The organism is Paraburkholderia polaris, from assembly GCF_012927345.1.
Taxonomy (GTDB): domain Bacteria; phylum Pseudomonadota; class Gammaproteobacteria; order Burkholderiales; family Burkholderiaceae; genus Paraburkholderia; species Paraburkholderia polaris.
Map to the genome: position 1 here is coordinate 173015 of NZ_JABBGJ010000001.1, position 115343 is coordinate 288357.

101 protein-coding genes and 2 pseudogenes (1 of these 103 cut by a window edge) are annotated in these 115343 nt (G+C 61.5%); 50 read left to right on the top strand and 53 right to left on the bottom strand.

Annotation, left to right across the window (positions count from 1 at the left end):
* From HHL24_RS00710 to HHL24_RS00725, 4 genes are all read left to right on the top strand, one after another.
* Positions 1-1837: the 3' portion of a TRAP transporter large permease gene (locus HHL24_RS00710; RefSeq protein ID WP_169483462.1), read on the top strand. Its footprint begins 23 nt before the window's first position; 1837 of the gene's 1860 nt are visible here — the last part of the coding sequence; its start codon lies beyond the left edge, outside the window; it ends in the stop codon at positions 1835-1837.
* Positions 1838-1955: 118 nt separating this feature from the next.
* Complete coding sequence (gene tkt, locus HHL24_RS00715; protein ID WP_230417282.1) at positions 1956-4055, top strand: transketolase; 2100 nt, start codon at positions 1956-1958, stop codon at positions 4053-4055.
* Positions 4048-5013, top strand: a complete 966-nt coding sequence (locus HHL24_RS00720) for a D-2-hydroxyacid dehydrogenase (protein WP_169483463.1) — start codon at positions 4048-4050, stop codon at positions 5011-5013. Before tkt ends, HHL24_RS00720 begins: the two co-directional genes overlap by 8 nt.
* A gap of 489 nt (positions 5014-5502) precedes the next feature.
* Positions 5503-6090 (top strand): hypothetical protein, encoded by a 588-nt coding sequence (locus tag HHL24_RS00725; RefSeq protein ID WP_169483464.1) that lies wholly within the window; start codon positions 5503-5505, stop codon positions 6088-6090.
* A gap of 24 nt (positions 6091-6114) precedes the next feature.
* Here the strand turns inward: HHL24_RS00725 and HHL24_RS00730 are convergent, their stop codons facing one another.
* From HHL24_RS00730 to HHL24_RS00750, 5 genes are all read right to left on the bottom strand, one after another.
* Positions 6115-6561 (bottom strand): DUF3455 domain-containing protein, encoded by a 447-nt coding sequence (locus HHL24_RS00730; RefSeq protein WP_230417283.1) that lies wholly within the window; start codon positions 6559-6561, stop codon positions 6115-6117.
* A 96-nt stretch (positions 6562-6657) separates the two neighbouring features.
* Positions 6658-7950 carry a TAXI family TRAP transporter solute-binding subunit gene (locus HHL24_RS00735; RefSeq protein WP_169483466.1) on the bottom strand — a complete coding sequence of 431 codons (1293 nt, stop codon included), beginning with the start codon at positions 7948-7950 and terminating at the stop codon, positions 6658-6660.
* Between the two features lie 304 nt (positions 7951-8254).
* A complete protein-coding gene (locus HHL24_RS00740) occupies positions 8255-9325 on the bottom strand; it encodes a rhodanese-like domain-containing protein (RefSeq protein WP_169483579.1) in 1071 nt (356 codons plus the stop codon).
* Positions 9326-9519: 194 nt separating this feature from the next.
* Positions 9520-10176 (bottom strand): peroxiredoxin, encoded by a 657-nt coding sequence (locus HHL24_RS00745; protein WP_169483580.1) that lies wholly within the window; start codon positions 10174-10176, stop codon positions 9520-9522.
* Between the two features lie 381 nt (positions 10177-10557).
* On the bottom strand, positions 10558-11031 hold the full coding sequence (locus HHL24_RS00750) for an Lrp/AsnC family transcriptional regulator (RefSeq protein WP_169483467.1): 474 nt from the start codon (positions 11029-11031) through the stop codon (positions 10558-10560).
* Between the two features lie 143 nt (positions 11032-11174).
* Between HHL24_RS00750 and HHL24_RS00755 the strand changes: the two genes are divergently transcribed.
* Positions 11175-14708: an indolepyruvate ferredoxin oxidoreductase family protein gene (locus tag HHL24_RS00755; RefSeq protein ID WP_230417284.1), complete on the top strand. Its 3534-nt coding sequence runs from the start codon at positions 11175-11177 to the stop codon at positions 14706-14708.
* A 162-nt stretch (positions 14709-14870) separates the two neighbouring features.
* Here HHL24_RS00755 and mdeB read toward each other — a convergent pair whose 3' ends face one another.
* Genes mdeB through HHL24_RS00770 form a run of 3 tightly spaced genes read right to left on the bottom strand, consistent with a single transcriptional unit; the run spans position 14871 to position 21642 of the window.
* Positions 14871-17555, bottom strand: coding sequence for an alpha-ketoglutarate dehydrogenase (gene mdeB, locus HHL24_RS00760; protein ID WP_169483468.1), 2685 nt, complete (start codon positions 17553-17555; stop codon positions 14871-14873).
* 43 nt (positions 17556-17598) lie between these two features.
* The gene (locus tag HHL24_RS00765) at positions 17599-19248 is read right to left on the bottom strand and encodes a serine hydrolase domain-containing protein (protein ID WP_169483469.1); all 1650 of its coding nucleotides are present in this window, start codon (positions 19246-19248) and stop codon (positions 17599-17601) included.
* 18 nt (positions 19249-19266) lie between these two features.
* On the bottom strand, positions 19267-21642 hold the full coding sequence (locus HHL24_RS00770; protein WP_230417285.1) for a TonB-dependent receptor: 2376 nt from the start codon (positions 21640-21642) through the stop codon (positions 19267-19269).
* A 271-nt stretch (positions 21643-21913) separates the two neighbouring features.
* Between HHL24_RS00770 and HHL24_RS00775 the strand changes: the two genes are divergently transcribed.
* Positions 21914-22906, top strand: coding sequence for an ATP-binding protein (locus tag HHL24_RS00775; RefSeq protein WP_169483471.1), 993 nt, complete (start codon positions 21914-21916; stop codon positions 22904-22906).
* 126 nt (positions 22907-23032) lie between these two features.
* On the top strand, positions 23033-24499 hold the full coding sequence (locus HHL24_RS00780; RefSeq protein WP_169483472.1) for a M81 family metallopeptidase: 1467 nt from the start codon (positions 23033-23035) through the stop codon (positions 24497-24499).
* Positions 24500-24547: 48 nt separating this feature from the next.
* Here the strand turns inward: HHL24_RS00780 and HHL24_RS00785 are convergent, their stop codons facing one another.
* From HHL24_RS00785 to HHL24_RS00815, 7 genes are read right to left on the bottom strand one after another with little or no spacing between them, the layout of a single operon-like run.
* Entirely contained in the window at positions 24548-26209 is a 1662-nt protein-coding gene (locus HHL24_RS00785; RefSeq protein WP_169483473.1) for a serine hydrolase domain-containing protein, read from the bottom strand.
* Positions 26210-26218: 9 nt separating this feature from the next.
* Positions 26219-27238, bottom strand: coding sequence for a dipeptide epimerase (locus tag HHL24_RS00790; RefSeq protein WP_230417286.1), 1020 nt, complete (start codon positions 27236-27238; stop codon positions 26219-26221).
* Positions 27239-27260: 22 nt separating this feature from the next.
* A complete protein-coding gene (locus HHL24_RS00795) occupies positions 27261-28622 on the bottom strand; it encodes an MFS transporter (protein WP_169483475.1) in 1362 nt (453 codons plus the stop codon).
* A 24-nt stretch (positions 28623-28646) separates the two neighbouring features.
* Positions 28647-29075, bottom strand: a complete 429-nt coding sequence (locus HHL24_RS00800; protein ID WP_169483476.1) for an ExbD/TolR family protein — start codon at positions 29073-29075, stop codon at positions 28647-28649.
* Positions 29076-29103: 28 nt separating this feature from the next.
* Entirely contained in the window at positions 29104-29535 is a 432-nt protein-coding gene (locus HHL24_RS00805) for an ExbD/TolR family protein (RefSeq protein WP_169483477.1), read from the bottom strand.
* A gap of 3 nt (positions 29536-29538) precedes the next feature.
* Complete coding sequence (locus HHL24_RS00810; protein ID WP_169483478.1) at positions 29539-30327, bottom strand: MotA/TolQ/ExbB proton channel family protein; 789 nt, start codon at positions 30325-30327, stop codon at positions 29539-29541.
* Positions 30328-30382: 55 nt separating this feature from the next.
* Positions 30383-31021 (bottom strand): energy transducer TonB, encoded by a 639-nt coding sequence (locus HHL24_RS00815; protein WP_169483479.1) that lies wholly within the window; start codon positions 31019-31021, stop codon positions 30383-30385.
* A 153-nt stretch (positions 31022-31174) separates the two neighbouring features.
* On the opposite strand from HHL24_RS00815, the gene HHL24_RS00820 reads away from it, so the two are divergent.
* Positions 31175-32107, top strand: a complete 933-nt coding sequence (locus HHL24_RS00820; protein ID WP_329606560.1) for a response regulator transcription factor — start codon at positions 31175-31177, stop codon at positions 32105-32107.
* 103 nt (positions 32108-32210) lie between these two features.
* Here the strand turns inward: HHL24_RS00820 and HHL24_RS00825 are convergent, their stop codons facing one another.
* Positions 32211-33443, bottom strand: coding sequence for an NAD(P)/FAD-dependent oxidoreductase (locus tag HHL24_RS00825; RefSeq protein WP_169483583.1), 1233 nt, complete (start codon positions 33441-33443; stop codon positions 32211-32213).
* A gap of 26 nt (positions 33444-33469) precedes the next feature.
* A complete protein-coding gene (locus HHL24_RS00830) occupies positions 33470-33826 on the bottom strand; it encodes a RidA family protein (RefSeq protein ID WP_169483480.1) in 357 nt (118 codons plus the stop codon).
* Positions 33827-33964: 138 nt separating this feature from the next.
* Here HHL24_RS00830 and HHL24_RS00835 point away from each other — a divergent pair, with 138 nt between their 5' ends.
* Positions 33965-34612, top strand: a complete 648-nt coding sequence (locus tag HHL24_RS00835; RefSeq protein WP_169483481.1) for a helix-turn-helix domain-containing protein — start codon at positions 33965-33967, stop codon at positions 34610-34612.
* 34 nt (positions 34613-34646) lie between these two features.
* Here HHL24_RS00835 and HHL24_RS00840 read toward each other — a convergent pair whose 3' ends face one another.
* Positions 34647-35315: a Vgb family protein gene (locus HHL24_RS00840; protein ID WP_169483482.1), complete on the bottom strand. Its 669-nt coding sequence runs from the start codon at positions 35313-35315 to the stop codon at positions 34647-34649.
* Positions 35316-35324: 9 nt separating this feature from the next.
* The gene (locus HHL24_RS00845) at positions 35325-36545 is read right to left on the bottom strand and encodes a helix-turn-helix domain-containing protein (protein WP_169483483.1); all 1221 of its coding nucleotides are present in this window, start codon (positions 36543-36545) and stop codon (positions 35325-35327) included.
* 129 nt (positions 36546-36674) lie between these two features.
* On the opposite strand from HHL24_RS00845, the gene HHL24_RS00850 reads away from it, so the two are divergent.
* Positions 36675-37445, top strand: coding sequence for a DUF899 domain-containing protein (locus HHL24_RS00850; protein WP_169483484.1), 771 nt, complete (start codon positions 36675-36677; stop codon positions 37443-37445).
* Positions 37446-37486: 41 nt separating this feature from the next.
* The gene (locus tag HHL24_RS00855) at positions 37487-38308 is read left to right on the top strand and encodes a DUF2182 domain-containing protein (protein WP_230417287.1); all 822 of its coding nucleotides are present in this window, start codon (positions 37487-37489) and stop codon (positions 38306-38308) included.
* A gap of 133 nt (positions 38309-38441) precedes the next feature.
* On the opposite strand, the gene HHL24_RS00860 is transcribed toward HHL24_RS00855, so the two are convergent.
* From HHL24_RS00860 to HHL24_RS00875, 4 genes are all read right to left on the bottom strand, one after another.
* On the bottom strand, positions 38442-39446 hold the full coding sequence (locus HHL24_RS00860) for a sterol desaturase family protein (protein ID WP_169483486.1): 1005 nt from the start codon (positions 39444-39446) through the stop codon (positions 38442-38444).
* Positions 39447-39494: 48 nt separating this feature from the next.
* The gene (locus tag HHL24_RS00865; RefSeq protein ID WP_230417293.1) at positions 39495-40436 is read right to left on the bottom strand and encodes a YVTN family beta-propeller repeat protein; all 942 of its coding nucleotides are present in this window, start codon (positions 40434-40436) and stop codon (positions 39495-39497) included.
* A 335-nt stretch (positions 40437-40771) separates the two neighbouring features.
* Positions 40772-41089, bottom strand: a complete 318-nt coding sequence (locus tag HHL24_RS00870; protein ID WP_169483488.1) for a TFIIB-type zinc ribbon-containing protein — start codon at positions 41087-41089, stop codon at positions 40772-40774.
* A 139-nt stretch (positions 41090-41228) separates the two neighbouring features.
* Complete coding sequence (locus HHL24_RS00875; RefSeq protein WP_169483489.1) at positions 41229-41981, bottom strand: TerC family protein; 753 nt, start codon at positions 41979-41981, stop codon at positions 41229-41231.
* A gap of 121 nt (positions 41982-42102) precedes the next feature.
* On the opposite strand from HHL24_RS00875, the gene HHL24_RS00880 reads away from it, so the two are divergent.
* Positions 42103-42984 (top strand): LysR family transcriptional regulator, encoded by an 882-nt coding sequence (locus tag HHL24_RS00880; protein WP_169483490.1) that lies wholly within the window; start codon positions 42103-42105, stop codon positions 42982-42984.
* Here the strand turns inward: HHL24_RS00880 and HHL24_RS00885 are convergent.
* Positions 42957-43418: a TerB family tellurite resistance protein gene (locus tag HHL24_RS00885; RefSeq protein ID WP_169483491.1), complete on the bottom strand. Its 462-nt coding sequence runs from the start codon at positions 43416-43418 to the stop codon at positions 42957-42959. The two genes, HHL24_RS00880 and HHL24_RS00885, sit on opposite strands and share 28 nt — an antisense overlap.
* A gap of 219 nt (positions 43419-43637) precedes the next feature.
* On the opposite strand from HHL24_RS00885, the gene HHL24_RS00890 reads away from it, so the two are divergent.
* Positions 43638-43970, top strand: coding sequence for a DUF2322 family protein (locus HHL24_RS00890; protein ID WP_169483492.1), 333 nt, complete (start codon positions 43638-43640; stop codon positions 43968-43970).
* A gap of 85 nt (positions 43971-44055) precedes the next feature.
* Here the strand turns inward: HHL24_RS00890 and HHL24_RS00895 are convergent, their stop codons facing one another.
* Positions 44056-44967, bottom strand: coding sequence for a LysR family transcriptional regulator (locus HHL24_RS00895; RefSeq protein ID WP_169483493.1), 912 nt, complete (start codon positions 44965-44967; stop codon positions 44056-44058).
* A 112-nt stretch (positions 44968-45079) separates the two neighbouring features.
* Between HHL24_RS00895 and HHL24_RS00900 the strand changes: the two genes are divergently transcribed.
* Entirely contained in the window at positions 45080-46102 is a 1023-nt protein-coding gene (locus HHL24_RS00900) for an aldo/keto reductase (protein WP_169483584.1), read from the top strand.
* A gap of 209 nt (positions 46103-46311) precedes the next feature.
* On the opposite strand, the gene HHL24_RS00905 is transcribed toward HHL24_RS00900, so the two are convergent.
* The 4 genes from HHL24_RS00905 to HHL24_RS00920 form a co-directional block, all read right to left on the bottom strand.
* On the bottom strand, positions 46312-47628 hold the full coding sequence (locus tag HHL24_RS00905) for an MFS transporter (protein WP_169483494.1): 1317 nt from the start codon (positions 47626-47628) through the stop codon (positions 46312-46314).
* Between the two features lie 23 nt (positions 47629-47651).
* Positions 47652-48416 carry an enoyl-CoA hydratase gene (locus tag HHL24_RS00910; protein WP_169483495.1) on the bottom strand — a complete coding sequence of 255 codons (765 nt, stop codon included), beginning with the start codon at positions 48414-48416 and terminating at the stop codon, positions 47652-47654.
* A complete protein-coding gene (locus HHL24_RS00915; protein ID WP_169483496.1) occupies positions 48413-49579 on the bottom strand; it encodes a CaiB/BaiF CoA transferase family protein in 1167 nt (388 codons plus the stop codon). Before HHL24_RS00915 ends, HHL24_RS00910 begins: the two co-directional genes overlap by 4 nt.
* A 167-nt stretch (positions 49580-49746) precedes the next feature.
* Positions 49747-50637, bottom strand: a complete 891-nt coding sequence (locus HHL24_RS00920; protein WP_169483497.1) for a LysR family transcriptional regulator — start codon at positions 50635-50637, stop codon at positions 49747-49749.
* A gap of 282 nt (positions 50638-50919) precedes the next feature.
* On the opposite strand from HHL24_RS00920, the gene HHL24_RS00925 reads away from it, so the two are divergent.
* Complete coding sequence (locus HHL24_RS00925; protein WP_169483498.1) at positions 50920-51381, top strand: lipocalin-like domain-containing protein; 462 nt, start codon at positions 50920-50922, stop codon at positions 51379-51381.
* A 225-nt stretch (positions 51382-51606) separates the two neighbouring features.
* On the opposite strand, the gene HHL24_RS00930 is transcribed toward HHL24_RS00925, so the two are convergent.
* The 7 genes from HHL24_RS00930 to oxlT form a co-directional block, all read right to left on the bottom strand.
* Positions 51607-52170 (bottom strand): isochorismatase family cysteine hydrolase, encoded by a 564-nt coding sequence (locus HHL24_RS00930; RefSeq protein ID WP_169483499.1) that lies wholly within the window; start codon positions 52168-52170, stop codon positions 51607-51609.
* A gap of 170 nt (positions 52171-52340) precedes the next feature.
* The gene (locus HHL24_RS00935; protein WP_169483500.1) at positions 52341-54131 is read right to left on the bottom strand and encodes a chloride channel protein; all 1791 of its coding nucleotides are present in this window, start codon (positions 54129-54131) and stop codon (positions 52341-52343) included.
* 6 nt (positions 54132-54137) lie between these two features.
* Positions 54138-54551: a MarR family winged helix-turn-helix transcriptional regulator gene (locus tag HHL24_RS00940; protein ID WP_169483585.1), complete on the bottom strand. Its 414-nt coding sequence runs from the start codon at positions 54549-54551 to the stop codon at positions 54138-54140.
* A gap of 89 nt (positions 54552-54640) precedes the next feature.
* A complete protein-coding gene (locus tag HHL24_RS00945; protein ID WP_169483501.1) occupies positions 54641-55801 on the bottom strand; it encodes an HPP family protein in 1161 nt (386 codons plus the stop codon).
* A gap of 260 nt (positions 55802-56061) precedes the next feature.
* The gene (gene frc / locus HHL24_RS00950; RefSeq protein WP_169483502.1) at positions 56062-57312 is read right to left on the bottom strand and encodes a formyl-CoA transferase; all 1251 of its coding nucleotides are present in this window, start codon (positions 57310-57312) and stop codon (positions 56062-56064) included.
* A 26-nt stretch (positions 57313-57338) separates the two neighbouring features.
* Positions 57339-59081 (bottom strand): oxalyl-CoA decarboxylase, encoded by a 1743-nt coding sequence (oxc, locus tag HHL24_RS00955; protein WP_169483503.1) that lies wholly within the window; start codon positions 59079-59081, stop codon positions 57339-57341.
* A 66-nt stretch (positions 59082-59147) separates the two neighbouring features.
* Positions 59148-60479 carry an oxalate/formate MFS antiporter gene (oxlT, locus tag HHL24_RS00960; RefSeq protein ID WP_169483504.1) on the bottom strand — a complete coding sequence of 444 codons (1332 nt, stop codon included), beginning with the start codon at positions 60477-60479 and terminating at the stop codon, positions 59148-59150.
* 458 nt (positions 60480-60937) lie between these two features.
* Here oxlT and HHL24_RS00965 point away from each other — a divergent pair, with 458 nt between their 5' ends.
* Both HHL24_RS00965 and HHL24_RS00970 read left to right on the top strand, forming a co-directional pair.
* Complete coding sequence (locus tag HHL24_RS00965) at positions 60938-61327, top strand: hypothetical protein (protein ID WP_169483505.1); 390 nt, start codon at positions 60938-60940, stop codon at positions 61325-61327.
* Between the two features lie 210 nt (positions 61328-61537).
* Positions 61538-62206, top strand: a complete 669-nt coding sequence (locus HHL24_RS00970) for an RraA family protein (RefSeq protein WP_169483506.1) — start codon at positions 61538-61540, stop codon at positions 62204-62206.
* Between the two features lie 159 nt (positions 62207-62365).
* On the opposite strand, the pseudogene HHL24_RS00975 reads toward HHL24_RS00970, so the two are convergent.
* Positions 62366-62656, bottom strand: a pseudogene (locus HHL24_RS00975) (L-idonate 5-dehydrogenase); the annotation flags it as partial.
* A gap of 62 nt (positions 62657-62718) precedes the next feature.
* Positions 62719-63561 (bottom strand): helix-turn-helix transcriptional regulator, encoded by an 843-nt coding sequence (locus HHL24_RS00980; RefSeq protein ID WP_169483507.1) that lies wholly within the window; start codon positions 63559-63561, stop codon positions 62719-62721.
* Positions 63562-63860: 299 nt separating this feature from the next.
* Here HHL24_RS00980 and HHL24_RS00985 point away from each other — a divergent pair, with 299 nt between their 5' ends.
* The 7 genes from HHL24_RS00985 to speB all read left to right on the top strand — a co-directional run bounded on the left by HHL24_RS00985 (position 63861) and on the right by speB (position 72655).
* Positions 63861-64982, top strand: coding sequence for a polyamine ABC transporter substrate-binding protein (locus tag HHL24_RS00985; RefSeq protein ID WP_169483508.1), 1122 nt, complete (start codon positions 63861-63863; stop codon positions 64980-64982).
* A 35-nt stretch (positions 64983-65017) separates the two neighbouring features.
* Entirely contained in the window at positions 65018-66556 is a 1539-nt protein-coding gene (locus HHL24_RS00990; protein ID WP_169483509.1) for a DUF3138 family protein, read from the top strand.
* 57 nt (positions 66557-66613) lie between these two features.
* Entirely contained in the window at positions 66614-67906 is a 1293-nt protein-coding gene (locus tag HHL24_RS00995; RefSeq protein ID WP_169483510.1) for an NAD(P)/FAD-dependent oxidoreductase, read from the top strand.
* Between the two features lie 73 nt (positions 67907-67979).
* Positions 67980-68360: a cupin domain-containing protein gene (locus HHL24_RS01000; protein WP_169483511.1), complete on the top strand. Its 381-nt coding sequence runs from the start codon at positions 67980-67982 to the stop codon at positions 68358-68360.
* Positions 68361-68411: 51 nt separating this feature from the next.
* On the top strand, positions 68412-69842 hold the full coding sequence (locus HHL24_RS01005) for an amidase family protein (RefSeq protein ID WP_169483512.1): 1431 nt from the start codon (positions 68412-68414) through the stop codon (positions 69840-69842).
* A gap of 104 nt (positions 69843-69946) precedes the next feature.
* Entirely contained in the window at positions 69947-71440 is a 1494-nt protein-coding gene (locus HHL24_RS01010) for an aldehyde dehydrogenase (protein WP_169483513.1), read from the top strand.
* Positions 71441-71677: 237 nt separating this feature from the next.
* The gene (gene speB / locus HHL24_RS01015; protein ID WP_169483514.1) at positions 71678-72655 is read left to right on the top strand and encodes an agmatinase; all 978 of its coding nucleotides are present in this window, start codon (positions 71678-71680) and stop codon (positions 72653-72655) included.
* Positions 72656-72735: 80 nt separating this feature from the next.
* Here speB and HHL24_RS01020 read toward each other — a convergent pair whose 3' ends face one another.
* Positions 72736-73659, bottom strand: coding sequence for a LysR family transcriptional regulator (locus HHL24_RS01020; RefSeq protein ID WP_169483515.1), 924 nt, complete (start codon positions 73657-73659; stop codon positions 72736-72738).
* Between the two features lie 227 nt (positions 73660-73886).
* Here HHL24_RS01020 and HHL24_RS01025 point away from each other — a divergent pair, with 227 nt between their 5' ends.
* The gene (locus tag HHL24_RS01025) at positions 73887-75029 is read left to right on the top strand and encodes a branched-chain amino acid ABC transporter substrate-binding protein (protein WP_169483586.1); all 1143 of its coding nucleotides are present in this window, start codon (positions 73887-73889) and stop codon (positions 75027-75029) included.
* A 2-nt stretch (positions 75030-75031) separates the two neighbouring features.
* Here HHL24_RS01025 and HHL24_RS01030 read toward each other — a convergent pair whose 3' ends face one another.
* Positions 75032-75973: a LysR family transcriptional regulator gene (locus HHL24_RS01030; RefSeq protein WP_206002654.1), complete on the bottom strand. Its 942-nt coding sequence runs from the start codon at positions 75971-75973 to the stop codon at positions 75032-75034.
* A gap of 266 nt (positions 75974-76239) precedes the next feature.
* Here HHL24_RS01030 and HHL24_RS01035 point away from each other — a divergent pair, with 266 nt between their 5' ends.
* The 3 genes from HHL24_RS01035 (at position 76240) to betA (ending at position 81139) form a co-directional block, all read left to right on the top strand.
* Positions 76240-77748, top strand: a complete 1509-nt coding sequence (locus tag HHL24_RS01035) for an aldehyde dehydrogenase family protein (RefSeq protein ID WP_169483588.1) — start codon at positions 76240-76242, stop codon at positions 77746-77748.
* Positions 77749-77877: 129 nt separating this feature from the next.
* On the top strand, positions 77878-79404 hold the full coding sequence (locus tag HHL24_RS01040; RefSeq protein ID WP_206002655.1) for a purine-cytosine permease family protein: 1527 nt from the start codon (positions 77878-77880) through the stop codon (positions 79402-79404).
* A 43-nt stretch (positions 79405-79447) separates the two neighbouring features.
* A complete protein-coding gene (betA, locus tag HHL24_RS01045; RefSeq protein WP_169483516.1) occupies positions 79448-81139 on the top strand; it encodes a choline dehydrogenase in 1692 nt (563 codons plus the stop codon).
* A gap of 158 nt (positions 81140-81297) precedes the next feature.
* Here betA and HHL24_RS01050 read toward each other — a convergent pair whose 3' ends face one another.
* On the bottom strand, positions 81298-82215 hold the full coding sequence (locus tag HHL24_RS01050; protein ID WP_169483517.1) for a LysR family transcriptional regulator: 918 nt from the start codon (positions 82213-82215) through the stop codon (positions 81298-81300).
* 139 nt (positions 82216-82354) lie between these two features.
* On the opposite strand from HHL24_RS01050, the gene HHL24_RS01055 reads away from it, so the two are divergent.
* Positions 82355-83119, top strand: coding sequence for an SDR family oxidoreductase (locus HHL24_RS01055; protein WP_169483518.1), 765 nt, complete (start codon positions 82355-82357; stop codon positions 83117-83119).
* Between the two features lie 130 nt (positions 83120-83249).
* Here the strand turns inward: HHL24_RS01055 and HHL24_RS01060 are convergent, their stop codons facing one another.
* Positions 83250-83831: a thioredoxin family protein gene (locus tag HHL24_RS01060; RefSeq protein WP_169483519.1), complete on the bottom strand. Its 582-nt coding sequence runs from the start codon at positions 83829-83831 to the stop codon at positions 83250-83252.
* A 241-nt stretch (positions 83832-84072) separates the two neighbouring features.
* Here HHL24_RS01060 and HHL24_RS01065 point away from each other — a divergent pair, with 241 nt between their 5' ends.
* The 4 genes from HHL24_RS01065 (at position 84073) to HHL24_RS01080 (ending at position 87926) form a co-directional block, all read left to right on the top strand.
* Positions 84073-84444 carry a GFA family protein gene (locus HHL24_RS01065; RefSeq protein ID WP_169483520.1) on the top strand — a complete coding sequence of 124 codons (372 nt, stop codon included), beginning with the start codon at positions 84073-84075 and terminating at the stop codon, positions 84442-84444.
* Between the two features lie 126 nt (positions 84445-84570).
* A complete protein-coding gene (locus tag HHL24_RS01070; protein WP_169483521.1) occupies positions 84571-85311 on the top strand; it encodes a response regulator in 741 nt (246 codons plus the stop codon).
* Positions 85308-86645 carry a sensor histidine kinase gene (locus HHL24_RS01075; RefSeq protein WP_169483522.1) on the top strand — a complete coding sequence of 446 codons (1338 nt, stop codon included), beginning with the start codon at positions 85308-85310 and terminating at the stop codon, positions 86643-86645. Before HHL24_RS01070 ends, HHL24_RS01075 begins: the two co-directional genes overlap by 4 nt.
* 228 nt (positions 86646-86873) lie before the next feature.
* Positions 86874-87926, top strand: a complete 1053-nt coding sequence (locus HHL24_RS01080; RefSeq protein ID WP_169483523.1) for an alpha/beta fold hydrolase — start codon at positions 86874-86876, stop codon at positions 87924-87926.
* Here the strand turns inward: HHL24_RS01080 and HHL24_RS01085 are convergent.
* The 3 genes from HHL24_RS01085 to HHL24_RS01095 all read right to left on the bottom strand — a co-directional run bounded on the left by HHL24_RS01085 (position 87923) and on the right by HHL24_RS01095 (position 91307).
* The gene (locus tag HHL24_RS01085; protein WP_169483524.1) at positions 87923-89197 is read right to left on the bottom strand and encodes an MFS transporter; all 1275 of its coding nucleotides are present in this window, start codon (positions 89195-89197) and stop codon (positions 87923-87925) included. The two genes, HHL24_RS01080 and HHL24_RS01085, sit on opposite strands and share 4 nt — an antisense overlap.
* 196 nt (positions 89198-89393) lie before the next feature.
* A complete protein-coding gene (locus tag HHL24_RS01090; protein WP_169483525.1) occupies positions 89394-90320 on the bottom strand; it encodes a LysR family transcriptional regulator in 927 nt (308 codons plus the stop codon).
* A 6-nt stretch (positions 90321-90326) separates the two neighbouring features.
* Complete coding sequence (locus HHL24_RS01095; protein ID WP_169483526.1) at positions 90327-91307, bottom strand: LysR family transcriptional regulator; 981 nt, start codon at positions 91305-91307, stop codon at positions 90327-90329.
* A 160-nt stretch (positions 91308-91467) separates the two neighbouring features.
* Between HHL24_RS01095 and HHL24_RS01100 the strand changes: the two genes are divergently transcribed.
* The 3 genes from HHL24_RS01100 to HHL24_RS01110 are packed head-to-tail and all read left to right on the top strand — an operon-like array spanning position 91468 to position 93557.
* Entirely contained in the window at positions 91468-92205 is a 738-nt protein-coding gene (locus HHL24_RS01100; RefSeq protein ID WP_169483527.1) for an SDR family NAD(P)-dependent oxidoreductase, read from the top strand.
* A 39-nt stretch (positions 92206-92244) separates the two neighbouring features.
* Positions 92245-92448 carry a tautomerase family protein gene (locus tag HHL24_RS01105; protein WP_169483528.1) on the top strand — a complete coding sequence of 68 codons (204 nt, stop codon included), beginning with the start codon at positions 92245-92247 and terminating at the stop codon, positions 92446-92448.
* Between the two features lie 29 nt (positions 92449-92477).
* On the top strand, positions 92478-93557 hold the full coding sequence (locus HHL24_RS01110; RefSeq protein ID WP_169483529.1) for an NAD(P)H-dependent flavin oxidoreductase: 1080 nt from the start codon (positions 92478-92480) through the stop codon (positions 93555-93557).
* Positions 93558-93772: 215 nt separating this feature from the next.
* Here the strand turns inward: HHL24_RS01110 and HHL24_RS01115 are convergent, their stop codons facing one another.
* Positions 93773-95059 (bottom strand): hypothetical protein, encoded by a 1287-nt coding sequence (locus tag HHL24_RS01115; protein WP_169483530.1) that lies wholly within the window; start codon positions 95057-95059, stop codon positions 93773-93775.
* Positions 95060-95676: 617 nt separating this feature from the next.
* Here HHL24_RS01115 and HHL24_RS01120 point away from each other — a divergent pair.
* From HHL24_RS01120 to HHL24_RS01135, 4 genes are all read left to right on the top strand, one after another.
* Entirely contained in the window at positions 95677-96459 is a 783-nt protein-coding gene (locus HHL24_RS01120; RefSeq protein ID WP_169483531.1) for an ABC transporter substrate-binding protein, read from the top strand.
* 173 nt (positions 96460-96632) lie between these two features.
* Positions 96633-100088 carry an adenylate/guanylate cyclase domain-containing protein gene (locus HHL24_RS01125; RefSeq protein WP_169483532.1) on the top strand — a complete coding sequence of 1152 codons (3456 nt, stop codon included), beginning with the start codon at positions 96633-96635 and terminating at the stop codon, positions 100086-100088.
* Between the two features lie 119 nt (positions 100089-100207).
* Complete coding sequence (locus HHL24_RS01130) at positions 100208-101257, top strand: patatin-like phospholipase family protein (protein WP_169483533.1); 1050 nt, start codon at positions 100208-100210, stop codon at positions 101255-101257.
* A gap of 91 nt (positions 101258-101348) precedes the next feature.
* On the top strand, positions 101349-101963 hold the full coding sequence (locus tag HHL24_RS01135; protein ID WP_169483534.1) for an HD domain-containing protein: 615 nt from the start codon (positions 101349-101351) through the stop codon (positions 101961-101963).
* Here HHL24_RS01135 and HHL24_RS44955 read toward each other — a convergent pair.
* Complete coding sequence (locus tag HHL24_RS44955) at positions 101879-102286, bottom strand: thiamine pyrophosphate-dependent enzyme (RefSeq protein WP_169483590.1); 408 nt, start codon at positions 102284-102286, stop codon at positions 101879-101881. The two genes, HHL24_RS01135 and HHL24_RS44955, sit on opposite strands and share 85 nt — an antisense overlap.
* A 1331-nt stretch (positions 102287-103617) precedes the next feature.
* Between HHL24_RS44955 and HHL24_RS01145 the strand changes: the two genes are divergently transcribed.
* Positions 103618-104085 (top strand): hypothetical protein, encoded by a 468-nt coding sequence (locus HHL24_RS01145; protein ID WP_169483535.1) that lies wholly within the window; start codon positions 103618-103620, stop codon positions 104083-104085.
* A 150-nt stretch (positions 104086-104235) separates the two neighbouring features.
* On the opposite strand, the gene cynS is transcribed toward HHL24_RS01145, so the two are convergent.
* From cynS to HHL24_RS44520, 4 genes and pseudogenes are all read right to left on the bottom strand, one after another.
* Positions 104236-104706, bottom strand: coding sequence for a cyanase (gene cynS / locus HHL24_RS01150; protein ID WP_169483536.1), 471 nt, complete (start codon positions 104704-104706; stop codon positions 104236-104238).
* A gap of 25 nt (positions 104707-104731) precedes the next feature.
* The gene (locus HHL24_RS01155) at positions 104732-105391 is read right to left on the bottom strand and encodes a carbonic anhydrase (RefSeq protein WP_169483537.1); all 660 of its coding nucleotides are present in this window, start codon (positions 105389-105391) and stop codon (positions 104732-104734) included.
* Between the two features lie 167 nt (positions 105392-105558).
* A complete protein-coding gene (gene cynR, locus HHL24_RS01160) occupies positions 105559-106452 on the bottom strand; it encodes a transcriptional regulator CynR (RefSeq protein ID WP_169483538.1) in 894 nt (297 codons plus the stop codon).
* A gap of 139 nt (positions 106453-106591) precedes the next feature.
* A pseudogene (locus tag HHL24_RS44520) lies at positions 106592-106708 on the bottom strand (LuxR C-terminal-related transcriptional regulator); the annotation flags it as partial.
* Between the two features lie 12 nt (positions 106709-106720).
* Here HHL24_RS44520 and HHL24_RS01170 point away from each other — a divergent pair.
* The 3 genes from HHL24_RS01170 to HHL24_RS01180 all read left to right on the top strand — a co-directional run bounded on the left by HHL24_RS01170 (position 106721) and on the right by HHL24_RS01180 (position 109407).
* The gene (locus HHL24_RS01170) at positions 106721-107200 is read left to right on the top strand and encodes an isochorismatase family protein (RefSeq protein ID WP_230417294.1); all 480 of its coding nucleotides are present in this window, start codon (positions 106721-106723) and stop codon (positions 107198-107200) included.
* A 109-nt stretch (positions 107201-107309) separates the two neighbouring features.
* Positions 107310-108695, top strand: a complete 1386-nt coding sequence (locus HHL24_RS01175; RefSeq protein ID WP_169483539.1) for an MFS transporter — start codon at positions 107310-107312, stop codon at positions 108693-108695.
* A gap of 10 nt (positions 108696-108705) precedes the next feature.
* Positions 108706-109407: a substrate-binding domain-containing protein gene (locus HHL24_RS01180; protein WP_230417295.1), complete on the top strand. Its 702-nt coding sequence runs from the start codon at positions 108706-108708 to the stop codon at positions 109405-109407.
* 9 nt (positions 109408-109416) lie between these two features.
* Here the strand turns inward: HHL24_RS01180 and HHL24_RS01185 are convergent, their stop codons facing one another.
* Positions 109417-109581, bottom strand: coding sequence for a hypothetical protein (locus tag HHL24_RS01185; RefSeq protein WP_169483343.1), 165 nt, complete (start codon positions 109579-109581; stop codon positions 109417-109419).
* A gap of 485 nt (positions 109582-110066) precedes the next feature.
* On the opposite strand from HHL24_RS01185, the gene HHL24_RS01190 reads away from it, so the two are divergent.
* The 3 genes from HHL24_RS01190 (at position 110067) to HHL24_RS01200 (ending at position 112966) form a co-directional block, all read left to right on the top strand.
* Positions 110067-111122, top strand: coding sequence for an AraC family transcriptional regulator (locus tag HHL24_RS01190; protein WP_169483540.1), 1056 nt, complete (start codon positions 110067-110069; stop codon positions 111120-111122).
* A 293-nt stretch (positions 111123-111415) separates the two neighbouring features.
* Complete coding sequence (locus HHL24_RS01195) at positions 111416-112348, top strand: hypothetical protein (RefSeq protein ID WP_169483541.1); 933 nt, start codon at positions 111416-111418, stop codon at positions 112346-112348.
* Positions 112349-112393: 45 nt separating this feature from the next.
* Positions 112394-112966 carry an OsmC family protein gene (locus HHL24_RS01200; RefSeq protein WP_169483542.1) on the top strand — a complete coding sequence of 191 codons (573 nt, stop codon included), beginning with the start codon at positions 112394-112396 and terminating at the stop codon, positions 112964-112966.
* 193 nt (positions 112967-113159) lie between these two features.
* On the opposite strand, the gene HHL24_RS01205 is transcribed toward HHL24_RS01200, so the two are convergent.
* A complete protein-coding gene (locus HHL24_RS01205; RefSeq protein WP_169483543.1) occupies positions 113160-113585 on the bottom strand; it encodes an organic hydroperoxide resistance protein in 426 nt (141 codons plus the stop codon).
* 350 nt (positions 113586-113935) lie between these two features.
* Between HHL24_RS01205 and HHL24_RS01210 the strand changes: the two genes are divergently transcribed.
* The 3 genes from HHL24_RS01210 (at position 113936) to HHL24_RS01220 (ending at position 115250) form a co-directional block, all read left to right on the top strand.
* Positions 113936-114778 carry an acetoacetate decarboxylase family protein gene (locus tag HHL24_RS01210; RefSeq protein WP_230417288.1) on the top strand — a complete coding sequence of 281 codons (843 nt, stop codon included), beginning with the start codon at positions 113936-113938 and terminating at the stop codon, positions 114776-114778.
* Positions 114779-114873: 95 nt separating this feature from the next.
* Positions 114874-115116 carry a tautomerase family protein gene (locus HHL24_RS01215; RefSeq protein ID WP_169483544.1) on the top strand — a complete coding sequence of 81 codons (243 nt, stop codon included), beginning with the start codon at positions 114874-114876 and terminating at the stop codon, positions 115114-115116.
* Positions 115113-115250 (top strand): hypothetical protein, encoded by a 138-nt coding sequence (locus HHL24_RS01220; protein ID WP_169483545.1) that lies wholly within the window; start codon positions 115113-115115, stop codon positions 115248-115250. The genes HHL24_RS01215 and HHL24_RS01220 overlap by 4 nt, the downstream gene beginning before the upstream one ends.
* Positions 115251-115343 lie beyond the last annotated feature (93 nt).

A 115343-nucleotide genomic window follows, 5' to 3' on the forward strand; every position in this document is an offset into this window, starting at 1 on the left:
CGAGCGGCAGCATCGGTTTGCCTGCGCGCTCGACTCCGCACTCGGCCATCTGGTGGAGATTCCCGCTGCCTTGCTGGTGCTCGCGGAAATCGTCGTACTGTTGACCGGCGTGACGAGCCGCTACTTGCTGCACGCGCCGCTTGTGTGGTCCGATGAACTCGCCTCCATGCTGTTCCTGTGGCTTGCCATGCTCGGCGCCGTGATCGCCTTGCGGCGCGGCGAGCATATGCGGATGACGGCGCTGGTCGGCATGGCGCCGCCGGGCGTGCGCGCCTTTCTCGACGTGGTCGCGATCGCCGCGCCGATCGCGTTCCTTGCGATGGTGATCGGCCCGGCGATCAGCTTTGCGCAGGACGAGTCATTCATCACCACGCCGGCACTCGAACTGTCGAACTCGTGGCGCGCAGCTGCATTGCCGGTCGGTTCAGCACTGATGCTGCTGGTCGCCGTGGTGCGGCTCGCCCGCATGGGCAACTGGCGCCTGACGCTCGCCGCGCTCGCAACGGTCGGCGCGCTGGTCGGCATCTTCATTGCACTTGGACCGCTGCTGCGCGATCTCGGCAATATCAACCTGCTGATCTTCTTTGTCGGCCTGGTCGCGCTCGGTGTGCTGAGCGGCGTGCCGATCGCCTTTTCGTTCGGACTCGCCACCTTCGGCTACCTTGCGCTGACCACGAATACGCCGATGCCGGTGGTGGTCGGCCGGATGGATGAGGGCATGTCGCATCTGATCCTGCTCTCGGTGCCGCTCTTCGTGTTTCTCGGCCAGTTGATCGAGATGACCGGTATGGCTGCGGCGATGATCGCGTTCCTCGCGAGCCTGCTCGGTCACGTGCGCGGCGGATTGTCGTATGTGCTGGTCGGCGCGATGTATCTGGTGTCGGGCATCTCAGGCTCGAAGGCCGCGGACATGGCGGCGGTCGCGCCGGTACTGTTTCCGGAGATGAAAGCGCGCGGTGCGAAGCCGGGCGATCTCGTCGCGCTGCTCGCCGCAACTGGCGCTCAGACCGAGACGATTCCGCCGAGCCTCGTACTGATCACGCTCGGCTCGGTGACCGGCGTGTCGATCTCGGCGCTCTTCACGGGTGGCATGTTGCCGGGCATCGTGCTGGCCATCACGTTGTGCGCGGTGGTGCAGTGGCGCTACCGGCGCGAAGACCTGTCAGGCGTCAAACGCGCGAGCGGCGCTGAGATTCTGCGCAAGCTGGTGATCGCGGTGCCGGCGCTCGCGCTGCCGTTCGTGATTCGCGCGGCGGTGGTCGAGGGTATTGCAACGGCGACTGAAGTTTCCACCATCGGCATTGCGTATGCGGTGCTGGCGGGCTTGCTGATCTATCGCCGTTTCGAGTGGAAGCGGCTCAAGCCGATGCTGATCGATACCGCGACGTTGTCCGGCGCGATCCTGCTGATCATCGGTGCGGCAACAAGCATGGCGTGGGCGTTGACGCAATCGGGCTTCTCCGGACAGCTTGCGCAGACGCTCGGCGGTTTGCCAGGCGGCGCGGCGATGTTCATGGCCGCCTCCATCTGCGTGTTCGTGATTCTCGGTAGCGTGCTCGAAGGCATTCCGGCGATCGTGCTGTTCGGCCCGCTGATGTTCCCGATCGCACGGCAGATGGGCATTCACGATGTGCACTACGCGATGGTGGTGATCCTGTCGATGGGCGTGGGCCTGTTCGCACCGCCGTTCGGTGTCGGCTACTACTCGGCTTGCGCGGTGAGCCGCATCCATCCTGACGAAGGGATGAAGCCGATTCTTGGCTACATCGCCGCGTTGATGGTCGGGCTGATCATCGTCGCCGCGGTGCCGTGGATTTCCACCGGCTTCCTGCATTGATCCGCTGACGGATGAGGCTGCACCGCGCAGCCTCCTTTACGACGTTCGTTCGCCCCATTCGATTCGTTTTGACTGCCGCCGCCCCGCATGCCCGGGCGGTGTAGAGGAGCCTTTTGCCATGTCCACCACCGAAGCGCAATCCGCTGCATCGAATGCTTCGCTTGATTCGCTCGCATCGACTACGCTAGCGCCGCTCGTTGCGGTAGCGCAAGCAGCGCAATTGCCGCCGCTACCGCTCGCCGATGCGATCCGCTTCCTCTCCATCGATACGATCCTGCAAGCCGGCGAGGGCCACCAGGGTGTGCCGCTCGGCATGGCGGAAATCGCCACCGCGCTGTTCACCCGGCACCTGAAATTCAATCCCGCGGACCCGACCTGGCCCGATCGCGACCGCTTTGTGCTGTCCAATGGACACGGTTCGCTGCTGCTGTATTCGCTGCTGTATCTGACCGGTTATGCGGCGATCGGCCTCGACCAGCTGAAGACCTTCCGCGAGCTCGGCTCGCATTGCGCGGGACATCCCGAGTACGAACCGGCGCATGGTATCGAAGCGACCACTGGTCCGCTCGGACAGGGCATCGCCAACGCGTTCGGCATGGCGATTGCCGAAGCGTATCTTGCGGCGAAATTCGGCAGCGAGCTCGTCGATCACTACACGTATGCGTTCGTCGGCGATGGCTGTCTGCAGGAGGGCATCGGTCAGGAAATGATCTCGCTGGCCGGTCATCTGCGGCTGGGCAAACTGATCCTCTGCTGGGACGACAATCAGATCACCGACGACGGCAGCACCTCACTCTCCGTCAGCGAGGACGTCTGCGCGCGATTTCGCGTGGCCGGGTGGCATGTGATCGAAGTCGACGGTCACGATCTCGAAGCGGTCAGTGCGGCGTTGACCATCGCGCGTAAAGACCCGCGACCGTCCATGATCGCGTGCAAGACGGTCATCGGCCGCGGCATTGCGCGTTTGCAAGGGCAGCGCGGCGGCCACAGCGGCAAGCTCTTCCAGGCGGACGCCGACGCCGCCCGCGCACAGCTCGGCTGGCCGCACGCACCGTTCGACGTGCCCGCCGGAGTCCTAAGCGCATGGCGCGAGGCGGGCCAGCGCAGTAGCGAGCAATACAACGCGTGGCACGCACGCGTCGCCGCATTGCCAGACGCGCAGTGCGCCGAGTTCGAACGGGTCGTGGCAGGCGGCTTGCCGCAAGGCTGGCGCGATGTGCTCGACGATTACCGCAAGCGCGCCGTGGAGCGCGACGAGCCGCAGCCTGGCATCACTGTGTCGGGCGAGATCAGCGATCTGTTCGCGCCACTGCTGCCTGAGCGCATGGTGGGTTGCGCCGATCTCGAAGCGCCCACGGGGCACAAGCGCCAGTTGCACGCCTTCACCGCCGATGACCGCAGCGGTGCGTACGTCCACTGCGGCGTGCGCGAACATCTGATGGGCGCGATGGCCAACGGCATGGCTGCGCACGGCGGTATCGTCGCGACCAGCGTCACCTACCTGGCGTTCTCCGACTATCAGCGTCCGGCAATGCGCATGGCCGCGTTGATGGGCTTGCCGGTGCACTACGTGTTCAGCCACGACTCGATCGGCGTCGGCAAAAACGGGCCGACGCATCAACCCGTCGAGATACTCGCCTCATTGCGTGCGATGCCGAACATGCGCGTGCTGCGTCCCGCCGATGCGGTGGAAGCGGCCGAGTGCTGGGCACTCGCGTTGGAGCATCGGCGCGGTCCGAGTACGTTGGTTTTTGCAAGGCAGGCGTTGCCGCTGGTGCGCCGCGAGCATAGCGCCGAGTCGTTGTCGCGTCGTGGTGCTTATGTGCTGGCCGAAGCGGAGGGCGGCGCGCGTGTTGTGACCTTGCTTGCCACCGGCTCCGAGGTCGCGTTGGCGTTGCAGGCGCGCCGTCAGTTACAGGAAGAGGGGATTGCGACCGCCGTGGTGTCAATGCCGTGTTGGGAAATCTTCGATGAACAGGACGCCGGCTATCGCGCCGCGGTTTTGGGTTCAAACACGGTGCGTGTCGGCGTCGAGGCGGCACTGCGTTTCGGTTGGGACCGCTATCTGGGCGAGCGCGGTGGTTTTGTCGGGATGACGGGCTTCGGTGCTTCGGCTTCCGCGGAGACGTTGTACGAGCACTTCGGTATCACGGCGCAGCATGTCGTGGCCGAAGCAAAGCGGCATCTGTCAATCAAACAAGGACATGAGCATGCATAAGATCGCCTTTCTCGATCGCGCCACACTCGCGCCGCAAATCGTGTTGCGCGAACCGCGCTTCGATCATCAGTTGATCGAGTATGAAAACACGGCGCCTGAGCAGGTGTTGAAGCGGCTCGCCGGGGTGTCGATCGCGATCACCAACAAGGTGGCGCTGACGCAAGAAATGCTCGATCAATTGCCCGATCTGAAGCTTGTCGCCGTCGCTGCCACGGGTACCGATTGCGTCGACAAAGCAGCTTGCCAGCGGCTCGGCATTGCTGTGAGCAATATTCGCGGCTATGCGATCAACACCGTGCCCGAGCATACCTTCGCGCTGATTCTCGCGCTGCGGCGCAATCTGATCGCGTATCGCGATGACGTGCTCGCCGGCGAGTGGCAGAAGTCCGGGCAATTCTGCTTCTTCACGCACGCGATTCACGATCTGGCCGGCGCGCGTCTTGGCATCATCGGCGAAGGGGTGCTCGGGCAGCGTGTTGCGGAAATCGGCAAAGCGTTCGGCATGCAGCCCATGTTTGCCGCGCACAAGGGGCGTGACGGTCTGGGTCCGCTTTACACGCCGTGGGACGAAGTGCTCACGACCAGCGACATCATCACCGTGCACAGTCCGCTCACACCGCACACGCGGAACATGCTGGCCATGCCCGAGTTCCGCGCGATGAAAAGGAAGCCATTGATCATCAACACGGCGCGCGGCGGCCTGGTCGACGAAGGCGCACTGGTGCAGGCGCTCGACGAAGGTTTGATCAGCGGCGCGGGGTTCGACGTGACCACAAGCGAACCGCCTCCTGAGGACAATCCGCTGATGCGTGCGGCCGGCCGCCCGAACGTCATTCTGACGCCGCATGTTGCATGGGCGTCGGACGAGGCACAACAAAGTCTCGCCGATCAGTTAATGGACAACATCGAAAATTTCGTCGACGGTACGCCTACTAATCTCGTGCACGGGGCGTATTGATTGAGGGGAGACGCGGCGCCACGCCGCGCACGGATCGTCGGATGAATTGCAGCCGCGACGATCGCGAAGAGAACTAGCTCGTTACCGACAAAAAGCCGACTACTCCGGACGAGAAAACTGCTTTCCCGCAAGTGAATGTCCACCGCATCTAGCTATGGTCTCCCGTGGCCGCGGGCGCGGAGAATGCGCGCGCCCTCTGGGCCTGTATTGCTCGTACCAGGCGACCTTACAGCACAGATTGTTTTTTCGCATTAGCATACGAGCGTGTCCCGTGCCGTTCGGTGGAATGATTCACCGGACCATTGCCGCGGGACCATCAACGTGTGCGGGTCGCCCGGTTCATTCCCCACATCAATCCATCGCAGGCTGACACTGCGAACCTGCCGTTCCACGTGCTCTTCAAGCGGACGGCCATCATCAATCCAATCGCATTGATTGAACGAATCGTTGGTTAATATGAGGAATGTACGAACATCATTGATAGTCGGAGTGCTGCTCGTCGAGTTGGTGTTCGGCGTTTTTTTACTTTTGCACAAAAGCCGTCGCTCGACGGTTGACACCGACGTTACGACAAACAGCTCGGTGCAATTGGCCGCGGCTTCCCCTCAATTGAATGACACCCATGTGACCACGGGAAGTGTGGTCGGCACGGGGTCTCTCTCCGACAACACAGCGACTGACCCTAACCAGGCTACGAGCGGGAACGTGGTGACGGCATCCGATTCGCCTGCTAAAGGTGTGGTGAAAGTGCCGCGAGTGAATACGCGTACGCGTGAATCGGTCGCAGTCCATAGTTACGTTGAACCAAAAGCTGACCCCGTGCCGCGAACCGAAAGCAGGCGTGACAGTCTGCGTCGTCATGGATCGAATCCAGTCGCATCCGCGATCACGGATGAGTTAGTCAAAGAATCCGCGCAACTCGATCCGGCATTGCCGCCGCCGGCCCAACCCAGTCGTAACGACCCGTATCGTCCCGGCTCGAATCCGGTTGCGGCTGCAATGACTGATCAGCTAGTGAGAGAGTCCGCGAAACTCGATCCGTCACTGCCGCCGCCGAACCAGCCCGACGTGAAGTAAGCGCGCGACGCGAAGCGTGGGCGGCTACCGGTAGAACACGTAGTCTGCGAGATAGGGTGAGCTTCCAGGCTGATGTTCCGTCGAACATGGTGCCGTCGGCGCTAACCCGCCGACGGTATGCACGCGCTGCACATACCGCACCGCTGACAGTGTGCCGCTACCGGACGTGCTATGCGTTTCGAGCAAGAGTTGGGGGATGCTCGCGTGCGTTTCGCTGGGCTGCTGTGCGAGCACGTGGCCGACGATCCGGCTGCCGTCTTCCGCTTCCCAGGACGGGCCTGCGCCATGCCGGACCGCAGCGTGACCGCTCGTGTCGTAGAGCGTTGCTTGCGGGCTCTTGAACACCCATCCCAGACGCTGCTGCGCGTCGAATTCACACGAATAGTTCTGTACGCCGGACGCGGCGAGTGTCATCACGCGCTCGGCTTGGGGTGGGTCGATGGATGCACTCGGGGGACTGGCGGGCGGCATGGCACACGCCGCTAGCATGGATACGGCAATGGTTGCGAAGCTTGCTTGCGAAACATTCCTGAGCATGGATATCACCTCGAGTGAAGCGCGGCGGAGCTATTGCGCCCCTGCCACACGGGAAATCCGGTCGCGGACTACGCCAATCGCCTGCTTGAGTGCATAAACGTCCTCGAAATAACGCTGCGGCATCCGGATCTGGTTTGCATGCGCATCGATATGCTCGATCTCGTCCCGCCATTGCGCAATCTGCTCCGGGGTTGGATGCCTGTTTTTCCATATTTCATCTTCGAGCGCTTTGATCTCGCGATACCAGACAACCAGGCGTTTTTTTATGCGTGCCTCAGCCATGCGCGGCAACGCTTGTAGCAGGCCCAGCAATAAAGCCATGAAAGGGAGCAGGATCAGCAGACGTCTTTCGACAAAGCTGGCCAGCCAGAATGGCAGGTAGCGCTGCAGGAAGGGGCGTCCGGTTTTGAAGTAACGCTCGCTCTCGTCGGAAACAGGAAATTCCTCGGTGTTCAGATTGGGAAACACGCCGCGCGGCGTGAAGTAGTCTTCGCCGCCGTGGACGGTTTTGGCCGCGTCCAACAACAGATAGGCCAGCGCGGGGTGCAGCGTGTCTTTGGAGACGAGCAAAGCGGTGGCGGCGAGCAGCGTGACGTCGGCTTGCGGCAGATCGTTGACGATGCTGGTCGCGGCGCGTGGAAAAATAACCTTGGATAGCGACGGGAATTTCTGCACGAGTGCATCGGCCTGCGCAAAACTCATCAGTTTGAGATTGCTGTTCAGCAGCGTTGTCTGCATGGGCGCATCGGGCCTGCCGATAAAGAAAGCCGCATCCAGCTGACCGTTTTCGAGGGCTTGATAGGATTTGGCTGCGTCCATTTCGAGCAGCGTTGTATTGTCCCGTGCGATGCCGCTGTACCCGAGCAATACCTGGGAGACGTTCAGCAGGCCGCTGCCAGGAACACCGATTGAAACCCGCTTGCCGCGCAGTTGTGCCAGCCGGGTGATGGTGGACTCGCCACGGTAGAACACCCAGATCGGTTCATAGGAGACGGCGGCGATTGTCTGCAGGTGGTCGGTTTCTTTCGGGCTCGTGGTGCCAGACTGGATGAAGCCCACCTCGTATGCGCTGTCCGGATCCTTCAACCGCTGATAATTTTCGCTCGACCCCGACGAACTGCGGATATCAAGCGTAATGCCATCACGCTTCAGGATGGGCGCATAACGATCGGCAAAGCCGCGATAGATCCCCTTGTCTGCTCCGGTTGTGATGACGATCGTGTGGCGGAAAGCGGGCTCGAGTATGACCGAGAGTCCCCAGCCTAGCGCGGCCACTAGCAGTATCACGGCGGCGACGAGAAGCCGCCGGCGACCCGGTGTCATGGGGATTTTTTCATTCCGATGAAGCGCTGGGTTATGCCTGGGCATTGTTCGCCTTGCCGTGCCGCTGGGGGTCCTGACAGCCAGCATGGATAATGCAGCGGCTTGAACGCATTGTCCACATTCGCACTGGAGGTTGCGATCGTCGCGATCAACGTTTTGCCGCGTCGACTTCTAGCGGTGATGCGCTTTATGTGTTCGAGGGTGCAACACAGTCACTAGTTTGCCGCGCCAAGCGCTTCGCCGAAGCGGGACATGCCCGCGAGCGGGCCCGTTTCCGTCGATTCGCCATCAGCCGAAAAATCCGTTACATGCTGGCGTTTTCGACGATGCGGCCTTCTGCACGCCAGCGGAGCATGCCGCCGGGAAGGTTGGCAACCCGCTCGAAGCCGGCTTGTCGCAGCATAACCGTCGCTTGTGCCGACCGTCCGCCGGCCCGGCAGACCGTCACGATCGGGCGTTCCTTCGTGAGTTCAGCGGCGCGCCCGGCCAGCTCACCCAATGAAATGAGTCTCGCTGCAGGGATACGCCCAAGCGGTCCGTCAAACTCGTCGGGCTCGCGCACATCGACGATCTCGACCGCGTGCAGATTTTCCTCGAGCCACTGGGCATTGATTTCCCAGATGCCCGCGAAGCTGCATGTCAGTGGCGCCCAATCGGGCTCCGTCATATGCGCCGGATAGCTCTCCGCCAGGCCGCATTTCAGGTTCGCAGGCACCGCGACGTCGATCTGCTTCGGATGCGGCAGATGCAGGTTCGCCATGTATCCGGTGAAATCGTCTTCACACAGTTCACCGCCAAGGCGTGGATTGAAGCGCCGCTCCTCGCCCACACTGGTGACCGTCAAACCGCGGTAGTCGTGGGCCGGATAAAGCAGGCACGCGGCAGGCAGCGTAAAAATGTGGTTGTGGACCGCGCGAAACATTGTGTGCGCGTCACCGCGCTGGAAATCCGTGCGGCCAGTGCCCCTGATCAACAGGCAATCACCGGTAAACGCCATGGTCTCGTTGTCGAGTACGAGTGTGATACATCCATTGGTATGACCCGGTGTCGCTCGTACTACCAGGTATCTTGCGCCGAACGCGACCTTGTCTCCATGGTTCAGATAGCGGTCTGCGCCTTCGGCGCCGCTCGCAGCCGATATCGCAATCCGGCTGCCTGTGCGGCGATTGAGCATCCATGCACCGGTCACGTGATCGGCGTGAACGTGAGTGTCGATGGTGTAAAGCAGATGCAATCCAAGCTCTTCGATCAGGGCGGCATCCCGGCGCACCTGTTCAAATACCGGATCGATCAGCACAGCCTCTCGCGTTGTGCTATCGGCAAGAAGATACGTGTAGGTTGACGATTGCTGATCGAATAGCTGCCGGAAGGTCAACACGATTTCGCTCCGCGGCCCGCTTTTGCGAGCGCTTAAGGATGGCGGCCCATGGGGCGTCGCCAAGCTGTCCCGCAGGCAGTCGAATTGGGCGCAGCCCGTCCAGCAGGCTGCGCCACATCAATGCACCCGGACTCATATCGGGCGCCGGACTGCGTACTGTCTGGCGCTCGCCGCTTCAATCAAGGAGCGCTTTACTTCGGTTGCTCAACGTACCGCAGGTAAGGCTTCACGGTCTTGAAACCCTGCGGATATTTTTGCGTCGCGGCATCGTTGGAGACGGAAGTCGGAATGATCACGTCTTCACCCGGTTTCCAGTTCACCGGCGTCGCCACTGTGTGTTTCGCGTTGAGCTGCAGCGCATCGAGCAGCCGCAACACTTCGTCGAAATTGCGGCCGGCACTCATCGGATAGACGAGCATGGCTTTGACCTTCTTGTCCGGCCCGATGAGAAACACCGAGCGTACGGTTGCGTTGTCTACCGCGGTGCGCGGGCCGCCGCCGCTCGCTTCGGGATGAATCATGTCGTAGAGCTTCGCGACCGTCAGGTCCGGGTCGCCGATTAGCGGGTAGTTGACCTCGTGGCCCTGCGTCTCCGCAATATCCTTGACCCACTCCTTGTGGTCACTGACGGGATCGATGCTGAGCCCGATAATTTTCGTGTTGCGCTTATCGAATTCTGGCTTGAGACCCGCCAGGTACCCGAGTTCCGTCGTGCAAACGGGGGTGAAATCCTTCGGATGCGAAAACAGGATCACCCAATGGTCGCCGATCCATTCGTGAAAACGGATCGTCCCTTCGGTGGTTTCGGCAGTGAAATCGGGAGCGTCTTCTCCTAGTCGAATCGACATCATCAGTCTCCATAGGTTGGGTGCACCAAGGTACCAGTGCCGCGGTCGGAGCGAAGTCCGCCGAGGCTGCCTGGGTGTTGGGTCAGGCGATTGGTCTGACTTGAGATCACCCTCCGGCCGGTTGCACCGTATCGCGCTGGAGGACCATCTGCGGGCGCTGCAGATTCGGAGGCGCTCCCCAATTGCCGCGATGCGGAATAGACATCGGGACGCGCTGCAGTCGCACATATAGCGTAGAACAAAAACGACTTTCGCTGTAGGTCGAACGTAGAGTGAATCCGCCGTTGCGGTGACAAGTTGTGCTTCGCGGCACTGCGTCAGGGAGACAATACTCAAAGAGGCCGCGCTTTGGACCCACGAGCGTTTATGGCGCGCGCGCCGTCACTCGTCGCGAATGCGTAGCGGTAGCGCAGTTTTGTATTCAACGCGACGCAATGCGACTGATGTGTGAATGTCGCGTACGCCGTCCACCTTCGTGAGTTTGGTCATCACGAACCGCTCTATTCCGGCAATATCGGCCGCGACCACCCGAAGCATGTAGTCGAAGGCGCCGGTCATCAGGTAACACTCCATCACTTCCTCGAAGTTGGCGATGGCGCGTTCGAACGCCGCGAGCCGTGTCTCGTTCTTCTTCTCGATCGCCACGGACACGTAGGCGTTGACGGGAAATCCCGCCTTTTCCTGATCCAGCAGGGTTACGTATTGGGTGATGACGCCGGACTCTTCGAGCATCCGGATGCGCCGGTAAAACGGCGACAGTGAGAGACCCAGCGACTCCGCGAGGTCGGCTGCTTTCGTATGGGCATCGCGCTGCAGGGCGCGCAGGATGGCCACATCGCTACGGTCAAACTTCATTAGCTAACTTTCCCTGAAAACGGTTGAAAAATGGCGCCAGTTGCCAAATTCAAGCAATTCAGGGATTAAGTTTGGCACGAATCGCCTCTATCGGCTACCTAAAATGGCTCGCATGCCACCCCTACGGGCAGAGGAGACAAACAATGAATATGCGAGCAGTCGAGCTGGGGCGCCAGATCGATATGGAGTACGGTCTTGAGGATCGCTACGTCAGAGAGAACGGGACTGTTTTCCTGACGGGCACCCAGGCGCTGGTGCGAATTCTGGTTGAACAGGCTCGCAGCGATCGCGCTGCCGGCATCCAGACAGGCGGGCTGGTGTCGGGCTACCGCGGCTCGCCGCTCGGCGGCTTCGATCAGGAACTGTGGCGCCAGAAGAAACTGCTCGCGGAGCACTCGATCCGCTTCGAACCCGGCTTGAATGAGGACCTGGGCGCCACCATGCTGTGGGGCGCGCAACAGGTCGACGCATTTCCAGGCAAGCGTGTCGAAGGCGTTTTCTCGATGTGGTATGGGAAAGGTCCAGGCGTCGACCGAACCGGGGATGTCTTCCGTAACGCAAACATCATAGGCACGTCGCGGCAGGGTGGTGTACTCGCCGTCGCGGGTGATGACCACGCGGCGCAATCGTCGATGTTCCCGCACCAGACGGACCACGTCTTCGAAGGCGCGATGATGCCGATCCTCTTTCCGGCATCGGTTGAGGAATATATCGAGTTCGGCCTGACGGGTTACGCGATGTCGCGTTTTTCAGGCCTGTGGGTCGCTTTCAAGGCGATTACCGAAACCGTTGAAAGCGGCCGCTCGATGACCGTGCAGGCGCATGGCGCCAACGGGGCGTCCCGCTTCAGGCTACCTGTCGACATCCACGTGCCGGAAGGGCGCGGCTTCAACTACGACCCGAATCTTCGCTGGCCGGCCGAACGCAGCGAACTCGAACGGCGCGTACTCGATGAGCGGCTGCCCGCCGCCCTCGCTTTCATGCGTGCCAACCCGGTCGATCGCACGCTGGTGCGGCCGCGCGGCGCACGGGTCGGGATTGTCACTGTGGGCAAGGCGCACGGTGATGTACTGGCGGCATTTGCGGCCCTTGGACTGTCGCCGCAGGAACTCGAGCGCCTGGGCATTGGCGTCTACAAGATCGGGATGATCTGGCCGCTCGAGGCTGACGGGGTGCGCGCATTTGCACGCGGCATGCAGGCGCTTGTCGTCGTCGAAGAGAAGCGCTCCTTTGTCGAGCGTCAGATCAAGGAAGCGCTCTTCAATCTGCGGGCGGACGAACGTCCCGCGGTGTTCGGCAAGGATCTGGGTGAAGCAGGACCGCTGCTGCCTGCCGCGATGGAGTTCGCGCCGGAACAGGTTGCTGCCGCACTCAAACTGTTCTTTGCCCATACCAGGGTTGAACTCGCCGCACTCGCTCCGCCTGCTACGCCGATTCAACGCAACGGCTCGCGCGTCATTCCACTCGCGGCCAGCAAAGACGCACAGCCGTTGACCCGCAAGCCATTCTTCTGTGCCGGCTGTCCGCACAATACGTCGACCAAATTGCCGGACGGCTCTTACGCTGCTGCCGGCATTGGTTGTCACATCATGGCCTTGAGCGAAGCGGGCGATACCGCGACGTTCTGTCAGATGGGCGGGGAAGGCGTGCAATGGATCGGTATGTCCACGTTCATGGACATACCGCACATGTTCGTCAACCTTGGGGACGGCACGTATCAGCACTCAGGCAGCCTCGCGATTCGCCAGTCCGTTGCGGCGAAATCCAACGTCACCTACAAGATTCTCTTTAACGACGCGGTTGCGATGACCGGCGGCCAGCCCACGGAGGGCGGTCTCACCGTTCAGCGCGTGGTGTCCCAGGTGGTCGCCGAGGGTGTGGCCAAAGTGGTTGTCGTTTCCGACGAACCAGAAAAGTATTCTGGTCCGTTGCGTTTGCCCGCGAACGTCGAAATTCAACATCGGGACGACCTCGACGCACTCCAGCGCACGCTGCGTGCGGTCAAAGGTGTCTCGGTCATTGTGTACGACCAGACCTGTGCGGCCGAGAAGCGCCGCCTTCGTAAGCGCGGCAAGCTGATCGACCCGCCCCGGCGCGTGGTGATCAACCCGGCTGTTTGTGAAGGCTGCGGCGACTGCTCGGTGCAATCGAATTGCATTGCGATCGAACCGCTCGAAACGGAGCTCGGTCGCAAGCGTGCCGTCAATCAGTCGAGTTGCAATAAGGACACGTCGTGCCTCAAAGGGTTTTGCCCCAGCTTCGTTACGGTGGAAGGTCTGCAGCCTAAACAGCCGGATCAGAAGCGTATTGGCGCCATCGAAGCGGAATGGCGCGCGAAGCTTCCTGCGCCAGCGGCTGTGTCGGTGGATATGGAGGCACACACCAGCATTGTCGTCACCGGCATCGGTGGCACGGGCGTCGTCACGATCGGTGCGATCCTCGCAATGGCAGCGCACCTGGAAGGCAAAGGCGCCTCGACACTGGATTTCACGGGTCTTGCACAGAAGAATGGTGCCGTTATCAGTCATGTGCAGATTGCGAGCAGTCGCGCACAAATCGTGACGTCACGTATCGGCGCGCACGCCGCGAATGTTCTGCTCGGTTGCGACGCGGTGGTTGCGGCGTCCAGTGGCGCGCTTTCGCGGGTCGCTTCCGGCATGACGCGGGCAGTCGTGAATGACCGGATCACGCCGACGTCAGACTTTGTGCGCGACGGTGACCTGCCGGTTAGCAAAGCCATTCATCAGCGTGCTATCGAAGGTGCAATCGGTACAGGTCCGTCCGTGTTCTGGGATGGCTCGGGTGCCGCCGAGACCCTGTTCGGCGATGCGATTGCATCGAACATGATGATGGTGGGCTTCGCGTATCAACGGGGACTGATTCCGCTTTCGGAAGCGGCAATCGGACGGGCCATCGAACTGAACGGCACTGCCGTAAAGATGAACGAGCGCGCGTTCTTCTGGGGCCGGTTGCTGGCTCACGACGCAAGTGTGATCGAACGGGTTTCCGGCACGGCGGCCGCCGCTTCCGATGAGTTTGACCTGGAGCGGTTCGTGGCCGACCGCGTGCGAGACCTCGAGCGTTATCAGGGCGCCGCCTATGGCCGCCGCTACACGGCGCTTGTCGATCGCGTGCAGCAAGCCGAGCGGCGTATTGCCGGTACTGCCGGTGAACTGACGGAAGCGGCGGCGCGTAACTATTTCAAGGTGCTCGCGTACAAGGACGAGTATGAAGTCGCGCGCCTGCATACCGACGGCAGCTTCCATGCGTATCTGTCCAGCGCCTTCGATGGCGGCGGTAAAAAGATGTTTTACATGGCGCCCCCGCTTCTGACGCGCCGCGACCCTCGCACCGGCCGCAGAAACAAGATTGCCCTTCGCGCTGCATGGCTTGACCCGCTGTTGCGCGTGATGAAGTACGGTAAGGTCCTGCGCGGAACCGCCTTCGATCCGTTTGGCCGTCAGAAAGACCGGGTCATCGAGCGTGCGTTGATCGGTGAATTCGAAGAAGACGTCGATCTCGCCCTTCAAAGACTCACCGCACAAACGATCGAACCGGCGGCTGCCTTGTTGCGTGTGCCGTCGTCGATTCGTGGCTTTGGTGTGATCAAGGAACGCAATTACGAAAACGCCCGCCCGGTGCGTGAGCGTTATCGCGCGATGCTCGCAGGCGAGTGAGGGTAGAGGACCCGTTGCCTGAGGACGCGAAGATCCGGTCCTCGACGTACTTGGGCAATGGAGTCGTTCAGGGCCGTCGAAACATCAGGTCCTGAACGACCGCGATGCCTGGTTTCAAGCGGAGTGTGAGCGCCTCGTCCTGAACGGCTGGGATTCCATTGCCTAACGGGTCCACGGCGCGTCGAGGCCGGTTTCGATGTCGTAGCGTTGCAGCGCCTGCGCGTGCTTTGCGCGATCGATGCTCGAGAGCGCGGCGAGCGCGATGTGATACCGGTCGATCTCGAAGAAGCGTCGCAATGCGGGACGCGTATCGCTGCGCCCGAAGCCATCGGTGCCGAGCGCGATGTAAGGTGCGTCCACATACGACGCAATCAGTTGCGCATAGGCGCGCACGTAGTCGCTTGCGGCCACGATCGGCGTGTTGCCTTGAAGGCAGCGCGCGACATGGCTCTTCGCCTCATGCGCCGCGCCGAACATGGCGTTGCGTTCGACCTCGCGTGCGTCGCGTGCGAGCTCTGAGAAGCTCGTCACGCTCCAGAGTTCGGAAGCAATGTCCCAGTCGTCGGCCAGCAGTTCCGCGGCGGCAATCACTTCGCGGAGGATCGCGCCCGAGCCCAGCAGGCGGACGGCCGGCGCCGCACCTTGCGCACCGCGCGCCCCATAGCGGCGCATTCCCTTGATGACATCGGCGTGGGCGGTGGCATCGAGAGGCATGTGCGCATAGTTCTCGTTGGTGACCGTCAGGTAATAGAACTCATCCTTCTGCTCTTCGAGCATGCGGCGGCTGCCGTGATCGACTATGACGGCAACTTCGCCCGCGAAAGCCGGGTCATACGCACGGCAGTTCGGCACGGTCGACGCGATCACATGACTCGTGCCGTCCTGGTGCTGCAGGCCCTCGCCGGAGAGCGTGGTGCGCCCGGCTGTGGCGCCGATCAGGAACCCGCGTGCGCGCTGGTCCGCGGCAGCCCAGATCAGGTCGCCTACGCGCTGGAAACCGAACATCGAGTAATAAATATAGAACGGCAACATCGCGACGCCGTTGACGCTATACGAGGTGGCCGCCGCGACCCAGGACGAGATCGCACCAGCCTCGGTAATGCCTTCCTCGAGCAGTTGACCGTCTTTCGATTCTTTGTAGTACAGCATTGATCCGGCGTCTTCGGGCTCGTACAACTGTCCAAGTGGCGAATAGATGCCAACCTGGCGGAACAGATTCGCCATACCGAACGTGCGTGCTTCATCCGCGACAATCGGCACGATGCGCGGGCCCAGCGCCTTGTCTTTCAGCAGATTGGTGAAGAGCCGGACCAGCACCGTTGTCGTGGAAATCTCGCGACCTTCCGGTTCGAGCGCGAATTTTGCGTAATCTTCCAGCGGCGGCACCGTGACGGAAGGTGCGTGTGTCGTGCGTTTTGGCAGATAGCCACCAAGTGCGTCACGACGTGCGTGCAGATAACGTTGCTCGGCGCTGTCGTCGGCTGGCTTGAAGAAGCGCATTGCCTCCACCGCTGCATCGTCGAGCGGCAGCGCGAAGCGATCGCGAAACGCCTTGAGCGCATCGACGTCGAGCTTCTTCTGTTGATGTGACGTGTTGCGCGATTCGCCAGCCTGGCCCATACCGAAGCCTTTCTTTGTCTTGGCGAGAATCACCGTTGGCCGTCCACGATGTTTTGCTGCGGCGTCGAATGCCGCGTACAGTTTTCGGAAGTCGTGGCCGCCGCGGCGCAAACCGTCGATTTCCGCGGGTGACATATGTGCGACCAGCGCCTGCAATTCCGGGTCGAGATCGAAGAAATGCGCGCGATTGTAAGCGCCGTCGTTTGCTCCGAGTGTTTGATACTGGCCGTCCACCGTGCCGGCGAAGCGGCGCAGCAGCACATGATTTCGGTCGCGCGCAAAGAGCGCGTCCCAGTCTGAGCCCCACACCACCTTGATGACGTTCCAGCCTGCGCCGCTAAAGAGCGACTCCAGTTCCTGGATGATCTGACCGTTGCCGCGCACGGGACCGTCCAGCCGCTGCAGATTGCAGTTGATGATGAAGGTGAGGTTGTCAAGCTTCTCGCGCGCAGCGAGCGAAAGCGCGGCAATCGATTCAGGCTCGTCCATCTCTCCGTCGCCGAACACGCCCCATACGCGACGCAGACTCGTGTCGGCGATGCCGCGATGTTCGAGATAGCGCAGAAAGCGCGCCTGATAGATTGAGCTGATCGGTCCGATGCCCATTGAACCGGTGGGAAACTGCCAGAACTTGGGCATCAGCCACGGATGAGGATAGGAGCATAGGCCTCCGCCGTCGACTTCCTGACGATAGCGTTCGAGATGCGCCTCGTCGAGACGTCCTTCGAGAAACGCACGGGCGTAGACACCTGGCGACGAATGCGGCTGGAAATAGACCAGATCGCCTTTCGACTCCGCGTGATCGGCCTTGAAGAAGTGATTAAAACCCACCTCGAAGATCTCAGCCGCCGACGCGTAGCTTGCGATGTGGCCGCCGAGCTCGCCATATGCCTTGTTGGCTCTGGCGACCATTGCGAGCGCGTTCCAGCGGATGATCGATGTTATGCGTTCCTCCATCGCGAGATCGCCAGGATACGCAGGCTGGGCATCGACAGCAATCGTGTTCTGATACAGAGAGTACGGGTGGGACGAGGGCGGCACGCCCAGATGATTAGCGTGTTCGGCAAGCCGTTGCAGCAGGAATGCGGCGCGGTCGACGCCCGCAACGCGGGCAACGCCTTCCAGCGCGTCGAGCCACTCGGCGGTTTCCTGCTGGTCGGTATCGATATCGGTATCGGTGCGCAGCGCGCTGCCGCTGCGCAACAGATGGATGGGTTCGGCTTTCATTCAGGTAGCTCGCTACGTTGACGATGCTCAGCTTGCGGGGGATTTAGGCAGCGCTTCCCGGGGCTTCACGCATGAAGCTCAGGTTGCGCGTGCGCGTCGTGTCGATACGAAAGCGCGTCACGTCTTTACCCGAGCGTTCTACCTTCAACACGCCGCGCATGACCGCCAGCTGACCGGCAGGGTCGAACGTGAAAACGTCGTGACCGACCGGCTCCAGCCGATAGACAACACTGCCTGCAACGCCTTCCATCGTCATGGTGAGTTCGTCGTCCGCCACGGCGATCGTCGCACGCGCTGCGGCATCGCCACTGTGGTACGTGCCTGCCAGTCCAGCCGAGGCATCGGAGAACGGCGGCGCGTTGTCGGGCAAGCGCTCAAGTGTCTCCGCGTGACCGCAGTCCACCAGCTCAATAGCGCTCACGCGTCCCTCTGCGGGTGACGTGCGAGGTTTGATCAGGAGCGCTCCGCCTGCTCCGTCATCGACCCGCAATCCGGCTGCCGTCTCGATGAGCGGCAGCGGCATCTGTTTGACGTTGTGGAAGCTCGCCTTCACCTGGCCGTCGTAATCGCCGATCACGCAATACGCTCCGGATTCGCGCGAGTGGTACTTGCCGAGCAAGGTCTCGTACTCAGCGGTCTGCATCGGTGCGGCAGGTTCTGCACCCAGTATCGATTCGCCTAGAACGATATCGACCACCTGCGTGGCCAGTTCAGCCGGATTGGCCGCCGCGCCATTGGTGAGGATGATCACATCCAGCGCATGTTGCTCCACGGTCAGCATCTGGCAGGCGCCGCCGAACACACCGCCGGCATGGTGCAGCAACTCGACGTCGCGATGCGGCGTGCGCATCAGCCCCAGCGCGTAGACACCTTCCGCGCCGCTCGAATAGCGCGGTTTAGTCAGCATCTGGCGCCAGATCGATTCGCTGCCGAGCCGCTTGGGGCCGCGCAGATGCGCGAGCCAGAGCAGCATGTCGTCGACCGTCGAGACGATCCCGCCTTCGCCGAGCACTTCCCATGTGGGAAAGAGGCCGCGCATGAATCCGCCTTTTCCATCCGGCACATGCTGGGTTGCCATGCGCGGGCGGATTTGCATGTCGTCGGCGACCGACTCCGTGTCGACCATGCCCATCACGTTGAAGATACGTTCCTTCAGAAAGGTCTCGAAGGAAATCCCGCTGACCCGCTGGATCGCGAGCGACAGCAGGTGATATCCGCCGTTGCAGTAGATCATCCGCTCCCCCGGCGGGAAATTGACATCGCGCTGTCGCACTTCCGCGGCCAATGCGCCGCCGCGCGGTAGCGTCGCCACGCCTTGCGCGAGCAGCGTGAGATCGAGGTAGCAGCGGTAGCCGCCCGTATGCGTCATCAATTGACGCAAGGTCGGGTCGCCGGCCAGCAGCGGCAGTTCGGGCAGATACGTGCGAATCCCGGCGTCGATATCGAGCTTGCCGTCTTCGGCCAGCAGCAGCGCGGCGAGGCAGGTGAAGTGCTTGCTCGTGGAGCCGATGCGCAAACGTGTGGCAGGGGTGTTGATGACGCCATGTTCCAGGCTTGCCAGGCCGAAGCCGCGCCGGTAGACGATTTCGCCCCGATGTGCCACGCCCACGACCAGGCCGGGTTCATCGCCCTTGTTGAAACGTTCGAACAGAGCATCCAACTGTTTGACGATGTCTTGCAAATCTTGCGCCATTATCAGTTATCCCTATGATTAGAACGGAACGTTCAGCGTCGCGCCGATCGTGCGGGGCTGAATCACGCTGACGAGAGCCGAGCCGCCCAGCGGTATTAGCGAGGTACCGGCCGCGATCAAGGCGCGACGGTCGAACAGGTTGCGGACATAGAACGCCAGGCTGAACTTCCTGAAGTCCACGCCTGCTTGCAAATCCGTGATCGCATAGCCTGGCAACAGGTAATCCGGGCGGCCCGAGCTGGCGTCGAACCCGCTGTGCCGTTGGCCGACAAATCGTTGGGTGACCCCTGCATACGACTGATACCCTTGCGCCGTGAACAGATAGGTTCCCGAGAACGTAGCGGCGACCTTGGCCGAGTTTGGCAGTGGTTCGCCGGCTGTTGTACCGGCGCTGGCGTTGCCCGTCGTCAAACGCGCGTCGATGAGCGACAGGTTCGCACTGAGGTTCCAGTGCCGGTCGGGGCGGAACGTGCCGGAGAACTCCAGACCTTTGATTCGTGCGTCGCCGGCATTGACGACCTGGTTCACGCCGTCGACCGTACCGAGCTGCTGGATGTTCTTCCACTCGATGTCATAGACGGACGCCTCCAGCGATAGCCGTTTGTCGAGCAGGTCGGCCTTGTAGCCGGCCTCATAACTCCACAGCGTGTCGGGCTCGAAAGTCGGGCTGCCCGGCGCGCGCATGCCGGTGAGTGGATCGATCAGCAGTGCATTCGGGCCGCCGGGCCGGTAGCCGCTCGCGACGCGGACATACGCATTGCTATTGGGCGTCAGCGCATAGCGCGCGGTGAACATGTAGGTCTTGCTGGTGTCCGACGACGGCGCCGAGACGGTCTGCGTTGGGCCCGCGAGCGTGCCGGACGTCGTCTGTTCATACGTCTGGGTGTTGTGTGCGATCCGGACGCCGCCGGTCAAGGAAAGGCGCGGTGTGAGGTGATAAGTCAGGTCGCCGTATGCCGCGTATTCGTCGTACGTGCTGGGCGCTTCGATCTCCGACAGGTTCGGCCCGGCAGTGCCATCGGGCAACGTTGTCAGAAAACCCTCGCTCAAAGTGCTGCGCTCGTGCGTATAGAAGAGTCCGGCCAGCCACTCCAGCTGCTGGTTGCCCGGCGAGGTCAAGCGAAACTCCTGGGTGAACTTGTTCGTGGTGGCCACATCCTTGGCCACCACCGAACCCAGGTCCAGCCCCTGTGCGGCAAACAGCGGCCCATATACGCCGGTCAGATCTTGCGGCGCACTCGAGTTGATCCTTTGATACGACGTGATCGAGTTCAAGCGTGCCCAGCCGAGTTCGTATTCGATCCCCGCCGAATAGAGCTGGATGTTCTGATGAAACGGTTGCGGGGCGAACTGTTGCGTTGTCAGGTCACCCCAGACCGGTTGTCCGTTCGGGCCGTATTCAACGTAGTCCGGGTCGTTGCGGTTGATGTTCTGCGAGACAGCGCTCAACCGCACCGTCAAATCTTTGGTCGGGGTTAGTAGCAACGACGCGCGGGCACCGTAGGTGTCGCCGCGATCGATGTGCGAATCCGCCTGGGGACCCACTGCGTCGACGTAGCCGCCATCGTGCTGCCCGAACACGGAGACGCGCAGCGCAGCAACGTCGGTTTTCAGTGGGATGTTCAACGCTGCATTGGCCGTGCCGCTCACTCCGCCATGCTCCGTTCCCGACACGCCGGTGCCGACTTGCCCGGAAAACTGCTCCGAGTCGGGTTCGTTGGTGACGTATTTCAGCAAGCCACCCATCGCGCCAGCACCATATAACGTGCCCTGTGGGCCCCGCAGGATTTCAACGTGGTTGAGGTCGAGCAAGCTCATGTCGAGCGCAAACGTCGCACTTTGAGAGAACAAGGTGCTGCCGCCGAACGCGACGTCGTCGATATACATGCCGACTGTCGGTCCTGTCTGAACACCTGTCGTCACGCCGCGGATACTGACCTGACCGGACCCGCTGCCGCCGCTGGCGTTCAAGTCGACGCCCGGCTCCGCAGACAGGTAGTCGGACATCGTTTTCGCGCCGCTCTTCTGCAGTTCGTCGGCCGAGAGTACATTGACCTGCATCGGCACTTCGCGCGCCGGCTCACGTCGGCGGGTCGCGGTAACCACAACGGTATTGAGCGTCGCGCCATCTTTGCCTTGCGCTGTCGACGTCTCAGCCGCGGGTGCATTCGGCGCCGCGTTGCTCTGCGCGGTGGCCGGCGTTGCGGCGGACGCCGCTTCCGGCGCAGCGATCTGCTGGGTTTGCATGGGTGTTGGTGTCGGCACCTGTTCCTGCGCATGCACACCCAGCGATGCCAACCCGAACACCGGTCCGACGAATAGCGTTGCGTAACGCCCGCCTTGCCGCAGGGGTAACGCCGTCGAAACCGCTGTGTGCTTCGTTCTATTTCTCATCCTCACCATTGTCTCCTCTTGATTTTGCAATCGACCGAAAGTGGTGCCGTGTAGCGCAACTCAAGGTGAACGGTAAGTGCCGGTTATTTCTGTTTCATGTGGCCTTTGTATCGCTGTTGATACAAACCATCGGCAGGGATAGACGGCGGCCTGACAGGCAGGAGGCGGTTAGCCGGCGCGGAAATTTGTTTCGGGCTTGCAATAAAGGACACACAAAGACCCTACATTCGCGGGCGATAATTGACGTCATCGTTCGCTGCCGGCCAGGACCATGCATAAACCCCGTTTCGATTCGGCTTTTTACCGCCTGCTTTTCATGATGATCTCGATCGTCATCGTGACGCAGGTCAGCGCCGGCCTATTGCTCTTCAAGCTCTACAGCACGGCTCCTTTCAAACCGCCTCCCGGCATGAGCGCGCCGCTGCAATGGGGCGCCGCGGTGATGATCCAGGTTATGCCGGCACTGATCTCGTCCTGGATTGGGGCTCGCATGCTGGCCGCCCCGTTCCGGTCGTTAGCCCTGGGGGCAGACGAATTGTCGAGGAATATCGATGCGCCACCTATCAAGGAAACGGGCCCCATCGAAGCGCGTCAGGCCGCCAGGGTGTTCAACACGATGCAGGCGTCGCTGCGGCGGCAAATGAGTGAGCGCAACCGTTTTCTTGCCGCCGTGTCGCACGATTTGCGCACACCGCTGACGCGCATGAAACTGCGCCTTCGCTCCGCTCAGGATGTCGAATTGAGTGAACGTCTCAGAGACGATATCGACGAAATGACGCAACTCCTGGAAGCAACGCTATCGTTTCTACGCAATGAAGAAGTGGTTGAGGCGTTCAGTCCGGTCGATATCAATGCGCTGGTGGATGCGATCGCGGAAGACGCGGCCGAACACGGCCAGCGGGTGACGATCGGCGGCGAAGTGGCGCCGCTGTCGGCTCAGCCGCTCGGCCTCAAGCGCTGCCTCACGAATCTGGTTGCCAACGCGATTCGATACGGTGAAGACGCGCATATCCGTTTGACCGACGCGCCGTCGTATGTACGTATCGAGATTGTCGATCATGGCCCCGGCATACCGGAGTCGCAACTGGAGCGGGCGCTGGAGCCGTTCTACCGGGTGGAGAGTTCTCGCAACAAAAACACCGGGGGAACGGGACTTGGCCTTGCCATCGCGAACGACGTCGTGAAGCGTCACGGCGGCGAGCTGGTGTTGCGCAACAGCACGGAAGGTGGATTGGTGGCACAGGTCACGCTGCCGCGTCGATAGAACGGGCGTTCGGATCGACCGTAGGCGAAGCTCTATTTCATGCTTGATACACAGTGCTCACAAAGCGGAAATAGCGCGTGCTTATAGTCGTTTCACGCCCTTCAATCACGTTTGGCAGACCTCAACATGAAAATATATACGGCTCAGCTTTCGACCGAAACAAACACCTTTGCTCCTTGTCCGACCGGTTGGGGTGGCTTCGAAGAGAGCACCATCTTTCACGGTGACGCGAGTTTGCGCGAGCCCGGCGGCATGGGTCATGTGCTGGCGGAAGTGCGGCGCCTTGCCGAGCAGGACGGCCACGAGATCGTAGAGGGACTGTGTGCCGAAGCTCAGCCATCCGGGCGCACAATCCGCGCGGTCTACGAGTCCCTGCGGGACGAAATTCTCGACGGAGTTAAAGCCGCGTTGCCGTTGGATGCGGTGATCCTGCTGCTCCACGGCGCGATGGTGGCGGAGGGTTACGACGATTGTGAAGGCGATCTGCTCGCCGGCATTCGCGCCCTTGTCGGGCCCAACGTGCCCATCTCCGTCACGCTCGATCCGCACTGTCATTTCACGCAATTGATGAAGGCATCGGCAGATATCCTGATTGCGTACAAGGAGTATCCGCATATCGATGCCGTCGATCGGGCGCGCGAGGCCTATCAGTTAGCGCTTGATATGGCTGCCGGGCACATCCGTCCGACAACCGGTGTGGTCGACTGCCGGATGGTCGGGGCATGGCACACCACCAGCGAGCCGATGGCGGGGTTTGTCCGACGCATGCGCTCTGTCGAAGGAAACAACGGCGTGCTATCGGTGTCGCTTGGCCACGGTTTTCCGTGGGGCGACGTACCCGAAGCTGGCGCGAAAGTTTTGGTGGTGACGGACAACGATCTCGCCAAGGCTGAAGCGCTGGCGGCGCAATTGGCGCGCGAGTTCTGGGAACTGCGTGACGCCACCCGCCCGGCATGGCTCGATATCGATACCGGATTGGACCGTGCGCTGGCGGTCGAGGGGGGCCCGGTCGTACTGGCGGACGTCGCGGACAATCCTGGTGGCGGCGCGCCGTGCGACAGCACGTTCATCTTGCGTCGCGTGGTCGAGCGGGGGATTGCCAATGTTGCGATCGGGTGCTTGTGGGATCTCGGCGCCATTCAGATTTGCAAGGACGCCGGTGTCGGGGCGACACTGGATTTGCGCATTGGCGGTAAATGCAGTGTGTACTCCGGGGACCCCTTGGATTTGCGCGTCACAGTGCGCGGCGTGGTCGAGCGGCATACGCAAAGCATCATGGGTCTTGAACAGCCGCTTGGCCGGGCGGTGTGGGTCGAAGCGGACAACGGGCTCGACATCGTGCTGATATCGGTTCGCACCCAGGTGCTGGGTGTAGACGCGTTCACCGGTCTCGGCATCGACTTCGGCTCAAAGAAGCTGGTGATCGTGAAATCGACGCAGCATTTTCAAGCCGATTTCGCGCCGCGCTCGAAGGCCGTGTTCCATATTGCGGCGCCAGGTGCGCTCACGACGGCTTTTGCCGAACTGGACTATCGGCATCGTGACCTCAACTATTGGCCGCGCGTGTCGAATCCATTTGCGTCGGCGATGTGAGTACATGCCGGCGCGGTCCGCGCGCCGGCAAGCGTCACGCGTCAGGATTCAGGCGTCGGCCCGCACCGGCGTGAAGGCGAGATGCCGGGTACGCGGCGTATCGACACGAAAGCCCGTGATGTGTGCGCTCGCTGCATCGCGCGTCAATGTGACGATTCCGGTCATGAGGTCCATTGGATCGACCGGCGTCAGGGCGAAGACGTCGCTGGCCAGCGGCGTGAGGCGATAATCGCAGCCGCCCACCGCGCCCTGCATGCGAAGTACGAGCGCTTCGCCGTCGAGGCGGATCGTTGCGCGCGCGTTCGCGTCGTGGCTTTCGAACGTGCCGGGCATCCCTGCGATCAGGCGGGGCGTCAGCGCGGGCGCTTCACCGAGTCGTGTGAACATGTCGGCGTGTCCGCAATGCAAGATGCGGATGCACGATAGATCGTCCGGCGCGCCGGGCGATCCCCAACGCAACGCCATAGCCCCGTCGGCGCTGGCTTCGATCTCCACGTCGTTCAGGTCATTGTCGCTGTCGTAGAGCGTTATCGAAGGTTTTGGGCAAAGCAGCCCCGTCAATACCAATGAGCCGTCACGATCTTCCAGCGCATACACAGCGCCGCTGCTGGACGACCGGTAGCTGCCGAGGCGCGCAGCATGATTGGCGGCGCGCGCCGCGACCGGCGGCCCGTCGCCGCTCAACTCGCCGGCGAGCACGATGTCGACGACACGCTTCGAAAGTTCGAACGGCGCGTTGACTGCTCCGTTGCTGAGCAGGACCACGTCGAGCCCATGTTCCGCCGACAGCAGCATCTGACAAGTTCCGCCGACGACACCGCCTGAATGATGTATCAGCCCGACGCCTCGATAGACGCTCTGTTTGAGACCGAGCGAATATTGGCTGCGCTGGCCGCTGGAGAACACCGGCAATGCCAGCATCTGGGCCCAGGTATCGGCGTTGCCGACGATCTTCTCGCCGCTGTGCAGGTGCGCAGTCCATCGCAACATGTCGTCGACGGTCGAGACGATCGACCCTTCACCCAGTACTTCCCATGACGGAAAGATGCCGCGCCGGAATCCTGCTTGGCCGTCGGGTACATGCATCGTCGCAATGCCGCGCTCGATTGTCATATCGTTGGATACGCACGCCGTGTCGCGCATGCGCATGGGGTCGAAGATATGCGTTGCCAGGAATGCATCGAATGGCATCCCGCTCGCGCGCTCGATGGCGAGCGAAAGCAGGTGATAGCCGCCGTTCGAATACATCATGCGTTCTCCCGGCGGAAAGTTCTCATCACGTTGACGTTGCTGCGACGCCAATAGCGCGCCACGCGGCGAGATCGCCAGGCCCTGGGTTAGTAGCGCAAGATCGAGCGCGCATCGTTGGCCACCGCGATGCGACATCAACTGCCGTAACGTCGGTGCGCCCGCGGCCGGCGGTAACTCCGGTAGATACGCACCGATGGGTGCGTCCGCGTCGAGAGAGCCCTTCTCGCACAGGAGCAGGACAGCGAGGCAAGTGAAATGCTTGCTGACGGAGCCGATGCGCATGCGCGTGGCCGGCGTGTTGGCGATGCCGTGTTCGAGGCTGGCCATGCCGAGGCCGCGCCGATATATCACCCGGCCGCGATATGTAACGCCGGCGACCAGTCCGGGCGCATCGGCGCGTTGATAAGGAGCGAATAGCGCGTCGAGCCGCGTCGTCGTGGCGGATGCATCTGGTGTCATGTCGATCGCTCAGCGAGAGGAAGCGGTAACGCCCGAGTGGCCCCAGGTGTGGGGCGGGCAATGCAGCAGGCCGTCGGTGTAGGTGACGCCTGGCTCGCGATCGCGCGCGAGGAAGATCGGTCCGTCGAGATCGACGTGATCGCACTGTTGTCCGAGCAGGAAGGCGGGCGCGATCGCTAACGAGGTGCCTGCCATGCAACCGACCATCACGGACAGGCCGGCCTCGCGGACGTGCGAAGCGAGATCGAGCGCGCGCGTCAGGCCGCCGCATTTATCGAGCTTGATATTCACGATGTCGTAGCGGCGCGCAACGGTCGGCAGATCCGCAAGATCCTGAAACGATTCGTCGGCCGCTAGCGGGATTGGACAATCGATATGCTCGAGACAGGCGTCCGTGCCAATCGCGAACGGCTGTTCGAGCATGCCGACGCCAAGCTGTTGCAGGACCGGGATCATCGCGTCGAAGTGCGCGCGTGACCAGCCCTGATTCGCGTCGACGGCGAGCGGCACTTCCGGGCGTATCTCACGGATTGCCTCGAGGCGCGCGGCGTCGGCGGCGGTGCCGTCCAGTTTGATCTTGAGCGCCCTGGCGTGTGTCAGTGCCCGTGCGGCCTCAGCCATCGCGTGCGGTGTGTCCACGCCGATCGTCATCGTGGTCAGCAACGCACGCGGAGCGGGCAGGCCCGCCACGCGCCAGACGGGCACGGCTTGCCGTTGTGACTCGAGCGCCCACAACGCTGCATCGATCGCGTTGCGCGCGCCGCCGGGCGGCAACACGTCGAGTAGCTGCGCGCGTGTGATGCCCGCTTCGATCGACGCTCGCACCCTCTCGATTTGCGCGGCGATCGATTCCGGTGTTTCGCCGAGATAGAAGACGCCGGATGCTTCGCCGTTGCCGGTGTGGTGTCCGTCGTCGATGGTCACGCTCACGAGGCGAGCGGCGTCGATAACGTGGCCGGTGATGTGGAACGGAACGGCCAATGGCCAACGTTCGATACGCAGCGAGAGTGAGAGTGTGCGCAGTGCCATGGGAGAGGGGGGGAGAAGAGAATCACGCATAGCGTTCGATTGCGTTGCGTACACCGCGACCGGCCGCGCGCATCAAAATGCAGGCGGCAAAGAAGCCGAACGCCGCCACGCCGACAATCGACCACAACAAGCCCTGGCTGAGCGCATGCAGACGGTCCGACATGAAACCGATAAACACAGGGCTGCCGGATTGCACGACGATCGACGTCAGCGCGCCGATCGCCGCCACGCGCGAGCGCAGATGCGCCGGACAGATGTTCTGCATGATGGTGGGAAACAGCACCATGCCTGCGACCATGCAGGCGAGCTGGATGCCGAACAGCGCGTAGACCGGCGTGACCGAGCCAACTGCCAGATAGAGGAACGACAGGCCGCCGGCGGCCAGCGCGCCACATTCGCAGACACGCAGGGGCGCGAGCACACCGAAGCGCGCCCTCATGCGGCCGGCCACGAGTCCGCTGAGCACGCAACCCGCGATACCGCCGGCCATCGCCGCCACGCCCATGCCACCACCCGCTTCGGCCGGCGTGGCGCCGAACGTTCGCACCGCTACGACCGGCATCCACGTCGCCACCCCGCCGAACGACAGGTTGACGAGTCCGATTGCGCCGAAGAATTTGAGCATCATGGTGCCTTCCCGCCGGAAATAGACCGGCGCGGACGGCAGCGGCGTGGACGACCGGTGACGAGACGCGGGATCGTCAGTGGCGCCGTGGCGTCCGGGCCGGATGAGTACGACTAGCACGACCAGCAAGGGTGCCGGCAAGGCAACGGCAAAGAACGCGAGCCGCCACGGCGCGAGATCGGCCAGTCCGGCGGGCAACGCGCTGTGCACCGCTGCGATGCCGTGCATCAGCGCGCCGCCGAGCGCCATCCCCGCACCCGCGCCCAACAGGTTGGCGAGAGCGAAGATTGCATTGGCGAGCACGCGTTGACGCGCGGGGAAGAGATCGGGAATCAGGCCGTAGATCACCGGCACCAGTCCGGCTTCGCCGATCCCCAGCCCGACGGTGGCGATGAACAACTGCCAGAAGTCGGCGGTCATGCCGCAGATCGCGGTGGCAGCGCTCCAGACGAGGACGCACGCCGCCAGCACCACACGGCGATCCACGCGGTCGGCGACCCAGCCGATCGGCAACGAAGCCACGCCTGCGAAGAGGGCGATGCCCGCGCCCTGCATCAGGCCGATTTGCGTGTCGGTCAGCCCGAAATCGTGGCGGATGGGTTCCGTCAGCAAGATCAGCATCTGACGGTCGACGAACGCGAAGAACGCCACGATCACGAGAATCGCCAGACCGAACCACGCGAGCGGTCCGGCGGGTGAGTCCGATGGCGGGCTTTGGGCCGCCGCGGGGGCGGGCAAGTCGAGGTTGGAGTCGAACATGAGAGCTCTGTGATGAGAGAACGGTTACTGCATGAACTGCTCGTTGCCCACGAGCCCGATGTGGGTCGCGCCGAGCCGCTGCGCAGACGCCATGACCATTGCGACGGCGCGGTAGGGCGCGGCCTTGTCGGGCCGCAAATGCAGTTCCGTCGGCGCGGGGTTGGCGGCTACGTCGCGCAATCGCGTTTCCAGTTGCGCGCGCGAACTCAGCGTCTCGCCATTCCACGCGATGGTGCCGTCGGCCGCGATATCGATCTGCACCACGGGCGGCGTCTGCGGTTGTGACGGCGGCGTGCCGGTCGGCATGTCGAGCTTGACCGCGTTCGTCTGGATTGGAATGGTGAGGATCAGCATGATGAGCAGGACGAGCATCACGTCGATTAGCGGCGTGGTGTTGATCTCGACCATCACTTCGGCGTTGTCTCCGTCGCCGGTGGGCATCGTCATCGCCATCTCGGGTCTCCTTGTTGGTGTGGATGGATCACTGGCGCGGCGGCGGTTCGGTGATGAAGTCGACCTTGGCGATGCCGGCCCGCTGGCAGGCGAACACCACCCGGCCGATGGCGGCGTAGCGCGCATCGAGATCGCCGCGGATGTGGACCTCGGGTTGCGGCGATTGCACCGCGACCACCTTGAGCTTCTCGACGAGCGTTGCCGCGTCGGGTACGCGCCGTTCGTCCCAGAACACGTCGCCTTCCTTCGTCACGGCGAGAATCACGTTCTGCGGCGTCGTCTGCAGCGGTTGCACGGCCTCCTTGGGCAGCGTGACCGGCACGGTGTGCGAGACCACCGGAATCGTGATGAGGAAGATGATCAGCAGCACCAGCATCACGTCGACCAGCGGCGTCGTGTTGATGGACGACATGACCTCGTCGTGATCGTCGCCGTCGCGGGTTCCCACGGTCATGGCCATGGCTCACCCCACGCGTGAGAGGGCGGCGGCCTTGGTCGCGGCGGCGGCCCCGGCAGTGGTCTTGCCGGTCAGGATGACGATGTGCAATTCCGTCGAAAACCCGCGCACGCGCTCCATCACGGATTTATTGCGACGCACGAGCCAGTTGTAGCCGAGCACGGCGGGCACGGCGACAGCCAGGCCGATCGCGGTCATGATCAGCGCTTCGCCGACCGGCCCCGCGACCTTGTCGATGGAAGCCTGACCCGCGATGCCGATGGCCGTCAGCGCGTGATAAATGCCCCACACCGTGCCGAACAGGCCAACGAACGGCGCGGTCGAACCGACGGTGCCGAGAAACGCGAGGCCGTCCTGCAAGCGGCTCGAGACTGCGCTGGTTGCTCGTTCGATGGCCGCCGCGACCCAATGGTTGAGGTCGACCTGTTCGAGCAGCGCGCCTTCGTGATGGTCGAATGCCGCGAGACCTTTTTCGGCGATGAAGCGGAACGGACTGCCGGCGTCCAGTTGGCGCGTGCCTTCGGCGAGATTGCCCGCTTTCCAGAAACCCGCCTCCGCCGCCTTCGCGCGGCGCAGCACACGCGCCTGTTCGAGCAGTTTCGCGACGATGATGTACCAGCTGCCCATGGACATGATGACCAGAATGAGCAGCGTGCCTCGCGCGATGAGATCGCCGCCCTTCCAGAGCGCATCGAGGCCGTAGGGATTCGCCACCGTATCGGTGGCGGCATGGGCGGCGCTGGCCGCGAGGGACAAAGCCGTCAGTAAGGCGGCCGTGCGGGTACGGTTGATCATGAACGTCTCCTGAAATGCGTTGGCAAATAAAAAGGAACGGCTGTCGAGGGCAGCCTCAATCGAGCTTGAAAGAGAAGGGCACCTGCACGCGGACTTCCTCGCCCTGTGCGACGCAGTGGAACTGCCGCACGGCGTTTTCGGCCGCCCGGTCGAGAACGGGCGCGGCCGATTGGGTCACGCTCAGGTCCTTGACGTTGCCGTCGGTGCCGACGGTAAACGTCACGACGACATCGCCGGTCAGGTTGTCCTTGAGCGCTTCACGCGGATAGCGAATGGCTGCGCGTACCTGCGTCGAGTTCGGACACACCACGCCGACGCTCTTCGATACCGGCGCTGCGGGAGCCGGGGGTGTCGGCGGCGCGACGGGTGCTGACGGCGCAGGGGTGGTCGACTGCGTGGTGATCGCGTTCGGCGACGGCGGCGCCGCCACGTGCACTTCGGGCGGCGGCACGAACGGCGGCGGTGGCGCGACGTGTTTCGGCGGTGGCGGTGCGATCCGCTTCGGCGGCGGTGGCGGGGGAGGCGGCGGCTTGATCTCTTCGATGATGCGCGTCTCGATCGGCTGACGAATCACGTCCACGACTTTCGTCGCGAGACCGGTGAGCAATGCGTAGACGATCACGGCGTGCAATCCGACCACGAAGGCGATGCCGCCAATGCGCCGGACGGGCGGTTTGGGTTGTGCGTAGTTCATGTCCCGCGTGTCTCCTGCCTCGATATGACTTGGGAGCCACGTTAAAACCTGGGCATTTCTGGTTCATATCGGCTTTGTATCTGCGCTGACACAAACGCTTTCTGGTTTGGAAATGTTGCGGCACGAGGCGCAAAGCCAGACGGGACGGCGGGGGTGGATAATGCAGAGAGGCGTGACTTCGGGAAAATCCGGAGCGGGTTATCCATGATGCGAACCCCCATCACGCGCGCTGATTTCTCCGGGCGGCCTTGTGGGGCAAGGCTCAGGGCAATTATTTCAAAGCTGCAACAATTCGTGCAAAAAGCCCTTATATTGAGGGGCAATAATGAGCGTGAGGGCCACACCTCACCGTCGCAACATCGGAGACAAGACGCCGTGAACAAAGCCATCCGTATTCTCGTCGTCGACGACGACTCGCAGATTCGCAGCCTGCTGTGCGACTGCCTTGCAGACTTCGGCATGACGACCGCGCAAGCTGCCACTGGCGCGGAAATGCATCTCGCGCTCCGGGAGGGCGGCTTCGATCTCGTGGTGCTCGACCTGATGCTGCCGGACGACGACGGCCTCAACCTGTGTCGCGAGATTCGTTCGACTTCGGAGATTCCGCTGATCATCCTGACCGCGCGCGGCGAGATGACCGACCGGATCGTTGGGCTGGAATTAGGTGCCGACGACTACGTCGTCAAGCCGTTTGAACCACGTGAACTGGTTGCGCGCATCCAGACGATCCTGCGCCGCGTGCGTGCGCAAACACAAGGCCGCACGAGAGCCCAGGAGGAAAGCCGCTTCGCCGGTTGGCGGCTTCACCAGACTGGCCGCCACCTTATCGCTGCCGACAACACCGTCATCCCGTTGTCTAACGCGGAATTTCGTTTGCTCAACGCGTTCCTTGCCGCACCGGGGCGTGTACTGAGCCGCGAATACCTGATGGATACCGCTCGCGGCAAGTCGATCGATGCGTTCGACCGCAGCATCGACGTGCAGATATCACGCTTGCGTCAGAAGTTGCGCGAGGACATCAAGGAACCCAAACTGCTCCGCACGATTCGCGGGGAAGGCTACATGCTGGATGTCAATCACCGTTAGCGCCTCGTATCGCCTATTGCCGTGACTGCACGCAGTCTCGATACGGCGCTCGATCCGTATGTGATCCCAGCGTAACGGGTCGAGCTCGCCGTGCGGACTGGATCTAGAACCGCTCCACCCTGAACGGCCGCGTGTCCACGAGCGTCTCCTCGTGGGTCATCATCTCGGCGATCAGCCGGCCCGTGACCGGGCCTAGTGTCAGCCCGTGGTGTGCATGGCCGAACGCGAACCACAAGTCTTTGTGATTTTTCGCGGGCCCGATAATCGGCATCATGTCGGGTGTGCAGGGGCGGCGTCCCATCCAGGCTTCGTTGTCGAGACGCTCGCCCAATGGAAACAGCGTGCGCGCAATCGGCTCGACCGCGGCGAGTTGCGTGGGCGTTTTGGGCGCGTCGCAGTGCGCGATTTCCGCCCCCGTGGTCAAGCGGATGCCCTTTGCCATGGGCGCCAGCAGGTAGCCGTTCTCGACGTCCAGCACTGGATGATTCAGACGGGCTGCTGCCTGCGGCGCATAGTGCATGTGGTACCCGCGTTTGACCGCAAGCGGCAACCGGTAGCCGAGTCGCGTACTTACCCGATCCGACCACGGCCCCAATGCGACTACCGCCGATGAAGCGGTGATCGTTCCAGCTTGCGTGTCGACCGCCCAACCCTCACGAAGCGAGTCCGCATCGCCGATAAAAAACCGTCCACCCAGCGCTTCGAAATACTTCGCGTAGGCCGTGACGAGCGCGTTGGGATCGCTCACGGAATCGGATGCCGTATAGCGCAAGCCACCTAACAAGGCCTTGTCGAGATCGGGCTCCTTCTGTTGCAGGTGGCCTGCATCCAGCGATTCGAACTCGACGCCATATTCTCGATGCCACTGTTCAGCGTGCCGGGTTTCCGCGTCCTGTACTTCTTCGGTGCGGAACACCTTTATCCAGCCGGTTGGGCGCAATAACGCGCTGGCGCCGGCGTCGGCTGCCAGCGCGCGGTGCTCGTCCACGCAATGTTCGATCAGCGTCGAGTACGACCTGGCGATAGCGGCGTGCTTTGCGGGATGAGAATTGCGCCAGTATTGCCACAGGAAGGGTGCCGTTTTGAGCATGGCATCGGCATGGTAACGAACGTCCGGCGACTGATTGCGCGCGTACCGAAGCAAGGTGCCGAGGTCGCGTGGAAACGCATAGGGATATACACCTTCCCGCTGGATCAGCCCGGCGTTACCGAACGAAGTTTCGTTGCCGGGCTGCTTGCGGTCGACCAGTGCGACCTTTCGGCCACGTTTCTGAAGATGCACGGCAACGCACACGCCGACAATGCCCGCGCCGAGCACGACGGCATCGAATTTCATGGTGGTCATGACTAACCTGTTGCTGGTTATGCCAAAAGTGCCGTCACGGCGACTTCGACATCGCAACCCGGCTTCATCAGCAAAGCCTGCACGCATGCGCGGGTGGGGGCGTGACCTGCCGGTACCCATGCGTCCCACACGGCGTTGAAATCCGCGAAATGCTTGGGGTCGCTGAGCCAGATGTTCGCCGACAGAAGACGCGTACGGTCGACGCCCGCCGATTCGAGCAGGGTGTCGATACGCGCGAGGATTTCGTTGGTCTGTTCGGTCACGGAGACGTTCGCCGTGTCAGGCACCTGGCCGGCCAGATAAACAATGCCGTTGGCGATTACCACCTGGCTCATGCGCGCATTCGTTTGCAGACGTTTGATTTCGTTCGACATGGTTTGGATAGCTGAAATGCCGGCGCCACTCAGGCCGGACTCGTTGAAAGAAAGGGGCAAGCAGCGTGAGTTATCATATACGAGAAAAATGAAAATTCTCGTATATGAGAATAAAAATTTCCACGGAAAATGAGTGAGATGGTCGACGCAGTGACGAAAGAGCAGATTGCAGACACGCTTGAGGCGCCACCCGCGCTCGACCACAAGTTGGTCGGTGGGCATTTGCGGCAGGCGCGCAAGGCGCGCGGGCTGACGCTGGCGGAGTTGTCGGAGCGCTCGGGTATTGCGGTGTCGACGATCTCCAAGGCGGAGCGCGGCGATATCGCGCTGACCTACGACAAGTTTGCGGCGCTCGCGCATTCGCTGGAACTGGATTTCGACGCGATCTTCGGGCGGCGCCGCAAACCGGCGGCCGGTCCGATGAAGCCGTCGTTTACAGCCGCCGGCAAGCAGCATGTCTACGATACGCCGAACTATGAGTACGGCATGCTCGCCAACAATCTGACCGGCAAAAAGATGGTGCCGATGCGTGCGCACATCCACGCCCGTGCCGTGTCGGACTTTCCCGAGTACATCCGGCATTCGGGCGAAGAGTTCGTCTTCCTGTTGAGCGGCAAGCTGGAATTGCGCTTCGAAAGCGGCAAGGCGTTCAAATTGATGCCCGGCGACAGTCTGTACTTCGACAGCGCCGTAGGGCACGTCTATTTGAGCCTCAGCAAGGAGGATGCAGAGGTGCTGGTGTGCTGCGTCGATACCGATGAGCATCGGCCGAATGGCGCCATCTGAGCGCAACCTGTTTCGCAATGACGGCCCGTCTCGCCTACTCGCTCGCAGACTCGGCGGGAAGCTCGGCGTCTCGCGCGGGTCGGCGTACGGCTCGCACCTTGCCGCTGTTTCCGCCGCCGCAGAAGAACTGATCGCCACCATCGGCTTCCAGCCCCGACACGACCAAGCCGGGCGGCATCTCCAGACTCTCCAGCACTTCTCCCGTACGAGGATCGACTCGCCGCAACTCGCTCGCGTCATCTTCCCAGGTGCCGTGCCAGAGCTCTCCATTGCTCCAGGTGACCCCGGTGACGAAGCGGTTGGACTCGAGGGTGCGAAGAATCGCCCCTGTTTGGGGATCGATCTGATGGATCTTCCGGTCGCGATAGCGCCCCACCCAGAGCGTCCCTTCGGCCCACGCAAGTCCCGAGTTACCTTCGCCGCCGGGCGCCGGAATCGTACTCAGCACGCGGCCGGTATCCGGATCGATCTTCTGGATGCGATCATCGGCGATCTGGAACAGATGCTGGCCGTCGAAGGCCGTTCCTGCCTGCGCGGCGACATCGATCGAGCGCAGCGTTTCTCCGCTCGCCGGATCGAAGGCGTTCAGCTTGTCACCGGCAGCAATCCAGACGCGCTGACCGTCATACGTCACGCCACCCACATGGTCGACACCCGGAAAGGGACCGTATTCACGCACGATTTTGGCGGCTGATCGATTCATGGTGCCATCCTAATCACTCGGTAGAGGAGCGGGGAGTAACAAAGTCGTCGTGAATCCGGGCATGGGCGGCGTCATCCAGCGTCGCGCCCGCCCACGGCCGAACGACTGGACCTTGCCGGCTGCCGCCAGCGAGTCGAGTGCCCGCTGCATGGTGCGCTGGCTGGCATCCAGCGCAATCGCGAGCGCAGAGCTCGACCACGACTCGCCGTCAGAGAGGAAGGCGAGCACCATTGCATGCGGCTCTTCGACCGGCCGCGCCAGCACGACGACCTCGCGCGCGCCATGCGGCATCAGCGCAAAGCCCCGCTTCGTCGCGCTGATGCCGGCTAGCGTCCCAAGCAACGCGCGAAGCCGCCCGACTTCGACGCGCAGCCGCGCGCGATGCGATTCATCAGCGTGCTTCGTCCGGAATGCCCGCGCGATGAGTGCGTCCCGCGACACGTCTTCGGGCCACGCTTCGGCCAAGGCGCGTGCGAGCGCGAACAACACCGGACGCCTCGCGAGCGGAACCACGATGTTTGCTTCACGTACGACATAACGGCACGCGTCCACCACGAGCGCCTTCGACGCCAGTAACGTCTCGACCTCCTCGAGCAGGAGGGGCCGTTCCTCGCCATGCGCAATCAACCGGGCCGCGGGCGTGTTCAGCAGAAGGAGTGCGCTCTCGACCTCCGCCATCAGCGACGGGATACCTGCATGGCGCGCGGCGCGCTCAGCCCGCGCGAGCGCCGCGCGCGCTATTTTCGTCTGGAGGCGGCGCATCGCGATCCCCGCGACGACCAGCTCATGGGCGGCTCTCGGCGCGGGCGGGAAGGGCTCGGGATCGAGTTTGGCAAGTAAGTGCTCGGCCTCGTCGAGGCGCCCGATCAAGAGCAGGCGCCGGACTTCGAGATACCGCGCATGCGCGGCATTCAGCCGGTCACCGTGGGCTTCGAGCGTCGCCCGCGCGGCGTCGAGCGCCTTCGCGGGCCAGCCCAGATCGCGCGAGGCGAGCGCGATTTCGGCCTCGGCGACCACACATCTTGCGCGGGCCACAGGCTCTTTCGGGCCGAAGGCGCGCGCGGCACTTCGCACAAGCGCTTTCGCTCGAACGAGATCGCCGAGCTGCGCCATCGCGATGCCTCGCAACGCGAGCGCAGGCGCGTCGTCGCGCAAGGCGACCCGGTTCAGCGCGCCGAGCGGGTCGCCCGCCGCGAGCGCACGCGCCGCGGCTGTCACTAGCGAGTCCATGGTCTATTCGAATCCCGCCACACTTGTCACTCCCACCGTTCGACGCCCGTGACTAATCTAGCATGACCACCAACCAGTACGTCGTATCGACAACTGAACGAACGACGCAGGACGCCTAAGGAGGCAAGCATGATCACGACACATACGACCGGCACACGCGAAGAGTGGCTGGCGGCGCGGCTCGAACTGCTCAAGGCGGAGAAGGCGCTCACGCGGCAGAGCGACGCGCTGGTGCAGCAACGGCAGGCACTGCCCTGGGTGCGAATCGACAAGGCGTACCGATTCGAAACCGAGGCGGGAAGTGCCTCGCTGGCAGACCTCTTCAAAGGACGCTCGCAGCTCCTCGTGTACCACTTCATGTTCGGGCCCGACTACAAGGCGGGGTGCCCGTCGTGCTCGTCGATCGCGGATGGGTTCGACGGCATCGTCGTTCATCTGGCGAATCACGACGTCACGCTGTCGGCGGTGTCGCGGGCGCCGTTCGAGAAGCTGCAGACGTATCAGCGCCGGATGGGGTGGACGTTCCCTTGGGCGTCGTCGGCTGGAAGCGACTTCAACTTTGACTTCAACATCGCGTTCACTGAGGCGCAACAGCGTGAAGGGAGCATCGAATACAACTACGAGCGCGGCGGCCACGCGATGGACGAGACCCAGGCCGTCCCGGAGCCCGTCGCGCAGTTCGCAGCCACCTGCGGAACCGACGCGGCGACGTACACGCGAGACAGACCGGGTTTGAGCGCGTTCGTCCTCGAGGACGGTGTCGTCTATCACACGTATTCCACCTATGCGCGCGGCGTGGACGGCATCTGGGGCATGTACCAGTGGCTGGACCGCGCTCCGAAGGGTCGCAACGAGACGGGGGTCTGGTGGAAGCGCCACGACGAGTACGAGAAGCGCTGAGTCAGACGATGGGACACGTTAGCGCAACCGGGAGATGCGAGATGTCGGGACGCTCGATCGACGTGCCAGTTTCGCAGTGGGCCTTCTTCGGCGTCTCGGCACTCCTCTTCGCCGTCAGCGCGGCGGTGACGATCGTCGACGCTGCGTCCATGTCGGCGATGGGCGAGATGCCGATGCCCGGCGGCTGGGCGATGTCGACGGCGTGGATGCGGATGTGCGGACAGACGTGGCCCGGCGTCGCGGCGTCGTTCCTCGGCATGTGGATCGTGATGATGGTCGCGATGATGCTGCCATCGCTCGTCCCCATGCTGTGGCGCTATCGCCAGGCCGTCAGCGGGACGGACGAGGCGCGCCTGGGCTGGCTGACGGTGCTAGTAGGCTCGGGGTACTTCTTCGTTTGGACCGCGTTCGGTATGGTCGCATTTCCGCTGGGCGTTGCGCTGGCGGCGCTCGAGATGGAATTACCGGCGCTGGCGCGCGCCGTTCCGCTCGCGGTCGGTGTGGTTGTGCTGATCACCGGGGCGCTGCAGTTCACCGCGTGGAAGGCACGCCGCCTTGCCTGCTGTCGTGAGACGCCGGGGCGCTGCCTTCTGGTGCCCGCGGCGCGCGCGTTGCCCGCAGACGCCGCCACGGCATGGCGGCACGGCTTGCGCCTCGGTCTCCACTGCAGCTACTGCTGCGCCGGCCTGACGATGGTCCTTCTTGTTGCCGGGGTCATGGATTTGCGCGTGATGGCTGTCGTGACCGCGGCTATCACTGTCGAACGCCTTGCCCCGCGTGGTGAGCGGGCGGCGCGCGTGATTGGGGCCGGTATCGTCGCCGGAGGGGCGTTGCTAATCGCGCGAGCAGTCGGGTTGGGATGAGGCCCCCGCGCCACCGCAAATCGCTCGTTTTTCGCTGGATGGCTTTCGCGGTAGCAGCCGGAGCTTCAGCCGCGATCTTCGACCGGACGAGCGGGCCGCGGTGAGAACCGCGCCCGCTCCATGGCGATGACGATCAGTCTGTCACGCCGCCGTAATTGCGTTGCCCCCGCAGACGCATGGCGATGCGGCCAAACGCGCGCCATTGCTGTGCGATCAAACCGTCGCCATAGGAGCGCGCGGCACCGTGCGGTACGGGCAACTGGTCACGAATGCCGGTCGGCTCGACGGTAGGATCCCACGACGCGGTCCTGAACATCATGTCCCACCACGGAAACAGCACGCCGAAGTTACAGCCGTAGCGCGTACCTTCGTGGCCGTAGCCAATTGCGTGATGACGCCGATGAAAAATCGGGCTCACGATCACGCGTTCGAGCAACCATCCATACGGCAACCGCGCGTTCACGTGCTGCACGCTTTGCATGAAATTGCCGACCGCTACCAGCACGACGAACTGCGTCGGCTGCACGCCGATGAACAGCGAAACCGCGGCGAAGAACGCCGCCTGAATGATGTCGTCGAGAAAGTGATTGCGGTCGTCGGCCCACAACGACATCTGTTGCTGGCTGTGGTGCACCGCGTGCAGTTCCCACCACACGCCGAAGCGGTGCTGCCAACGGTGATACCAGTACCCGAAGAAATCGAGCACGATCAGATAGATGAGGAACGACACAACCGGCTGATCGGTGACCCCCGGCCACAGTCCGTCGACGTCGATGTTCGGCACGTTGTAGATCGCCATCAGACTCTGCCAGTGATCGAACAGCGGCTGCAACATGAAGAAGAACGCGATATTGATGATGCCGAGTTTGGCGATCCACGTGTAGATCACATCGGCGCGCAGCGCTTTTCGATCGGACCACGCCTCGATGGGCCGCAACGCTTCCAGCGGCCGCAAGGCGATATACGTGACCAGGATTTCCAACACACCGACGATCACCCAATAGAGTGCATCGTAGGTATCCTCGTCGTATCCCATCAGGCCGAAGCGATAGAAAAACGGCTGCACTACGTCGACGTACAGGAGTGTCTGCAACGTCGAGATGCCATTGTCGAGTTGCGCGACGATTTCGTGGATCATCGAAAACCTCTTGAAATTGCGGGTACTGTCATCGAAACGAAAGCCTGTTCAGTCTGGATTGGGCGCATACACGGGCGCACGGTTCGCAAAATACAAACCGTGCGGTGAGCGTCCGACAGCGATTGCGTCGATAAGTTTATGTGTCGTCAGATCAATGATGCCGACATGGCGCGCAAAACGGAATGTGACCCACAAATAACGGTGATCCGCGGACAGTTCCATGTCGTCAGGGCCAGGCATGAGTCCGGTGATGTCGGCGGTCTTCGTCAACGTGTTGTAATCGAGAATGCTGATCGTGCTTTCCACACGGTTCGTGACAGCCACGTGATGGCCGTCGTCGAGGTTGCGGAAGTTGTGCGCGCCGCGCCCAGTCTGGATTTTCTTCACGACTTGTTGTTTGTGCCAGTCAATCACGGCGACGTCGTCTTCGCCCGTCATACCGATCAACAGATAGCGGTCGCCCGGCGTCATCCAGAGGCCGGCGGGCGTATTGCCAATATGCAGTTTCCAGAGCACCGACTGCGTTGCCAGATCGATCGCGGCCACTTCGCCCGTGTCTTGCAGCGTGACGAACACGATCTTGCTATCGGACGAGAACGTCATGTGGCTTGGTGTCTTCGAGAGCGGGACGCGTTTGGCGAGCGTCATGTTCTGGCCGTCGTAGTGGTACACGTCGACGCGATCCAGTCGCAGGCCTGCCGTCACGAACCATTTGTGATCGGGCGAGAAACCGAGCTGATAGGGGTCTTCAATATCTTCGACCTTGCGCTGTACCTTGCCGGTATGCGGATCGAGAAACATGAGATTGTTCGAGATCGAATCGGCGACGATGAGCGAGTGACCGTCGGGCGTAATCATCAGATGATGCGGTTCCTTACCGGTCGGCTCCGTGCCGATGACCTTGTGCGTAGCGGGATCGATCAGCGTCAGTTGGGCTTCGCCGGAATCGAGCACGATCACGTTGTCGGCTGCCTGCGCCGGCATCGCCATGGTTAGCGTGCAGTAAGTTAGCGCGGCAAGCGCGCTGGCTTTTGTAATCGAAACGATAGAAATTGGCATCTGAACGATAGACGGGCAGGAAAACAATTTGGGGGAACATCGTGGCGGCGGGCGCAAAGGGATTCCGCGCGTAGACTGCGCTTAACCCGTTAACGCCTTAACGCGCCAGTTCGCTCTGTCGATGACACGCGACAGATAGTTATTTATATGAAGGGTTCGACGATGCTGAGTCCATGTCAGATGGAAAAAGTGAAAGGGCGCGGCTGGCAACAGCGCGCGCCCTTGATCTAAAAATAGCTGTTTGATTCTTGTACTCGCGGATACGTTCAGTCGAAATCGAACATATCGAACAGCGAGCGCTTCTTCTTGTGTCCCCGATAATCCGTTCGGTGATTGTCATACGTGCGGTTGTTGTCGTACGCATGGTCGCGATGGCGATCCCTATCCCGATCCGGATGGCCGTCCCGGCTCGTGCGTGCGGTAGCGCTCGCCAACCCGTCGTCGCTGCCGGCGTCCTGCGCGATCAGCTTGTCGAGTTCACCGCGATCGAGCCAGATGCCCCGGCAGACCGGGCAGTAGTCGATTTCGATCGAGCGTCGCTCGGTCATCAGCAAGTCAGTGGTCTTGCAAACGGGACATTTCATTTCGTTGCTCCTCAAGAGTAAAAAGACAGCGAGCGTTCAATCTGATGAGCCGCCCGATCCCGGCACAAAAAACTATCCGGCGGCACTTCGTTCGAGCATGTCGAGCTGCTCTTTTCGTGCGTGGCCGTAACACGGGCGCTTATTGCTCTGCGCCAACCGCCTGCTTCGATTTCGCCCGGCGCACGAGCATGTTCAGTGCCTCGACAAACGCGGAGAACGCCATGGCCGCATAGATGTAAGCCTTCGGCACGTGTGAACCAAAACCCTCTGCGATGAGCGTCATGCCGATCACGAGCAGGAAGCCGAGCGCGAGCATGACGATGGTCGGATTACGATCGATGAAGCGCGACAGCGGGTTGGCGGCGAACAGCATCACCGCGACCGCGGCAATCACGGCAATGAACATGATCGGCATGTGCTCGGTCATCCCGACCGCAGTGATGATGCTGTCGACCGAAAACACGATATCGAGCACCAGGATTTGTCCAATCGCAGCCATTGCGGTCAACTGCACTGTGGCGTTCGCCTTGTTGCGTACTTCTTCTGCATGGACGACGTTGTGGTGGATTTCACTCGTCGCCTTCCAGACGAGGAACAGGCCGCCACCAAGCAGGATCAGATCGCGCCATGAAAACGCGTGGCCGAGGAGCGTCACGGCGGGCGCGGTCAGTTGCGCGATCCACGCGACGGTGCCGAGCAGGCCGAGCCGCAACACGAGCGCGAGCATGATGCCCATGCGCTGTATGCGTGCGCGCTGTGCTTCCGGAAGCTTGTTGCTGAGGATCGAGATGAAGATCAGGTTGTCGATGCCGAGCACGATTTCCATCACGACCAGCGTGAGAAGCGCAGCCCATGCGGCGGGGTCGGCAACGAGTATGAGTAGAGCGTCCATGGGGTCCGTGAGCGAAGGGTAACGGGTAACGTCGGTATGCCGTCATCATCGCCGTCTTCATGGTTCGGATAAATCAGTGATAATCTGATCGATATATCGTTTTTTTCGAAGTGTCTCCAACATGCTCAACTACCGCCATCTCTACTATTTCTGGATCGTCGTGAAGGAGGGCGGTTTCGCGCGCGCGGCCGAGCGTCTCGACATGGCGGTTCAGACGATCAGCGCGCAGGTGCGCGAGCTGGAAAAATCGATCGGGCGTCAGCTGCTGAAACCGGCAGGGCGCGGCGTCACCATGACCGAGGCCGGCGAGACGGCATTCAATCGCGCGGAGCAGATTTTTCAGATCGGCGAGGCGCTGCTCGACGAGATGCGCGAGGCGGGCGGCGAGCGGATTGCACGGCTCGCCGTGGGTCTTTCCGACGGCATCTCCAAGCTCGCCGCACACGCGCTGCTGGCGCCGGTACTCGATACGCCGTCGCTCAGGCTGCTATGTCACGAAGGCGAACCTGCGCAACTGTTGTCTGAACTCGCGCTCCATCGGCTCGATCTCGTCCTGGCATGCCAGCCCGCGCCGCACAACGCCGACCTGCGCGTCGTCAGCCAGCGCCTCGTCGGTTCGCCGGTCGACTGGTATGGCCCCGCGGAACTCGTCCGCAAGTCCGCCCGTGCCGGCTTTCCGCAGTGTCTGGCCGATCTGCCCGTACTCCTGCCCACCGGGCACGGCGCATTGCGCGCGCGGCTCGACCGGTGGTTCGAAGCCGCGGGGATCCGGCCGCGCATCGTCGGCGAATTCGAAGACAGCGCGCTGATGGCGGTGTTCGCTGCGCGTGGTCTCGGCGTGTTTCCGCTCGCGGAACTGGGCGCGGAGGACGTGGCGATGCTGCGAGGACTGCGTTGGCTCGGCCGAGCGGAAGGCGTGGTCGAAGAAATCCACGCGATCCGCTCGCGGCGCGGGCAACATCATGCGCTCGCTTCTCAGGTGGTCGCGGCCGTTGGTGCGTGAGCGCGCGGCGCGTCCGGCAGCGGAATGTGCCGGCTTGCGGCCTGGCCGGGCTTCGGTCCCCACGCGTTGAACACGGCAGCGAGCAAGGCGATTTCGCCGTCCGCCAGATAGTTGTCCGCGATTGTGACGGCGATGCACAGGCGAATCACCTTGCGACGCAACGCGGGGTCGTCGATCTCACCGATCAACGCGGTGAGCAGGGCCGCATCGAGTTGACCGACCGGCGGCGTGAAGGGCGTGTGCGCGACCGACTGATCCTCGCACAACGCCTGCACGATCTGGGCAAATTGCGCTGGCGCGAGACCGAGTTCGCCGGCGATATCCAGGCCTTCGAGGGCGCGCTCTTCCGCGCTGCTGACGTGGCCGTCAGAAGTGAGCGCCAGCGCGACGATACGTGCGGCGGCTTGAGGACTGTTGCGCGGATAGGTCCGCATGTTTGGGCTCCTGTCGCGGACGATGTCCGCAGTGGTGATGAGCCTCAGTCTGCGTCAGGTTAGGGAACGGATAAACCTGCTAATCCGGGAGCGAAGGTTCGGGAAAACCGAAGTTTCCGCGGTGACCTATGCGAAGCGGCTCTGTTGAGCGCGATGCGCAACACCCTATCGTATAAGATACGGCTCGCCGTATTTTTCCGAATAGAAGGAGTGTTTTCAGTGATTCAACCGAGCAACGTGTTCAAGGACAACCTCGCCCAACTGCCTGCCATTGACGGTATCGAACGTATCGATCTGCTCGACGGCAAGGGCGCTGTGGTAGCAAGCATCGAGAACAAACCGGGCAAGCAGGGCTCGCTGGCGGTGTACCACTATCTGCAGCAGGCCTTCGGCACGCTGGACGCCAAGGCGGCCGAACACGGCCTCGCGGTGTTCGCCGAGCATACGGCCGACGCGCGCAACCGTCCGGGAGCGCACCCGAACATCGACCATCTGCTTACGATTGCAGCCGGTGGGGAAGCGTTGCGCATCGACGTCGTCGCAGCCGGCTGAGCGCGCTGCCATTGCACGGCGTGGCGTGGATCGCGTGGCACGGGTCCGCGCCGTAACCCGTACCGGTTCGCTCTGGCGTCCCTGCCTACGGATGAAGACCTGAATCGTTGGCGGCAAGAATAAAGTCAACGAATGCCCGGAGCGGAGCCGGCATATGCGTCCGGCTCGGGTAGTACAGAAACGGTCCAGTGAAGGATTGCCACCACTCTTCGAGCACCGGTACGAGCGCGCCGCGCTCTATAGCCGGCCGCAGAAACTCGTCGAACGAATAGACGATCCCCAGTCCCTCGACGGCCGCGCCTCTTTCCAGTTCGATCACGGACGCGATCATCGGTCCATTCGGCTCGATCCGCACGATGTCGTCGCCGCGTCTGAATTCCCATGTCGCGAGCACGCCGCTGTCGAAGCGGTGTCCGATACATGCGTGGTTCAGCAGTTCGCCCGGATGTTGCGGTATTCCACGGGCCGCGAGGTAGGACGGCGAAGCCGCCGCGACGAAATGTTGAACGCGCGGGCCGATCGGCACCGCGATCATGTCGCGCTCGAGGCGTTCGTCGTAGCGGATGCCGGCATCAAAACCCGCCGCGAGGATATCGATGAACGTGTCGTTGGTCCCGACGTCCACCGTGATACCCGGGTGAGCGGCAAGGAAGCGGGAGAGGAGAGCGGGCAGGATTTCTCTGGCTGCGATCGACGGAACGTTCAACCTCAGCGTTCCGGTAGGACTTTCACGAAAGAGGTTCACCGCATCCAGCGCGATGGCGATTTCCCCGAAAGCCGGCGCGAGCCGCTCGAAGAGACGCTGTCCTGCCTCTGTGGGCGTGACGCTGCGCGTCGTACGATTGAGCAGTCTGACACCGAGCTGCTGTTCGAGCCGTCGAACCGCTTCGCTAAGCGATGAGGCCGACACGCCCCCCGTCATTGCAGCATGGCGGAATCCGCGTGCCCGTGTGACGGCGACGAATGCTTTCAAATCGGAAAGATCGGGTTTCGGCATTGTTCGCTTTTCCGCACGGGTCATCCAGATTGAGGTGGATTATCGCACGCGGAAATTAGGCCGATACTTCGGGTCAAGCGCCTTTCTTGCGGCGCAACTAGCGAGGAACATGATGAAACAACTTCAACTGGGTAAGGCGGGTCCGCAAAGCTCCGCCATCGGTCTCGGCTGCATGGGTATGTCAGGCATGTACGGTCCATCCGACCGCGCCGAAAGCATTGCCACGATCCACGCCGCGCTCGAAGCCGGCATCACGCTGCTCGATACGGGCGATTTCTACGGCTCCGGCCACAACGAAATCCTGATCGGCGAGGCCCTCAAAAGCGCGCCGCCGTCACGTCGCGACGCGGCGATCATCAGCGTGAAATTCGGAGCGATGCGCGACCCCGCAGGCGGCTGGTCGCTTTACGATGCACGTCCCGCGGCGGTCAAAAACTTTCTCGCCTATTCGCTGCAGCGGCTGGGCGTCGATCATATCGACATCTACCGTTCTGCACGGCTCGACCCAAACGTGCCTGTCGAAGACACGGTCGGGGCGATTGCCGACATGATCAAGGCAGGCTATGTGCGGTACGTCGGTTTGTCCGAAGTGGGCGCCACGACGATTCGCCGTGCGGCAGCGGTGCACCCGGTGAGTGACCTGCAGATCGAGTACTCGCTGATTTCGCGCGGCATTGAAGATGAGATCCTGCCGACGTGCCGCGAGCTCGGGATTGGCGTGACGGCGTACGGCGTGTTATCCCGTGGCTTGATCAGCGGCCACTGGAGCAAGGATTCCGCGGGGAAAGGCGATTTTCGCGCCGTGAGTCCGCGCTTTCAGGGCGATAACGTCGATCACAATCTCGCGCTCGTGGATGCGCTTCGAAAGGTGGCGGATGCAAAAGGCGTCTCCGTTGCGCAGATCGCGATTGCGTGGGTTGCAGCCCAAGGCAGCGATATCGTGCCGCTCGTTGGCGCGCGCCGGCGCGATCGTCTTGCCGAAGCACTCGGAGCGGTTGATGTGACGCTCACCGCGGACGATCTGGCTGCGATCGCGCAGGCAGTACCGAATGGGGCTGCCGCAGGTGAACGTTACGCGGCGGCGCAGATGGCGCATCTCGACAGCGAACAGGGAAGTCACGGCCACACTGCCTGAGGCGTTGAGGCGTTGAGGCGTTGAGCCGTTGAGCCGTTGAGGCGTTGACGGGTTGGTGGCGGGTCGTGAAAAGCCGGATGAGCCACGCACTGTTGAATGCGCTGCGGCGTGGCTTCACCCGATTGTCAGCGCGTCAGAAACGGCGGCTAGCGCGTTTGCCGATCCGCTCCGCTCCCGTCACAAAGACGCCCCAAAGCGTCAGCACCTATTCAGTTTTTATCGACGAGCGGAACCGCAGCGCCCCGGCTGACGTGCTCTGAAGGCATCGCTTGCTTCAGCCTCGCGACGAATGGCGCATCCGGTTTCATGATGAACGTCATCAGTACGCCGCAGGCCATTACACCGATAGAGAGCAGGAAGGTGACATTCCAGTTCCCCAGGCGGTCGATCAGATAGCCGGCCACAACCGGACTAACGATCGCAGCGGTAAAACCGGTGCCACTCATGATGCCGCTGGCGGTGCCCGAGCGGTCATAAGCGACATCCATCGGAATCGCCCACATGGGTCCGATATTCATTTCGTTGAAGAACATCGCCGCGGCGAGGAAGATCAGCGAATACATCGGATCGTGTATCAGCACCACAGGGATGAGCGAAAGACCGGTCATGGTCATGCAGAACGCGACCAGGTAGCTGCGCGCGAGCTTCAGATTGCCGGTACGGCGAAGCAGTTTATCGCTGATCAGGCCGCCAACCAGATCGCCGAACACACCGGCGACGAACACTCCTGACGTGAAGATGACCGCTTTCTTGATGTTCAGATGGAAGGTATGCATGAAGTAGAGCGGCATCCAGTCCAGCATCAACCAGAGAATCCAGTTGTAGCAGAAGTAGACACGGGAGACCGGCAGCAAGCGGCGGTAAAGACGCGCCCATGTGCCCGGCATTTCCACCGGACGGACGGTCGGCGGCGGCAAGGTATTGATTTCATCATCGGTGATGCGCGGATGATCTGCCGGCTTCTCGGTGTACGTCACGTACCACAGCACCAGCCAGCCGAAACTCAGCGCACCGAGCAGGTAAAACGAGAATCGCCAGTTGAACGCTGTCATGAGCGCCAACACCAGCATCGGCGCCACAGCGTTGCCGAGCCGTGCCGAGGAGTGCGTGATGCCCTGGGCCATGCCGCGCTTGTCCTTTCGCACCCACGACGCCATCGCGCTGGTGGAGGCGGGGAAGGTGGCGCCTTCGCCCAGACCCAGTAGCAGTCGTGCCGCGACAAGCGTCGCGAAGCCGCCTGCGAGACCCGTCAGCGTGGTTGCCACCGCCCAGATGAAGGCGCAGGCGATCAGCGTGCGCTTGGCCCCGAAGCGATCACTGACCCAGCCGCCGATGAACTGGAACAGCACGTAGGGATAGGCGAACGCCGAAAAGACGAAGCCGAGTTGCGTGTTGCTGAGTCCGAGCTCGGATTTGAATTGCCCGGCGGCAGTGCTGATGTTGACGCGGTCGACGTACGTGATGAAGTACATCAGGCACAACATCAGCAGGACCATTGTGGTCGCCTTGGGCTGTAGTCGTTTCATGTCTCACTCCATTTTGCTCGTTGTTATTTTTTCGACGTGCCCGAGGTAAAGGCGGTCACGGCGTCCTTGAAGTTGGCGCTGCCGTATACCGCTTCGATCAGATCTTCGTCATCGAGCCGCTGTTCAACGACAATGCGGCGCATGCTTTCCTTCACGGCCTTCTGCGTGACCGGCGAAAGCGCCATGAGCCGTTGCGCGAGCGTATGAGCGGCTTCCTGTAGCGCGTCTTGCGAGCACACCTCGTAGACATAGCCGCACGTCAGCGCCTCCTGCGCCGCGACGTAGTCGGCGAGCAGCAACATCTTCTTGACGCGGGGCACACCGAGCGCCGCCTGCAAGCGCGCGATGTTGCGCGACGACAGCGTGTTGGAGAGCGTCTTCGCGATCGGCGCGCCAAAGCGCGAGCCGTCGCTGCAGACGCGGAAGTCGCAGGCCGTCGCCAGCGCGAGGCCGCCGCCCACGGCCCACCCGTCGATTACGGCGACCGTGGGGACCGCAATGCGTTCGACTGTGTCGATAACGCGCTCGACGAAGGCCTCGTAGGAGACGCCATCGCGACCGTTGCGGAAGTCCTTGAAGTACGCGATGTCGGTGCCGGAAATGAAAGACTTGCCGCCCGCGCCTTTAAAAAGAATGCAGCGCACGCCGGTGTTCTGTTCACATTGAGCGACGAGTGCCAGCAGCGACTCGTACATGTCGAGCGTCATCGCGTTATGCCGCTCGGGGCGGTCAATCACGATCTCCGCCGCGCCCGACGGATGGACCGTGAGTCTGACAAGATCGCTCATGGCGCCGTCCCGTTGATCTCGGCAAAGATCTCCTCGTTATGCTCGCCCAGCAGCGGCGGATGACGACGCACCGTCTGCGGCGTGCCCAGCATCTTCACGGGAAAGCCGATATTCTTGACCTTGCCTTCGTTCGGATGGTCGATCTCCATGCACATACGGCGGTGCGCAGCGTGCTCGCTTTCGAACGCCTCGGGATAGGACAGGATCGGGCCGGCCGGAATGCCGGCGGCGAGCATCGCATCGACCCAGGCGTCGCTGTCGCGCCTCGCGAACTCCTGCTCCAAAGCCTCGATCAACGCCTCGCGATTCTTCAGGCGCAGCGACACAGTTGCATAGTCAGCGTGCGTGACGAGGTCCGGACGCTCCAGCAGTTCGCACAGTTTCGTCCATAGCTTCTGGTTGGTTGCGCCCATCACGAAGTAGCCGTCCCGCGCCTTCACGGCCTGGTAGGGCGCGCTCATCTTGTTGCTGGTGCCGAGCGGTGTCGGCGGCACCCCCGTGCCCCAGTATTCCGACATGTCCCAGATCGAGAAAGCCATGATCGAATCGAACAACGAGGCGTCGATGTGCTGACCTTCGCCCGTTTTCTGCGCGCCGATGTAGGCTGACAGCAGTCCGTAAACAGCGAACAGCGCGCAGCCGATGTCAGCGACCGGCACCCCGGCCTTGACGGGTTTGCCGCCCTTGTAGCCGGTCACGCTCATCACGCCCGACATGGCCTGCGCCATGAGGTCGAAGCCGGGTCGCGACGCCCACGGTCCGCTTTGTCCGAAGCCGGAGATACTGACGTAGACGATCTTGGGATTGATGGCCTTGATCGATTCATAGTCGATGGCGAGCCGTTGCACCACGCCCGGACGGTAGTTTTCGACGATTACGTCGGCAGTCTTGGCGAGCTCGTAGAAGAACGCCCGACCTTCATCGCTCTTGAGGTCCAGCGTCAGCGAGCGCTTGTTGCGGTTCATGTTCAGGAAGCCCATGCTGTCGGGCCCCTTCATCTTGAAACCCATCGCGCCACGGGTCTGATCGCCTTCGGGCGGTTCAACCTTGATTACGTCTGCGCCCATGTCGGCCATCAGCATGCAGGCGAATGGGCCGGCCATGACCTGGCTGACATCCAGCACACGGATACCTTGCAGCGGTAGATGCTTCGATTCTGTCATCTCGAGTGTCTCTGTAGAAGGTGTGAGTCGAACCGCTCAGCCATGTCGTGCATGGCCGGCAGGTTTTCTGTCCTCACTGTCCGCTACAGACCAGGCCGCCGCAAGAACGCCTGGAGCATGTCTGGTTTCGCGCGTTGCGAAACCGGGCGGCGTCTTCCGGCGAGAGACTAGGCCGGTCCGCTGAGAAGCTCGGCCACTACGTTGCGCAGGGTCTGCTCCTGCGCGTGCCCTTCGACGCAGGACAGAACGTAGCTGCGCTGGTGCCAGTCGCCGATGAGCGCTGCCGACACCAGCGAAGCCTCGGGATGAAAGCTGCGCAGCACCTCGGGCGGCATCAGGCCCACGCCGAGGCCATGGCGCACCATCGCCAGCATGGTGTCGAAACCGCTGACGGTGAAATTGTTGGCGAATTGGCGCCCGCGGCTGCGGTACGCGCGTTGCACGGCGGACAAGACCGCGGAGCCCTTGCCGAGACTCACGATGGGGAGATCGAGAATATCGTCGACGCCGACCGGACCGTCGGGAAACTGGAAATGCGGGCGGCTATACACCAGCACCAGTTCGTCCTCCTTGTACGGGAACTTGGCGAGGCCCAGGAAGCCGCTTTTCTTTTCGTAGATACCCACGTCGATCACTTTGTCGCGCAGCAGTTGCTGCACGATTTTGCTGTTCTCCTCCACGATCTTCAGGGAGATCCTGGGATACTTACGCTGAATGGCGGCAATCTCGCGCGCCAGGAACTGGATGACGACGGCCTTGGGCGCGCCGATGATAATGCGGCCGTCGAGACCCTGGTTGAGTGCCTGCGCATCGCCTTCGAGACGGTCGATGAGGTTGTCGATCTGCCGGACGTATTCCAGCAGCTTGGCGCCCGATTCGGTGATCTCGACGCCGTGCGGTACGCGCTGGAACAGTTTGGCGCCGAGTTGTGCTTCGAGGTCCGACACGCGCCGTGATGCGGCGGCTACCGCCAGGCTGAGTTTGTCGGCGGCGCGCGAGATGCTGCCTTCTTCAGCGATGGCGAGGATCAGCCGGACGGTGGTCGTGTCGAATTTCACGCGGGTCTCCAGTCTCTATCGATCGAATCGGCGGCGTGGGAAAGTGCGCTGGACGAGGATACCCGTCCAGCGCTGCCGCGAATTCGCTCATGATAAAGGCTGCAACGTCGCGCGGTTGTTGGGTACGTCGCGTCGTGACGCTAAAGCCCCATTGTGAAAGTTCAAGTAAACTTGAAGTCAAGCACAATCCTCGAGAGCACTGATGAGCGAGACGATGATCACCATAGGCGAATTGGCGAAGCGCTCGGGAGTCGCGACGAGTGCGATCCGTTGGGAAATTCGATGAAACTCCCTGCTGCCGGACAACAGCGGCAGAGCTGCACCGGCCCGCAGCTCGGAACCTGGAAGCTACAGTCCTTCACGACTGAAGACATGGCGACCGGCCAGAAGACCGATATGTTCGGCGCGCACCCAATCGGCTATCTCAGCTATGGGCCGGACTGCCGGATGTGCGCCATGCTGGTCAAGGAAGGACGAAAGGCGCCTGACACTCTCGTTCCAACCGACGCGGAGCGCGTCGATCTCTACGGCGGGTTTATCGCATACGCGGGGACCTACAGTATTGAGGGCGACAAAGTTAGCCACCACATCGACGCATCGTGGAATCAGTCGTGGACAGGGACGACTCAAGTGCGTCAGTTCAGAATCGACGGCAACTCCTTGTACATAAGAACGCTGCCCGCGAAGGACCCTATGACCGGCAAGGAAACCTCGGCTGTCCTGGTCTGGATTAGGGTCGAGTAGACGTGTATCTCTGGTGCGCCGGCCGAGCCCGCTCTTAACCCGGACTGGGGACGACTATTCTGCGCCGCTTGCCGCAGAGTCGGTGCCGGATTCTATGTCCGGCGTGGATCGCGTGCGGCCGGTTGGTATTCGGCAGAGGTCGGCCATAAGCGGTCTGCCGCGCCAGCGAACGATCGATCGATCACTCGACGGGCCCGGGGTCGCTCCGGAGCACACATCGAACGTCTAGGCGAGCAGCAGCAAGGCATCCGCGAGCGACAGCACCGTGGTGCGCGATTCGAATGCGGTGGAGAACAGATGTTCATGTACCACCTGATCCGGGTCGTAACAGCAATCCTTGACCGTGTATAGGCGGAAGTCCGCGTCGCTCGCATACGCGACCGACGACAGCACGACACCGGTCGACGCAATGCCAACCATAATCAGCGAATCGATACCTTGTGCGAGAAGTCGTGCCTGCAGATCGGTGCCGAAGAACACGCTGGCACGATGCGCGATGATGACCGGTTCACTGGCCTGCTGGCCCAACTCCGGCGCGATCCAGTCATCGACGAAGAGGCCAAGTTGTTTGATTCCCTGCCCATTCTTGTTCAATGGGCTGACTTCCGGATAGCCCGGACTGAACCGGAGGTTGGCGAAATAGACGCTGACGCCTTTGGCCCGCGCCGCGTCGCATAGCTTGCGTGTATTGGCGAGCAAGCCCGGCGCGACCGATGGAAAGAGCCCGAGAATGTCGGTCTGATAATGCATGACGACAAGCGCGGTTTGCGCCGGCGCGATTACCTCCATTTGCACGTCTCCTTTACTTCGGTACGCGGTTCGTATTCACAACCAGAGAACGTCGAACGCAGCGAAGCATCTTTTGTCAAAGCGACGCTTCGTTGCCGGGGAAATAATACTTCATTGCGTTCCTTCGATCCGCTGACCTGCGGCTGACCTGCGGTTGACTTACGGCTCACCTACGGCAGCGGTGGGAAGTGCCGCTTGCCGGTATTGACCCGCAAGCGCCGGAAGCGCTCTTTCTTGTGCTCTTCGTCGAAGTGGGCAAGAGACGGTTTGACCAGATCGCTGCGCGACACAATGCCGATCAGTCGCAACGTTTCGGAGTCCGCGACCACGGGCAACCGCTCGAGACCGTGCACCGCCAGCCGCGTTGCGACGAGCCGGCAGGTTTCACTGGGCAATGCAAAAGCGGGGGAGCGGTGGCGCAACACGTCGGAGAGGCGCGAGTCGAGCGCATGCGCTGCCTCGTCATCGCGAATTTTTTCCAGTAGCGCGCGATCGACGACGCCCACCAGCACGCCTTGACGCACGACCGGATAGGCGCGATGTGCTTGCGTCGTGCCGAAGTACATTGCCAGCGCTTCGCGCACGGACAGATCGCCATCGATCGTCTCGACCGTACGCGACATCACCTCGTCGACGTGGTGGCGCTCAAGCGGATCGACGCCGTATTCCCGGTAAATGTGATAACCGCGCCGGGCAATTTTCTCGGTCATGATGGAGCGTTTCATGACGACCGTTGCAAACCCGTGCGCGATCAGCGTCGCGGCGAGCAGCGGCAGCAACGCGTTGCTGTCGTGTGTGAGACCGAAGGCGAACACGATCGCGGTCAACGGCGCGCCCAGCGTGGCGCCGAGCGTGGCCGCCATGCAGACGAGCGGCCATAGGGCCGGTTCGCCGCCCGGCAGCACGTGGCCGAACACGACGCCGAGCCCCGCACCCAGCATGAGCAATGGAGCCAGGACGCCGCCTGAGGTGCCCGAGCCCAGTGCCACGACCCAGATGACCGCCTTCACGACCAGGATCGCCAGCGCGATCTGGATTGCAATGTGCTGGTGCAGCAGGTCGCCGATCACGTCGTAGCCGACGCCCAGCGCGCGAGGTTCGAAAAAGCCGCCGATGCCGACGGCGAGGCCGCCAAGCGCGGGCCACCACATCCAGTGGATGGGCAGCTTGCCGAATAGGTCTTCGGTTTTATACAGCGCGGCTGACAGGCCCGATGCGAGCGCGCCGGACATCAGCCCTGCGACGACGCAGGAGACCAGCGACATTGCACCGGGAGGCGCAGTCTCAAGCGGAAACAGCGGCCCCGTGCCGAAGAATGCCGCGCGCGCAAACCCCGCGACGGCACACGCAAGCGCGACCGGCAGAAAACTGCGCGGGCGCCATTCGAACAGCAGCAGTTCGACCGCCAGCAAAACAGCCGCCACCGGCGTGCCAAAAACCGCCGTTATGCCCGCCGCTGCGCCGGCAACCAGCAGCGTCTTACGTTCAGCGGACGTGACCTTCACGCACTGCGCGATCAGCGACCCCAGTGCGCCGCCTGTCATGATGATCGGGCCTTCTGCGCCGAACGGCCCGCCGCTGCCGATCACAATGCCGGACGACAGCGGCTTGAGAATCGCCACTTTCGGCGACATGCGGCTCTTGCCGAACAGGATGGCTTCGATCGCTTCGGGAATGCCATGTCCGCGAATCTTCTCCGAGCCGTAACGGGCCATGAAACCGACGATGAGGCCGCCGATCACCGGAATGATCACCACCCAGATACCCAACGTGTTGAGCGCCGGTGAACGGTCCACAAACGAAAGTTGCTGGAAGAAGAACAGATTGGTGAACAGATGAATCAGACTCAGCAGTACGAACGCCGCGAGCGTGCTGAGGGCGCCGATCCCCGCTGCGAGTGCGGAAATGCCGGGCAGCCGCGCGTTGGTGGAAAAATCGCGCTTATGGGTGTCGAGACTCATGGTGACTCAAAAATCAATTTGAGGGACATTGAAGGTGCCCTTGAGCGACTTCAGTTCGGCACGGTGCATCTCGGCGAGACGGGCAAGCACCTGCTCACCCGCCTTCAACAAATGAACCTCGACCTGGCGGCGGTCCGTCTCACTGACCTTTCTGCGGACCAGATCGAGCGCCTCGCAGCGGGACACTAGCGCGACCACGCCGTGATGCTGCGCCTGGAGCCGTTCCGCAAGCTCGCCGACGGTTGCCCAGTCGCGCTCCGGATAACCCTTGATATGCAGGAGCAACAGATACTGCAAGGGTGTAATGCCTTCGCCCTGGGCAGCCTGTTCAGAAAAACGCTCGAAGCGCCGCATCTGGTAGCGAAACTCGGACAGTTGCTCGAAGTCCGCCTTGGTCAAGCTGCGTGCGAGTGTTTTCATCGGCGTGCCGTGGAGAATGAGATAAAACACGAATTATATCATGACGTGATATGTATGTCCGTGTTGAGCGTCGGTGTGCATGACAGTGGTTATGCCGCGTGCTGCTGCTTGGCGTAAGCCTGGCGATAGAGCCCGGCGATGAGGTCGGCTTGCGTGATCATTCCGGCAAGCCGCCGATTCGAGTCCAGAACCGGGATGTGGTGGTGCCCGTAGTTCGCGAATACCGGCACCAGTTCGACGATCGGCGTCGTCGCGTCAACCGTGCGAACGTCGACGTTCATCAAGGCGCCGACAAGCGGCGCCGGGGTGATACTGCGCCGGAACCAGCGTTGTACGGGGGACGTCAGACCGGCCCCTTTGGTGAACGCCCGTTTATCGACAAGGTCGGCACGGGTCACGATGCCGATAACGTGCTGCTTCTCGTCAGTGACCGGGAGTGCCTTGATACGGCGCTGTTTCAGCAGACTCCATGCGGCGGAAGCTCTTGTGACGGCCGACACGGCGACGAGAGAGCGCGACATGATGTCCGCGCAGGTCAGTTCATTGAACGTGCGGGCGTAGGCCTGCAACTGAACGTCGCGCAGCAGAGATTCCAGATCGTCCGTGTCGATATCGAGCAATTCTCCGCGCCGGTTCAGCACCGCCTCGAGGTCCGCGCGCGTGAAACCTTCGTTCGCCGCCGCCGATGCTGCCGCGCTTTTGCCCGCACTCTGGACGACGTGCGGGTATCGATGCCCGGTAGCCGCGTGGTAGATGATCGCCGCGCACAGCAGCATCACTGATTGGATCGCGATCGGTTCGGCCACAAAGCGGTAGCCGAGAGCGTGCACAGTCGGACCGCCAAGGACCGCGGTCAGGGCCACCGCGCCCGACGGGGGGTGAACACACCGCAGCGCAAACATCGCACAGATGGCCAGCGCGACGGCCAAAGCGGCGGCACCCACCGGATCGGCGATCCAGCTTGCACAGGCAACGCCAACTGTAGCGGAGACGATGTTGCCGCCGATGATGGACCACGGTTGCGCAAGCGGACTGGCAGGAACCGCGAACAGCAGTACAGCCGAAGCGCCCATTGGAGCCACGAGGAGCGGAATGTTCGCTGCCGTTCCGAGAAGGACGTGCATGGTCCCGCCGGTGAACGCAATCCCCAGCAATGCGCCGAGACACGATCTGAGGCGTTCGGGCCACCGGACGGCAATGGGATGAGGGGCAAAGCTGGAAAGCCAGCGAATGAGAGCGTAGCGGGACAAGGTTCGAGTAGGAAAGTGGGGGGTATCACGTGGGATGGCACCACACACTAAGGCGAAATCCTCACGAAACGAAAGAACGTGTCGTCATGATTATAGTTCATTGTGATATAAAATGAAGGCAAGCCTTCTCATGACGGGTTCTTGAAATGGGGTGCTTACGCGTTACACGCCTGCGGACGCTTCCAGTTCCGCAAGACGCTTGCGCAGCAACGCCGTATCCGCAGGCCCGAGCAACCACACGGGCCCGCGGCGTGACTCCGTTAAACCGCTTTGATTTCGCGCAGGTTGAAGATGTCCTGCTTGCTATACCCAAGGCTCGCCAGTACCTCATCCGTATGTTCGCCGAGGAGCGGCGACGCGGTGACTTCCGGCTTCATGTCCGAGAACTTGATCGGACTACCGACCGTCAGATACGAGCCGCGTTTTTTGTGCGGCACTTCGACGATCGTGCCGCTCGCGCGCAAGGATGGATCGTTGGCCAGTTCCTTCATGGTCAGCACCGGTGCGCACGGAATGTCGAACTTGCGCAAGATGTCGACCGCTTCGAATTTGGTCTTGTCGGCGAGCCAGGCTTCGATGGTTCCGAAGATCTCGAAGATATGCGGTTGACGTGCTTCCGCAGTCTTATAGGCCGGATCGTCGATCCACTCGGGTTTGCCGAGGGCCTTGCAGATCGGCTCCCACGCATGGCCCTGGATCGTGAAGTAGATATACGCGTTCGGATCCGTTTCCCAGCCCTTGCATTTGAGTACCCAGCCCGGCTGACCGCCGCCGCCCGCATTGCCGCCGCGCGGCACCACATCGCTGAATTCGCCGTGCGGATACTGCGGATATTCCTCGAGATAACCCACGCGCTCCAGCCGTTGCTGATCCCGCAGTTTCACGCGGCACAGGTTCAGCACGCTGTCCTGCATCGACACCGCGACCTTCTGGCCTTTGCCGGTTTTGTCGCGCCCAAGCAGTGCGGTCAGAATGCCGATTGCCAGATGCATGCCGGTGTTGCTGTCGCCGAGCGCTGCAGCGCTAATGGTCGGCGGACCGTCCCAGAAGCCCGTGGTGGATGCCGCGCCGCCAGCGCATTGCGCCACGTTTTCGTAGACCTTCAGGTCGTCGTAGTGATGGCCGTCGCTGAAGCCCTTCACCGAAGCGACGATCATCTTCGGATTGAGCTCGTTCAGGCGTTCCCATGAAAAACCCATCCGGTCCAACGCGCCTGGGCCAAAATTTTCGACCAGCACGTCAGATTCGCGAATCAGTTTTTCGAGCACTTCCTTGCCTTCGGGCTTTTTCGTGTCCAACGTCAGCGACTTCTTGTTGCTGTTGAGCATCGTGAAGTAAAGCGCGTCGGCGTCGGGGATGTCGCGCAACTGATTGCGCGTCACGTCGCCCGAACCCGGTCTTTCAACCTTGATGACGTCGGCGCCGAACCAGGCGAGCAACTGGGTGCACGCAGGGCCGGCCTGAACGTGGGTGAAGTCGATGATCTTGATGCCTTCGAGAGGTTTGGTCACTTTGGTATCTCCGTGGTTACGCTGGATCACTTTTTCATCGCCGAGCTTTGCGGATTCAGATTCGTCAGGCGGCCGCTTTCGGTGCCGGCCGCTTCGTCGATGACGGCGTTGATCAAGGTCGGCTTGCCCAATGCGATCGCTTCGAGCAGCGCTTTCGTCAATTCCTCCGGCGTGGTCGCGTGATGGCCGACGCCGCCGAATGCCTCGATCATCTTGTCGTAGCGCGCACCCTTCACGAACACGGTCGGCGCGACATCCTTGCCGCCCGTCGGGTTCACGTCGGTGCCGCGATACACGCCGTTGTTGTTGAATACGATCGTGCAAACCGGCAAGTCGTAGCGGCAGATGGTTTCGAGTTCCATGCCGCTGAAGCCGAACGCGCTGTCACCTTCAATCGCGACAACCGGTTTGCCGCTCGTCACCGCCGCGCCGATCGCGAAGCCCATGCCGATGCCCATGATTCCCCACGTGCCAGAATCGAAGCGTTTGCGTGGCTCGGCCATATCGATGATGCTGCGCGCGTAGTCGAGCGTGTTCGCGCCTTCGTTGACGACGTTGATGTCCGGGCGCGTCTTCAGCACATCGCGGATGGCGCGCAACGCACTGTGGAAATTCATCGGTGACGGGTTTTTGTCGAGCGTGGCGGCCATCTTTGCGAGGTTCTTGCTCTTGCGCTCGGCGATCGCGCCGGTCCACTCGGCGCTCGGCTTCGCGAAGCCTGCATCGAGGCCCGCACGCAGTGCCGCCACGCACGAGCCGATATCGCCGATCACCGGCGCGGCAATCGCGACGTTGCTGTCGATTTCGGTCGGCGAAATGTCAACCTGAACGAACTTCTTCGGCTCTGCGCCCCACGTTTTGCCCTTGCCATGCGAGAGCAGCCAGTTCAGACGCGCGCCGATCAGCACAACGACGTCGGCTTCCTGCAGCACGAACGAGCGCGCCGCCGACGCCGATTGCTCGTGCGTATCGGGCAACAGGCCCTTCGCCATCGACATCGGCAGATACGGAATCCCGCTTTGTTCGACAAACGCGCGGATCTCCGCGTCAGCCTGCGCGTACGCGGCGCCCTTGCCGAGCAGGATCAGCGGACGCTTCGCGCTCTTCAGCACATCGATCGCACGCTTGACCGAGTCCGGCGCGGGCAACTGACGCGGCGCGGCGTCGACCACTTTGACCAGCGACTGTTGCGCCTTCACGGCGTCCAGCGTTTGCGCGAGGAGCTTGGCCGGCAAGTCCAGATACACGCCGCCCGGGCGGCCCGACACCGCGGCACGAATAGCACGCGCCACGCCGATGCCGATGTCTTCCGCATGCAGCACGCGATATGCCGCCTTCGCGTACGGTTTGGCCGCGTTCAACTGATCCATTTCTTCGTAATCGCCCTGCTGCAGATCGACGATTTCGCGCTCGCTCGAACCGCTGATCAGGATCATTGGGAAGCAGTTGGTGGTCGCGTTGGCGAGCGCGGTCAGGCCGTTCAGAAAGCCCGGCGCCGACACCGTCAGACAGATGCCCGGCTTCTGCGTCATGAAGCCGGAGATGGCCGCTGCGTTGCCCGCGTGCTGTTCATGACGAAAACCGATGAAACGCATCCCTTCCGCTTGTGCAAGCCGCGCGAGGTCGGTGATCGGGATGCCGACAAGACCAAAGATGGTGTTGATGTCGTTCAGTTTCAGCGCGTCGATGACGAGATGGAATCCGTCGGTCGTCTCGGCTGTCTGTTGCTTCGGGGTCGCTTCTTCTGTGGGCCTATCGGCTTCTGCCATGATGTTTCTCCTTGGTCGCGGGACGTTATGGGGTTTTCGTCGTGAGTTGTGTGCTCACTTTGTTGTTCATTCAGGCGAGCCGCCGGGCGACGGCTGCAGCCGGGCTTCGGCGATGACCACGCCAGCCGGCGCGCCCGAGTTCTCGATCCAGCGCTTTCTCATGGGTGCGAGGATGAACTTCGCTGACACGGCTGCCGCGATCGACACCACCGCAGCCGAGATGAACACGGTGCTCCAGCCACCGTTCGCCGATAGCACCGACGCGATCGGCACCAGCATCGACGCGGTACCCTTCGCGGTATATAGCGTGCCGGCATTGGCCGCGGCGTATTTGCTGCCGAACGTGTCCGCGCAGGTCGCCGGGAAGATCGAGAAGATCTCGCCCCAGCACAGGAACACGGTGGCGGCGAAGAACATGAATGCGTAGGGGTTGTGGCCGAACTGCATGAGCCCCAGCAGCGCGACGCCTTCGCCGAGAAAGATCATGAACATCGTGTTTTCGCGGCCAATGCGGTCTGATAGAAAACCGCACAATGGACGCGTGAAGCCGTTGCAAAGGTTGTCGATCGACAGCGTCATCGTGAGCAGCGGCAGCGTGATGCCCAGCAGACTCACCGGCAGTTTGGCAAAGCCGTATTCCTTTGCGATCGGCCCGAGCTGCGCGGTCGCAATGATGCCGCCGGCCGCGACGAACACGAACATCAGATACAGCACCCAGAAGAGCGGCGAACGGATCATCTCGCCGGGCGTGTAGTCGATCTTGCTTGCCACCACGCGTTTGACCGCGGCCGCGAATGCGGGCGGCTTTGGCCGTACCAGCATGGTGCCGAGCAGCAGAATGCAGACGCCCTGGAAAATGCCGAAGAACATGAACGTGTGCTCGTAGCCTGAGCGCTGGATCATGTTGGCGATTGGAATTACCGTGACGGCCGCGCCGGCGCCGAAACCTGCCGCGGTCAAACCGGCCGCGAGGCCGCGCTTGTCCGGAAACCATTTGAGCGCCGTGCCGACGCAGGTGCCGTACACGCAACCCGCGCCGATGCCAGCGATCACTGCGGCAACGTATAGCTCGGCGAGCGTGCTCGCATGCGCGTCGATGATCCAGCCGAGCGCCGCGCACAGCGAACCGCCGATCACAACCGGGCGCGGCCCGAACTTATCGACGAGCCAACCTTCGACGGGCACGAGCCAGGTTTCAGTGACGATGAACACCGTGAACGCGGTCTGGATCGCCGCCTGTCCCCAATGGTGGGCGTTGTCCATCGGGACGACGAACAGCGTCCAGGCGTATTGCAGATTCGCGACGAGCCCCATGCATACGATGCCGATCGCCAGCTGCACCCAGCGGTTTTGCCGGAACGGCGTACTGCCTGTCCCGGATACGTTGGAATGTCCCATGTCCTTCGTCTCCTGTATATTCCGTCGCGCTCGAGCGGCACGTTGGACCTACGTGATCGAATCGCTTCATCGCCGGTTTGTCTGTGGGCAATCAAGCGCCAGTGGTCGGCCAAAGGGAATTGCACTGGCGAAAACCGTTGCCCGTGGATCGCACAACTGGGTAAAAGGCGTTTCGCTTGGAGCGCGTCTGAGGGATGCTGCGCGCGAACAGGGATAAGTAAAAGTTAAAACATTTTATGATTTGCATTAGGCATACCTAATAGATAGGTCTGCCGCTTCCGACTAAGGGGTGGTGGGAGGGGTAACGCGGCTGTTCAGGTACTGCAGATTTCGTCGCTGTCGTACTTGGGGAACGGATGCATAAGCAAAACACTATCGTTTTTCGAAATAACTTTAACTATTGTTTATTGATGCACCAGCCTATTCTTGGTCATGCCATTTTCCTCAAGGAGGCGACCATGAACCCGTCCCAGTTCGATGTTTGCGACAGCGCGCATGATGCGGAAGTCGAGGCGCAGTTGTGCGCCTATAACAGCGCATTCGATGAACTCGGCCTGCGCTTCCGTTGGGATGCGAGCACGCTGGCGTTGCTGGCGACGATCGACGGTGAGGAGGCGCAGATTGCTGCGTATATCGAAGCGCACCATCCGCACTTGCTGAAAGCGTATGGCGCCGGGTTTCTGAGCCGGGCCATTCTCGAGAAGAAAACTGCTCGCTATCCCGCGCGCCTGCCGAGGCGAATCGAAAGCGCGGCGCATCTGAGCGAAGTGGCGCATCAGTCATTGATAAGCCGCCAGCGCGTGCGTGTGTCGTACGAGGTCGAACTGCCGGCGCTGGCGGGCGTTTAGACGCGGCGCGCGCCATGCGCACGTTGCCGTGTGCACCGCGCCCTCCGAGAGTTGCGTTACATAAGCGTTTCCTATCGTGCAAGAACGAACCCGTCTTGGCGCGATTTGCAGGGGCGATATACCGTTATATCCGTGTTACAGCGGTGTCGTGCCTACTCGCTCCTGACCTGCATGAGCCGCTCCCCTTACACCCGGAAGCGAAGATCAACCATGTACAAAGCCATCAGGAAAAACCCTTCGGCGCCTCAAGCTGCCGACCAGATCCTTACCGCATTGCGTGATATTCCCGTCTCTGCGCTCAGTGACAACATGCATCGCAACATCGGCAGTGTGGGACTCCACCCCTATCAACGGCCTGGCAAAAAGACGATGGCGGGCACCGCGGTCACAGTGCGCTCGCGAGGTGGGGATAACCTGACGTACCTGCGCGCCCTGGAGTTTTGCCGTCCAGGTGACGTACTGGTCGTGGACGCGGGTGGCGATCTCAACAATGCGGTGGTCGGCGGGATTCTGTCTTTTTACGCAGCCAATATAGGCGTTGTCGGTTTGGTCGTAGACGGCGCGATCCGCGATGTCGCAGAAATCCGCGATCGGGATTTTCCGGTTTACGCGCGCGGGGTCACGCATCGGGGGCCGTATAAGGACGGTCCGGGCGAAATCAATGTACCGGTGTCGGTCGGCGGAATGGTGGTCAATCCGGGTGACATCGTTGTGGGTGACCAGGACGGTTTGCTGGCTATTCCGCAGGACGATGCCGAACATGTGATTGAAAAAGCGCTAGCCGTTCTGGAAGCAGAGGCCGAGACCATGCGGGCGATGAAGGAGGGCCGCTGGAACCGCGCGTTTATCGATGCACTCGAAGCACGATGCAACAACTGAGCACTGTATAGAGAAAACGATAAAAGCCGATGTCTGCATCGCGACGTCGGCTTTTTTATGATCCCTTTTTACGGTGCGTGAAGTTACGAGTGTCACGAGTCGTGACTTGACGCCCGGCGACGAACGCGGATTGCCGCGTCATCGTCGCCTGACGCGCGATCAATCGAAGCTCACCAGCACCTTCATCGATTTGGAACGGTCGCCCGCTGTCTGGAACGCCTTGACCGAATCCTGATACGGGAAAATACCGGAAATCAAGGGCTTCACGTCGATCAATCCCTTGTTCAGCAGTTCAACGGCAACGGCGAATTCTTCGTGGAAGCGGAATGCCCCGCGCAGATCGAATTCCTTGGCGACAATCACGTTGATCGGCAAGGAGATGTCACCGCCGAGGCCGACCTGGACGATCACGCCGCGTGGTTTGAGCACGTCGAATGCACCGCGCAATGCCGCTGCCACGCTGTAGTGTGCCGATCGGGTTGTGACGGGCGGCCCCTCGTCATCCGGCTTCACTACACGCCATCGCTGCCATGTCGCAGCGGTGCGCTCTTCAACACAAGCGCCATTAACTGTCGCCGAGAATCGACGCCGAGCTTGGCGAATGCCCGCTTCGCGTAGGTCTCGACGGTCGAAGGCTTCAGCCCCATCGATTGGGCGGTCGCCGGCGTCGTCATTCCCTGAATAAACGACGAGCACACATGCTTTTCGCGCGACGTCAGCCTGCCGTGCAATTGCGGAAGCCACTGCGCGAGCGGATTGTTGTCCGACGTGTCCTGGCGGCCGTCGTCTGGCGAGATCGCGCCGATCAACCGTTTGTGTACCGCCGACAACGGCAGCACGACGTGCGCGAACTGCTTCAGCAGACTCAACTCCTTCAACGAGAATGACGGCAGGCGCGCTGAGCGCGCCATCGATATCGAGTATCGCGTGCCGTCCGTCACGCCTGCGACCACGCACTCATCGTGGATGTCGCCGATATCGAAGAACAGATGCCGGAGCTCGCTCGCAACCTTCTGCGCGGAGATCTGGATCAACTGCACATCGCGCTTGTCTTCGATCCCCCCGTATGTCGTGTCCTCGCTCGCGTAGCTCCGGTAGTAGTGCCGCATCACTTGCTCGACGAGTTCGTGATCGCGGCCGGAGCTCCCGATCCAGCCGACGCTGCGCTGTCCGGACGGCGACACACGTTCATAGTCCAGATGCACCGCGTCGAAGTCGACGAAACGCACGAGGCTTTCATACACGACCTCAATGAACTGCGGCGCGCCGACGGCCTGCGCGATGTCGCCCAACGTCTCGGTCACGAAGGCGACCTGACTGAGCTGGATATCCGGGGAGGGGCGCGCGGCGTTCATAACCTTTGCTCTCGATGAATTCTGGGTGGTGCGACTGCGCTACTGGTATCACGACAAATTCCCCATGCCTACACGGGAATCCACCCAGATCACTGTCATCGACGACGCGGTTTGTCCTTCATTCCCGGGACAGACGGCGCGTATCGCGATCTTTACAGTGCTCTACAAGCTGCGAGCAAGAAGACGGAGGCCACTTCGATGATCTGGCCGACGATCGCTCGCGACACCTCGACGACTTTGCTTACTGGCGGCATCCGCATTGAACGGAGCGGCCGACTCATACCACCTGGAGATCTCCTATGCGTGCCCGTTTTCCTCGTTGCCCGGTCATCAGGATCGTGTTCGCCGCATCCGCCGGCCTCGCGTTCGCGGCGAGTCAGTCGGTTCAGGCCGGCGACACCAATCTGAACGTTTACAACTGGTCCGAATACATCGCGAAGGACACGGTGCCAATCTTCGAGAAGCAGACCAGCATCAAGGTGCGATACGACAGCTATGACAGCGACGATACGCTGCAGACCAAGCTGCTCACCGGCAGTTCCGGCTACGACATCGTCGTGCCGACGTCGAACTACCTCGCGCGGCAGATCCAGGCGGGCGTCTACCAGAAGCTCGACAAGTCGAAGATCCCGAACCTCGCAAACCTCGACCCGGTGCTGATGAAGATGGTCGCGCAGGCCGATCCGGGCAACCAGTATGGCGTGCCATGGGCGTGGGGCACGACGGGTGTCGGCTACAACGTCGAGGCCGTCAAGAAGCGGCTTGGCGACAAGGCACCAACCGACAGCTGGGCGCTGCTGTTCGATCCCGCAAATGTGTCGAAGCTGAAGGGCTGCGGCGTGTCACTGCTGGACGCTCCCGACGCGGCGTTCGCTGCGGTGCTGCAATACATGGGCAAGGATCCGGAAAGCAGGAACCCAGCGGACTATCAGGCGGCCTACGACGTGCTGAAGACGGTTCGTCCGTACATCACGCAGTTCAATTCGGTGGGCTATGCGGACGACCTTGCGAATGGCGACGTGTGCGTGGTGCTCGGCTGGTCTGGCGACGTCAGCCTCGCGCGGCGGCGCTCGGTGGAGGCGAAACACGGATACGAGATCCGGTACGTGAATCCGAAGGAAGGCGGCCTGCTGTGGTTCGACGTGATGGCGATCCCGAAGGATGCGCCTGATCCTGAGGCGGCATTGAAGTGGATCAACTACATCGAGGATCCGAAGACCAACGCGGCGATCACCAACGAGATCGCCTATCCGACCGCGAACAAGTCCGCGCGCCCGTTCGTGAAGCCGGAGATCTCGCAGGATCCGGACGTCTATCTGCCTGACAGCGTGCTCGGCAAGATGGCGCTTGCGATGCCGATCAGCGCAGAGATCACGCGGTTGCAGAACCGTCTATGGTTGCGGTTGAAGTCCGGTGGTTAAGGAATCCGAAGCGAAGAACAACAGGGAGAGGTTTCATGAAGAAGAGGTTAATCTGCGTGCTGGTGGCCGGGGTGCTGCCGGGGCTGGCTGCAGCGAGCCCCACCGGCGATCAGCTCAAGGCGCTCCAGCAGCAGCTCGCCGCGCTGCAGCAGGAGGTCAAGGGGCTGCAGTCGCAGCTTGCCGCGAAACCCGTGGCCATGCCGGCGCCGGCGAGTACGGCCGCTGTCGATCCGTCGTCGGCGGACTATGGCCAGGCGCCGGCGATCCTGACTAATGATGACGTCACCGAGTTGAAGCAGCAGGCTGCGAGCCAGCAACTGAAAGTCGACGCGTTGACCGACGCTGCTCAGACCGGCCCGATCGCGGGGCTGTCGGTGACCGGCTACATCGATCCCGCCTATCTGTATAACCGTGCGGCGGGCACGTCGTCGTTCCAGTTCGCGAACCACGAGAACGCTTACCAGTACTACAACAGCACGTTCGGCGATCTGTACCTCGACATCAAGAAGACGTTCGGCGTCGGCCCCATGGCGCCCTCCGCCGAGGTGACCTTGATGCCGAACCGCGGTGCCGGGATGTACCTGATGAACGAACACGGCGACAGCGGGTTAAACATTCTGAACACCGCGATCGCGACGGTGCCGCTGACGCCGACCACGTCGGTCGTCGCCGGCCTGATGCCGGGGCTGAGCGGCTACGAGATGCAGCAGTCGAACCAGATGCTGACGCTAACGCACAACCTGCTGTACGACTTCTCGGATCCAGGCAGCTCGATCGGTGCCGGCGTCAACTACACCGGTGACCAGTGGGCATGGAAATTCCTGCTCGGCAATGAGCAGTTCCGTACCGCGGGTTCGGTTACGCAGACCGGCACGAACGCGCTCGGCGACCCGATCACGACGAGCAACCGCATGCCGACGTTCACCGCGCGGGTCGACTACTTCCGCGGCAGCCAACTCGACGTCGGCGGCTCGTTCGCCGTCGGACGGCAGACGCTGCCGAGCGCGATCGACCCGGCGACAGGCTCGGTTAGCTACGGCTGGGGCGGCCAGGCGCCGAACGGCTACGGCACGTTCTTCTTCACCGAAGCCGATGCGACGTACGCGCTGGCCGACGTCCAGTACAACGCCGAAATCGACTACGGCCAGCAGCAGAACGGCGCCTGGAATGGCGGTCAGGCGCAGTGGTACGGACTGTCACTGCTCGCACATCGGAAGTTCAGGCTGCCGGTGCTCGGGCGGATGGGCGTGACGGCTCGCTACGACCTGCTGGTCGACAGCAAGAACGGTGGTGGAGGCGGTGGGATCGCCCTCAACGGCAACGGGATGGATCCGTATAACGGCTTCGGCATCGACGTGAACTGCCTGCAGGCATCGAGCAATCACGGCTTCGAGTGCAAGGGCGCGACGCGCCAGGACGCCGCGCTCGACCTGCTGTTCTACCCGACCCAGCAGATCACGGTGAAGGTCGAATACCGGCACGATTGGGCCAACCACCAGGTGTTCCTGCGCGATGACGGTACGTATGCGAAGTCGAACGACCTGCTGGCCGCGCAATTTATCTACTCTTTTTGATGCGATGCTGGCGCCGGCCTGAGGAAACAGGTCCGCCGCCGATCGCGAGGCTTTGTCATGCTCAAGTTCGAAAATCAAGCACACGTCCCGTCATATTACGCAGCCACCGCGAACGACCGGACGTGTCATCCGCCGCTCGATGCGACGGTATCCGCTGACGTCTGCGTGATCGGCGGCGGACTCACTGGCCTTTCCACTGCGCTCAATCTCGCGGAACGTGGCTATTCGGTCGTGCTGCTCGAGGCGTCGAAGATCGGCTGGGGCGCCAGCGGGCGCAACGGCGGCCAGCTGATCGCGGGCTATTCGTGTGGCATCGATACGTTCGCGTCCTACATGCCGGAAGAGGATGTGCAGCGCGTTTGGGCGATGGGGCTCGAGTCGATCGAGATCGTCAAGGAACGAGTCGAGAAGCACGGGATCGATTGCGACCTGACGTTCGGCTACCTGAGCGCGGCAAACAAGCCGCGCCATGTCGACGCGCTGCGTGCCTGGCGGGATGCTGCAGAGTCGCGCTTTGGCTATCGCGAGTACCGGTTTGTCGAGCGTGACGAGATGCGCCGCTACGTCGCATCGGATCGCTACCTGGGCGGGCTCTACCACGCCGGCAGCGGTCATTTGCATCCGCTCAACTACACGCTTGGTCTGGCGCGCGCGGCCCGCGACGCGGGGGTGTCGATCCACGAGGACACGAGCGCGCACGCCATCGGGAAGACCGCGCAAGGCCATCGGGTGACGTGCGCGAGCGGGCAGGTGAACGCGCGCTACGTCGTGCTCGCGTGCAATGCGTATCTCGGCCGGCTTGCGCCGGCGCTCGCGCGCAAGATCATGCCGGTGGCGACCTACCTGATTGCGACCGAGCCGCTCGGCGACGCGAAGGCGAACGACACGATGCCAGCGGACGTGGCGATCTGCGACTGCAATGCGGCGCTCGACTATTTCCGTTTGTCGAAGGATCGCCGGATGCTGTGGGGCGGCAAGGCGAGCAGTTCGACGCGCACGCCGCGCGAACTCGCCGCCGCGATGCAACGGGACATGCTGAAGACGTTTCCGCAGCTCGCCGCTGCGAAGATCGACTACGCGTGGGGCGGTTTCGTCGACGCGACGATGAATCACGCGCCGCATTTCGGCCGGCTCGAGCCGACCGTGTATTTCGCGCAGGGGTTTTCCGGGCACGGCGTGAACGTCACGGGGCTTGCAGGCCGGCTGATCGCGGAAGCGATCGATGCGCAGGCCGCCCGCTTCGACCTGTTCGGCAAGATCCGGCATCGCAACTTCCCAGGCGGTCGCCTGCTGCGCAAACCGATGCTGATGCTCGCCATGACCTGGCACCAGATGATGGACGCGCGTTGAGCCGGCGCCGGCCGGCTTGTCCGGACGCGCGGCACCTGACCTATAACGAACATTGCACACCTTGGAGGCGTTCATGACAGACATCACGAAGATTGTCGACCTGATGCGGGACCCGGCGGAGCTGACCCAGTCGCGCGTGCCGCGCGGGCTGCTGCTGGCCGGCAATCCGATGCAGACGCTCACGCATCACTACATCAGTCCTTGCGGACAGTTCAGCACCGGCATCTGGGAGAGCACGCCGGGCCATTGGACGATCGAATACGACGAATCCGAGTACTGCGAGATGTTGAGTGGCGTGGCGATCGTGCGCGACATGCAGGACAACGAAAAGGTGCTGCACGCCGGGGATCGCTTCGTGATTCCCTCCGGCTTTCGCGGCACCTGGGAGGTGGTGGAGGCGTGCAGGAAGATCTACGCATCGCACGCCCCGCAGGTCGAACCGTTGCACGCGTAGCGCGACGGTTCGAGTTGCAACGTCAATCATCGGGATCAACAGGAGCATGACATGAGTCAGGAATTGTGGCGTCTGAGCGCTACGGAAATGGTCGAGCGGGTTGCGCGTCGCGACGTGTCGTCGACGGAACTCACGCAGAGTTGCCTGCAGCGGCTCGAAGATGTGAATCCCGGCATCAATGCGATTGTGGACGTGCTGGCCGATAGCGCGATGCTGGCCGCGTCGCAGGCCGACGCGGCGACCGCTCGGCGCGAGCCCGTCGGTCCGCTGCACGGCGTGCCGGTGACGGTGAAGATCAATGTCGACATGGCTGCCTACGCGACCACCAACGGCGTGAGCGCGTTCAAGGATCTCGTTGCGGCCGAGGACAGCCCCGTGGTGGCGAACCTGCGCAAGGCTGGCGCGATCGTGATCGGCCGCAGCAACGCGCCGGCGTTTTCATATCGCTGGTTCACCGACAACGACCTGCATGGCCGCACGCTGAATCCGTGGAATCCGCACCTGACGCCGGGGGGCTCCAGCGGTGGGGCAGCGGCTGCGGTCGCCGCCGGCATCGGCGCGATCGCTCACGGCAACGACCTCGGCGGCTCGATTCGCTATCCGGCCTACGCGTGCGGTGTCGCGGGACTGAGGCCGAGCGCCGGCCGTGTACCCGCATACAACCCGACGCAGGCGAAGGACCGGACGCTCGCGGTCCAGCTCGCGTCGGTGCAGGGGCCGCTGGCGAGAACGGTCGGCGACCTGCGCATTGCGCTGGCGGCAATGGCGGGCGGCGATCCGCGCGACGCATGGTGGATGCCGGTAGAGCCGGTCGGCCATCACTCGCCGTTTCCTGTGCATGTCGCCGTCTGTGCGGAACTGCCGGGTATCCGTTCCGACGCCGCGGTCGTCGACGCGATCCGGCAGGCGGCGGGCTGGCTCGAGGATGCGGGCTGCATCGTCGAAGAAGCCGCCCCGCCGCAGATGGCTGAAGCGAGCGCGCTGTGGCTGGACCTCGTCACCAACGAAGCGAGGAGCGGGCTCGGCGACGTCATCATGCAGCATGGCGACGACGCGATCCGGACCGCGTTCGCCAGCCAGCGCCGGCTTGCCGCGCCGCTCGATCTGGCCGGCTACATGAACGGTCTGGCGCGGCGTACCGGTCTGTTACGCGAGTGGCAGCGCTTCTTCGAGCGCTATCCGCTGCTGCTGATGCCAGTCTCATGCGCGCAGCCGTTCGCGATCGACGAGGACCAGCGCGGCGATGACGCGATGCGGCGCATCCTCGACAAGCAGAGTCCGCTACTCGCGACCGCGCTGCTCGGACTGCCTGGGCTGTCCGTGCCGACCGGCGTGCGCGATGGCGTGCCGATGGGCGTTCAGCTTGTCGCTGGCCGGTTTCAGGAGGCGCTGTGCCTCGCCGCGGGCGAAGCGATCGAGGCGCGCGCGAGAACCTGCACGCCGATCGATCCAGTCGGTGCGGCGGCGCGTTACGCGGGATAAGCGGAGACGCCGGCGCCGCGCCGCTCGGTTCTTTGCAGACCTGATGCGTACGGCTCGCCCAAGAGCGTCGTACCTGTCAAACAGAACTTCATATAGATATCCTGATGAACAAGAAAACTTTCTCGGACTGGCAGAATGAAGCAGCGGTCCTGAAAATCGAAGGGCGTGCATTCATCGACGGCGCGCTGCGTCACGCGCACAACGAAAGAACCTTCGACTGTGTGAGTCCGATCGATGGTCGCGTGCTTGCCCAGACTGCCGACTGCGGCCCGGCGGATGTCGACGCGGCCGTGACGGTGGCCCGGCGGGCATTCGACACGCAGGTGTGGGCGGGCATGAACCCCCGTGATCGTAAGGCCGTGCTGCTGCGCTGGGCTGCATTGATGCGTGAGCATCTCGAGGAGTTGGCTTTGCTCGAGACGCTCGACGCGGGCAAGCCGATCGGCGACACGACGGCCATCGACATACCGGCGGCTGCGCACTGCGTCGAGTGGTATGCCGAGGCGATCGACAAGATGGGCGGTGAGGTCGTGCCGACCGACCATCATCTCGTCGGTCTCGTGACGCGCGAGCCCGTAGGTGTGGTCGCTGCGGTGGTGCCGTGGAACTTTCCGCTCCTGATGGCTGCATGGAAGTTCGCGCCGGCGCTCGCTGCCGGCAACAGCGTGATTCTTAAGCCATCGGAAAAATCACCACTCACCGCCATTCGCGTCGCCCAATTGGCGTACGAGGCAGGCCTGCCGCCCGGTGTGTTCAACGTCGTGCCGGGTGGCGCCGAGCCAGGCCGGTTGCTCGCGCTGCATCACAGCGTCGACTGCATCGCGTTCACCGGTTCGACGAGAACCGGAAGGCAGATCATGGAATGCGCGGCGCAATCCAACCTGAAGCGCGTATGGCTCGAACTCGGAGGCAAGTCACCGAACATCGTGCTGCCCGATTTCTCCGATCTCGATCGCGCAGCGAAGGCCGCCGCCGACGCGATCTTCTTCAACATGGGCGAGGTGTGTACGGCGGGCTCGCGGCTCCTCGTGCACCGCGAGATCAAGGACGCATTCGTCGCGAAGGTGGCGGCCGCTGCACGTGCTTATGAGCCGGGCAATCCGCTCGATCCGGCGGTGACGATGGGACCCATCGTCGATCGTATCCAGTTCGAGCGCGTAGCGGCTTATATCGACGCAGGTCGCCAGGAGGGCCGGCTCGTGACAGGAGGCGCGCGCGTCAGGGAGGAAACCGGCGGCTTCTATGTCGAACCGACCGTGTTCGAGGTCAAGCCGGATGCGAAAATTGCCCGTGAAGAAATCTTCGGGCCGGTTCTGTCCGTGATCGAGTTCGATCACGTCGACGAAGCGGTGCACATCGCGAACGACACCGAGTACGGCCTCGCGGCTGCCGTATGGTCTGGCGATCTGACGACTGCGCACGAGGTGGCGAGGCGTCTGCGCGCAGGAACCGTCTGGATCAACGGCTACGGCGAAGGGGGCGACGACATGAGTTTTCCGTTCGGCGGTTACAAGCAATCGGGCAACGGCCGCGACAAGTCTCTGCACGCACTCGAGAAATATACGGAGCTGAAGTCGACGATCGTGCGCTTGCGTTAGGTGCGTCGACTTTCACGTCTCGCGCGACCGCCCCCTTCCCGGTCCTTTCACGTTTAAAAATCGCTTCGGATTTTTCCGAAGTGTATTTCTTGTTTTTGGCATTTTTCCGTTGAATTTGTTTGCCTAGACTCCGTTTCAGATGCACCACTCGCTCCTGACAAAGGGCGTTGCTGCAGTAATGGAGAGCGCGGCGCCTCAGCGTCGCACATGGGCGAATAAAACAGGACGGAGGCAATCATGTCTGAAAACAGCTACGAAACGGGTCGGCTCAATTTGCCGTTTGTGGGAATCTGCACGTTTGCGAAATCCCCATTGTGTCTTGACTGGGACAAGATTGACGCGGACGTCGCGGTAATGGGTGCGCCCTTCGACTGCGGTACCCAGTGGCGGGCCGGGGCACGCTTCGGCCCGCGGTCGATCCGCGATGCGTCGACGCTGTTCTCGTTCGGCCACGGCGGCGCATACGACTTCGAAGACGATGTTGTTTATCTGCCTAGCGACGAAGTTCGTATGGTCGATATCGGCGATGCGGACATGGTGCACACCAACACTGAAAAGAGTCACGCAAACATCGAGTACGGCGTGCGCAAGATCCTGGCGGCGGGCGCCTTGCCAGTGGTGATGGGGGGCGATCACTCGATCAACATTCCGTGCATCAACGCGTTCGAAGGTCAGGAGCCGTTTCATATCGTCCATATCGACGCACACCTCGATTTCGTCGATGAGCGTCATGGCGTGCGCCACGGCCACGGCAATCCGTTGCGTCGTGCCGCGGAAAAAAGCGTGGTGTCGGGCATGACGCAGATCGGCATTCGCAACGTGTCGTCGACTGCACGCGAAGGTTATGCACAGGCCCGCGAGATGGGCTCCGACATTATTTCGGTGCGCGATCTCCGGCGCCTCGGCATCCAGGGTGTGCTGGACCGCATCCCGAAGGGCGTGCGCTATTACCTGACGATCGACATCGACGGTTTCGATCCGTCGATTGCGCCGGGTACGGGCACACCCAGCCACGGCGGCCTGCTGTATTACGAAGGACTCGAGCTGTTCGCGGGCCTCGCCGAACAGGGTGACGTGATTGGAATCGACCTCGTGGAAGTTGCCCCTGATTACGACCACTCGGGCTCGACTTCAATTCTTGCGGCGCAATTGCTGTTGAACACCATCGGCCGTGTCATGCATCAACGCAAGGTCAAACGAAATCTTTCCCGCTAGACGGGATCCTTCTGCGCCGCGTGAGCGCGCTTGCCGGTCAGACTCGTCGTGGATCGGAAGCGCGCAGAGTGCGGCGGGCGCTATTTGCTGCTGCGCGTGGCGCGGCTCACTTCCTTGGCCGCAGCCCGCAACTGGTTGCAAAAGGCCTGTACGACCCGTGCCGATTCACCCCCCTTGCGCGTGATGATCTGAAAGTCCAGATGGGTCGCATAGTGCCCGGGATCGATGCGGGCCAACAAACCGCTATCCACCCACGGCTGGGCATAGTGCGGCGGTAGAAAGCCGATGTAGTTGCCGGACAGAATCAGCATGGCCCGGCCTTCAACGTTGTCGACGGAGGCCGCGGCTTCCGGCATGCGCAGCAACTTCAATTCCTGGCTACCAAGATATGCGCGCGCCGCCAGCCGCTGTTTGCTGAGCAGCGAAACAGGAACCCTACCGCTCGCCCGTTCGTGCAACGGATGGGTCGACGCACAGTAGAGCCCTTGTTCCTCACGATAGAGCGGCAAATAATCGAGGCCAGGGATCTGCGCGGGAAACGGCCCCACGGCGAGATGCAGACGACCGTCCAGCACGTGCTGCTCCATGCTGCCGGGCGTGTCGATCTGCACATGCAGGCGGACTTCCGGCGCCATCTGGCCGAACTCGCGAATCGCTATCGGCAGAGGCGAGTCCTTGTCGGTCAGGGTCGCTTCGATCATGCCGAAGCGCAACACGCCAGAAAGCTGATTGCGCAGTGCACCGGCTTCCATCTGAAACGTGTCGACCGCGCCGAGTAGACGCTGCGCGGCGGCGTGCAGTTCCGCACCTTCTTCAGTGAGCCGGAAACCGGCGCGTCCGCGTTCGCATAGCCGCAACCCGAGTCGCGTCTCCAGTTGCGACATGTATTCGCTGATGCTCGATGCGCCGATGTTGAGAATGGGCTGCGCAGCGGCGAAGCCGCCGCATCGCACGATGGTTTCGAAGATCCGCAATAACTTAAGATCCGTGTCCTGAACTTGCATCGTGCCGCCTCTCGATTACTTCGGGAATTTCCGAAATGTATTTCATCAATGGTGCATTTTATTGGGGAATTTGGCTACACAGAATTGCTGTCAACCCCACTGTCCGGATCGCGAACGAGCCGTCAGGACGGAAGGGGCTACGCGATGTTATCTGTGCCCACACCGGTGAGATTCGCCCCCTCGGCGACCACACGGTTTGGCGCATCACACGAGGTGAGGAGAGCATGATGAAGAAGCCCTACGCAGGTGCGAGCTGGTTGACAGCAGTCGCTTTGAGCATGATCTCTCTGAGCGCGACGGCCGGCGATCAGGTCGTCAAGATCGGTTTGACGGGGCCGTTGACCGGCCCGCAGGCTGCCATCGGCAAGGACGACGAAAACGGCGTGAGAATGGCGATCGAGCGCCTGAATGCCGAGGGTCTCGTGATCGGTGGTCAGAAGACACGCTTTGAACTGGTCTCACAGGATGACGCCGCCGACCCGCGTACCGGCATGACGGTCGCACAAAGCCTGGTGGACGCGAACGTCAAGGTCATTTTCGGGCCTTTCAATTCCGGCGTTGCGATTCCGATCTCGAACCTCGTGAACGTCTCGGGCATCGTGATGGCGACCGTCGCGTCGAATCCGTCGATCACGCAGCACGGCTATCCGTTCGTGTTTCGTATCTCCGCAAGCGATACGCAACTTGGCAGCCGGATGGGGGAATTTGCAGCGAAGCAACTGAAGGTCAAGCGCATTGCCGTAATTGACGATCGCACTGCGTACGGCCAGGGCGTCGCCGACGAGTTCGTCAACGCGGCTAAAGCCAACGGCATCGAGATCGTCGATCGTGAATATACGACCGACAAGGCGACCGACTTCGTGTCGATTCTCACGCACGTCAAGGGTGCGAACGCGGAAGGAATCTTCTACGGCGGCTACTACGCACAGGCTGGCGCGCTGCGCAAACAGATGAAGCGCCTCGCGATGAATGGCTACCTGCTGGGCGGCGACGCCATGTGCAATGCTGAACTGGCGAAACTCGGCGGCGATGCGGTCGATACGCGCGTGTATTGTCCGCAAGGCGGCCCCGTGCTCGATCAGACACCAGAAGGCCGGCGGTTCAAGGCGGACTACAAGCAGCGCTTTCATACCGATCCGCTGACCTACAGCGCTGCCTTGTACGATGGCGTGAACATCGTCGCGCAAGCGATGACGAAGGCCAATTCGATCGAACCGGCTCAATACCGTGCTGCGCTGGCGAACATCGATTCTCGCGGTGTTTCCGGCCACTATCGGTTCGACAGGAATCGCGATCTCACGGATTCTCCGATCACCATCTATAACTATCGAAATGGCGAGCCGACACCCCTTGCGTCTGCACAACCCTAGGCTTACCCCATGCGTTCCGACTGCGCGATCTTACGGTAGCTTTCCATCAGGTCGATCATGAACACCTGCAGGATGGTAGGGGGCACGGAAGCCCGCCGTATGATCGCGCAAAACGGCCACTGGGTGCCGAATTGATCCGGACGTATCTGGTGCATCTCGCCGCGCGCGATCCATCGGGCGGCGTAGTGGGTCGGCAAAAATCCGATGTATGCCCCCGATAGAATGAGGATGGCCTGCGCCTCGATATTGTCGACGGTTGCGGCGGCTTTACTCACTTTGAGCATTTGAAGGTCGTGCTGCTGCAGATAGCCTCGCGCTACAACACGGCTGGACGCGATAGCCTGTTCAAGCGTGAGATCGGTCGGCGAGCTGCGCGCGAGCGGGTGACTCTTTCCGCAATATAGGCCGTCCGGTTCGCAATAGAGATCGGTGTAGGTCAGCCCCGGCACGTGGAGCGGGAAATGCCCGACGGCGATGTGCAGCCGGCCATCCAGCACACGCTCTTCCAGTTCGGCAGGCGTGCCGACGTAAACATCCAGATGCACGTCGTGCCCCCTCGACACGAACGCTTGCAGCGCCTGCGGCAGCGGCGAGGCCGAGTCGGTCACCGTGTTGTCGATGATGCCCAGATACAGCTTGCCCGAGATGTGCTTTTTTAGCGCGTCGGTATCCACACAGAAGCTCTCTACCGCCACCTGCAGTCGCTGCGCCGCCTCGTAAGTCGCCACGCCGTGTTCGGTCAGGCGAAATCCGCTCCGCCCCCGCTCGCAAAGCTTGAGTCCCAGGCGCGTTTCGAGCGTCGTCATCTGCTCGCTGATGGTCGACTGGCTGACGTTCAGGGTCGCCTGGGCGGCGGAAAAACCGCCGCACCGCACCACCGTCATGAAAACCCTCAGTAGTTTGAGGTCCACGTCCTGCAACTGGATCACGGTCGTTGCTCCCATTGCGCCGCTTGCTTCGGTATTCCCGATATGAACATCTGATTCACGTGATTTTTACCTCCCGACATGTCGTCCATAGTCTCCCTAAACGCCGTGTTGCCACAAGGCGCGTTTATATCGATGGACCCCCGGTCGTTTTTGAACGGCTGAACCTGTGGGCTACAACGCAGGATCCGTGGATAAACGTGGCAGGAACAGGCGGACCTATCGGCACGAAACCGGCCCATGAGAGGCCGAATAGCAGTCAATCCGTAAGACAGGAGACAATGATGGACAAGGTCGTACAAAATTACCTGGAGAAGTTCGGCATCCGGGAAGAGACGCAGCGCTTTCTTACCAAACCGCAGAAAATGTTTATTGGCGGCGCGTGGGTGCCGCAAGACGGCCGCGAATCCTGCGCGGTACTTGAACCGTCTACCGCGGGCGTGATCACGCACATTCCCTTGGGCACGACCGCCGATCTCGATCGAGCGGTCGAGGCTGCCCGCAAGCAATTCGACGGCGGACCGTGGCGAAAGCTCAAACCGCTTGAGCGCGAACGGCTGCTGCATCGTCTCGCCGATCTGATCGAAGCGAACGCAACGGAGTTGGCCGAGATCGAATCGATCGACGTAGGCAAGTCTGTCGCCAATGCGCGTGACGTCGACATACAAGGCACGATCGATACCTTCCGCTATTTTGCCGGCTGGGCTTCGAAACTCCACGGCCGCACGGTAGAACCCTCGCTGCCTGGTGACTATGTTGCCTACACGCGCAAGGAACCGATCGGCGTGGTCGGCGTCATCGTGCCGTGGAACTTCCCTCTGCAAACCATGGCGTGGAAAGTGGCGGCCGCGCTCGCTGCCGGTTGTACGACCGTGATCAAGCCCGCGGAACTCACGTCGCTGTCCACACTTCGCTTTGCGGAGTTAGTGCACGAGGCCGGAATTCCGGACGGTGTGGTGAACGTCATAACGGGGCGAGGGCGTGAAATTGGCGCGGCTATGGCCGCTCATCCGGGCATCGACAAGATTACGTTCACCGGTTCCACCGAGGTCGGCCGAACGGTCGGGCAAGCGGCCGTTGGCGGCATCAAACGTATGACGCTCGAACTGGGCGGCAAGTCGCCAGTGCTGGTGCTCGAGGACGCCGACATCGAAGTGGCGGCCCAGGCTGTTGCAAACGGTGTCTTCTTCAATTCCGGACAGGTCTGCGATGCGGGCACACGGGTTTACATCCAACGCGGTATTCACGACAAGTTCATTGGCGCGCTGATCGAGCACACGCGTAAGTTGAAGATCGCGCCAGGCCTCGATCGGGATTGCTTCATCAGCCCGCTCGTTTCCGCGCTGCAGAAGGAACGGGTCTCGTCGTATATCGAAGCCGGGCGGCGCGAGGGTGCGGAAATTGTGCACGGTGGACACGAACTGGACCGCCCAGGCTACTTCGTCGAACCGACCATCTTTACGCATTGCCACAGCGACATGAAGATTGTCCGCGAAGAAATCTTTGGACCAGTGCTGGTGACTGCCCCCTTTGACGATCTGGGCGATGCGCTGTCGCAGGCGAATGATTCGCCGTACGGTCTTGCCGCGGCGATCTATTCCAATGACCTGAACCGCGTGCACAAACTGATTCCGCAGTTGCGCGCAGGTACCGTCTACGTCAATGCCCATAGCACGATCGATCCGTCGATGCCATTCGGCGGATTCAAGGAATCCGGCTTTGGCAAAGACCTCGGCCCCGAGCAACTCGATCATCTGATGGAGAGCAAGGCGGTCTGGATCACGCTGCGCTGAACCGTCAATGCGCCGACGGCGTCTCCAGACGAACGTGAGCGAGGCGCCACGTGACGATTGGACGCCGTGGCCAGGCATACATGCCGGGTCAAACCTATTCCATCAACCTCTCATTGCTGCCAGGGGTACATGATGCAAGTAACAGACGAAGCAGTTAAAAGCACGGTAGTCAGCGTCGAGCACGGCGCTATTGAAGGTCATTCAATCGATTTTATTCCGGATAACGAAAGAACGGACAGGTTATCCAGGCAAGGGCCGTTCTGGTTTCTGGGTAATTTCACGTTCTTTACCATGACCATTGGCTTTGTCGGTCCCAGCATTGGCCTGAGTGCGCTGTGGACCACCATAGCCGGCACGCTCGGCATCATGTTCGGCACCTTGTTCATGGCCTTTCACGGCTCGCAGGGACCGCATCTCGGCTTGCCGCAGATGATCCAGTCGAGAGCGCAATTCGGTTATCGCGGGGTCATTGTGGTCCTGTTGGCGACACTATTCGTGTTTGCTGGATTCAATATCGTCAACCTCGTGCTGATGATGCAAGGTCTCAAATCATTGTTCAATTGGGACCCCGTCAAGGTGGCGTTGGCAGTGACCGTGCCGGCTTCGGTTCTGGCGATTCTCGGCCATGACTGGATGCACCGCAGTTTCAAATGGGCGTTGTATCTGTCGATTCCCCTTTACGGCCTGGTCACCGTGGCCGTCCTGATGCACTGGGTGCCCGACTTGCCGCTCGCCGCCGCTGCACCGGGCGCGGCACCGATGCCGCCGCTGGGCTTCAACTGGATTGCATTCATTGCGCAATTCGCAGCAGCCGCCAGCTACAACATCGCTTACGCACCCTACGTCTCCGACTATTCGCGCTACCTGCCGAAAAACACGCCGAGCGGCAAGCTGATCGCGGCGGTGTTCCTGGGCGCATCGCTGTCGGGCGCGTGGATGATCGCGATTGGGGGCTGGCTCGCGGACCATCTGCATGCAACCGATGTACTGGTCGCATTGAATCAGGTAGGCAACGATCTCGCGCCGGGCTTGGGAAGCGTGGTGGTTGCCGTCACGATCCTGGCGTTTCTGCCGGTGATCGCGATGAACATCTATAGCGCCAAATTGACAACCATCACGGCAGTTGATTCGTTCCGGAAAGTCCAGCCGACTCCGAGGACGCGCATTCTGGCGATTTTCTTCGTGGTGATCCTTCAGCTCGGCGTGGCCCTGAGCATCTATACCTCGGGTAAGGGTCTCTCCGTCCTGAATATTTACCTCGTCGTCATGCTGTATTTTCTGGTGCCCTGGACCGCGGTCAATCTGACGGACTACTTTTTCGTCCGCAAGGGGCGCTATGCGATTCCGCACTTCTTCATACCTGACAACAACCTGTACGGCAAATGGGGCGCGCGCGGTTTGCTGGCCTACGCGATCGGCTTTGCCTCGATGATCCCGTTCTTCTGCGTTCTCGACGGATCAAACGAAGTGTATGTCGGCCCGTTTGCCCGTGCGATGGGCAGCGTCGATCTGGCCTGGCTGGTCGGTCTGTTCGTCTCGGGCATCGCCTATTACGTGTTGTCGCGCTCGCTCGATCTGAAGTACGAAGCAAAGGTCATCGCCCAGATCGAGAAGACGTCACCGCAATACACCACCGGCGACAAGCGTCGCTATTGATCCACAGACGAACTCGTCAAGATCCAGAAAGCAGGTAAATATCATGGTTACCGAGCAATTCGATTACATCATTGTGGGCGCCGGATCGGCCGGATGTGTATTGGCCAACCGGCTCACCGAGGACCCGGCGGTCCGTGTTCTGGTACTGGAATACGGCGGCAGCGATCGCAGCGTCATCATTCAGATGCCGAGCGCGTTTTCGATGCCGATGAATACGTCCAAGTACAACTGGCGTTATCAGACTGCCCCCGAAGCGCATCTGAATGGCCGCCAGTTGCACTGCCCACGCGGCAAGGTGCTGGGAGGCTCATCGTCGATCAACGGCCTCGTCTATATTCGCGGCCACGCGTGCGACTTCGATGAATGGGAGGAACTCGGCGCGCGAGGCTGGGGTTATCGAAACTGTTTGCCCTATTTCCGGCGCGCGGAGAGCTACAAGTTTGGTGGCGACGAGTACCGGGGCGCGGAGGGACCGCTGTCCACCAACAACGGCAATAACATGGCGAATCCGCTGTATGGTGCGTGGATCGAGGCGGGGGCAGAAGCCGGATACATCAAGACGGAGGACTGCAATGGTCATATGCAGGAAGGCTTCGGCGCGATGCATATGACCGTCAAGGATGGGGTGCGCTGGTCGACCGCCAATGCCTACTTGCGCCCTGCAATGAAGCGGCCGAATCTGACCGTCGTGACGAATGCGATGACACGTCACGTGATTCTCGAGGGCAAGCGTGCCGTTGGGGTCGCATACGATCAAGGCGGACGCACGCATGTCGCGCGCTGCCGTTCGGAAGTATTGATCGCCTCCGGACCGATCGGCTCGCCGCACTTGCTGCAACGTTCCGGCATCGGGCCGGCCGACGTACTGCGCAAGGCGGGGATCGAGGTCCGGCACCACCTGCCCGGAGTCGGCGAGAACCTCCAGGATCACGCGGAAATCTATATCCAGTACGCGTGCAAGGAGCCCGTCACGCTTAACGCCAAAATGGATCCGTTCAGCAAATTCATGATTGGGCTGCGCTGGCTCTTGTTCAAGGATGGCCTGGGCGCCAGCAACCATTTCGAGGCGGGCGGATTCATCCGCTCCGAAGTCGGTTTGCGCTGGCCGGACATTCAATTCCATTTCTTGCCGGCCGCCATGCGCTATGACGGCGACAAGCCGTTCAAAGGGCACGGATTCATGGTGCTGACCGGGCCCAACAAGCCGAAGAGCCGAGGCCACGTGCGAGCGGTGTCGGCCGACCCCTATACGCATCCGGAGATCCGCTTCAACTACCTGGATCGGGAAGAGGACCGCGAGGGATTTCGACGCTGCGTGCGCTTGACCCGGGAAATCATCGGGCAGCCGGCGATGGACCGCTTCCGTGACGTCGAACTCGCTCCTGGGCCGGACGTGCAAACGGATGAACAAATCGATGCCTTCGTCAGGGCGAACCTTGAAAGTACGATGCATCCGTGCGGCTCGTGTCGCATGGGGGAGGACGACATGGCCGTGGTCGATTCCGAGTTGCGGGTTCGCGGCATCGAAGGTCTGCGAGTGATCGATTCATCTGTTTTCCCGACCGAACCCAATGGCAATCTGAATGCGCCGACGATCATGCTCGCGGAACGCGCATCGGATCTGGTCCGCGCGATGTCTATGTTGCCCGCGTCGGATGCCGACGTGGGTCTGGCCGAGGGATGGGAGACGCGGCAACGCACGCATGCGCCAGCGCGAGATGTGTCTATCGGGTAACGGGTCGCTCCGGCGCCGCCGTTGCCAGGGCCACGCATTGCTGTGCAAGGACATCGGTTGGATCGACCAGGCGCACGCGTGCGCCGGATCATCCAATGTCATCAGCGATGGCGTGTGCCTCGAAATGAGTGTGTGATGCTACGGCGGCGTGACGCTGCTCAATCTCCATCAGCCCGATCCCACGGCGGCACACCGCCAAACGCATCGGCCAGGAAATCGATCATTGCGCGTATCTTGGCACTCAAGTGCCGACGACTTGGGTACAACGCAAGTACGTCGATGTCGGGCAAGCGATACTCAGGCAATACCTGAACGAGCTTGCCAGCGCGCAGGTCGTTGCCGATCAGAAACGTGGGTTGCCAGATCACGCCTTGCCCAGCGAGCGCCGCTGCGCGTGCTGTATCGCCATTGTTGGTATGCATGTGACAGTTGACCTTCACGGCGTGAGCCTTGCGCTCAGTGTCGATTAGTTGCCACTCGTCGCCGGTGGCCGCATAGGAGTAGCCGATGCATCGATGCTCGATCAAGTCCGCTGGCGCTGCGGGGTATCCGCAACGCGCCAGATAGTCTGGCGACGCGCACAGGATGTTTCTCGATGTCGCCAGCTTGCGGGCGGCGTGGCTAGTCGAACCGGCGCGTGAGATGCGAATGGCGAGGTCGTAGCCTTCGTCGACGATATCGACGACGCGGTCAATCAGCGCAACGTCGAGTTCCACCTCGGGATATTTCCGCATGAACTCGGGCCATAGCGGCGCGAGGTGCAGAATCCCGAAGCTCACCGGCGCATTGATGCGCAGTCGGCCGCGCGGTTCGACCGACGCAGATGACACGAGCCCCTCAGTCTCGGCGACGTCGTCGAGGATAGATTTGCAGCGGGCGTAAAAGGTCTCGCCGCCCTCGGTGAGAGAAAGCCTGCGTGAGGTGCGATTCAGCAGGCGTGTGCCGAGATGTGCTTCCAACTCGTTCACGTAGCGCGTCACGTTGGCGGGCGATGTTTCGAGCGCATCGGCTGCGCGCGTGAAGCTGCCGCGGCTCACCACGGTCACGAAGACTTCAAAAGCGCGCAGCCGATCCATGTCCCGCTCCGATCATTCACAAATGCTGAATGATATACCCATGTTTTGTGCCTTTCTGCCTCTGCGGCTGAAGCCTATATTGCTTCCCATGGACCAAGGCATTGGGCACTGGCCAGCAAACTGCAGCAGGAGATTGAACATGCAACGCTTAACAGGAAAAGTCGCCATCGTGACTGGCGCCAGTGCGGGAATTGGCCGCGCCACCGCAAAACTGTTCGCCGCAGAAGGCGCAAAAGTGGTGATCGCAGCGCGCCGTGAAGCTGAACTTGAAACGCTCGCTGCCGAGATCGTTAGCGAAGGTGGTGAGGCCGCGTTTCTGGCGGGCGACGTGCAGTCAGAGGACTTCTCGAAAGCGCTGGTCGCGCTTGCCGTTAGCCGCTTCGGCCGTCTTGACATCGCCTATAACAATGCCGGCACGCTGGGCGAAATGGGTCCGACCACGGGCGTGTCAGAGGCAGGCTGGTCGGCCGCATTGGCGACCAATCTGACGAGCGCTTTTTTGGGCGCGAAGCACCAGATTCCCGAAATGCTGAAGCAAGGCGGTGGATCAATCATCTTCACGTCAACGTTCGTCGGCTACTCGTTCGCATTCCCGGGCACGGCGGCATACGCTGCGAGCAAGGCCGGATTGATTGGTTTGACGCAGGCGCTCGCAGCGGAGTATGGACCGCAAGGTGTGCGCGTCAACGCCATTCTGCCCGGCGCGGTGGACACGCCGATGTATCGCGACATGAACGACACCGCCGAATCGCAGGCCTTCGTGACCGGGTTGCACGCGCTCAAGCGGGTCGCACGGCCGGAAGAACTCGCCCGCTCGGTGCTTTATCTCGCGTCCGATGACTCGTCCTTTGTGACCGGTACCGCTTCGCTAGTCGATGGCGGCGCGTCGATTACACGGACGTGAGTCTGTTGGCGGCGTCTAACGTCGAAGACACTTTGTTTTGAAGAGATCGTCGACGGGGGCTGGCTACGCTTCGTCGACGTCAACGTCTTGAGCCGCAGGTTCTAGATGCCCAGATCCGTTGCGATACGAATCACGGGTTTTCCGCCAGCAACGCTTTGATCTTCGCCTCGGTCTGTTCGTAGTCACCTTCGCCAAAGTGCGTGTAGACCACGTGTCCTTTCTTGTCGACGAGATAAAACGCAGGCCAATACTGGTTGTCGTAGGCACGCCACGTTGCGTAGCTATTGTCCTGCGCTACGGGGAACGTAATGTCAAAGCGCTTGATCGCTGTTTTGACGTTGTCCGTGTTGCCCTCGAACGGATACTCGGGCGTGTGGACGCCAACCACCACCAGACCCTGGTCCTTGTATTTCTGATTCCAGGTTTTGACGTAGGGCAGCACGTGGATGCAGTTGATACAGGTGTAGGTCCAGAAATCGACCAGTACAACCTTGCCCCGCAACTGCTGCATGGTCAGGGGATCGCTATTGAGCCATTTGTCGATGCCGGCGAATTCCGGCGCGGTAGTGCTTTTGTTGGCCTGGTTTGCAGCGGGACTTGCGGCAGCGCTGGCCGCAGGACTTGTAACGAGCGTAGCAATTGCGGCGGCGCTGGCTGCCACGGTTGCAGCGAACAGGGCGACGGTAGCGGTGGTTTTGAGTCGGGAGAGCATGTCAGCGTCCTTTCGTGAAAGGGAATATCTGGGCGTAGACCTGGACCTGGCGCCGGGTATTCCAGTGGTGAGCATGCCTGCATTGGAACGCCCGTTCGTATCTGGCTTGTGTCGCCGAGGCGGCGCGGGTGCAATGTTTTGTGTCAGGGGAATGCCCAGATACATTGCGATACAAAGCGGCGCGCTTATTGGGCTATAAAGCAGGGGCTATAAAGCAGCCATCCCTACCGCGGAGCGCTACATGAGTACCGAACTGTTGCAAGGGTCCTGTCATTGCGGGACCGTGAAATTTGAAGTCCGTACCGCCGTCGTCCCCGCTGGGCGTTGCAATTGCAGCCTGTGCCGGCGCAAGGGCGCGCTGATGACGCCACCGTTCGCCGCGGGCGAACTGAAGATCCTGCAAGGTGAGGAAGAGCTGACGCTCTACCAGTTCAATACGCGCACGGCAAAGCACTACTTCTGCAAGCATTGCGGTATTTATCCGTTCCACCAGACGCGTAAGGATCCCCAGTTGTGGCGGGTCAACATCGGTTGCCTCGCGGGCGTTGACCCGTATACGCTGGAGGCCAGTGTTGCCAATGGCGCCAGCCTGCCCGTCGTGGAGGACGCATGAGACGGCTCATGGCGATTCTCGCCTTCCTGGCGAGCGGCTTGGCAGCAGAACTGGCGCACCCCGTGCATTGTTCGCTGGTCAACGTAAGCCGGGTGCGAGTCAAGCGTCGAAAGGATTGATCCATTGATGGAAAACACCGACCACGTGCTGATCGTCGACGACGATCGCGGCATCCGTGAATTGCTCGCAACCTATCTCGAGAAGAACGGCATGCGCGTTTCGTTAGCCGCCAACGGCCGGCAGATGCGCACGATCCTCGAGCAGGGCGCGCCTGATCTGATCGTGCTGGATTTGATGCTGCCCGGCGAAGACGGACTCGTGCTGTGCCGGGAATTGCGCGCCGGCAAGTTCCGCTCCGTGCCGGTATTGATGCTGACCGCCCGCAGCGAAGAGGCGGATCGCATTGTCGGGCTGGAAATGGGCGCTGATGATTACCTATCCAAACCGTTTGCGGTGCGCGAACTGCTGGCACGCATCCGCTCCGTGCTGCGCCGCGCGCGCATGCTGCCACCCGGCATGCAGGTGACGGAAACCGCGCCGATGATCGGCTTCGGCGACTGGCGGCTCGACACCACCGCGCGTCATCTGCTCGACGCCGAGGGCACGATGGTGGCCCTGAGTGGGGCGGAATACCGCTTGCTGCGCGTGTTCCTCGATCATCCACAGCGCGTGCTCACGCGGGATCAACTGCTCAATCTGACCCAGGGCCGCCAGGCCGATCCGTTCGACCGCTCGATCGATCTGCTGGTCAGCCGCCTGCGGCAGCGCCTGCAGGATGTGGCGCGCGAACCGCGTTACATCAAGACGCTTCGAAGTGAAGGCTATGTGTTCTCGGCGGCCGTGACCATGATCGAAGCCAATCCATGAAGCTGAATGCGTTGCTGCGGTGGCCGCGCACGTTGTTCGCGCGGCTTGCCCTGATTCTCTTTGTCAGCCTTGCGCTGGTGCAAACGCTGTCGGTCTGGCTCACCATGACGGAACGGGACCAGACCATGACGAATGTGATGATGGGTTACATCGAACGTGAGGTCACCAGTTCCGTCGCGCTGCTCGATCATTTGCCGCCGAACGAACGCGCAGACTGGCTGCCGAGACTGGCGCGGCGCACCTATACCTTCGTTCTGGGGCCCGGTGTCGCCGGCGCGCCCCCGGATGCGAAGCTCTCGGAGAGGGTGGCGCAATCCATCGCAGACGGCATCGGCAAGCGCTATCCGCTAACGGCCAACGCCGTGCCGGGCGACCCGGACCGTCTGCAGGTCCATCTGCAGTTGAGTGACGGCACACCGCTGACGATCGACTACCACCCCATGCCAGGCGCGCCGCTATCGCCGTGGTTGTCGTGGGTGCTGGTGCTGCAACTGGTGGTGCTGGCCGCATGCTGCTGGCTGGCAGTACGGCTGGCGACGCGCCCGTTGAGCCAGTTGGCGCGAGCGGCCGATACCTTGGGCCCCGACCTGAAGGCGGAGCGCCTGCCTGAAGACGGACCGGACGAAGTGGCGCGCGCGGCGCGAGCGTTCAACGCCATGCAGGACCGCATCAGGCTGTACATGACCGAGCGCTTGCAGATCCTCGCGGCGATTTCGCACGACCTGCAGACGCCGATTACCCGTATGCAGTTGCGCGTTGACGTGATGGACGACAGCCCACAGGGTGCCAAGCTGCAGCAGGACCTGCAGGAAATGGAAACAATGGTCAAGGAAGGCGTCACGTACGCGCGCACCATGCACGGCGCCAGTGAGGCGCCCCTGCGCATCGATCCGGATGCGCTGTTCGACAGCCTCGTGTTCGACTATGTCGATGCCGGCAAGGACGTTTCACTGCACGGGAGAGTCGACACGGCGCTGGTGACGCGTCCTCAGGCGTTGCGCCGGATCGTGGGCAATCTCGTCGATAACGCGCTGAAGTTCGGTGGGGCGGCCGAGATCAGGGTCGCTGCTTCGCAGGACGGACACGTTACGGTCTCAGTGCTCGATCGCGGGCCAGGTATTCCGGCTGAGTCGCTGGAAGCGGTGTTTGAACCATTCTATCGGCTGGAAGGATCGCGCAACCGCGGAACCGGCGGTACCGGGCTGGGCCTCGCGATCGCGCGGCAACTCGCCTTGGCGATGGACGCGGCGCTGTCGTTGCATAACCGGCCCGACGGCGGCCTGGAAGCCCGGCTTGTGTTGAAAGGCGTCAGGCAGATTCCGATGGCTCACTGATTGCGTTGTCTGCCGCATTTTTTCGTCAAGGAGCGTCAATGCTCACCCTGCCTTCTCTGTATCTCAATGTATCTCCACCGTCGGTAAATACATAAGATTTCACTGGCGCTCCTGGCAGACACATGCCAGATACGTCCACGGGTTTTAATACTTCCAGGCCAGATTGTTCTGGCTTCGCAAGCCAGACATGCACCGCGCTTGCGCGGCTAATCTTTGAGGAGATTAACGATGACGGACCAGATCAATACTCGACGTCGTCGTCTGCTTGGGACGACAGTTGCCGGTATCAGTTTGATGGAGTTGGGTTTGAGCGGACTCGCGCAGGCGCAATCGAACGGTACACCACCCAATCCAAACGCGGCGAATGCTGCACCGCGGGTTGCTTCGTTCGACAACATCCGCCAGATCAATGCCGGAACGCTCCGCATAGGTTATGCGGAAGCGGGTCCGCAGAATGGACCGGTGGTCATCCTGCTGCACGGCTGGCCCTACGATATCTACAGCTTCGCCGAAGTCACGCCATTACTTGCAGCCGCGGGCTACCGGGTCATCGTGCCGTATCTGCGTGGCTATGGTTCGACACGGTTTCTGTCGGCGGATACGCCGCGCAACGGTCAGCAAGCTGTGGTTGCCGTCGACATCATTGCATTGATGGACGCATTGAAGATCGACAAAGCCATCCTCGGCGGCTTCGATTGGGGCGCGCGCACGGTGAATATCATTGCGGCGCTGTGGCCGCAGCGCTGCAAGGCGATGGTGTCGGTAAGCGGTTATCTGATCGGCAGTCAGGAAGCCAACAAGGCGCCGCTGCCGCCGAAGGCTGAACTGGCCTGGTGGTATCAGTTCTATTTCGCCACAGAGCGTGGTTATGCCGGGTATGAAGCGAATCGCCACGACTTCAATAAGCTGATCTGGCGTCTCGCGTCGCCGAAATGGAATTTCGACGATGCGACGTACGAACGCTCGGCTGAGTCGTTCAACAATCCGGATCACGTCGCGGTGGTGATTCACAACTACCGCTGGCGTCTGGGGCTGGTCAAGGGTGAGCCGCAATACGACGAGCTCGAAGCGCGTCTGGCGAAGGCGCCGACCATCTCCGTTCCGACCATCACGATGGAAGGCGACGCCAACGGCGCACCGCATCCCGATCCGGCAGCCTACGCGAAGAAGTTCACGGGTAAGTATCTGCACCGGAACATCGACGGCGGCATCGGACATAACCTGCCACAGGAAGCGCCGAAGGCATTTGCCGATGCCATCGTCGACGTCGGCCGCCTTTAACTGGCGTGCATTGACTGATTACGCACAACCTGACCGAGCACGGCACAAGCAATCAACAGCGAGCCGGTGACAAAGAACACCGCGTGCAGACCGAGATGGACGCCGATCAATCCGCCGATCAGCGGCCCGACAACCTGACCGGCGAATTGCGCAGACTGAAGATACCCGAGCATCGTTCCCGACTGGTGTTCAGTGGCCGCGTGCCGGACCAGTTTCGCAATCGACGGCAGCAGGCCAGCCAGCGTCATGCCCATCAACCCGCGCAGGAGCGCCAATTGCCACCACTGCGTGACGAACGCTTGCGGCACCATGATGAATCCAGTCAACACGAGGCAACCGATAATCACGTTCCAACTGCCGATCCGGTCTGCCAGTGCGCCAAGCCGCGCCGCAGTCAGCATGCTGCCGAACGCCGAGCACGCCATCACGATGCCGGCGGTGCGGGCCAGGTGGTCGGTCGGCACATTGAGGTGCGCGATATACACGGTGATGATCGGTTCGATCGACATGTTGGCGAGCAGCACCATCATCGCGGTGAGCAGCAGCGTGATCATCACGGTGCGGTTGGCCAGCTTCGGCGCCGCAACGCTGGTTGAGGCGCGCGCTTTGGTATCGGAGTCAGGGTGAAAATCTTCTCGTACGAACAGGATCGTTAGCAACGCGGCGACTGCGATCATGGCGCCGCCGGCGAAGAAGGTACTGCGAATGCTGATCAACGAGGGCAGATAACCGCCGACCAGCGGACCCGCGAGACTGCCGGCCAGCGAGCCGGTCGACAGAATGCCGAGTGCCCACCCCGCGCGTTCGCGCGGCGCCTGGGTGCCGATCATCACAATCGACGCTGATGCATATCCGCCGATCAATCCGGCCAGCAACCGCAACACCACCAGCTCGGTCACGTTGTGCGCCATGCCGATCAACGACATTACAATCGCCATGCCGACCGCCGCCCTCACGAGCATTGGCTTGCGCCCATAACGATCGGCCAGACGTCCCCAGAGCGGCGCCGTGACGGCCGTGCCGAGAAAGGTCGCGCCGAACGCCACGCCTGACCATTGCACGATCGCAGCCTGCGAAGTCACGCCCAGTTGCTGCACATAGAGCGGCAGAAACGGCAGCAACATGCTCAGACTGACGAGCGTGGTAAACGAGCCGAACACGCAAATGAACAGGTTGCGGCGCCAGTAGAGGGTATTTCGTGTGGCGTAGCTGGTGGTGTTCGCGAACCCGGCCCCGACCCCACTGGGCACCACATTGGCTGGCTGATTCATAAAGCCCCCCGCGATTCGGTGCGCATTCGCGCACCGGCGATCCGCATCACTTCCTGTTCTGAGTCCATTGCCTGCTCCTTGCGCTAGGCGCTGCAGCCAGGTTTGGCCGCAGCCGTTACCAATGGAAACCAGTTTAGGGACGAACACGCGGCGAGAGAATCGCCGCCGCGCGGCAGCTATTCTTCCGCGACTCGGTTCAATCCGCGTCGGTGATCGCTTTGAGCGCGCTGAAACGGGTGCGCAAACGCGGTACCGCGAAGTCGACGAAGGCCCGGACTTTCGGCACCGCGAGACGGCCTTGCGGCGTGAGCAGATGAACGGGGAGCGGCGCCTGCTCGTAACCGGTCAGCACGATCTTCAACGAAGCTTCGCGGACCTGTTCGGCGACGTGATACGAAAAGAGCCGCGTGACGCCGTATCCGTCGACGGCGGAGGCCACCGCGCCCTGCACGCTGTTGACGATCAGCCGCGGCGTGAAGTGCACCGTTTGCGGCGCGGCGGAATTGTTCGACGACGGAAAACTCCACGAATCGACGCCAAAGTGCGTCATCGAAATGATCCGGTGTTGGGCGAGATCAGCGGGTTCCTTGAGACGCGGATGTTTGGCGAGATAGCCTGGAGCGGCGGCCACCACCCGGCGTACTTCGCCGACCGGTGTCGCGATCAGCGTCGAATCGGCCAGGTGGGCAATGCGCAGCGCGACGTCGATGCCCTCGTCGATCAGGTTGGCAGGGCGGTCGAGCAGGTAGAGGCGCGCGGTGACGTCCGGGTACAGGTCCACAAACTCGTCGAGCAGCGGCCGCAGAAAGTCCTGACCGGCGGCTACGGGCGCGGTCAGCGTCAGCGTGCCGCGCGGCGCCGCGCGCTCGCCGGCAATCATCAGATCGGCTTCTTCGAGGTCGGTCAGGATTTGCCGGCATGAGGCGGCGTAACGCTCACCGGCTTCGCTCAGCTTGATCGTGCGCGTGGTGCGATGCAGTAGCGCCATGCCGACATGGGCTTCGAGAAACGCAATGGCCCGGCTCACGGCGGCGGGCGAACGGCCGAGACGCCGGCCTGCCGCGGCAAGGCTGCCCTCGTCGAGGGCGGTGACGAACACCTTCATCGCGTCGATTCGATCCATCGCCGTTCAGCCGTCAAGGGGGGACAAGGTGACGTCATCGTGCGGAGCGGTGCCGAGCGTCTCCACGAGAAAATCGACGAAGCGTCGCACCCGCAGCGACAGATGGCGTTTGTGGGGGTACAGCAGCACGAACGGCCGCGAGGTGCCGCCGAGCGCCGGCAACACTTCCACCAGACCGCCTGTCGCCAGGTCCTGCTCAACCACGAAACGATACGTCTGAAACAGACCCGCGCCGCTGCGCGCCAACGTCACGCCGCCGAGTACATCGCCCGCGCTCGAGTAACCGCCGTCCGTGAAATGCTCCTGCACGTGGTCCCCGCTTTTGAACAGCCAGGGAATCTTGCGGCCGCTGCTCGGCAGGTCGAACTGGATGCAATCGTGGCGCGCGAGGTCGTCCAGCGACGCCGGCGTTCCGGCTCGCGACAGATAAGCGCGACTGGCCACCACGACCAGTTCCGCGTCTTCTAGCTTGCGGGCAATCAGATTCGATTCGCCCGGCGCGCTTCCGCGAATGGCCAGATCGAAGCCTTCTTCGGCGAAGTCGATGTTGCGATTGCTGATGTGCACGTCGACCCGCACCTGCGGATGCTGTTCGCGGAAGGCCGGCAGGATGGGCAGCACGCGATAGTGCGCATAAGGCGTCGGCATGCTGATGCGTAACACGCCGGCGGCGGCGGACTGCTGGCCGGTCGCTTCGCGCTCTGCGTCGACGAGTTGTCCGAGCGCCTCGCGGCAACGCTCGTAGTAGGTCCTGCCCGCGTCGGTCAGCCGGATACGGCGCGTGGTTCTGACGAAGAGCCGTACCTCCATGCGCTCCTCGAGCCGCGACACCGAACGGCTCACCGCGGCAGGCGTGACGCCGGCAGCGGTTGCGGCGTCCGTAAAGCTCTCCAGTTCCGCCGCGAGACAGAACAGCTCGATGCTGCCGAGCATCAAGTCGTCGAACTGACGCTTGCTGTTTCGTTCGATGATCCGTGGATTATTCATTACGCGATGTATCAAATGAATTCGACATTGGCGTATTTATCAACATGGGTGGCATAAGTATAGTCATTTGCATGGGAGCCGGACAGACCTCGCAACTCCCTGCGGTGCCCGCTGATGCGTGGCCCGTAGCTATTTTCCCTTACCCATGGAGTCGAACATCATGAACACGCAAAACAAGACGGTCGTCATCACAGGTGCATCAAGTGGTATCGGCTTTGCGCTGACCAAGGCCTATCTGGAACGTGGCTACAACGTCGTCGGCAATGCCCGCACGATCGGCCGGTTGAACGCCGCCGCCGACAAGCTCGGCGCGCCGTCGAACTTCCTTGCCGTGGCGGGCGATATTGCGGACCCCGAGACAGCGCGCGTGCTGTTCGAGCGCGCAATCGCGACGTTTGGCCGTGTCGACATTCTGGTGAACAACGCGGGTATCTTTATCGCGAAGCCGGTTGCTGACTACACGACGGAAGATTTCGACGCCATTGTCGGCACTAATCTCAAAGGCTTCTTCTATCCGACGCAGCAAGCCGCCGCGCATATGTCGGCCAACGGTGCCGGGCACATCGTGAATATCACCGCGAGTATCGCGCTGCAACCGAACGTCAGCGTGCCGGCGTTGCTGCCGGTGCTGATCAAAGGCGGCATCAATGCGGCGACCCGCGGCCTCGCGCTCGAACTGGCGGCGAGCAACGTGCAGGTGTCGGCAGTCGCGCCCGGCATTATCGACACCCCGCTGCATGACAGCGGCACGCACGAATTCCTCAAGTCGATGCAACCCGTGGGCCGGATCGGCGCGGTTCAGGACATCGTCGATGCCGTGCTTTATCTGACCGATGCGAAATTCGTCACGGGCGTCATCGTGCCTGTGGATGGCGGAACGACTGCCGGCCGGTGGTAACACCGCCGTCGAACCTGGGACAACTGAAAGGAGTGCATCATGCCGTACATCAATATTCAGGTGACGCGCGAAGGCGTCACGCGCGAGCAGAAGGCCGAGTTGATCAAGGGCGCCACCGATCTTGTTTTACGCGTGTTGCACAAGGACCCCGCGGCCACTTTCGTCGTGATCGAGGAAATCGATACGGATAATTGGGGCTGGGGGGGCGAAACGATCACGGACATACGCGCACGGCAACGCTGAGCGCGCCGCGATTTAAAGGGGCTGAGGATATGAAGGACTCTCCGAATCTGCTCGCCCGGTTGGGCGTCGGCTTGCCGATCATCCAGGCGCCGATGGCGGGCCTGGGCACGGCGTCGCTCGCTGCGGCGGTATCGAACGCGGGCGCGTTGGGCTCGCTCGGTGTCGGTGCGATGAACGCGCAGGGCGCGCGGGCGGCGATCCACCAAATTCGCGCGTTGAGCAGCAAGCCGTTTAACGTCAATGTGTTTGCGCATGCGCCGGCCGTTGCCGATCCCGTTCGGGAGGCGCGTTGGCTCGAGTATCTCGCGCCGCATTTCGCGCGCTTCGGTGCTAAACCGCCCACGGCGCTGCGCGAGATCTATACGAGTTTTGTCGAAGACGACGCGATGCTCGAGATGTTGCTCGACGAGCGTCCGGCGGTGGTTAGCTTTCACTTCGGGTTGCCGTCGGCCGAGAAAATCGCGGCGCTACGCGAAGCCGGGATCATGCTGCTTGCGAGTGCCACCAGCCTTGACGAAGCCACTCAGATCCATGCAGCAGGATTAGACGGTGTCGTCGCACAGGGCGCCGAGGCAGGCGGTCATCGGGGTAATTTCGACCCGTCGTTACCGGACGAGTTGCTCGGCACGATGGCGCTCGTACGACTGATTGTTCGCGAGATTCCGCTGCCGGTGATCGCGGCCGGCGGCATCATGGATGGCGCGGGCATCGCGGCTGCGTTGGCGCTGGGCGCACAGGCGGCGCAACTCGGCACGGCATTCGTTGCATCGCCCGAATCTGCTGCCGACGCAGCGTATCGGGCCGCGCTGCTAAGTCCTGACAGTCGCACGACGTTCATTAGCGCGATTTCCGGACGTGCGGCGCGCGGCATCGAGAACCAGTTCAGTGAGTTGGGCGACGACCCAAGGCGACCTGCGTTGCCTGATTATCCGATCGCTTATGACGCCGGTAAGGCGTTGCATGCGGCCGCGAAAGCACAGGGAAGCGCCGCCTATGCGGCTCAATGGGCAGGGCAGGCCGTGCGGCTTTCGCGTGCGATGCCGGCGGCGGAGCTGGTTGAGACGCTCGTTCGCGAGGTTCGTGAAGCGCAAGCTGGAATGGTTAGGTGAATACTTTTCTCGGCTTCTCGGCTTCTCGGCTTCTCGGCTTCTCGGCTTCTCGACGCAGCGTCAATCGCTTTGCGACTCTCTCTGCGGGTTGACATGTGTGCGTGTGCCGGGCCTGATGTCGTGAAGCAGTGATGCTAGTCAGGTCCGGCCGGTTGCTTTCTGTTGCACCCTGGAGTCGCGCGCGTGGTGCCCTCGGGGGCACCACGCGTTGCGGGCTAGTGCTTGGTGCCGCCGCCGAGTCCACCTGTGAGGCCGCCGAGCAGGTTCGTCAACGGGGCGAGCGGAGACGAGCCGCCGCTTGCGCCGCTGAGTCCGCCGGTCAGTGTGCCGACCAGGTTGGTCAGTGGTGCAGCCGGATTGCTCGCGGAGCTCGTCGACGATCCGTGCGAGGTGCCGCCTCCCAAGCCTCCGGTCAGTCCGCCGAGCAAGGTGGTGACCGGTGCAAGGGGGCTGTTGCTGCCTTGCGAGGTGCCGCCTCCCAGGCCTCCCGTTAGTCCGCCAAGCAAGGTGGTAACCGGTGCGAGGGGGCTGCTGCTGCCTTGCGAGCCGCCGCTCACCGAGCCCACTGACAGGCCGCCGAGCAACGCGGTTACAGGTGCCAGCAGGCCACCGGTGCTATGTCCGCTCGATCCGCCTGCAACGCCTTTTGAACCACCGATTGCGCCGTTGCCCACGCCGTTGCCGTTTCCGCTGCCGCTGTTGTTGCCAACGGTGATCGGCACGATAGGTACGCTGATCGCGCCGACGCTGACGACCAGGTTCACGATCGGGTCAAGGAGGCCGCTGGTGATCTGGTTGCCGTTGCCGGAGCCTGCGCCAGTGGAGCCGCTGGAGCCGCCGTGACCGCCGTTCCCAGAGCCGCCGCCATTGCCGCCGCCGTTGCCGCCGCCATTGCCGCCGCCGTTGCCGCCGCCGTTGCCGCCGCCATTTCCACCGCCATTTCCACCGCCGTTGCCACCACCCGAACCGCCGGAGCCGCCCGAGCCGCCGGAGCCGCCGGAGCCGCCCGAGCCGCCGGAGCCGCCCGAGCCGCCGGAGCCGCCCGAGCCGCCCGAGCCACCCGAGCCACCCGAGCCACCCGAGCCGCCGGAGCCACCCGAGCCACCATGGCCACCGTCTCCAGAGCCGCCGCCGTACCCACCACCCGAACCACCGGAGCCACCGGAGCCACCCGAGCCACCCGAGCCACCATAGCCACCGTCTCCAATGCCGCCGCCGTACCCACTTCCCGAGCCGGAAGCCGAGACGCCGCCCCAGGCCGAGCCGCCGCTCCAACCAGAGCCACTAGTACCCGCACCACTGCCGGCCCAGGCGCCGGCTGTGCCACCGCCTCCTGCCCACGCGAATCCCGATCCTGGTTGCCCGGTAGTCGTCCATCCGCCGCCTTGTGTGACAGAGGTAGGCGGAGTGGACGTGACATCTCCAGCCTGACACGAAGTGGCTAGCGACCACCATAGGAGTGCGCTTGCCGACGCAACGAGAGTGTGTTTGAAGGGAGCCATGATTAGTCCTTTCGCGATGAAATCGCGTCCTGATTGGTCAAAGGTGTAATCAGTGCCCCCGGAAAACCGCTGATCGGTCTTTCAGAAAACGGTTGCTTTGTGCCCGATGCCGCGTGTGTGCGCGTCGCCTTCGTTTAGTTTTAGAGCCGGTGCGGTAGCGCCATGCTCGGATGTGGCTTGCTCGGGCATCGGATCGCTGCAAGTTCCGAGCCAATGTGCCGGCGACGTAGCGCCGCACGAGCCACGCATTGGCAGTGCCAGAATTGACTGGCGTGCGGGTGAGAGAGCCTTGCTGGACGGGTAGTTCGGACGGGGCGTGGAACGCAGTGACGGCATCGCGCGACGCGTGTTACGTCCCACGTGTTACGTGTTCCAGTCACGTCGCACGTAACCTCGCCGTTACGCTCCGTGCTGCACAAATAGTTCAGACAAAAGGCGGCATCGGCATAATACGGAGTCCGACGTATCAGAGCGTGTGTTGGAAACGCGCGTTTAGATTTTCACTGGCGGCGTGTCGATATGCGTCACACGCATGAGTTGATTATTTTAATGAATTTGTAAGAGTGGGCAGACTAAGGTCGAATGTCGGGCTTTAAAAGAACGACGAAAGGAGAAACATGAAATCCATGCTTGCAACCCTGACGATAGCGCTGCTCGCCGTATCGTCCGGCAGCGCAATCGCGAAGGATTGGTCGACCGTGCGGTTCGGTGTCGACGCGAGCTATCCGCCGTTCGAATCGAAATCCGCCGACGGCAAGCTCGTCGGCTTCGACATCGACCTGGGCAACGAGATCTGCCGCCGCCTGAACGCACAATGCGTGTGGGTCGAAAACGCCTTTGACGGCATGATTCCCGCGCTGAAGGGGCGCAAGTTCGACGGCGTGCTATCGACGATGTCGATGACGCCAGCGCGTCAAGCACAGATCGCGTTCTCGTCGAAGGTATTCCGTATCCCGACACGCCTCGTCGCCAGGAAGGGCGCGACGATCGTGCCAACACCGGAAGCGCTGAAGGGCAAGCGAATCGGCGTCGAGCAGGGTTCGATCCAGGAAACGTATGCGAAGACTTACTGGGAGCCGGTCGGCGCGGTGATCGTGCCTTACCAGGATCAGGATCTCGTTTACTCGGACCTGATTGCTGGCCGCATCGACGCATCGCTACAGAACGCCGTGCAGGCTGACGTCGGATTCCTGCGGACGCCGCGAGGCAAGGACTTCGCGTTTGCCGGCAATGCGCTTTACGATGCCAAGACGCTGGGCAGCGGTACCGCGATCGGTTTGCGCAAGGAAGACACCGACCTGAAGGCGAAGATCGACCAGGCGATCGCCGACATGCGCGCGGACGGCACGTACGACAGGATTGCGAAAAAGTATTTCGACTTCGACGTCTACGGCCAGTGAAGGCGGCCCGTCCGACAGTCATGCTCAATGCAATCGGCGCTCGGTGTCCGTTATGCGTGCCATGCCGGACGATGAATATGTCCCGTTGAAGAGCCGTGGTGGGTCGCCTCTTGTGGCAACCGGGTCCTGCGCCTAATGTTTAGAAGCAGGCACCGGACAGGGGAAGAGAGCGTATGCGCTGCGCAAACTGCGGATTCGAGAATCCCGCTGGGGCCAGCTTCTGTGAAGCATGCGGCGTCATGCTGGCGCGTACATGTCTGCGCTGCGGGCACGAGGCGGGACCTTCCGCCAAATTCTGCAGCGAGTGCGGCGCGCCGCTGACCGATGGGCCCGCAGCGCTTTCTACGCGGCTGAGGTCTGTTTCAGAGCCGTCCCCGGCGCCCATCCATTACACGCCACACCACCTTGCCGAACGCATCCGCGCCGAGCAGGCGGCCATGGAAGCCCGGGGCGAGATCGCCGGCGAGCGCAAGACCGTCACGGCGTTGTTTGCCGACATGGCGGGGTCCACGGCGCTGGTTCACAACCTGGACCCGGAAGAGGCTCAGTGCCTGATCGAGCCTGTCGTCGCGCTGATGATGGAAGCTGTCCACTACTACGAAGGCTATGTCGCCAAATCGCTTGGCGACGGCATCCTGGCGCTGTTCGGCGCGCCCATCGCCCATGAGGACCATCCGCAGCGTGCGCTGTATGCGGCGCTGCGGATGCAGCATGCGATGCGCCGGCACGGCGACAGGATTCGTCTGGAAAAAGGCATCCCGCTGCAAATTCGCGTCGGCATCCATACCGGTGAGGTCGTCGTGCGTTCGATCCGCACGGACGACCTGCACACCGATTACGATCCGGTCGGACACACGATCCACATTGCGTCCCGGATGGAAGGGATCGCCGCTCCCTCGTCAATTCTGGTGAGCGAGTCCACGCACAAACTCGCCGTGGGCTATTTTGAATTCAAGGCGCTGGGGGCGGCGCAGGTCAAAGGGATCCCCGAGCCACTCGTCGTGTATGAGGTATTGGGTCCCGGGGCGTTGCGCACGCGCCTGCAATTGTCGGCACATCGCGGCCTTGCCAGGTTCGTGGGCCGTCAGACCGAACTGGACCATTTGCATGCGGCGCTGGAGCAGGCAAAAGAAGGACGCGGACAGGTCGTCGCTGTGGCAGGCGAGGCCGGAGTCGGGAAGTCGCGCCTCTTTCATGAGTTCAAGGAACGCTCCCGGCGCAGCTGTGTGTTACTGGAGACGTTCTCGGTTTCGCACGGCAAGGCCTTCGCCTATTTGCCGCTCATCGAGCTATTGAAGAACTATTTCCAGATCACCGCTCAGGACGACGAACGGCAGTGTCGGGAAAGAGTCATGGGCAAGGCGCTGACCCTCGAGCGAAGCTTCGAGGATCTGGTGCCCTACCTTCTCTATCTGCTTGGCATCGGTGAGCGCGGATCAGCGCTGGCGGAAATGGATCCGCAGATCCGGCGTGACCGGACCATTGACGCGATCATCCAGCTTCTGACGCGGGAGAGCCGCGACCAGCCGATCGAGTTGTTGTTCGAGGATCTGCAATGGCTGGACCGCGAGACCGAAGCATTCCTCTTGAGCCTCATCGACCGCGTGGCGAATTCACGGATACTGCTCCTTGTGAACTACCGGCCAGAGTATCAGCCTGTCTGGGAACGCGCGGGCCATTGCAGCCAACTGCGACTCGAACCGCTTGGCCCCGCGGAAGCCCAGGGATTGCTCTCGGCGCTGCTTGGGGACGATCCCACCCTCGCGCCGCTCAAACAGCTCATCCTGGAGAAGACGGAGGGCAACCCCTTTTTCATGGAGGAAGTTGTACAGACGCTGGTCGAAGAGAAATCGCTGCTCGGCGAACCCGGCCGTTTCCGGATCGAGCATACCCCGGCTGCGCTGCATATTCCGACCACCGTGCAAGGTGTGCTCGCCGCTCGCATCGACCGGCTCCCCGTCGCGGAGAAGGAGTTGCTGCAGGCACTTGCCGTCATCGGCAAGGAGTTTTCGTTCAGTCTGATCCAGCGCATCTACGACGGGCCGGGCGCCCCGACCGATGACGCGTTGCGGGATCGGTTGGCCCGGCTGGACGCCGCGGAATTCATTTACGAGCGTCCCGCGTTTCCGGAGGTCGAGTATTCGTTCAAGCACGCGCTGACCCAGGAAGTTGCCGGGCGCTCGCTGCTGACGGAGCGCCGTAGCGCCCTGCATGAGCGTGCGGCGCAGGCCATCGAAGCGCTGTTCTCCACCCGTATCGCAGATTACTGGAGCGAATTGGCGCATCACTACCGGCTGAGCGGCAATGTCCCAAAGGCCGTGGAATACCTGCACCGCACCGGGGAACAGGCGCTCCAGCATTCCGCCAATCTGGATGCGATGCGTCATCTCGGCGCGGCGTTGGAGTTGCTCGAGCATTTGCCTGACACGTCTGAACGCGCTCAGCAGGAACTGACGCTGCTGCTCTCGCTCGGGCCCGCCTTGATGGCCGTCCGCGGCTATGGCGCGCCGGAGGTCGTGGCGGCGTATACGCGCGCGCTGGCGTTGTGCGAACGGATTGGCGAGACATCGAAGATCTTCTCAGTGCAACTGGGACTGAAGACTTATTACCAGCTGCGCGCGGAATACCGTACCGTGAATGAGCTGGGAGAGCGGCTGCTGCGGATGGCGCGGCAGATCGGGAAACCGGCTTTATTCGTGGAGGCGCATCTTGCGCTCGCGGCAAGCCTGTTCTTCGAGGGCGATCTCGACGCTGCCCGTGTCCACCAGGAACAAGCTCTGGTTTTCTATCTCCAGGAAAGCCATGAGGAGGAGATCTACGACCACGTGATCGATCCAGGCGTGCGTGCCCTGAACTTTCTGGCCTGGACCTTGTGGCTTCAGGGATGCCCCGATCAATCGACCAAGCGGAGCCAGGAGGGGCTTGCACTGGCCCGGAAATATACCGGCGGCTCAAGCCTGGCACTGACCTTGACCTACACGGCGCAACTGCACCAGTTTCGGCGCGATGCGACGCTGACTCGCAAGTACGCCGAGGCCGTCATGTCGCTCGCGGCTGAGCAGGGTATGCCGTTCTGGCTCGCGTGGGGAGCGATTCTGCGCGGCTGGGCGTTGAATGAGCAGGGAAGCATCCAGGAGGGGATTGCGCAAATACGCGAGGGTCTGGCCGGCTACCGGGCGACCGGGTCCGAAATGGGGTGCTCGTACTTTTTGGTGCTCCTCGCCGACAGCTACCGGCATGCGGGAGAGATCGACGCGGGTCTGGGCGTGATCGACGAGGCGATGGCCATGGTGAGTCGTTCAGGCGAGCACTGCTACGAGGCGGAGTTATATCGGATCAAGGGGTTGCTGCTTGGCGCGTCGAGCGACCGCATTGGCGACGCCGCCCGTGCGGAAGAAGCCGAGGCCTGCTTTCATCAGGCGATCGCAGTGGCCCGCCGACAGGGCGCCAGGTCGTTCGAATTGCGGACCGTTTCGAGCCTCGCCCGTCTGTGGCAATGCCAGGGGAAAACGGCAGACGCACGGCAGGCGTTGTCCGAGGTGTACGGCAGCTTTGCGGAAGGCTTCGACACTGCCGACATGCGAGAGGCGAAAGCGTTGCTCGATGGGTTGGCATCACGCGAGGGGTGAACGATTGATGACACATGGTGCCGAACGGCGCATTGACGCATTGACGCACCGGCGTGTGACGGGCCGACGCGCTGCGCCGGGCGCGTGATGCCGATCCGCACTGACCGAGGAGACGGGAAATGACGACAAAGAATCCGAGACGTCGCGGCGATGACGAGCACAAGGCGATCGCGCTGGCTTTGCAGGGGGGCGGGATGCATGGCGCGTTCACGTGGGGCGTGCTCGACCGGTTGCTCGAGGACGGCAGGCTTGCGATTGAAGGAGTGAGCGCGACCAGCGCCGGCTCGATGAATGCCGCAGTGCTCGCATACGGGCTGCTGAAAGGGGGCGAGGACGGTGCGCGGCAGGCGCTACACGACTTCTGGTACGCCGTGGCGCAATCCGCCGAGCGTTACAACCCGTTGCGCTGGATGCCGTGGCTGAAAGGGACGCACAGCTTCGGGTTCGATCATTCGCCGTTATATGCATTTGCCGACATGGCGCTGCGCATCTTCTCGCCCTACCAGTTCAATCCGAACAATCTGAATCCGCTGCGCGAGGTGCTCGACAATCAGGTCGACTTCACCGCGTTGCGAAAACAATGTCCCATCCATCTGTATCTGTGCGCGACCAACGTCGAGACGGGAAAAATACGCCTCTTCACGGGCGAGGATATCTGCGCGGACGCCGTACTTGCATCTGCGTGCGTGCCGACGCTGTTCCAGGCGATCACCATCGACGGAGAACACTACTGGGACGGCGGCTACATGGGAAACCCGGCCATCTACCCGTTGATTTACCACTGCAATACGCGCGACGTCGTGATCGTCCACATCAACCCGCTGGTTCGCCGGGGCGTGCCGATTACGGCTGCCGACATCCTCAATCGCGTCAGCGAAATCAGCTTCAACTCGTCGCTGATGCGTGAGATGCGCGCGATCGCCTTCGTCACCGATCTGATTCAGCAAGGCAAAGTCGATGGTGGCCAGATGAAGGAAATGCTGATCCATTCCATTCGATCCGACGAGGCGATGTGCGCGCTCAGCGTGTCCAGCAAGTACAACGCCGATTGGGACTTCCTTTGCGGACTGCGCGATAACGGGCGGCGCGAGGCCGACGCGTGGCTCACGCATCACTACGGAGACATCGGGCAACGCTCGAGTATCGACATTCGCGAGGAGTTTCTTTGAGCATCGCGACTGGATCGGCGCAAAGCAACGAGGTCATGATGGGTACGGCGTCGAACGGTCATGCATTCGTGCAGGATGGAAAGGGGCGGGAATGAGCCAGACGCAGGCGCGCTTCATCGCATTGTGGTCACGCAGCGGCGGCTTGCGCGCCGAGGCCGTCTATGCCGACCTGGCGCAGCTTTATGCCGAACCGGCGCGTCATTACCACACGCTGCGTCATATCCGCCGCTGCTTGCACGATCTCGACCATGCGCGGAGCGCGATTCCTCATCCCGATGTTGTGGAACTTGCGCTGTGGTGCCACGACGTGGTCTACGTTCCCGGCGCACGGGACAACGAGCAACGCAGCGCGGACTGGTTCCGGCAATGGGCAGATGACCGTATCGCTGCGGGCGGACGCATCTGCGCAATGATCCTGGCGACGAGGCATACGCGTGTGCCGGCGGGATTGGACGATCGCTTTGCCTGCGATATCGACCTCGCGGTGCTGGGCGCTCGACGCAGCCGTTTTCGTGAGGATGGGGGGCGCCTGAGGGCGGAACGTCCCGACCTTGACGACCGCGCCTACGACATGCACGAACGGACGATTCTGGGCAATCTGCTGGCACATCCGCGTATCTATCACACCGATTTTTTCCATACCCGTTGCGAAACGCGCGCACGGGGCAATCTGACGTGGCGGCTCGGCCTGCCTGCGCCGCGATGACCATGAGAGAGTTCCGCGAGCATGTCGTTGCGTATCACGATGACTTTCACGGGCAAGTGGTTCTTGACCGCTGTCGAGAGCTCGGACATCAGCATCGCAAATCCGCCGTCACCGACGATCGCGACGACCTGACGCCCAGGATTGGCCAGCTGCGCCGCGATCGCGTACGGCAGCCCAGGTGCCATGGTGGCGAGCATGCAAGTGGCGACCAGTTGCTGTCCGCGACGCAGAGTCAGGAAGCGCGCCGCGAAATGCGTGTTGGCTCCGCAGTCCTGACAGGCCAGAACCCGACATTCGAACGATGACCTCAGATCGTTGACAATGCGCCGTTTGAACTGCTGTAATTCGTCCCGAGCGGTGCGGTCAGCCTTTCCTTCTGGGGAGTCGCTGTGCGAGAAACAACACTTAAATTCAAACGCGGGATATTCACTGCGATCTTTACTTTTTTCTCAGTGTTTTGCGCCCATCCTCTCACGGTCCGTTACCCGGCACTCAGCATCGCGGCTTTTATTGGCGGAGCTTCTGCATTCATCGGCATGCTGTTAGCCAACTTCGTTTTTCGAGAATGACAGCGCGTTTTCGCACAAAGTGTGTGACAGAAGCAACGCATGGCACATAGGCGCAATAGCCGCGGTGCAAACTTCCGGGTTCGCCCAGTTGCTGTCGTTCAGGTCAGAGCTGTACTGCAAAAAACAAAGGCAGCTAGATTAAACAGCAACACCGCGCGCTACAAAGGTATTCGTTGTCACGCTTCCGGAGGCCCGATGACAGCACGCTTCTATTTGTCGCCCAAGAACCTGCCGGAGCTATCTGAAATTCCTCAAGCGTTGCGATACGGCATATGGAGCATCGCAGCCCAGAGAGCTCACCGGCACTGGCAAGTCTGGGGGTCCTATATCGTGCTTATGGCCGGCCTTTGTCTTTTGCCGCGTTGGGATGTTCACTTGGGTCGACTTGTATTTAACGCTGCCTTTGCGATATACCTGTGTATTGGCGTTATCGCATGTCAAGTAGTTAAGATTCATTTTGCAAGGCGGTATATCAAATGAGGAAGAGCATGTCTCGCCACCAGGCGGGAAACACCGCGAGGCCTGTTAGCGGCACGTCCCTGAAAGGCCGGTTCGCGGCTACATGATTGTCGCAAATGGGTCGATTTATGCCTTTCGCATATTTGCAACGATCAGCAATCGATTAAGGTCTCCGTCGGGCCGGGTCCGGCGAGTTTCAGCCATTCGACACCGCTGCCTGAATCGTCGACGATGCGTCACCTATGTCATGTAGCTATAAGTGACGACATCAAGGGTGCGAAATGCAGGGCGGATTGAGGGCAACTGATATGGGTCGAGGAACCAGGGTTCTCCTTGTGGCGGCGGTAGTCGTGTTCCTTTTTTTGATCGGGCTTGGAGTACGCTTCTTCCGTTGGCAGGGCATGAACTACGCGTTCGCTCCAAAATCGGTCTCTACGATTATTCACTCGACATGGGTGCCTGGATTGGGGAGAAAAAAGACCATGACAGATTCGATACTATGCTCTGGACTTGAAACCCCGAAACAATCCGGTCCATATTTATGGATGTTATGGTTTAATGTGGTTCATTGATTTTTTTAAAATAACGGCTCATTTAAATTAATCTCAATAAGAGGCGTCAGAATAATGAAAAATATTCTCGGAATTAATTTAATCGAACTAAAAAATGCTCCTGTTTTTGCAAAAATTGCAATCTTGATTTACTGGGTTGCCTCCTTGCAGTATCTCTACGTTACGATAGGCGGAATTTTTCCAGATAAAATTATAAGAGAACCAATTTCCACGTCTACCATTCCAGTCGTCGTAATAATCTGGATTGAGGCAATCTTATTTGCGTTTGGTGCTCTAAAATTATTTTTGGCTTTTAAATTATCAACACGCAAAAATTGGGCAAGAATTGCGGTGTTGATTTTGTCGACTCTGCTGGCGGTATTTCTTGTGCAAGGGGTAATAAACACGGTAATTATTGGCCCACTCCATTTTTTCACTCTATTAAAAGGTACCTATGGGCTTTTTGCCGAAGTAGCGGCTGCTTTTCTGTTGTTGCTACCCAAAAGCAGGGGCTGGTTCGCACCAAAGAGAGCGAGTGCTTGATGGTATGTAAAAGTTATATTAATTATCAATTAATAGATTGCGCGGCCTGCAAGTTGGAGAACCAGTCGGTTTATCAAATGTTGCCTGAATAACATATGGAGTGCATATCAAAGATGCCGGCTACCCACCAGGAAAACCGGCCTGTCTGCGTTAGAACGGTTTGGTCGGCAGGTACTTTCCGTCCAGGGTGATGACGGCACGCGAGCCGCCTTCGGGGTCCTCGACCTTCTTGATGTCGAGCTTGAAGTTAATCGCACTGATGATGCCGTCGCCGAATTTCTCGTGCACCAGGGCCTTCAGCGTCGAGCCATAGATCTGCACCATTTCATAGAACCGGTAGATCGTCGGGTCGGTTGGCACGCCCCCCGGAATGCTGCCGCGCAGAGGAATGGTCTGCAGCAGGCGCACAGCGTCTTCGTCGAGATCGAGTTTCTCGGCCACGACCTTGGCAGCATCCACCGGCAAGGCGTGCTGGCCGAGCAGCGCGGCAGTGACGAACGCCAGACTCAGGCCCGTACCCTCAGTGAGTTGCTCGAATGTCAGGTCCTTACGAACCTTGGCGTCCATAACGGCGTCTGCAAGATTCATGCGGTTAGTTTGGCTGTATTGAGACTGAGTCATGATATGTCCTCGAGTTGATAAACGTTCAGGCAGCGGGTGCAAGCCGCGCCGGGGTTGCATAGACTTGCGGGTGCTTTGCAAGGGGTACGAATCGATTGGTCGTGCCGTCAAGCGTATCGATTGAGCCGGTTTCGATATCGTAGACCCAACCGTGCAGACTTAAGCGTCCCTGGTCCAGTGCGAGCCTGACGGATGGATGAGTTTTGATGTTCGCAAGCTGGGCGATCACGTTTTCGCGGACCATCGAGTCGACACGGTCGCGTTCGCTCTTGTGCTCGCGCGCCTCGTTGACGACTTTCGCGGAATCCGCGTAACGCAGCCAGCTCCCCACGGCGGGCATGTGGTCCATGCATTTGCAGGTGGCAATTGCAGTCATCGCGCCGCAGTCAGAGTGGCCACAGATCACGACGTCAGTGACGCCGAGTGCCGCGACCGCGTACTCGACCGTGGCCGATACACCGCCTGGCTCCGGGCCGTACGACGGCACGATGTTGCCGGCGTTGCGAATCACGAAAAGATCACCCGGCTCCCGCTGGGTGACGAGTTCGGGGACAAGCCGGCTGTCCGAACAGGAAATGAACAAGGTGCGGGGAGTTTGGCTCGTCGCCAGTTGCTTGAACAGCTTTGAGCGTTCCGGGAATGCATCCCGATGGAACTTCAGAAAACCATCAATGACTTCTTGCACGACTTCCTCCTGGCTGTTGATCGGGAACCGATGGAAGAAGAGTGCGCCGACGCAGCTATAGCGTCCAAGACTGATGTCCTATACTTTCTATAGTAAACGCCAATAGTTTGATGTCGTGCCGCCGTGACGAACGATTTGCCGGGGTCTGCGTGTTGCAGGTCGCGCGTTTACGGCAGCGCGGAGTGCGCAACCATGGATTCGATCAACCCGGTAAAAGCAAGTGAAGCGGCGCTTCGGTAGCCATCCTGACGGCGCAGCAGTGCCACAGTGCGATGCGGTAACGCGGGACGTAGTTCCAGCCGTTGCAGTGCGGCGTTTTCAAGTGTGATCGCTTCGGGAAGAATCGTGACAACGTTGCCGCGGCGTACGACTTCGACGATGGCGCTGATCGTGTTCGCTTCGATTGAAATGCGCGGAGCAATCCGCTGCTTCCTGAAGTACTCGCTGACATGAGCCCGTGTTGCAAAGTCGGTAGTCAATAGTGCTAGCGACTGCGCTTGTAGTTCCTTGGGTGTCAGGGGTTCCTGGCGCGACGCAAAAGGATGGCTATTGCCGATCACCACGCTCAGTTTCTCGACAAAGAGAGACTGGCACTCGACCTCGGCGGACCGCACGTTGCTAAAAGCGATAGCGAGGTCGATTGCGTCGTCGGCCAGTGCGGATTCGATCGCATCCTGGGTCATTTCGTGGATGCGTAGATCGATGCCGGGGTGCAGCGTATGGAAACGTTCGATCAGCGGGCCGGCGAGGTACATCGTGAAGGTCGGCGTCATCGCCAGTCGTAGCGACCCGCGCAACAGGTCCTGCACGTCGTGAGTCGCCCGCTGTCCTGCCTCAAGTTCTCTCAATGCTCTTCGGGCATACCGGATATACGCCTCGCCGGCGTCAGTCGGGCGCACTGATCGGCCCGACCGGTCGAGCAACGGCACCCCAAGCGACTCCTCAAACTGTCTGATCTGCTGCGACAGCGTGGGCTGCGAAACGTGGAGTGCCTCGGCCGCGCGCGTGAAGTTGCCATGGTCGGCGACCGCTAGCAGATAGCGGATGTGTCGTAGCAGCATAGGCGGTAACTATAGGCGGTCGTTATGGACTTGATTTTAGACCGGTATTACACGCTATAGAAAAACGGGCTCATCCTTCCGTCACCGCTGTTGTGCGTGGGGCCGTATTGCTGAGTAGTGTCCTTCCCATCGAACGACGCTAGGCAAGGAGTGTTTTAACCAACGCGTTTGTCGAGGGTACGCCGAACTTCTTCAACAGCTTTCCCCGAAAGACTTCAACAGTACGAGGACTGATACCCAACGCTATGCCGATTTCCTTGGCGGTCTGCTGGAAAACACAGCGCGTCTTTTAAAGGTCGCTCGCGCGCACAACGTACCTATCGCGACATGTTTCACCGCTTACAAAACCGAGCGTGACATGCCGCACTGGAAAGTTGCCGCGGTTCGGGATCAATTCAGACTGGATCATCCAAGCTCGACACTGGACCCCCGGATATACGATAAGGATTACGACGTAGTGGTGTGCAAATTCGGACCGTCGATATTCTTCCAGACACCGGTCGTTCCGTATTTCATCAAAGAGGGCGTGGAGACGGTCATCATCACGGGCTGCAATACGAGCGGATGTATTCGCGCATCGACGATTGACAGTTTCCAGTGGGGCTTCCGTACGATCGTTCCGGAAGACTGCGTAGGCGACATCGAGGAAGGCCCGCATCGCGACAATCTGCGCGACGTCGGTCGACGCTACGCAGACGTGTTGAGCGCAGACGATGTGATTGCCTATATCAAACAGTCGACGAAGTAACCTCCGGCAAAACAATGGCCGATATCGGCCTGTGTACGGAACTGTGTGCCGGAGGTTGCGGTTACCCGCAGCTTCCGGCGCGCGCGCTCAATTTCCCGTGGAGAATTCCATGAATCATGCCCACACCGTTGACGGTACCCTCGAACCGGATGAGATCGAGCACAGCATGAAGAGAATTGCCGTCGCGAGCGTCATTGGCACGACGGTCGAATGGTACGACCTGTTCGTGTTCGCGACCGCCTCGGCGCTCGTGTTCAATAAGGTGTTCTTTCCGGGCTTTGTGCCGTTGATCGGTACCTTGCTCGCATTCGGCACGTTTGCGTCCGCGTATCTGGCACGTATGGTCGGCGCGGTGCTGTTCGGTCATTTCGGCGACCGGCTGGGGCGCAAGTCGATGTTGCTGGTGTCACTGGTGATCATGGGTATTGCCACGTTTTGCATTGGGCTTTTGCCGGACTATGCGTCGATCGGTATCTGGGCGCCGCTATTGCTGCTCACGCTACGCATCGTGCAAGGTCTCGCGCTGGGAGGGGAATGGGGCGGGGCGGTGTTGATGGCAGTCGAGCACGCACCCGCGAACAAGCGTGGCCTTTACGGTTCCTGGGTGCAAATTGGGGTGCCGGCGGGCACGTTGATCGCCAACCTGGTTTTTCTGCTGAGCAACGCGGTGCTACCCAATGGCGCGCTGCTTGCTTGGGGCTGGCGCATCCCTTTCCTCGTCAGTGTGCTGCTGGTCGCCGTCGGTCTGTATGTTCGACTGAATACGTCGGAAACGCCGTCGTTCCGCAAGGTCCGGGACGCCAACGCCCAAGTCAAGGTGCCGTTGGCCGAACTGTTGGGCAAGCACTGGACACAGGTGCTGCTCGGGGGCATCGCGACGATGTCGACGGGTACGTCGTTCAACCTGATCGTTGCGTTTGGACTGACCTACGGAACGCAAACACTCGGTTTTTCGCGCAACGCGATGTTAACTATCGCGCTGATCTCCTGTGCGCTTTGCATCGTGATGCTGCCCGCCTTTGGGCGGCTATCCGATCTGGTCGGACGCAAGCCTGTGATCGTCGGCGGCATCATCGCCGAAGCGCTGCTGGCGTTCCCGCTCTTCTGGCTGCTCGACACCCGCGAGTTTGGTTTCGCGTTGCTGGGGTATCTGCTGATGATGACGGCATTCGCCGCCAACTATGGGCCGATCGCTACCTTTCTAGCGGAACTGTTCGGGACTCAGGTTCGGTACTCCGGCCTTTCGGTCAGCTACATGCTGTCCGGACTGCTGGGCAGCGCGGCGACGCCGATCGTCACGACGGCGCTGCTGTCGGCCACCGGCCAGGGCTCGTCGGTTGCCTGGTTTATGGCGGGGTCGGCGGCCATTTCGACTGCCGCGCTGTTGCTGCTGACGGAAACGCTCCGAAGGGATCGGGGGAAAACTGAGGATTCATGCACTCGTATTCTGCGTCGCGGGCGCATTACTGGGCAGCGGCGCGGCATCGGCGGATGAGGTCAAGGTGATGATTTCGGGCGGGTTTGCGTCGGCCTATCGCGAACTGGGCCCACAATTCGAGGAGGCGTCCGGCGATACGCTGGTCACTGTCTGGGGGCCCGCGGTGGGCACGGCCGCGAATGCCATCCCGGTGCGACTTGCGCGCGGCGAGTGGGCCGACGTGCTGATCGTGGTCGGCTATGCGCTCGACGATCAGATCAACGCTGGCAAGGTCGTGTCTGGCAGCAAGGTGGACTTCGCACGCTCGGCAATCGGCATGGCGGTTCGCGAGGGGGCGCCGAAGCCGGATATTGGCTCGGTCGACGCGTTGCGGCGCACGCTGCTCGCAGCGAAGTCGATCGTCTATCCGGACAGCGCGAGTGGAGTCTATATCGGCAGCGAACTGTTCCGGCGTCTCGGTATCGAGGGGCGGGTGCAGAGCAAAAGCCGCATGATCCCGGCCGAGCAGGTCGCCAATGTCGTCGCGAACGGCGAAGCGGAGATCGGATTTCAGCAGGTCGTCGAACTGTTGCCGGTGAAGGGGGTGACGGTGGTCGGCAGTTTGCCCGCGGAGGTACAAAGGTACACGGTGTTCTCCGGGGGCATCGCCACCAATGCGAAAAATCCAGCCGGCGCGGAGACGCTGATCCGGTTTCTCTCATCGCCGGACGCGGCCCCCGCGATTGCAAGGACCGGGCTCGAACCGCTAACGCCGAAAGCTGCGAACTGACGTACGGCACTACCCCTTGTTGAACAGGCCCACGACACGGGATATAGATTTCGCTGCCAGAACGAGTAGAGCGCCGGCCAGACTGTAGTCGACGTTGTGCAGCAAGTCGATCAAATAGAACATGGATAGCGCGATGAGCGGGTGGTACATCGCACGGCTTAGCAGGTGTTTCATCGGCATCTCACGCTGTTTCGTTTGCCCGAACCGGTAAGTCGCTGTGCGTGAACTGATCTGCGCGAGTTTTGAGGTGCGCCAGGCTTCCGGAATCTGCGGAAGGGTTGGCTGCAAAGTACAGATGACGCTGATCTGTCACGTCCCGTCCTGTGACGAACTTTGCATTTCGAAAGCAGTTGCCGTCCTGCCCGTGCGTCGACGTTTTGTGCCCGATCGTCCAAGGCTTGCCGATGATTCGCCTAGCCATTGCCGTGCGTCCAGAAAGATTGCCCGATCCTCCTGCAGAAGCGCGTTGTCACGCCGCGAGTCCAAATCGCGACCATCCACGCGCATCGCGCGGCGCCCCGCTGACCGTAGTGAGATGATCAGTAAGGTATTTGTCATCAACCGCCTCGGCGGGTATAACATCTACCTCTCGGCCATGCTGGAAAATGACTGGCATGCCGGTTCCTTGCCCGGGAAATCGTATTTCAGGCGAGCCATTCATGGATGCAGTCTCTGACGTGTTACGCACTGTGCGCCTGAGCGGCGCGGTCTATCTGAATGGGACCTTCACGGAACCGTGGTGCGTGATAGGCCGCACGGATGCTGCGCTATGTGGGGCCTATCTGCCGAGATCCGAGCGTGTAGTCTCCTATCATCTGATCATAGAAGGCAGTTGCTGGGCTCAACTGGCAGACGACCGCAATTCGGCTATTCATCTCAATGCAGGCGAACTGCTGGTGGTGCCACAAGGTGAAACTCACCTTATGGGCAGCGCGTTGCACCTTTCGCCATTGCCAACGGAGCAGCTATTAGCCGGGCCGATGACGGCAACACCTGGTGAGGTGATGACGCTGTCCTATGGAGGCGGTGGAGCTACGACACGCATCGTATGTGGCTTCCTCGCGTCTGACGATACGCTGAGCAACCCACTGCTCGCATCGCTGCCGCGACTCTTCAAGATTGATATGCGCCGCGATCCGCGTGCAGCATGGCTTGAGTCCTCTCTCAAATTAGCTGCCGCCGAAGCGGCGGATTCGCGTGCGGGCGGGACGATCGTGCTCGCCAGATTGTCCGAGCTCCTGTTTGTCGAAGCAGTTCGTAGCTGTATTGAAGCGCTACCTGCAGACCAGACAGGATGGCTGGCCGGGGTGCGCGATCGCTATGTAGGACGTGCGCTTTCGTTGCTCCATGCTCAATCAGTTCACCCTTGGACCGTTGATGAGCTTGCGCGCAAGGTGGGGTTATCGCGCTCCGCGTTGGCGCAGCGCTTCACCGATCTTCTTGGACAGCCGCCGATGCAGTACCTGGCGCGTTGGCGCATGCAGATCGCGGCGCAGCAACTTCTGCTCGGCAGTAAGTCGCTCGCCGTCGTAGCGGAGCAGATTGGTTATGAGTCGGAGGCGGCGTTCAGTCGGGCATTCAAGCGGGAATTCGGAATGCCGCCCGCAGGCTGGCGCAAGAGCAAAGAAAAAATGAACGGCACGACCGGATCTGCGGGGGCTGCGCTCGGCGCGAGTGGTATCACGCCACCTCGGATTAGTGACACCGACTGTTAAGCCCAACCGCGCCTCAATAACACCGGCAAGCACCCGATCCGTTCGGTCGCTGCTTGCGCCTACGAGCCATATCGCTAGCAGTGCCCACTGCGAGGCTCGATGCAACGTTCACTCACACGTGTCGATTTTGCCCCGGGGTTTCGGGCATATCTCCCGGCGGCCCGATCATAGAACGTCACCTCTCCCGATCGTACATTTGTGCGTACCAGAACGCGCGATCAGTCATCGGGTTCTGGCCGGCGGATGAACACTCACAGCTTGACCGCATGTCGGTCCATATTGGGAGAAATGCTATGAATGCAGTATCGCGACTCTCCGACCGCGATCGTTACGCCCGGTGCATTCGGGCCTCAAAGATGGTCAGTTGGGACATCGACCGTGACGTGATTGGAGGTCGCACCTTTGATACGTCCCAGAAATATCTACCCGACGGGCTCTCACTGGCTCCGAATTTCATCACGCTCTCCGAAAGCGAGAAGCGTTTCGTCAGCCAGATTCAGGGACGTACATATGCCAACGTGTTCGGACTGGTGGAGCGCTTCATCAACGCCAAGGTGCTGGAAGTCAGCCGTGACTACTGGCTCGGCGACCAGGTAGCGCTTGAGGCGTTGGTCCGATTCAGCGAGGAGGAACTCAAGCATCAGGCGCTGTTTCGTCGTATCGACGAGATGATCGGTGAAACCCTTCCCCCCGGCTATCACTTCGACGTCGATCCGGATGCCGTTGCCTCTGCAGTCCTCGGGAAAAGCACGTGGGCCGTATTGGCGCTGACGCTGCATATCGAACTGTTCAGCCAGCTCCACTACCGCCAGAGTATCGCGCCAGACGATCAGCTATCGGAGCTATTCAAGAACGTGTTCCTCTACCACTGGAAGGAGGAGAGCCAGCACGCCATCCTCGACGAGCTCGAATGGGTCCGTCACGACGCCACCATGACGGACGGTGGTCGCGACAAGGCTGTTGACGAGTTCATCGAGCTGGTTGCCTCGATCGACGGCATTCTGCAGGCGCAGGCCGCAGCCGACGCGCGTTACTTCGTGGCGAACTGCGGCCGCGCAGTCGACGAGGCGGAAACCCTGTTGATCGAAGCAAATTTCATCGAGGCTTACCGGTGGCAATACATCCACTCGGGTGTACGTCATCCCCACTTCGGAGAGGTGCTCCATAGCCTCATCTCCGAAGACCAGGGCGTGCGCATCGAGGCTGCGCTCGCCACGCTGCAATGAGATTTTCGGAAGCTGAACGATCTACGTATGTAAAGGAGATGGCATATGAATGCGAATGCACAGACCAACGAACCTAACATCGTTAACGGCATCAACGTCGACGACCTGTTCGGGATGATTGAAAGCGTCAAGGGCGATGCCTCGAACGCTACGACCAGCTGGCGCGTTGCTACGACCTGGCAAGGCCAGACCCGGACCCGTGCCGAGGTTGAAAGTTTCTCGATCGGTGGGCAGGAAGTGTCACGCCGGTTCATGATCGATATCGATGAGCCTCACGAACTCTGCGGCACGAATCAGTTTGCCAATCCTCAGGAACACCTGATCGCGGCGCTGAACGCCTGCATTGCAGTGGGTTACGTGGCGCAATGCGCTGTCCGCGGCATTACGCTCGAATCCCTTGAGATTGAGACTGAGGGCGATATCGACCTCAGGGGATTTCTTGGGCTCGACCCTCAGGTGGCAAACGGCTACGAGAGCCTGCGCTACACCGTTCACATCAAGGGCAATGGTTCTGAGCAACAATTCGCCGAAATTCACGACGCAGTAATGGCTACTTCTCCCAACGTCTACAACCTGGCGAACGCTGTCGCCTTGAAACCGACTCTCGTGATCGGGTGAACTTCGCGATATGGGCGCGGCGACCCGAATCGTTTCCGTCGCGCCGCCTTTTTGAAAACGGGAGGAAGTACCCGTAACACCGAGTCGATTGTTCACGTTCGCCGAAAACAGAAAGATTGCAGCGGATACGCGCCACTTTGGGCGACACGGCATCCGCTGCCTGCACGCGAAAAAGCGCGTAATGACGCGCGGCTTAGACCAGCGTCAGCTTGACGTCGATGTTGTTGCGCGTCGCGTTCGAATAAGGGCAGACGACGTGCGCCTTGTCGATCAGAGCTTGCGCCTCTGCGCGGTCCATGCCCGGCAACGAGATTTTCAGTTCGACTTCGATGCCGAAGCCATTGGGGATCTGTCCGATCCCGACGCTGCCGTCGATGGCGACGTCCTTCGGCAAGGCGATCTTGTCGCGCGCGCTAACGTGCTTCATCGCACCGATGAAGCACGCGCTATATCCCGCCGCGAAGAGTTGCTCGGGGTTCGTTCCGTCGCCGCCTGCGCCGCCGAGCTCCTTCGGCGTGGTCAGCTTGAGATCGAGGTTGCTCGCGGGGATCGTCGCGCGACCGTCGCGGCCGCCAGTGACGTGCGCTTGAGCACGATACAAGACTTTTTCAATCGACATTCGAGTCTCCTTTGCGTGTCAGGGTGGTCAACGACTTCCCGGCGCCGCAGCAAATTGAAGGCCGCACCGTGAAGCGTCCTGCACAAGCATACTCAAAGCGACGCGAACCCGCTCGGCGCAATTCGGATCGCTCGATCAGGCGACGCGCACCGGCATGGACGAGACGACTGTCCTGGTAGGCTAGCCGGCCGTGCGATTTCGAAAGCGCTAACGGGCGAGGCACGGCACTATTACCTCACGCGCGGAACGTCGGATCGAGCGCTACCGCGGATCGCATGCTGGCCGTAAGTTGTGCTCTCGAACGGTTCGCGTCAGGCGATACGCGGCGTTCCCAAGAACGCCAGGATTCCATGTACAGCGACTTCCGGTCGCCCCGGTCAAGGAGAAAAGAGATGCCTAAAGCGTTTGCGGTTCCTATTACTCCGCAAGGAAAGTCCGCACTGGCGACGCTGCCGCCATGGCACTATTCCAGCGACTGTCTCGCCATCGAATACTGGGCCGACCAGAAAGCGATCGCGGCGCTCCTGCCGCCAGGCCTTACGGCGGACGAGAAATCCGGCGGCCGGGCCTTCTTCTGGTTTCTGGATTGGCAGTTCACGGGTTCCAATGACGAATTGACGGACCCGGCCCGGTATCAATACCGCGAGGCTTTCGTTCTGGTCGAGGCGATCTTCGAAGGTGTTCCGGTCAACTACTGCCCGTACATCTTCGTCGACAACGACGCCGCCATCGCTCGCGGCTGGGCGCAGGGGTTTCCAAAGAAACTCGCCAGCGTCTACCAGACTCGCAGTTTCTCCGCGCCCAGTCTGGCCGCTGCGCCGCTTGCCAAAGGAAGTCGCTTCGGCGCCAGTGTGTCCGCGCACGGCGAACGGCTGGCGACCGCCCGTATCCAGCTCGAGGAACCTGTCGCCGACCCGGCGACAGTTTTCAACCGGCCTACCACGATGCGTCGTTACTTTCCTCAACTCGCAGCGGGACTTCAGGAGAAGCCACCGGTCGACGAACTCACCATGTCGCTCACGGACAATCTCGCCATCGTGGATGTCTGGACCGGGTCGGCGGAACTGAAGATTCCCGAGGTCGACGGCGAGGACATGCACCTGATTGCGCCCGTGCGCGTCGGGCGGGGTTATCGGCTCGGTATGGCGTACTCCGTGACCGACCTGCGCATTCTGAAGAACTACGCCGGATGATCGTCTCGACGGCCCCGTGAGTTAGCAAAGGCCCCGCTTATGTGGGCGGCCGTCAATGCGAATGCCCGCGAAACATCAGGATAGGAGTCGGTCTCATGCCGCTCTACACGTTGTTTACTCAGGGCGGCGCACTCAGCAGTGACGTTAAGGCCAAGCTCGCGATGGAACTGACGACCCTGCATTCCGGATATGCGGGTGTGCCGAAAAATTGGGTGCATGTCGTGTTTCAGGACTATGCGCCGGGCAGCGGGTTCACCGCCGGAGAACCCGCAGCAACTGCCGCGCTCACGCTTTTGATGCGGGCCGGCCGGCCACCTGAATATAAGCGCGCGAATTGATACAGCATCTTTGGAAACTGTTTCAGACCGCGACGGGAGCGCCCGATGACCAGATTGTCATCGGCATTCAGGACGTGCCGGCCAGTCAGGCGATGGAGATGGGGCAGGTCATGCCGGACATCGCGGACGAATAGGGGGAGGGCGAGGGCGCTAATGAACGTCTGCGCTAATTGATGAGCGGACATGTTGCTCGACGCTGAGAGAGGGCGGCGTTCATACCATCTATC

Excerpts from the sequence above, each read along its gene's own strand:
- tkt (WP_230417282.1), top strand. The coding sequence starts at position 1,956 with ATGTCCACCACCGAAGCGCAATCCGCTGCATCGAATGCTTCGCTTGAT.
- HHL24_RS00720 (WP_169483463.1), top strand. The coding sequence starts at position 4,048 with ATGCATAAGATCGCCTTTCTCGATCGCGCCACACTCGCGCCGCAAATC.
- HHL24_RS00730 (WP_230417283.1), bottom strand. The coding sequence starts at position 6,561 with ATGCCGCCCGCCAGTCCCCCGAGTGCATCCATCGACCCACCCCAAGCC.
- HHL24_RS00735 (WP_169483466.1), bottom strand. The coding sequence starts at position 7,950 with ATGACACCGGGTCGCCGGCGGCTTCTCGTCGCCGCCGTGATACTGCTA.
- HHL24_RS00745 (WP_169483580.1), bottom strand. The coding sequence starts at position 10,176 with ATGTCGATTCGACTAGGAGAAGACGCTCCCGATTTCACTGCCGAAACC.
- HHL24_RS00750 (WP_169483467.1), bottom strand. The coding sequence starts at position 11,031 with ATGAAGTTTGACCGTAGCGATGTGGCCATCCTGCGCGCCCTGCAGCGC.
- HHL24_RS00755 (WP_230417284.1), top strand. The coding sequence starts at position 11,175 with ATGAATATGCGAGCAGTCGAGCTGGGGCGCCAGATCGATATGGAGTAC.
- mdeB (WP_169483468.1), bottom strand. The coding sequence starts at position 17,555 with ATGAAAGCCGAACCCATCCATCTGTTGCGCAGCGGCAGCGCGCTGCGC.
- HHL24_RS00765 (WP_169483469.1), bottom strand. The coding sequence starts at position 19,248 with ATGGCGCAAGATTTGCAAGACATCGTCAAACAGTTGGATGCTCTGTTC.
- HHL24_RS00770 (WP_230417285.1), bottom strand. The coding sequence starts at position 21,642 with ATGAGAAATAGAACGAAGCACACAGCGGTTTCGACGGCGTTACCCCTG.
- HHL24_RS00775 (WP_169483471.1), top strand. The coding sequence starts at position 21,914 with ATGCATAAACCCCGTTTCGATTCGGCTTTTTACCGCCTGCTTTTCATG.
- HHL24_RS00780 (WP_169483472.1), top strand. The coding sequence starts at position 23,033 with ATGAAAATATATACGGCTCAGCTTTCGACCGAAACAAACACCTTTGCT.
- HHL24_RS00785 (WP_169483473.1), bottom strand. The coding sequence starts at position 26,209 with ATGACACCAGATGCATCCGCCACGACGACGCGGCTCGACGCGCTATTC.
- HHL24_RS00790 (WP_230417286.1), bottom strand. The coding sequence starts at position 27,238 with ATGGCACTGCGCACACTCTCACTCTCGCTGCGTATCGAACGTTGGCCA.
- HHL24_RS00795 (WP_169483475.1), bottom strand. The coding sequence starts at position 28,622 with ATGTTCGACTCCAACCTCGACTTGCCCGCCCCCGCGGCGGCCCAAAGC.
- HHL24_RS00800 (WP_169483476.1), bottom strand. The coding sequence starts at position 29,075 with ATGGCGATGACGATGCCCACCGGCGACGGAGACAACGCCGAAGTGATG.
- HHL24_RS00805 (WP_169483477.1), bottom strand. The coding sequence starts at position 29,535 with ATGGCCATGACCGTGGGAACCCGCGACGGCGACGATCACGACGAGGTC.
- HHL24_RS00810 (WP_169483478.1), bottom strand. The coding sequence starts at position 30,327 with ATGATCAACCGTACCCGCACGGCCGCCTTACTGACGGCTTTGTCCCTC.
- HHL24_RS00815 (WP_169483479.1), bottom strand. The coding sequence starts at position 31,021 with ATGAACTACGCACAACCCAAACCGCCCGTCCGGCGCATTGGCGGCATC.
- HHL24_RS00825 (WP_169483583.1), bottom strand. The coding sequence starts at position 33,443 with ATGAAATTCGATGCCGTCGTGCTCGGCGCGGGCATTGTCGGCGTGTGC.
- HHL24_RS00830 (WP_169483480.1), bottom strand. The coding sequence starts at position 33,826 with ATGTCGAACGAAATCAAACGTCTGCAAACGAATGCGCGCATGAGCCAG.
- HHL24_RS00835 (WP_169483481.1), top strand. The coding sequence starts at position 33,965 with ATGGTCGACGCAGTGACGAAAGAGCAGATTGCAGACACGCTTGAGGCG.
- HHL24_RS00840 (WP_169483482.1), bottom strand. The coding sequence starts at position 35,315 with ATGAATCGATCAGCCGCCAAAATCGTGCGTGAATACGGTCCCTTTCCG.
- HHL24_RS00845 (WP_169483483.1), bottom strand. The coding sequence starts at position 36,545 with ATGGACTCGCTAGTGACAGCCGCGGCGCGTGCGCTCGCGGCGGGCGAC.
- HHL24_RS00850 (WP_169483484.1), top strand. The coding sequence starts at position 36,675 with ATGATCACGACACATACGACCGGCACACGCGAAGAGTGGCTGGCGGCG.
- HHL24_RS00855 (WP_230417287.1), top strand. The coding sequence starts at position 37,487 with ATGTCGGGACGCTCGATCGACGTGCCAGTTTCGCAGTGGGCCTTCTTC.
- HHL24_RS00860 (WP_169483486.1), bottom strand. The coding sequence starts at position 39,446 with ATGATCCACGAAATCGTCGCGCAACTCGACAATGGCATCTCGACGTTG.
- HHL24_RS00865 (WP_230417293.1), bottom strand. The coding sequence starts at position 40,436 with ATGGCGATGCCGGCGCAGGCAGCCGACAACGTGATCGTGCTCGATTCC.
- HHL24_RS00870 (WP_169483488.1), bottom strand. The coding sequence starts at position 41,089 with ATGAAATGTCCCGTTTGCAAGACCACTGACTTGCTGATGACCGAGCGA.
- HHL24_RS00875 (WP_169483489.1), bottom strand. The coding sequence starts at position 41,981 with ATGGACGCTCTACTCATACTCGTTGCCGACCCCGCCGCATGGGCTGCG.
- HHL24_RS00880 (WP_169483490.1), top strand. The coding sequence starts at position 42,103 with ATGCTCAACTACCGCCATCTCTACTATTTCTGGATCGTCGTGAAGGAG.
- HHL24_RS00885 (WP_169483491.1), bottom strand. The coding sequence starts at position 43,418 with ATGCGGACCTATCCGCGCAACAGTCCTCAAGCCGCCGCACGTATCGTC.
- HHL24_RS00895 (WP_169483493.1), bottom strand. The coding sequence starts at position 44,967 with ATGCCGAAACCCGATCTTTCCGATTTGAAAGCATTCGTCGCCGTCACA.
- HHL24_RS00900 (WP_169483584.1), top strand. The coding sequence starts at position 45,080 with ATGAAACAACTTCAACTGGGTAAGGCGGGTCCGCAAAGCTCCGCCATC.
- HHL24_RS00905 (WP_169483494.1), bottom strand. The coding sequence starts at position 47,628 with ATGAAACGACTACAGCCCAAGGCGACCACAATGGTCCTGCTGATGTTG.
- HHL24_RS00910 (WP_169483495.1), bottom strand. The coding sequence starts at position 48,416 with ATGAGCGATCTTGTCAGACTCACGGTCCATCCGTCGGGCGCGGCGGAG.
- HHL24_RS00915 (WP_169483496.1), bottom strand. The coding sequence starts at position 49,579 with ATGACAGAATCGAAGCATCTACCGCTGCAAGGTATCCGTGTGCTGGAT.
- HHL24_RS00925 (WP_169483498.1), top strand. The coding sequence starts at position 50,920 with ATGAAACTCCCTGCTGCCGGACAACAGCGGCAGAGCTGCACCGGCCCG.
- HHL24_RS00930 (WP_169483499.1), bottom strand. The coding sequence starts at position 52,170 with ATGGAGGTAATCGCGCCGGCGCAAACCGCGCTTGTCGTCATGCATTAT.
- HHL24_RS00935 (WP_169483500.1), bottom strand. The coding sequence starts at position 54,131 with ATGAGTCTCGACACCCATAAGCGCGATTTTTCCACCAACGCGCGGCTG.
- HHL24_RS00940 (WP_169483585.1), bottom strand. The coding sequence starts at position 54,551 with ATGAAAACACTCGCACGCAGCTTGACCAAGGCGGACTTCGAGCAACTG.
- oxc (WP_169483503.1), bottom strand. The coding sequence starts at position 59,081 with ATGGCAGAAGCCGATAGGCCCACAGAAGAAGCGACCCCGAAGCAACAG.
- oxlT (WP_169483504.1), bottom strand. The coding sequence starts at position 60,479 with ATGGGACATTCCAACGTATCCGGGACAGGCAGTACGCCGTTCCGGCAA.
- HHL24_RS00965 (WP_169483505.1), top strand. The coding sequence starts at position 60,938 with ATGAACCCGTCCCAGTTCGATGTTTGCGACAGCGCGCATGATGCGGAA.
- HHL24_RS00970 (WP_169483506.1), top strand. The coding sequence starts at position 61,538 with ATGTACAAAGCCATCAGGAAAAACCCTTCGGCGCCTCAAGCTGCCGAC.
- HHL24_RS00980 (WP_169483507.1), bottom strand. The coding sequence starts at position 63,561 with ATGAACGCCGCGCGCCCCTCCCCGGATATCCAGCTCAGTCAGGTCGCC.
- HHL24_RS00985 (WP_169483508.1), top strand. The coding sequence starts at position 63,861 with ATGCGTGCCCGTTTTCCTCGTTGCCCGGTCATCAGGATCGTGTTCGCC.
- HHL24_RS00990 (WP_169483509.1), top strand. The coding sequence starts at position 65,018 with ATGAAGAAGAGGTTAATCTGCGTGCTGGTGGCCGGGGTGCTGCCGGGG.
- HHL24_RS00995 (WP_169483510.1), top strand. The coding sequence starts at position 66,614 with ATGCTCAAGTTCGAAAATCAAGCACACGTCCCGTCATATTACGCAGCC.
- HHL24_RS01000 (WP_169483511.1), top strand. The coding sequence starts at position 67,980 with ATGACAGACATCACGAAGATTGTCGACCTGATGCGGGACCCGGCGGAG.
- HHL24_RS01005 (WP_169483512.1), top strand. The coding sequence starts at position 68,412 with ATGAGTCAGGAATTGTGGCGTCTGAGCGCTACGGAAATGGTCGAGCGG.
- HHL24_RS01010 (WP_169483513.1), top strand. The coding sequence starts at position 69,947 with ATGAACAAGAAAACTTTCTCGGACTGGCAGAATGAAGCAGCGGTCCTG.
- speB (WP_169483514.1), top strand. The coding sequence starts at position 71,678 with ATGTCTGAAAACAGCTACGAAACGGGTCGGCTCAATTTGCCGTTTGTG.
- HHL24_RS01020 (WP_169483515.1), bottom strand. The coding sequence starts at position 73,659 with ATGCAAGTTCAGGACACGGATCTTAAGTTATTGCGGATCTTCGAAACC.
- HHL24_RS01025 (WP_169483586.1), top strand. The coding sequence starts at position 73,887 with ATGAAGAAGCCCTACGCAGGTGCGAGCTGGTTGACAGCAGTCGCTTTG.
- HHL24_RS01030 (WP_206002654.1), bottom strand. The coding sequence starts at position 75,973 with ATGGGAGCAACGACCGTGATCCAGTTGCAGGACGTGGACCTCAAACTA.
- HHL24_RS01035 (WP_169483588.1), top strand. The coding sequence starts at position 76,240 with ATGGACAAGGTCGTACAAAATTACCTGGAGAAGTTCGGCATCCGGGAA.
- HHL24_RS01040 (WP_206002655.1), top strand. The coding sequence starts at position 77,878 with ATGATGCAAGTAACAGACGAAGCAGTTAAAAGCACGGTAGTCAGCGTC.
- betA (WP_169483516.1), top strand. The coding sequence starts at position 79,448 with ATGGTTACCGAGCAATTCGATTACATCATTGTGGGCGCCGGATCGGCC.
- HHL24_RS01050 (WP_169483517.1), bottom strand. The coding sequence starts at position 82,215 with ATGGATCGGCTGCGCGCTTTTGAAGTCTTCGTGACCGTGGTGAGCCGC.
- HHL24_RS01055 (WP_169483518.1), top strand. The coding sequence starts at position 82,355 with ATGCAACGCTTAACAGGAAAAGTCGCCATCGTGACTGGCGCCAGTGCG.
- HHL24_RS01060 (WP_169483519.1), bottom strand. The coding sequence starts at position 83,831 with ATGCTCTCCCGACTCAAAACCACCGCTACCGTCGCCCTGTTCGCTGCA.
- HHL24_RS01065 (WP_169483520.1), top strand. The coding sequence starts at position 84,073 with ATGAGTACCGAACTGTTGCAAGGGTCCTGTCATTGCGGGACCGTGAAA.
- HHL24_RS01070 (WP_169483521.1), top strand. The coding sequence starts at position 84,571 with ATGGAAAACACCGACCACGTGCTGATCGTCGACGACGATCGCGGCATC.
- HHL24_RS01075 (WP_169483522.1), top strand. The coding sequence starts at position 85,308 with ATGAAGCTGAATGCGTTGCTGCGGTGGCCGCGCACGTTGTTCGCGCGG.
- HHL24_RS01080 (WP_169483523.1), top strand. The coding sequence starts at position 86,874 with ATGACGGACCAGATCAATACTCGACGTCGTCGTCTGCTTGGGACGACA.
- HHL24_RS01085 (WP_169483524.1), bottom strand. The coding sequence starts at position 89,197 with ATGAATCAGCCAGCCAATGTGGTGCCCAGTGGGGTCGGGGCCGGGTTC.
- HHL24_RS01090 (WP_169483525.1), bottom strand. The coding sequence starts at position 90,320 with ATGGATCGAATCGACGCGATGAAGGTGTTCGTCACCGCCCTCGACGAG.
- HHL24_RS01095 (WP_169483526.1), bottom strand. The coding sequence starts at position 91,307 with ATGAATAATCCACGGATCATCGAACGAAACAGCAAGCGTCAGTTCGAC.
- HHL24_RS01100 (WP_169483527.1), top strand. The coding sequence starts at position 91,468 with ATGAACACGCAAAACAAGACGGTCGTCATCACAGGTGCATCAAGTGGT.
- HHL24_RS01105 (WP_169483528.1), top strand. The coding sequence starts at position 92,245 with ATGCCGTACATCAATATTCAGGTGACGCGCGAAGGCGTCACGCGCGAG.
- HHL24_RS01110 (WP_169483529.1), top strand. The coding sequence starts at position 92,478 with ATGAAGGACTCTCCGAATCTGCTCGCCCGGTTGGGCGTCGGCTTGCCG.
- HHL24_RS01115 (WP_169483530.1), bottom strand. The coding sequence starts at position 95,059 with ATGGCTCCCTTCAAACACACTCTCGTTGCGTCGGCAAGCGCACTCCTA.
- HHL24_RS01120 (WP_169483531.1), top strand. The coding sequence starts at position 95,677 with ATGAAATCCATGCTTGCAACCCTGACGATAGCGCTGCTCGCCGTATCG.
- HHL24_RS01125 (WP_169483532.1), top strand. The coding sequence starts at position 96,633 with ATGCGCTGCGCAAACTGCGGATTCGAGAATCCCGCTGGGGCCAGCTTC.
- HHL24_RS01130 (WP_169483533.1), top strand. The coding sequence starts at position 100,208 with ATGACGACAAAGAATCCGAGACGTCGCGGCGATGACGAGCACAAGGCG.
- HHL24_RS01135 (WP_169483534.1), top strand. The coding sequence starts at position 101,349 with ATGAGCCAGACGCAGGCGCGCTTCATCGCATTGTGGTCACGCAGCGGC.
- HHL24_RS01145 (WP_169483535.1), top strand. The coding sequence starts at position 103,618 with ATGAAAAATATTCTCGGAATTAATTTAATCGAACTAAAAAATGCTCCT.
- cynS (WP_169483536.1), bottom strand. The coding sequence starts at position 104,706 with ATGACTCAGTCTCAATACAGCCAAACTAACCGCATGAATCTTGCAGAC.
- cynR (WP_169483538.1), bottom strand. The coding sequence starts at position 106,452 with ATGCTGCTACGACACATCCGCTATCTGCTAGCGGTCGCCGACCATGGC.
- HHL24_RS01175 (WP_169483539.1), top strand. The coding sequence starts at position 107,310 with ATGAATCATGCCCACACCGTTGACGGTACCCTCGAACCGGATGAGATC.
- HHL24_RS01180 (WP_230417295.1), top strand. The coding sequence starts at position 108,706 with ATGATTTCGGGCGGGTTTGCGTCGGCCTATCGCGAACTGGGCCCACAA.
- HHL24_RS01185 (WP_169483343.1), bottom strand. The coding sequence starts at position 109,581 with ATGAAACACCTGCTAAGCCGTGCGATGTACCACCCGCTCATCGCGCTA.
- HHL24_RS01190 (WP_169483540.1), top strand. The coding sequence starts at position 110,067 with ATGGATGCAGTCTCTGACGTGTTACGCACTGTGCGCCTGAGCGGCGCG.
- HHL24_RS01195 (WP_169483541.1), top strand. The coding sequence starts at position 111,416 with ATGAATGCAGTATCGCGACTCTCCGACCGCGATCGTTACGCCCGGTGC.
- HHL24_RS01200 (WP_169483542.1), top strand. The coding sequence starts at position 112,394 with ATGAATGCGAATGCACAGACCAACGAACCTAACATCGTTAACGGCATC.
- HHL24_RS01205 (WP_169483543.1), bottom strand. The coding sequence starts at position 113,585 with ATGTCGATTGAAAAAGTCTTGTATCGTGCTCAAGCGCACGTCACTGGC.
- HHL24_RS01210 (WP_230417288.1), top strand. The coding sequence starts at position 113,936 with ATGTACAGCGACTTCCGGTCGCCCCGGTCAAGGAGAAAAGAGATGCCT.
- HHL24_RS01215 (WP_169483544.1), top strand. The coding sequence starts at position 114,874 with ATGCCGCTCTACACGTTGTTTACTCAGGGCGGCGCACTCAGCAGTGAC.